The organism is Sphingomonas faeni, assembly GCF_040407495.1.
Taxonomy (GTDB): domain Bacteria; phylum Pseudomonadota; class Alphaproteobacteria; order Sphingomonadales; family Sphingomonadaceae; genus Sphingomonas; species Sphingomonas faeni_D.
Genome location: NZ_JAPZPP010000002.1, coordinates 280,250 through 391,125 on the forward strand (window position 1 = coordinate 280,250; position 110,876 = coordinate 391,125).

120 protein-coding genes, 2 tRNA genes and 1 pseudogene (2 of these 123 running past the window's edge) are annotated in these 110,876 nt (G+C 64.7%); 52 read left to right on the forward strand and 71 right to left on the reverse strand.

What is annotated here, in order from left to right; translation table 11 throughout:
- The 3 genes from O6W96_RS06155 to radA form a co-directional block, all read right to left on the reverse strand.
- On the reverse strand, nt 1-5 hold the beginning of the coding sequence (locus O6W96_RS06155) for a YkgJ family cysteine cluster protein (protein WP_353469368.1). Its footprint begins 556 nt before the window's first position; only the first 5 of its 561 coding nucleotides appear in the window; it begins with the start codon at nt 3-5; its stop codon lies off the left edge, out of view.
- A gap of 48 nt (nt 6-53) precedes the next feature.
- On the reverse strand, nt 54-374 hold the full coding sequence (locus tag O6W96_RS06160) for a hypothetical protein (protein WP_183129013.1): 321 nt from the start codon (nt 372-374) through the stop codon (nt 54-56).
- A gap of 428 nt (nt 375-802) precedes the next feature.
- Entirely contained in the window at nt 803-2,173 is a 1,371-nt protein-coding gene (gene radA, locus O6W96_RS06165; protein ID WP_353468763.1) for a DNA repair protein RadA, read from the reverse strand.
- A gap of 103 nt (nt 2,174-2,276) precedes the next feature.
- Here radA and O6W96_RS06170 point away from each other — a divergent pair, with 103 nt between their 5' ends.
- Entirely contained in the window at nt 2,277-3,428 is a 1,152-nt protein-coding gene (locus O6W96_RS06170; RefSeq protein ID WP_353469369.1) for a glycosyltransferase family 4 protein, read from the forward strand.
- An 86-nt stretch (nt 3,429-3,514) separates the two neighbouring features.
- On the opposite strand, the gene O6W96_RS06175 is transcribed toward O6W96_RS06170, so the two are convergent.
- Nucleotides 3,515-3,808 carry a DUF2218 domain-containing protein gene (locus O6W96_RS06175; protein WP_353468764.1) on the reverse strand — a complete coding sequence of 98 codons (294 nt, stop codon included), beginning with the start codon at nt 3,806-3,808 and terminating at the stop codon, nt 3,515-3,517.
- The gene (locus O6W96_RS06180) at nt 3,805-4,395 is read right to left on the reverse strand and encodes a PadR family transcriptional regulator (RefSeq protein WP_353468765.1); all 591 of its coding nucleotides are present in this window, start codon (nt 4,393-4,395) and stop codon (nt 3,805-3,807) included. Before O6W96_RS06180 ends, O6W96_RS06175 begins: the two co-directional genes overlap by 4 nt.
- A gap of 304 nt (nt 4,396-4,699) precedes the next feature.
- On the opposite strand from O6W96_RS06180, the gene O6W96_RS06185 reads away from it, so the two are divergent.
- The 6 genes from O6W96_RS06185 to glpD all read left to right on the forward strand — a co-directional run bounded on the left by O6W96_RS06185 (nt 4,700) and on the right by glpD (nt 10,909).
- A complete protein-coding gene (locus O6W96_RS06185; protein ID WP_353468766.1) occupies nt 4,700-6,019 on the forward strand; it encodes a replication-associated recombination protein A in 1,320 nt (439 codons plus the stop codon).
- Nucleotides 6,012-6,884 (forward strand): hypothetical protein, encoded by an 873-nt coding sequence (locus O6W96_RS06190; RefSeq protein WP_353468767.1) that lies wholly within the window; start codon nt 6,012-6,014, stop codon nt 6,882-6,884. The genes O6W96_RS06185 and O6W96_RS06190 overlap by 8 nt, the downstream gene beginning before the upstream one ends.
- Nucleotides 6,885-6,916: 32 nt before the next feature.
- A tRNA-Thr gene (locus O6W96_RS06195) sits at nt 6,917-6,992 on the forward strand.
- Between the two features lie 115 nt (nt 6,993-7,107).
- Nucleotides 7,108-7,917 (forward strand): MIP/aquaporin family protein, encoded by an 810-nt coding sequence (locus O6W96_RS06200; RefSeq protein ID WP_353468768.1) that lies wholly within the window; start codon nt 7,108-7,110, stop codon nt 7,915-7,917.
- Nucleotides 7,918-7,934: 17 nt separating this feature from the next.
- Nucleotides 7,935-9,422 carry a glycerol kinase GlpK gene (glpK, locus tag O6W96_RS06205; protein ID WP_353468770.1) on the forward strand — a complete coding sequence of 496 codons (1,488 nt, stop codon included), beginning with the start codon at nt 7,935-7,937 and terminating at the stop codon, nt 9,420-9,422.
- Nucleotides 9,419-10,909 carry a glycerol-3-phosphate dehydrogenase gene (gene glpD, locus O6W96_RS06210; RefSeq protein WP_353468771.1) on the forward strand — a complete coding sequence of 497 codons (1,491 nt, stop codon included), beginning with the start codon at nt 9,419-9,421 and terminating at the stop codon, nt 10,907-10,909. The genes glpK and glpD overlap by 4 nt, the downstream gene beginning before the upstream one ends.
- A gap of 33 nt (nt 10,910-10,942) precedes the next feature.
- Here the strand turns inward: glpD and O6W96_RS06215 are convergent, their stop codons facing one another.
- The 3 genes from O6W96_RS06215 to O6W96_RS06225 are packed head-to-tail and all read right to left on the reverse strand — an operon-like array spanning nt 10,943 to nt 12,080.
- Nucleotides 10,943-11,305: a thiol-disulfide oxidoreductase DCC family protein gene (locus tag O6W96_RS06215; protein ID WP_353468772.1), complete on the reverse strand. Its 363-nt coding sequence runs from the start codon at nt 11,303-11,305 to the stop codon at nt 10,943-10,945.
- Nucleotides 11,302-11,838, reverse strand: coding sequence for a TspO/MBR family protein (locus O6W96_RS06220; protein WP_353468773.1), 537 nt, complete (start codon nt 11,836-11,838; stop codon nt 11,302-11,304). Before O6W96_RS06220 ends, O6W96_RS06215 begins: the two co-directional genes overlap by 4 nt.
- Complete coding sequence (locus O6W96_RS06225; protein WP_353468774.1) at nt 11,835-12,080, reverse strand: glutaredoxin domain-containing protein; 246 nt, start codon at nt 12,078-12,080, stop codon at nt 11,835-11,837. Before O6W96_RS06225 ends, O6W96_RS06220 begins: the two co-directional genes overlap by 4 nt.
- Nucleotides 12,081-12,282: 202 nt before the next feature.
- On the opposite strand from O6W96_RS06225, the gene O6W96_RS06230 reads away from it, so the two are divergent.
- From O6W96_RS06230 to O6W96_RS06275, 10 genes are all read left to right on the forward strand, one after another.
- Nucleotides 12,283-12,990 carry an endonuclease/exonuclease/phosphatase family protein gene (locus O6W96_RS06230; RefSeq protein ID WP_353468775.1) on the forward strand — a complete coding sequence of 236 codons (708 nt, stop codon included), beginning with the start codon at nt 12,283-12,285 and terminating at the stop codon, nt 12,988-12,990.
- A 24-nt stretch (nt 12,991-13,014) separates the two neighbouring features.
- The gene (locus O6W96_RS06235; RefSeq protein ID WP_353468776.1) at nt 13,015-15,303 is read left to right on the forward strand and encodes a patatin-like protein; all 2,289 of its coding nucleotides are present in this window, start codon (nt 13,015-13,017) and stop codon (nt 15,301-15,303) included.
- 105 nt (nt 15,304-15,408) lie between these two features.
- On the forward strand, nt 15,409-15,795 hold the full coding sequence (locus O6W96_RS06240; RefSeq protein WP_353468777.1) for a hypothetical protein: 387 nt from the start codon (nt 15,409-15,411) through the stop codon (nt 15,793-15,795).
- Entirely contained in the window at nt 15,792-16,466 is a 675-nt protein-coding gene (gene pyrF, locus O6W96_RS06245; RefSeq protein WP_353468778.1) for an orotidine-5'-phosphate decarboxylase, read from the forward strand. Before O6W96_RS06240 ends, pyrF begins: the two co-directional genes overlap by 4 nt.
- A 118-nt stretch (nt 16,467-16,584) precedes the next feature.
- The gene (locus tag O6W96_RS06250) at nt 16,585-17,220 is read left to right on the forward strand and encodes a phosphoribosylanthranilate isomerase (RefSeq protein ID WP_353468779.1); all 636 of its coding nucleotides are present in this window, start codon (nt 16,585-16,587) and stop codon (nt 17,218-17,220) included.
- A gap of 159 nt (nt 17,221-17,379) precedes the next feature.
- Entirely contained in the window at nt 17,380-18,621 is a 1,242-nt protein-coding gene (gene trpB, locus O6W96_RS06255; protein WP_353468780.1) for a tryptophan synthase subunit beta, read from the forward strand.
- A gap of 160 nt (nt 18,622-18,781) precedes the next feature.
- Entirely contained in the window at nt 18,782-19,594 is an 813-nt protein-coding gene (trpA, locus tag O6W96_RS06260) for a tryptophan synthase subunit alpha (protein WP_353468781.1), read from the forward strand.
- Nucleotides 19,591-20,442: an acetyl-CoA carboxylase, carboxyltransferase subunit beta gene (gene accD / locus O6W96_RS06265; protein ID WP_056486848.1), complete on the forward strand. Its 852-nt coding sequence runs from the start codon at nt 19,591-19,593 to the stop codon at nt 20,440-20,442. The genes trpA and accD overlap by 4 nt, the downstream gene beginning before the upstream one ends.
- Nucleotides 20,443-20,560: 118 nt before the next feature.
- On the forward strand, nt 20,561-21,880 hold the full coding sequence (locus O6W96_RS06270) for a bifunctional folylpolyglutamate synthase/dihydrofolate synthase (protein WP_353468782.1): 1,320 nt from the start codon (nt 20,561-20,563) through the stop codon (nt 21,878-21,880).
- Nucleotides 21,881-21,948: 68 nt separating this feature from the next.
- Nucleotides 21,949-22,425 carry a DUF6628 family protein gene (locus tag O6W96_RS06275; protein ID WP_353468783.1) on the forward strand — a complete coding sequence of 159 codons (477 nt, stop codon included), beginning with the start codon at nt 21,949-21,951 and terminating at the stop codon, nt 22,423-22,425.
- A 7-nt stretch (nt 22,426-22,432) separates the two neighbouring features.
- Here O6W96_RS06275 and O6W96_RS06280 read toward each other — a convergent pair whose 3' ends face one another.
- Both O6W96_RS06280 and O6W96_RS06285 read right to left on the reverse strand, forming a co-directional pair.
- The gene (locus tag O6W96_RS06280; protein WP_353468784.1) at nt 22,433-23,764 is read right to left on the reverse strand and encodes an AmpG family muropeptide MFS transporter; all 1,332 of its coding nucleotides are present in this window, start codon (nt 23,762-23,764) and stop codon (nt 22,433-22,435) included.
- Nucleotides 23,765-23,850: 86 nt separating this feature from the next.
- Nucleotides 23,851-24,282, reverse strand: coding sequence for a response regulator (locus tag O6W96_RS06285; protein WP_093396871.1), 432 nt, complete (start codon nt 24,280-24,282; stop codon nt 23,851-23,853).
- 120 nt (nt 24,283-24,402) lie between these two features.
- On the opposite strand from O6W96_RS06285, the gene O6W96_RS06290 reads away from it, so the two are divergent.
- Together O6W96_RS06290 and rsmD are read left to right on the forward strand one after the other, a co-directional pair.
- A complete protein-coding gene (locus tag O6W96_RS06290) occupies nt 24,403-25,983 on the forward strand; it encodes a pseudouridine synthase (RefSeq protein WP_353468785.1) in 1,581 nt (526 codons plus the stop codon).
- Nucleotides 25,983-26,525, forward strand: coding sequence for a 16S rRNA (guanine(966)-N(2))-methyltransferase RsmD (gene rsmD, locus O6W96_RS06295; RefSeq protein WP_060524136.1), 543 nt, complete (start codon nt 25,983-25,985; stop codon nt 26,523-26,525). The genes O6W96_RS06290 and rsmD overlap by 1 nt, the downstream gene beginning before the upstream one ends.
- Before the next feature lie 33 nt (nt 26,526-26,558).
- On the opposite strand, the gene O6W96_RS06300 is transcribed toward rsmD, so the two are convergent.
- From O6W96_RS06300 to rpsJ, 26 genes are all read right to left on the reverse strand, one after another.
- Complete coding sequence (locus O6W96_RS06300) at nt 26,559-27,818, reverse strand: MFS transporter (RefSeq protein WP_353469370.1); 1,260 nt, start codon at nt 27,816-27,818, stop codon at nt 26,559-26,561.
- A gap of 172 nt (nt 27,819-27,990) precedes the next feature.
- A complete protein-coding gene (locus O6W96_RS06305) occupies nt 27,991-29,340 on the reverse strand; it encodes a sensor histidine kinase (protein WP_353468786.1) in 1,350 nt (449 codons plus the stop codon).
- Between the two features lie 6 nt (nt 29,341-29,346).
- Nucleotides 29,347-30,039, reverse strand: a complete 693-nt coding sequence (locus O6W96_RS06310; RefSeq protein ID WP_353468787.1) for a response regulator transcription factor — start codon at nt 30,037-30,039, stop codon at nt 29,347-29,349.
- A gap of 483 nt (nt 30,040-30,522) precedes the next feature.
- A complete protein-coding gene (locus O6W96_RS06315; protein ID WP_353468788.1) occupies nt 30,523-31,173 on the reverse strand; it encodes an adenylate kinase in 651 nt (216 codons plus the stop codon).
- A 52-nt stretch (nt 31,174-31,225) separates the two neighbouring features.
- Complete coding sequence (gene secY / locus O6W96_RS06320; protein WP_055872627.1) at nt 31,226-32,590, reverse strand: preprotein translocase subunit SecY; 1,365 nt, start codon at nt 32,588-32,590, stop codon at nt 31,226-31,228.
- A 303-nt stretch (nt 32,591-32,893) separates the two neighbouring features.
- Entirely contained in the window at nt 32,894-33,436 is a 543-nt protein-coding gene (rplO, locus tag O6W96_RS06325; RefSeq protein WP_056047631.1) for a 50S ribosomal protein L15, read from the reverse strand.
- Between the two features lie 108 nt (nt 33,437-33,544).
- Entirely contained in the window at nt 33,545-33,721 is a 177-nt protein-coding gene (gene rpmD, locus O6W96_RS06330) for a 50S ribosomal protein L30 (RefSeq protein ID WP_055872633.1), read from the reverse strand.
- A gap of 6 nt (nt 33,722-33,727) precedes the next feature.
- Nucleotides 33,728-34,522: a 30S ribosomal protein S5 gene (gene rpsE / locus O6W96_RS06335; RefSeq protein WP_060524133.1), complete on the reverse strand. Its 795-nt coding sequence runs from the start codon at nt 34,520-34,522 to the stop codon at nt 33,728-33,730.
- A 3-nt stretch (nt 34,523-34,525) separates the two neighbouring features.
- Nucleotides 34,526-34,882 (reverse strand): 50S ribosomal protein L18, encoded by a 357-nt coding sequence (gene rplR / locus O6W96_RS06340; protein ID WP_031393749.1) that lies wholly within the window; start codon nt 34,880-34,882, stop codon nt 34,526-34,528.
- Nucleotides 34,882-35,415, reverse strand: coding sequence for a 50S ribosomal protein L6 (rplF, locus tag O6W96_RS06345; RefSeq protein ID WP_353468789.1), 534 nt, complete (start codon nt 35,413-35,415; stop codon nt 34,882-34,884). Before rplF ends, rplR begins: the two co-directional genes overlap by 1 nt.
- Nucleotides 35,415-35,810: a 30S ribosomal protein S8 gene (gene rpsH / locus O6W96_RS06350; protein WP_031393751.1), complete on the reverse strand. Its 396-nt coding sequence runs from the start codon at nt 35,808-35,810 to the stop codon at nt 35,415-35,417. The genes rplF and rpsH overlap by 1 nt, the downstream gene beginning before the upstream one ends.
- A 10-nt stretch (nt 35,811-35,820) precedes the next feature.
- On the reverse strand, nt 35,821-36,126 hold the full coding sequence (gene rpsN, locus O6W96_RS06355) for a 30S ribosomal protein S14 (RefSeq protein WP_056015537.1): 306 nt from the start codon (nt 36,124-36,126) through the stop codon (nt 35,821-35,823).
- A 158-nt stretch (nt 36,127-36,284) separates the two neighbouring features.
- Entirely contained in the window at nt 36,285-36,848 is a 564-nt protein-coding gene (gene rplE, locus O6W96_RS06360) for a 50S ribosomal protein L5 (protein ID WP_082441396.1), read from the reverse strand.
- 52 nt (nt 36,849-36,900) lie between these two features.
- Nucleotides 36,901-37,218: a 50S ribosomal protein L24 gene (gene rplX / locus O6W96_RS06365; RefSeq protein WP_056047623.1), complete on the reverse strand. Its 318-nt coding sequence runs from the start codon at nt 37,216-37,218 to the stop codon at nt 36,901-36,903.
- A complete protein-coding gene (gene rplN / locus O6W96_RS06370) occupies nt 37,218-37,586 on the reverse strand; it encodes a 50S ribosomal protein L14 (protein WP_031393755.1) in 369 nt (122 codons plus the stop codon). Before rplN ends, rplX begins: the two co-directional genes overlap by 1 nt.
- Before the next feature lie 163 nt (nt 37,587-37,749).
- On the reverse strand, nt 37,750-38,022 hold the full coding sequence (gene rpsQ / locus O6W96_RS06375) for a 30S ribosomal protein S17 (protein ID WP_031393756.1): 273 nt from the start codon (nt 38,020-38,022) through the stop codon (nt 37,750-37,752).
- Between the two features lie 10 nt (nt 38,023-38,032).
- Entirely contained in the window at nt 38,033-38,239 is a 207-nt protein-coding gene (gene rpmC, locus O6W96_RS06380; protein ID WP_093396863.1) for a 50S ribosomal protein L29, read from the reverse strand.
- 4 nt (nt 38,240-38,243) lie between these two features.
- On the reverse strand, nt 38,244-38,678 hold the full coding sequence (rplP, locus tag O6W96_RS06385) for a 50S ribosomal protein L16 (RefSeq protein ID WP_031393758.1): 435 nt from the start codon (nt 38,676-38,678) through the stop codon (nt 38,244-38,246).
- Nucleotides 38,679-38,693: 15 nt separating this feature from the next.
- Nucleotides 38,694-39,401, reverse strand: a complete 708-nt coding sequence (rpsC, locus tag O6W96_RS06390) for a 30S ribosomal protein S3 (RefSeq protein WP_055872646.1) — start codon at nt 39,399-39,401, stop codon at nt 38,694-38,696.
- Nucleotides 39,401-39,778, reverse strand: coding sequence for a 50S ribosomal protein L22 (rplV, locus tag O6W96_RS06395; RefSeq protein ID WP_056047621.1), 378 nt, complete (start codon nt 39,776-39,778; stop codon nt 39,401-39,403). The genes rpsC and rplV overlap by 1 nt, the downstream gene beginning before the upstream one ends.
- Nucleotides 39,778-40,053: a 30S ribosomal protein S19 gene (gene rpsS / locus O6W96_RS06400; RefSeq protein ID WP_031393761.1), complete on the reverse strand. Its 276-nt coding sequence runs from the start codon at nt 40,051-40,053 to the stop codon at nt 39,778-39,780. The genes rplV and rpsS overlap by 1 nt, the downstream gene beginning before the upstream one ends.
- Nucleotide 40,054: 1 nt before the next feature.
- Nucleotides 40,055-40,894 carry a 50S ribosomal protein L2 gene (rplB, locus tag O6W96_RS06405; RefSeq protein WP_055872649.1) on the reverse strand — a complete coding sequence of 280 codons (840 nt, stop codon included), beginning with the start codon at nt 40,892-40,894 and terminating at the stop codon, nt 40,055-40,057.
- A 4-nt stretch (nt 40,895-40,898) separates the two neighbouring features.
- The gene (locus O6W96_RS06410; protein WP_056047618.1) at nt 40,899-41,213 is read right to left on the reverse strand and encodes a 50S ribosomal protein L23; all 315 of its coding nucleotides are present in this window, start codon (nt 41,211-41,213) and stop codon (nt 40,899-40,901) included.
- The gene (gene rplD / locus O6W96_RS06415) at nt 41,206-41,832 is read right to left on the reverse strand and encodes a 50S ribosomal protein L4 (RefSeq protein ID WP_353468790.1); all 627 of its coding nucleotides are present in this window, start codon (nt 41,830-41,832) and stop codon (nt 41,206-41,208) included. The genes O6W96_RS06410 and rplD overlap by 8 nt, the downstream gene beginning before the upstream one ends.
- 2 nt (nt 41,833-41,834) lie before the next feature.
- Nucleotides 41,835-42,584: a 50S ribosomal protein L3 gene (gene rplC / locus O6W96_RS06420; RefSeq protein ID WP_353468791.1), complete on the reverse strand. Its 750-nt coding sequence runs from the start codon at nt 42,582-42,584 to the stop codon at nt 41,835-41,837.
- 288 nt (nt 42,585-42,872) lie between these two features.
- The gene (rpsJ, locus tag O6W96_RS06425) at nt 42,873-43,181 is read right to left on the reverse strand and encodes a 30S ribosomal protein S10 (protein WP_007406109.1); all 309 of its coding nucleotides are present in this window, start codon (nt 43,179-43,181) and stop codon (nt 42,873-42,875) included.
- A 302-nt stretch (nt 43,182-43,483) separates the two neighbouring features.
- Between rpsJ and O6W96_RS06430 the strand changes: the two genes are divergently transcribed.
- Nucleotides 43,484-43,858, forward strand: a complete 375-nt coding sequence (locus O6W96_RS06430) for an endonuclease domain-containing protein (protein WP_353468792.1) — start codon at nt 43,484-43,486, stop codon at nt 43,856-43,858.
- A 120-nt stretch (nt 43,859-43,978) separates the two neighbouring features.
- Here the strand turns inward: O6W96_RS06430 and O6W96_RS06435 are convergent, their stop codons facing one another.
- The 6 genes from O6W96_RS06435 to O6W96_RS06460 all read right to left on the reverse strand — a co-directional run bounded on the left by O6W96_RS06435 (nt 43,979) and on the right by O6W96_RS06460 (nt 50,570).
- Nucleotides 43,979-44,284: a hypothetical protein gene (locus O6W96_RS06435; protein WP_353468793.1), complete on the reverse strand. Its 306-nt coding sequence runs from the start codon at nt 44,282-44,284 to the stop codon at nt 43,979-43,981.
- Nucleotides 44,285-44,596: 312 nt separating this feature from the next.
- Nucleotides 44,597-45,790: an elongation factor Tu gene (tuf, locus tag O6W96_RS06440; RefSeq protein WP_031393767.1), complete on the reverse strand. Its 1,194-nt coding sequence runs from the start codon at nt 45,788-45,790 to the stop codon at nt 44,597-44,599.
- A 213-nt stretch (nt 45,791-46,003) separates the two neighbouring features.
- Nucleotides 46,004-48,100, reverse strand: coding sequence for an elongation factor G (gene fusA, locus O6W96_RS06445; protein ID WP_133031704.1), 2,097 nt, complete (start codon nt 48,098-48,100; stop codon nt 46,004-46,006).
- Between the two features lie 147 nt (nt 48,101-48,247).
- On the reverse strand, nt 48,248-48,718 hold the full coding sequence (gene rpsG / locus O6W96_RS06450; RefSeq protein ID WP_055872660.1) for a 30S ribosomal protein S7: 471 nt from the start codon (nt 48,716-48,718) through the stop codon (nt 48,248-48,250).
- Nucleotides 48,719-48,771: 53 nt separating this feature from the next.
- Nucleotides 48,772-49,143, reverse strand: a complete 372-nt coding sequence (rpsL, locus tag O6W96_RS06455; RefSeq protein ID WP_010164594.1) for a 30S ribosomal protein S12 — start codon at nt 49,141-49,143, stop codon at nt 48,772-48,774.
- Between the two features lie 413 nt (nt 49,144-49,556).
- The gene (locus O6W96_RS06460) at nt 49,557-50,570 is read right to left on the reverse strand and encodes an alpha/beta fold hydrolase (RefSeq protein ID WP_353468794.1); all 1,014 of its coding nucleotides are present in this window, start codon (nt 50,568-50,570) and stop codon (nt 49,557-49,559) included.
- A gap of 145 nt (nt 50,571-50,715) precedes the next feature.
- On the opposite strand from O6W96_RS06460, the gene O6W96_RS06465 reads away from it, so the two are divergent.
- The 3 genes from O6W96_RS06465 to nusG all read left to right on the forward strand — a co-directional run bounded on the left by O6W96_RS06465 (nt 50,716) and on the right by nusG (nt 52,079).
- Nucleotides 50,716-50,792 (forward strand) — tRNA-Trp (locus O6W96_RS06465).
- Nucleotides 50,793-51,331: 539 nt separating this feature from the next.
- Nucleotides 51,332-51,529, forward strand: coding sequence for a preprotein translocase subunit SecE (gene secE, locus O6W96_RS06470; RefSeq protein ID WP_056047594.1), 198 nt, complete (start codon nt 51,332-51,334; stop codon nt 51,527-51,529).
- A 13-nt stretch (nt 51,530-51,542) separates the two neighbouring features.
- On the forward strand, nt 51,543-52,079 hold the full coding sequence (nusG, locus tag O6W96_RS06475; RefSeq protein ID WP_055872668.1) for a transcription termination/antitermination protein NusG: 537 nt from the start codon (nt 51,543-51,545) through the stop codon (nt 52,077-52,079).
- A gap of 294 nt (nt 52,080-52,373) precedes the next feature.
- On the opposite strand, the gene O6W96_RS06480 is transcribed toward nusG, so the two are convergent.
- The 4 genes from O6W96_RS06480 to O6W96_RS06495 form a co-directional block, all read right to left on the reverse strand.
- The gene (locus tag O6W96_RS06480; protein WP_353468795.1) at nt 52,374-52,967 is read right to left on the reverse strand and encodes a hypothetical protein; all 594 of its coding nucleotides are present in this window, start codon (nt 52,965-52,967) and stop codon (nt 52,374-52,376) included.
- Between the two features lie 8 nt (nt 52,968-52,975).
- Nucleotides 52,976-54,133 (reverse strand): M48 family metalloprotease, encoded by a 1,158-nt coding sequence (locus tag O6W96_RS06485; RefSeq protein WP_353468796.1) that lies wholly within the window; start codon nt 54,131-54,133, stop codon nt 52,976-52,978.
- A gap of 1 nt (nt 54,134) precedes the next feature.
- Nucleotides 54,135-54,890 carry a hypothetical protein gene (locus tag O6W96_RS06490; RefSeq protein WP_353468797.1) on the reverse strand — a complete coding sequence of 252 codons (756 nt, stop codon included), beginning with the start codon at nt 54,888-54,890 and terminating at the stop codon, nt 54,135-54,137.
- Nucleotides 54,891-54,988: 98 nt separating this feature from the next.
- Nucleotides 54,989-55,219, reverse strand: coding sequence for a hypothetical protein (locus O6W96_RS06495; RefSeq protein ID WP_353468798.1), 231 nt, complete (start codon nt 55,217-55,219; stop codon nt 54,989-54,991).
- A gap of 1,105 nt (nt 55,220-56,324) precedes the next feature.
- Between O6W96_RS06495 and rplK the strand changes: the two genes are divergently transcribed.
- The 4 genes from rplK (at nt 56,325) to rplL (ending at nt 59,238) form a co-directional block, all read left to right on the forward strand.
- On the forward strand, nt 56,325-56,756 hold the full coding sequence (gene rplK, locus O6W96_RS06500) for a 50S ribosomal protein L11 (protein ID WP_056047586.1): 432 nt from the start codon (nt 56,325-56,327) through the stop codon (nt 56,754-56,756).
- A 4-nt stretch (nt 56,757-56,760) separates the two neighbouring features.
- Entirely contained in the window at nt 56,761-57,453 is a 693-nt protein-coding gene (gene rplA, locus O6W96_RS06505; protein WP_056047582.1) for a 50S ribosomal protein L1, read from the forward strand.
- Nucleotides 57,454-58,283: 830 nt separating this feature from the next.
- A complete protein-coding gene (gene rplJ, locus O6W96_RS06510; protein WP_055879768.1) occupies nt 58,284-58,799 on the forward strand; it encodes a 50S ribosomal protein L10 in 516 nt (171 codons plus the stop codon).
- Between the two features lie 64 nt (nt 58,800-58,863).
- Complete coding sequence (gene rplL, locus O6W96_RS06515; protein WP_056047577.1) at nt 58,864-59,238, forward strand: 50S ribosomal protein L7/L12; 375 nt, start codon at nt 58,864-58,866, stop codon at nt 59,236-59,238.
- Between the two features lie 334 nt (nt 59,239-59,572).
- Here rplL and O6W96_RS06520 read toward each other — a convergent pair whose 3' ends face one another.
- From O6W96_RS06520 to O6W96_RS06530, 3 genes are read right to left on the reverse strand one after another with little or no spacing between them, the layout of a single operon-like run.
- Nucleotides 59,573-60,238 (reverse strand): hypothetical protein, encoded by a 666-nt coding sequence (locus tag O6W96_RS06520; RefSeq protein WP_353468799.1) that lies wholly within the window; start codon nt 60,236-60,238, stop codon nt 59,573-59,575.
- A 53-nt stretch (nt 60,239-60,291) separates the two neighbouring features.
- A complete protein-coding gene (locus O6W96_RS06525) occupies nt 60,292-60,912 on the reverse strand; it encodes a TadE/TadG family type IV pilus assembly protein (protein WP_353469371.1) in 621 nt (206 codons plus the stop codon).
- The gene (locus tag O6W96_RS06530) at nt 60,912-62,777 is read right to left on the reverse strand and encodes a pilus assembly protein TadG-related protein (protein WP_353468800.1); all 1,866 of its coding nucleotides are present in this window, start codon (nt 62,775-62,777) and stop codon (nt 60,912-60,914) included. Before O6W96_RS06530 ends, O6W96_RS06525 begins: the two co-directional genes overlap by 1 nt.
- Nucleotides 62,778-62,789: 12 nt before the next feature.
- On the opposite strand from O6W96_RS06530, the gene O6W96_RS06535 reads away from it, so the two are divergent.
- Nucleotides 62,790-63,032 carry a hypothetical protein gene (locus tag O6W96_RS06535; protein WP_353468801.1) on the forward strand — a complete coding sequence of 81 codons (243 nt, stop codon included), beginning with the start codon at nt 62,790-62,792 and terminating at the stop codon, nt 63,030-63,032.
- Between the two features lie 281 nt (nt 63,033-63,313).
- On the opposite strand, the gene O6W96_RS06540 is transcribed toward O6W96_RS06535, so the two are convergent.
- Nucleotides 63,314-64,645, reverse strand: a complete 1,332-nt coding sequence (locus O6W96_RS06540) for a hypothetical protein (RefSeq protein WP_353468802.1) — start codon at nt 64,643-64,645, stop codon at nt 63,314-63,316.
- Between the two features lie 332 nt (nt 64,646-64,977).
- Here O6W96_RS06540 and O6W96_RS06545 point away from each other — a divergent pair, with 332 nt between their 5' ends.
- The gene (locus O6W96_RS06545; RefSeq protein WP_353468804.1) at nt 64,978-67,365 is read left to right on the forward strand and encodes a hypothetical protein; all 2,388 of its coding nucleotides are present in this window, start codon (nt 64,978-64,980) and stop codon (nt 67,363-67,365) included.
- 141 nt (nt 67,366-67,506) lie between these two features.
- Here O6W96_RS06545 and O6W96_RS06550 read toward each other — a convergent pair whose 3' ends face one another.
- Nucleotides 67,507-68,568 carry an SDR family oxidoreductase gene (locus O6W96_RS06550; protein ID WP_353468805.1) on the reverse strand — a complete coding sequence of 354 codons (1,062 nt, stop codon included), beginning with the start codon at nt 68,566-68,568 and terminating at the stop codon, nt 67,507-67,509.
- 119 nt (nt 68,569-68,687) lie between these two features.
- On the opposite strand from O6W96_RS06550, the gene O6W96_RS06555 reads away from it, so the two are divergent.
- On the forward strand, nt 68,688-68,918 hold the full coding sequence (locus O6W96_RS06555) for a hypothetical protein (protein WP_353468806.1): 231 nt from the start codon (nt 68,688-68,690) through the stop codon (nt 68,916-68,918).
- Nucleotides 68,919-68,946: 28 nt separating this feature from the next.
- Nucleotides 68,947-69,234 carry a hypothetical protein gene (locus O6W96_RS06560; RefSeq protein WP_056047554.1) on the forward strand — a complete coding sequence of 96 codons (288 nt, stop codon included), beginning with the start codon at nt 68,947-68,949 and terminating at the stop codon, nt 69,232-69,234.
- 107 nt (nt 69,235-69,341) lie between these two features.
- Here the strand turns inward: O6W96_RS06560 and zwf are convergent, their stop codons facing one another.
- From zwf to O6W96_RS06585, 5 genes are all read right to left on the reverse strand, one after another.
- Nucleotides 69,342-70,841 (reverse strand): glucose-6-phosphate dehydrogenase, encoded by a 1,500-nt coding sequence (gene zwf / locus O6W96_RS06565; RefSeq protein WP_353468807.1) that lies wholly within the window; start codon nt 70,839-70,841, stop codon nt 69,342-69,344.
- 83 nt (nt 70,842-70,924) lie between these two features.
- Entirely contained in the window at nt 70,925-72,472 is a 1,548-nt protein-coding gene (locus O6W96_RS06570) for a cation:proton antiporter (protein ID WP_353468808.1), read from the reverse strand.
- 244 nt (nt 72,473-72,716) lie between these two features.
- The gene (locus O6W96_RS06575; protein WP_353468809.1) at nt 72,717-73,277 is read right to left on the reverse strand and encodes a cytochrome b; all 561 of its coding nucleotides are present in this window, start codon (nt 73,275-73,277) and stop codon (nt 72,717-72,719) included.
- A 38-nt stretch (nt 73,278-73,315) separates the two neighbouring features.
- On the reverse strand, nt 73,316-74,101 hold the full coding sequence (locus O6W96_RS06580) for a SapC family protein (RefSeq protein WP_353468810.1): 786 nt from the start codon (nt 74,099-74,101) through the stop codon (nt 73,316-73,318).
- 62 nt (nt 74,102-74,163) lie between these two features.
- The gene (locus O6W96_RS06585) at nt 74,164-75,591 is read right to left on the reverse strand and encodes an FAD-binding oxidoreductase (protein ID WP_353469372.1); all 1,428 of its coding nucleotides are present in this window, start codon (nt 75,589-75,591) and stop codon (nt 74,164-74,166) included.
- A 121-nt stretch (nt 75,592-75,712) separates the two neighbouring features.
- Between O6W96_RS06585 and O6W96_RS06590 the strand changes: the two genes are divergently transcribed.
- The 3 genes from O6W96_RS06590 (at nt 75,713) to O6W96_RS06600 (ending at nt 78,651) form a co-directional block, all read left to right on the forward strand.
- Nucleotides 75,713-76,180, forward strand: a complete 468-nt coding sequence (locus tag O6W96_RS06590) for a hypothetical protein (RefSeq protein WP_353468811.1) — start codon at nt 75,713-75,715, stop codon at nt 76,178-76,180.
- Between the two features lie 270 nt (nt 76,181-76,450).
- A complete protein-coding gene (locus O6W96_RS06595; protein WP_353468812.1) occupies nt 76,451-78,127 on the forward strand; it encodes a DEAD/DEAH box helicase in 1,677 nt (558 codons plus the stop codon).
- A 5-nt stretch (nt 78,128-78,132) separates the two neighbouring features.
- Nucleotides 78,133-78,651 (forward strand): thioredoxin family protein, encoded by a 519-nt coding sequence (locus O6W96_RS06600; protein ID WP_353469373.1) that lies wholly within the window; start codon nt 78,133-78,135, stop codon nt 78,649-78,651.
- A 503-nt stretch (nt 78,652-79,154) separates the two neighbouring features.
- On the opposite strand, the gene O6W96_RS06605 is transcribed toward O6W96_RS06600, so the two are convergent.
- The 7 genes from O6W96_RS06605 to O6W96_RS06635 all read right to left on the reverse strand — a co-directional run bounded on the left by O6W96_RS06605 (nt 79,155) and on the right by O6W96_RS06635 (nt 86,483).
- Entirely contained in the window at nt 79,155-79,769 is a 615-nt protein-coding gene (locus O6W96_RS06605) for a glutathione S-transferase family protein (protein WP_353468813.1), read from the reverse strand.
- Nucleotides 79,770-79,958: 189 nt separating this feature from the next.
- Entirely contained in the window at nt 79,959-80,828 is an 870-nt protein-coding gene (locus O6W96_RS06610) for a dienelactone hydrolase family protein (RefSeq protein ID WP_353468814.1), read from the reverse strand.
- Between the two features lie 34 nt (nt 80,829-80,862).
- Complete coding sequence (locus tag O6W96_RS06615) at nt 80,863-81,927, reverse strand: MBL fold metallo-hydrolase (RefSeq protein WP_353468815.1); 1,065 nt, start codon at nt 81,925-81,927, stop codon at nt 80,863-80,865.
- Nucleotides 81,928-82,372: 445 nt separating this feature from the next.
- Nucleotides 82,373-83,050, reverse strand: a complete 678-nt coding sequence (locus tag O6W96_RS06620) for a DUF1013 domain-containing protein (RefSeq protein ID WP_055873545.1) — start codon at nt 83,048-83,050, stop codon at nt 82,373-82,375.
- A 99-nt stretch (nt 83,051-83,149) separates the two neighbouring features.
- The gene (locus O6W96_RS06625; RefSeq protein ID WP_353468816.1) at nt 83,150-84,172 is read right to left on the reverse strand and encodes a glycosyltransferase family 4 protein; all 1,023 of its coding nucleotides are present in this window, start codon (nt 84,170-84,172) and stop codon (nt 83,150-83,152) included.
- 120 nt (nt 84,173-84,292) lie between these two features.
- On the reverse strand, nt 84,293-85,177 hold the full coding sequence (locus O6W96_RS06630) for a UDP-2,3-diacylglucosamine diphosphatase (RefSeq protein ID WP_353468817.1): 885 nt from the start codon (nt 85,175-85,177) through the stop codon (nt 84,293-84,295).
- Nucleotides 85,178-85,502: 325 nt separating this feature from the next.
- Nucleotides 85,503-86,483, reverse strand: a complete 981-nt coding sequence (locus tag O6W96_RS06635; protein WP_353468818.1) for an NAD(P)H-quinone oxidoreductase — start codon at nt 86,481-86,483, stop codon at nt 85,503-85,505.
- A gap of 124 nt (nt 86,484-86,607) precedes the next feature.
- Here O6W96_RS06635 and O6W96_RS06640 point away from each other — a divergent pair, with 124 nt between their 5' ends.
- From O6W96_RS06640 to O6W96_RS06705, 14 genes are all read left to right on the forward strand, one after another.
- Nucleotides 86,608-86,802 (forward strand): DUF1192 domain-containing protein, encoded by a 195-nt coding sequence (locus O6W96_RS06640; protein WP_353468819.1) that lies wholly within the window; start codon nt 86,608-86,610, stop codon nt 86,800-86,802.
- A gap of 143 nt (nt 86,803-86,945) precedes the next feature.
- On the forward strand, nt 86,946-89,264 hold the full coding sequence (gene clpA / locus O6W96_RS06645) for an ATP-dependent Clp protease ATP-binding subunit ClpA (RefSeq protein WP_353468820.1): 2,319 nt from the start codon (nt 86,946-86,948) through the stop codon (nt 89,262-89,264).
- Nucleotides 89,265-89,869: 605 nt separating this feature from the next.
- Nucleotides 89,870-91,549, forward strand: a complete 1,680-nt coding sequence (locus tag O6W96_RS06650) for a GGDEF domain-containing protein (RefSeq protein ID WP_353468821.1) — start codon at nt 89,870-89,872, stop codon at nt 91,547-91,549.
- Between the two features lie 64 nt (nt 91,550-91,613).
- Complete coding sequence (locus tag O6W96_RS06655; RefSeq protein WP_353468822.1) at nt 91,614-91,814, forward strand: hypothetical protein; 201 nt, start codon at nt 91,614-91,616, stop codon at nt 91,812-91,814.
- Nucleotides 91,815-91,866: 52 nt separating this feature from the next.
- Nucleotides 91,867-92,106 (forward strand): exodeoxyribonuclease VII small subunit, encoded by a 240-nt coding sequence (locus O6W96_RS06660; protein ID WP_353468823.1) that lies wholly within the window; start codon nt 91,867-91,869, stop codon nt 92,104-92,106.
- Between the two features lie 13 nt (nt 92,107-92,119).
- Nucleotides 92,120-93,010 (forward strand): polyprenyl synthetase family protein, encoded by an 891-nt coding sequence (locus O6W96_RS06665; protein WP_353469374.1) that lies wholly within the window; start codon nt 92,120-92,122, stop codon nt 93,008-93,010.
- Nucleotides 93,011-93,019: 9 nt separating this feature from the next.
- Nucleotides 93,020-93,526, forward strand: coding sequence for a pantetheine-phosphate adenylyltransferase (gene coaD / locus O6W96_RS06670; RefSeq protein WP_353468824.1), 507 nt, complete (start codon nt 93,020-93,022; stop codon nt 93,524-93,526).
- Between the two features lie 99 nt (nt 93,527-93,625).
- The gene (locus O6W96_RS06675) at nt 93,626-94,351 is read left to right on the forward strand and encodes a peptidylprolyl isomerase (RefSeq protein ID WP_353468826.1); all 726 of its coding nucleotides are present in this window, start codon (nt 93,626-93,628) and stop codon (nt 94,349-94,351) included.
- Between the two features lie 7 nt (nt 94,352-94,358).
- Complete coding sequence (queA, locus tag O6W96_RS06680; RefSeq protein WP_353468827.1) at nt 94,359-95,384, forward strand: tRNA preQ1(34) S-adenosylmethionine ribosyltransferase-isomerase QueA; 1,026 nt, start codon at nt 94,359-94,361, stop codon at nt 95,382-95,384.
- A gap of 8 nt (nt 95,385-95,392) precedes the next feature.
- The gene (locus tag O6W96_RS06685; RefSeq protein WP_353468829.1) at nt 95,393-95,848 is read left to right on the forward strand and encodes an EF-hand domain-containing protein; all 456 of its coding nucleotides are present in this window, start codon (nt 95,393-95,395) and stop codon (nt 95,846-95,848) included.
- Between the two features lies 1 nt (nt 95,849).
- Nucleotides 95,850-97,001 (forward strand): tRNA guanosine(34) transglycosylase Tgt, encoded by a 1,152-nt coding sequence (gene tgt / locus O6W96_RS06690; protein ID WP_353468830.1) that lies wholly within the window; start codon nt 95,850-95,852, stop codon nt 96,999-97,001.
- Nucleotides 96,998-97,195, forward strand: coding sequence for a hypothetical protein (locus O6W96_RS06695; RefSeq protein ID WP_197978314.1), 198 nt, complete (start codon nt 96,998-97,000; stop codon nt 97,193-97,195). Before tgt ends, O6W96_RS06695 begins: the two co-directional genes overlap by 4 nt.
- Nucleotides 97,196-97,203: 8 nt before the next feature.
- A complete protein-coding gene (locus O6W96_RS06700) occupies nt 97,204-100,035 on the forward strand; it encodes a M16 family metallopeptidase (RefSeq protein WP_353468831.1) in 2,832 nt (943 codons plus the stop codon).
- A gap of 538 nt (nt 100,036-100,573) precedes the next feature.
- Nucleotides 100,574-101,539, forward strand: a complete 966-nt coding sequence (locus O6W96_RS06705; protein ID WP_353468832.1) for a cell wall hydrolase — start codon at nt 100,574-100,576, stop codon at nt 101,537-101,539.
- Nucleotides 101,540-101,681: 142 nt separating this feature from the next.
- On the opposite strand, the gene O6W96_RS06710 is transcribed toward O6W96_RS06705, so the two are convergent.
- The 5 genes from O6W96_RS06710 to O6W96_RS06730 form a co-directional block, all read right to left on the reverse strand.
- On the reverse strand, nt 101,682-101,912 hold the full coding sequence (locus O6W96_RS06710) for a hypothetical protein (RefSeq protein WP_353468833.1): 231 nt from the start codon (nt 101,910-101,912) through the stop codon (nt 101,682-101,684).
- A gap of 103 nt (nt 101,913-102,015) precedes the next feature.
- Nucleotides 102,016-102,228 carry a cold-shock protein gene (locus O6W96_RS06715; protein WP_031394996.1) on the reverse strand — a complete coding sequence of 71 codons (213 nt, stop codon included), beginning with the start codon at nt 102,226-102,228 and terminating at the stop codon, nt 102,016-102,018.
- Between the two features lie 278 nt (nt 102,229-102,506).
- Complete coding sequence (locus tag O6W96_RS06720) at nt 102,507-102,920, reverse strand: glycine zipper 2TM domain-containing protein (protein ID WP_156362209.1); 414 nt, start codon at nt 102,918-102,920, stop codon at nt 102,507-102,509.
- A gap of 77 nt (nt 102,921-102,997) precedes the next feature.
- On the reverse strand, nt 102,998-103,441 hold the full coding sequence (locus O6W96_RS06725) for a DUF3597 domain-containing protein (RefSeq protein WP_353468835.1): 444 nt from the start codon (nt 103,439-103,441) through the stop codon (nt 102,998-103,000).
- Nucleotides 103,442-103,589: 148 nt separating this feature from the next.
- Complete coding sequence (locus O6W96_RS06730) at nt 103,590-103,919, reverse strand: hypothetical protein (protein ID WP_353468837.1); 330 nt, start codon at nt 103,917-103,919, stop codon at nt 103,590-103,592.
- Between the two features lie 170 nt (nt 103,920-104,089).
- On the opposite strand from O6W96_RS06730, the pseudogene O6W96_RS06735 reads away from it, so the two are divergent.
- Both O6W96_RS06735 and O6W96_RS06740 read left to right on the forward strand, forming a co-directional pair.
- Nucleotides 104,090-104,272, forward strand: a pseudogene (locus tag O6W96_RS06735) (BrnT family toxin); the annotation flags it as partial.
- A 49-nt stretch (nt 104,273-104,321) separates the two neighbouring features.
- Nucleotides 104,322-104,645, forward strand: a complete 324-nt coding sequence (locus O6W96_RS06740; protein ID WP_353468838.1) for a BrnA antitoxin family protein — start codon at nt 104,322-104,324, stop codon at nt 104,643-104,645.
- Between the two features lie 474 nt (nt 104,646-105,119).
- On the opposite strand, the gene O6W96_RS06745 is transcribed toward O6W96_RS06740, so the two are convergent.
- Together O6W96_RS06745 and uvrA are read right to left on the reverse strand one after the other, a co-directional pair.
- A complete protein-coding gene (locus tag O6W96_RS06745; RefSeq protein ID WP_353468839.1) occupies nt 105,120-106,052 on the reverse strand; it encodes a ParA family protein in 933 nt (310 codons plus the stop codon).
- A gap of 104 nt (nt 106,053-106,156) precedes the next feature.
- On the reverse strand, nt 106,157-109,045 hold the full coding sequence (gene uvrA, locus O6W96_RS06750) for an excinuclease ABC subunit UvrA (RefSeq protein WP_353468840.1): 2,889 nt from the start codon (nt 109,043-109,045) through the stop codon (nt 106,157-106,159).
- A gap of 224 nt (nt 109,046-109,269) precedes the next feature.
- Here uvrA and O6W96_RS06755 point away from each other — a divergent pair, with 224 nt between their 5' ends.
- Together O6W96_RS06755 and O6W96_RS06760 are read left to right on the forward strand one after the other, a co-directional pair.
- Nucleotides 109,270-110,082 carry an energy transducer TonB gene (locus O6W96_RS06755; RefSeq protein ID WP_353468841.1) on the forward strand — a complete coding sequence of 271 codons (813 nt, stop codon included), beginning with the start codon at nt 109,270-109,272 and terminating at the stop codon, nt 110,080-110,082.
- Nucleotides 110,083-110,186: 104 nt separating this feature from the next.
- On the forward strand, nt 110,187-110,783 hold the full coding sequence (locus tag O6W96_RS06760) for a hypothetical protein (protein ID WP_353468842.1): 597 nt from the start codon (nt 110,187-110,189) through the stop codon (nt 110,781-110,783).
- Nucleotides 110,784-110,828: 45 nt separating this feature from the next.
- On the opposite strand, the gene O6W96_RS06765 is transcribed toward O6W96_RS06760, so the two are convergent.
- Nucleotides 110,829-110,876 carry the 3' portion of a GGDEF domain-containing protein gene (locus O6W96_RS06765; protein ID WP_353468843.1) on the reverse strand. Its footprint extends 1,104 nt past the window's final position, so only the last 48 of its 1,152 coding nucleotides appear in the window; its start codon lies beyond the right edge, outside the window — the gene reads right to left on this strand; its stop codon occupies nt 110,829-110,831.

Consider the following 110,876-nt stretch of genomic DNA (forward strand, 5'->3'; position numbering starts at 1 on the left):
TGCATTGGCGTGCGCGCGTCCGGCGGGGTCGGGGTGTCACGCCGATCCACGGTTCAATTCCCTTCGGAATCCACCGTGAAGACCATCGGCTTGCCCCGCGACATCGGCTCCCATCCCGCGGCCAACGCCGCCCGCACGCCGCGAGCGATCGTCGCGTCGTCGATCTGGAGCCGCCCGCGCGGCAACCCCTTCAACAGGCGTTTCGGCGCGGGGAATTCTAGCAGGGCTTCGCGCTGCGCATCGTCCTGCAACAGCGAGATCGTCATGCCCTTCCAGCCTTCGGCATCCGTGTGTTGCGGCTCCCGCTCCAGGTTCCAATCGTATCGGGTGCCGTCGACTTCGACGGTACCGGTATTGCTTTTCGTGTTCGCCATGCCGGCGCCATAGCATGGCTGTAGCGAGAGGCCATGCGTTCGGGGGGGCGCATCGATCTTCAGGCTGGGATGCCGTTACGCGCAACTGATCGATCAGTAACTGCCGAGCGAAGTTAGTGCACCTCCCCGGCGGAGGCCGGGGTCCAGTTGGAAAGATCGCAGTAACTCCGCGCAACGGATGCCAGCCGCGTCCCCCAACTGGACCCCGGCCTCCGCCGGGGTGGTGCCTCTCTGGCACGGGTAACGAACACGTCAGGAGTGCGCCGTACGTGGCTCTGAAACGGCGCCTGTCGCGAACGGATATACCGAACGGACATGAACGCGCACTCGCGCGCAGTAACGACTCGCTACCTTGTTCTCCCGCGAAGGCGGGAGTCCAGTTTGGGTCCCCGCCTTCGCGGGGGAAACAATCTGCCTTCCAGGGTGCGTTACCCCCGCCCCATCATGTGATCTACGAAAGACGCGAGCGTCTTGAAGCCCGACAGCTTCATGCCACTCTTCTCCCCCGTCATCGACGCCGGCACCAACGCGCGTTCGAAGCCGAGCTTGCTCGCCTCCTTCAACCGCAACGGACCATGCGCGACCGGCCTGATCTCGCCCGACAGCGCGACCTCACCGAACGCGACCGCATCGACCGGCACAGGCCGTTCCGACATCGCCGAAATCAGCGCAGCCGCAACTGCCAAGTCCGCGGCCGGATCCTGCACTCGGTAGCCACCGGCGATATTGAGATAGACTTCGGCGTTGGAGAAACTCAGTCCGCACCGCGCCTCCAGCACCGCGAGGATCATCGCGAGGCGCCCCGAATCCCAGCCGACCACGGCGCGCCTTGGTGTAGCCCCCGACGCCAGACGCACGGTCAGCGCCTGGATCTCGACCAGCACCGGCCGAGTGCCCTCCAGCGCCGGGAACACCGTGGCCCCCGTCATCGCGTCGTCCCGGTGCGTCAGGAACAGCGATGACGGGTTGCCGACCTCCGCCAACCCTTCCGTCTGCATCGAGAACACGCCGATCTCGTCGGTCCCGCCGAAGCGGTTCTTTATCGCGCGGAGAATGCGGTACTGGTGGCTGCGCTCGCCCTCGAACGACAGCACCGTGTCGACCATATGCTCCAGCACGCGAGGGCCGGCGATCGAACCGTCCTTCGTCACGTGCCCGACCAGAACGACGGCCGTACCGCGCTCCTTGGCGAAGCGGATCAGTTCCTGCGCGGACGCACGGACCTGGCTGACCGTGCCGGGCGCGCCTTCGATCAGGTCGGAGTGCATCGTCTGGATCGAATCGATCACCAACATCGCCGGCGGCTTGGTCTGCAACGTCGTCAGGATGTCGCGCGTCGAAGTCGCTGCCGCGAGCTGCACCGGTGCATTGCCGAGCCCGAGCCGCCGCGCGCGCAGGCGGACCTGGTCCGCAGCCTCCTCGCCAGAGACGTACGCGACCGACTGGCCGGCAAGCGCCATCTTCGCCGCAGCCTGCAACAGCAGCGTCGACTTGCCGATCCCCGGATCGCCACCGATCAGCGTCGCCGAGCCCTCGACGAACCCGCCGCCCAGCGCGCGGTCGAGTTCGGCGATGCCGGTCGCCATTCGGTCGGGCAGCTTGATCTCCGCATCGAGCCCGACGAGCTGAATCGCGCGACCACCGGTCTGGAGATTATGCTTCGAATGGAACGGGGTAGCGGCGGTGTTCGCCTCCTCGACCAGCGTGTTCCACTCGCTGCAATCGGCGCATTGCCCCGCCCAACGGTGCGACACCGATCCGCAGGCCTGACATACATAACGCTTCTGGGGTTTCGCCATACACGCGATGTACGAGAACGATACGGGAACATCAATGGGCGGGGGCTGCGCTATGTTGCGGATTTAGTGGCGCTTGGCCGCGCACGGCGTTATCCGCGCGACGATGCACGCCACCGACCTGCGCATCGCCCTGTTCAGCGGCAACTATAATTACGTACGCGATGGCGCAAACCAGGCGCTCAATCTGCTCGTCGGCCATCTCCTGTCGAAAGGCGTGATCGTGCGCGTCTATTCGCCGACCAACGCCAAGCCGGCCTTCCCGCCGACCGGCGATCTGGTCGCGGTGCCGTCGCTGCCGTTACCGGCCGGGCGTGGCGAATATAAGATGGCGCGGGGACTGCCTGCGGCGATCCGTCGCGACCTCGATGCGTTTGCGCCGAACGTCATCCACGTGTCGGCCCCAGATTTTCTGGGCCACCGCGCGATCAGCTATGGTCGGCGCAACGGCATCGCCACGGTCGCCTCGCTGCACACGCGGTTCGAGACGTATTTCCGCTATTACAAGATGGCGTTCTTCGAGCCGATCATGGTGAAGATCCTGACGCGCTTCTACAACCGCGTCGACGAAGTGCTGGTGCCGGGGCGCGGCATGGCGGAAATCGTCCGCGACTGGGGCGTAACGACGCCGACCGCGATCTGGTCGCGCGGGGTCAATCACGATCGTTTTGCGCCGACGCGTCGCGACCTGGAGTGGCGGCGCGCGCGCGGGATTGCCGACGGCGAGGTCGCGGTCGGGTTCCTTGGGCGGCTAGTGAAGGAGAAGGGTCTCGACGTCTTCGCCGACGTGATCCGCGAGCTGGAACAGCGCGGCGTGCCTCACAAGGTGCTGGTAATCGGCGAAGGCCCCGCACGCGACTGGTTTGCCGAGCGCGTGCCGGGCGCGGTGTTCGCAGGGTTTCAGTCGGGCGAAGATCTGGGGCGCGCGGTTGCTTCGATGGACGTGTTCTTCAATCCGAGCGTGACCGAGACGTTCGGCAACGTGACGCTTGAGGCGATGGCGGCGGGCGTGCCGGTGGTTGCCGCGCGGGCGTCGGGCGCGGTCGGGCTGGTCGATGACGGCGTGACCGGGTTCCTCGTGCCGCCGACGGATATCGGCGGCTATGCGGATGCGATCGGGCGGATCGTGTCGGAGCCGGGGCTGCGCGAGACGATGGGCTGGGCGGGACACGACAAGGCGGCCGGGTATCTGTGGGATACGATCAACCAGACGGTGCTGGACACGTATCTCGAGGTGATGGCGCGGCGGGGGGCTTAGCCCCGCCTGCTTTCCGTCATCCTGGGCTCGATCCAGGATCCAGAGTTACGGACGCTGACGCTCGTGGCTCTGGATCCTGACTTTCGTCAGAATGACGGGGTCCAATCGAACGTCAGCGGCGCCTCGCGGAAAGCGAAGCGGTCGAGGTGGCTGGAGACCACCTCGCGCATCCGGTCGACGTCTTCGCCCTCCGGTACCGTCAGCGCGACGTCGAGTGTTTCGCTGTCCGCGCGCATCTCGAGCACGGCGCCGTTGGGAAAGGCGATGCGGCCCTCTTCTTCCGAGAAGGTGACCTCCATCTTGTGGCTCCAGTGCTTTGCAAGCTGCTGGAGATACCTGCTAGCCGAATGCGTCGGCACCCTCGCGACCGAGACGCTCATTTCAAGCGCTCGATCTTCTGCGCGGCTTCGTCGAGCAACGCCGCGACTTCGTGCAGCGTGTCCTCGTTGACGTCTTCGCGCATCAGCCGGTGCTGGAGCACCTGCCGCAGATTACCCATCGCGCGCCGGATCGGCGCACCATCGGTCCGCTCGGACTCGGCCCCGACCGCCGCCAGCCGAGCGAACAAGCCGTCCACCACGGCCGCATTCTCGGCGAGATGCGCGCGGCCCTCGTCGCTCGCCGCAAAGCGTTTCTTCGCGCCTTCCGACTGCTGCTCCTCGATCAGCCCCATCTCGTCGAGCATGCTGAGCGTCGGATAGACGACGCCCGGGCTCGGCGCATAGCCACCGCCGGTCAGACCCTCGATCTCGCGGATCAGGTCGTAGCCGTGGCGGGGCGCATCCGCGATCAGCTTCAGCATGACGAGCTTCAATTCGCCGCCATCGAACAGCCGGCGCCGACCACCAGGGCCGCCGCGGTGGCCGTAACCATGTCGACCATGACCTTCATGGCTTCCCCGACCCCGGCCTTCGCCGTCAGCCCGCAGGCCACCGGTCCAGGCTCCATATCCCATACCAAAACGCATTTGAGTGTTCTCCGATATATCTTCATCCTAAGTTGCGATATATCGCAGAATGTTTCCGGTTCAAGTGCTGCGCGGCAGATTTTTCTGTTTCCTTCCTCTGTCATTCCCGCCGAGGCGGGGACCCAGACCCTCGGACCAAGCGAGTTGCATTGCCGTCAGCCGGTATGGATCCCCGCCTTCGCGGGAATGACGATGCTTGTGACGGAAACGATGCTTGTGAGGAGGACGGTACGTCTAAGAATGACGAGCGCGCGTGGACTGCGTACGGATGGGCAAACCGGCCGGCCGCCCCTATCTTGCCGGAATGGCCGATCTCTTCGCGGGCTTCGAACCCGCCGCCCCCACCGAAACGCATCCCGAAAACGCGCCGCTCGCCGACCGCCTGCGTCCGCGCACGTTGAGCGAGGTGGTCGGACAGGATCACATCACCGGCCCCGAAGGTGCGATCGGCCGGATGGTGTCGGCAGGACGACTGTCCTCGATTATCCTGTGGGGCCCGCCCGGCACCGGCAAGACCACGATCGCGCGGCTGCTCGCCGACGCGGTCGACCTGCGGTTCGTCGCGATCTCGGCGGTGTTCTCCGGCGTCGCGGATCTCAAGAAGTCGTTCGCCGAAGCACGCGAGCACGCCAAGATCGGCAAGCGCACGCTGTTGTTCGTAGACGAGATCCACCGCTTCAATCGCGCGCAGCAGGACGGCTTCCTGCCCTATGTCGAGGACGGCACGGTGACGTTGGTCGGCGCGACCACCGAGAACCCGTCGTTCGAGCTCAACGCTGCGTTGCTCAGCCGCGCGCAGGTGCTGATCCTCGAACGACTCGGTCGTGGCGCGCTCGAACAGTTGCTCGACCGCGCCGAGACGGAGATGGAGCGCCCCCTGCCCCTGACTGCGCCCGCCAAGGATGCGCTGATCGCCAGCGCCGACGGCGATGGTCGTTTCCTGCTCAACCAAGCGGAGACATTGTTCTCGGTGAACCTCCCCGAACCGCTCGATCCCGCAGGCCTGTCGAACTTCCTGCAACGCCGCGTCGCGGTGTACGACAAGGATCGCGAGGGGCATTACAACCTCATCTCCGCGCTCCACAAATCGATCCGCGGGTCGGACCCTCAGGCCGCTCTCTATTACCTCGCGCGCATGCTAACGGCGGGTGAGGAACCGCTGTTCCTGCTCCGTCGCCTGACGCGCGCCGCAGTCGAGGATATCGGACTCGCCGACCCGCAGGCGCTGGTCCAGTGCATTGCCGCCAAGGACACCTACGACTTCCTCGGCAGCCCCGAAGGCGAACTCGCGATCGCGCAGGCCTGCGTCTATCTCGCGACGGCGCCCAAATCGAACGCCGTCTACAAGGCGCAGAAGGCGGCTTGGAAATCGGCGCGCGAGACGGGCTCGCTGATGCCGCCTGCGTCGATCCGCAACGCGCCGACCAAGCTCATGCGCGATATCGGCTACGGCAAGGGCTATGCGTACGATCACGACGCGGAGGATGCGTTTTCCGGCTCGGATTACTGGCCCGACGAGATGAGCGCGCAGACCTTCTATACGCCGACCGAACGCGGGTTCGAGAAGCGACTGTCCGAGCGGCTCGCCTATTGGGATGCCTTGCGCGCCGAGAAGAATGGCTGAACCACGCTTCACGCGGTTTGCGGCGGTCGACTGGTCCGGCGCGCAAGGGCATCGACACAAGGGTATCGCGGTCGCGGTCTGCGAGACGGGCGATGCGGCGCCGGCGCTGCTTGCCCCGCAAAGCGCTAGTGCATGGTCGCGCGACGATGTGCTCGACTGGTTGCTCGACCAGGACATACCGGCGTTGATAGGGTTGGACCTATCCCCCGCCTTTCCGTTCGTGGACGAAGGCGAGTATTTCCCCGGCGCACCCGACAGTCCGCCTGACGCCCGCGCCCTATGGAAGATGGTCGACGATGCTTCCGCCGCCGACCCGCATCTCGCCGTCTCCAGCCTGCTCACCGACCCCGAAATCCGTCGCCATTTCCGCCAGCATCGCGATTGCGGCGACCTGTTCCCCGGTGGTGCAGGCAGGATGCGCGTCTGCGAGCACGGCCAGCGCGCGATGGGGTTCTCGCCGACAAGCTGTTTCAACCTCGTCGGTGCTTCTCAGGTCGGCAAGTCGAGCCTGACGGGCATGCGCGTGCTCCACCGCCTCGAAGGCCGCGTGCCGGTCTGGCCATTCGATCCGCTTCCCCCCGAAGGCCCGGTAATCGTCGAAATCTACACCACCATCGCAGCCCGCGCCGCTGGCATCCGCAAGGGCCTTAGCAAGATGCGTGATGCCACCTCGCTCGACACGGCGCTCGCCAACCTCGGCAGCCGGCCGCACCGGCCGCTTCCCCGCTACGACGACCACGCCACCGACGCGATCCTGACCGCCGCGTGGCTCCGCGCCAACGCCGATCGCCCCGAACTCTGGCACCCGGCGGCGATGACATCGCATATCGCGCAAACCGAGGGCTGGACCTTCGGCGTATCTTGAAGCATGGGGCGATTACGCCTGACGCGCACCGGGCCGGTTTAGCTCAGTTGGTAGAGCGCCAGTTTTGTAAACTGGATGTCGCGGGTTCGATTCCTGCAACCGGCACCATTTCATTCCATTCGAAACGACGCGCATCTGTGCGTTGCGCAGGTTGCGGGACGGCGGCGGGTGCGCTTGCCATACTGGTACTCGACCAAACCGTACCGAGTGGTAGAACGTGCCAATGAGCGCACCCGCAAAAGCCTTTCTCGGCGAACTGATCTCCGAGGCCATCGCGATCTGTATCGTGATGACCTTCGGCCTCTCGGTCGCCGCGATGTACACGCTGTACGATCCGAGCCCGTACAAGACCGCCTATTGGGGCGTCTGCATTACCTGGGGCATGGCGGTGTCGATCTCGATCTACGTCACCGGCGCGGTATCGGGGACGCACGCGAATCCCGGTGTCACGCTGGCGCTCGCACTCTACCGCGGTTTTCCGTGGAAGAAGGTGCTGCCGTATTGGTGCGCGCAGCTTGTCGGTGCCTTCATCGGCGCGGCGATCGTCTATGCGCTGTATTACAACGTCATCGATCACTTCAACGCGACGCAGCACCTGACGCGGGCCGGTGGCGGTGGCGCAGGCGTGTTCTTCACCGCGCCGGGCCTGGCGGTGACGACGATGAAGGGCTTCGTCGACGAGATCATTCTGACCGCGATCCTGATGTTCGGGATCTTCGCGATCACCGACGAGTTCAACACGATGGCCCCTCAGGCGAATTTCGGGGCGATCGTGATCGGCCTGCTGGTCGCGGTGATCGGTGCGTCGATGGGCTATCTGGAAGGTTGGGCGATCAATCCTGCGCGCGATCTCGGCCCTCGCACCTTCGCCTGGCTGATGGGCTGGGACAAATCCGCCTTCCCTGGCGTCGGCAATTACTGGTGGGCGCCGATCGCCGGACCGTTGATCGGCGCGGTGATCGGCGGCGGTGCGCAGCATCTGCTGATTCGCCCCTTCCTGCCACGCGACAAGCCCGTCGCGGGCCCGCAATAATTCGAGGAGTGTAAGGCGTGACTGACACCATCATCCTGGCGATCGACCAGGGCACGACTTCGACCCGCAGCATGACGTTCGGCACCGATGGCGTCCCCCGCCAGACGGTCCGCTGCGAATTCGCCCAGCATTATCCGCAATCGGGCTGGGTCGAGCATGACCCCGAGGACATCTGGCGCGACACCGTCGCAACCTTGAAGGAGGTCGCCGAAGCCGATGGCGGCAATGTCGCGGCGATCGGCATCACCAACCAGCGCGAGACGGTGGTGGTGTGGGACCGCAAGACCGGCGAACCCGTCCACAACGCGATCGTCTGGCAGGATCGCCGCACCGCCAAGCTCTGCGCGCAACTGAAGGCGGACGGCAACGAACCACTGGTGCGCGAGCGGACCGGACTGATCCTCGATCCGTATTTTTCGGGCACCAAGCTGAAATGGATCCTCGACAATGTCGATGGCGTCCGCGCCCGGGCGGACAAGGGCGAGCTCGCGTTCGGGACGATCGACAGTTTCCTGCTCTGGCGGCTGACCGGCGGCAAGGTCCACGCGACCGACGCATCCAACGCCTCACGCACCTTGCTGTTCGACATCCACAAGGGCGCGTGGGATCCGGACATGCTGCGGATGCTCGACATCCCCGAAAGCCTGCTCCCCGAGGTCAAGAACAACAGCACGATCTTTGGCGAAACCACGGCCGACCTGCTTGGCAAGGCCGTGCCGATCGGCGGCATGGCAGGCGACCAGCAGGCGGCAGTCGTCGGCCAGGCCTGTTTTCAGCGCGGTGATGCGAAATCGACCTACGGCACCGGTTGCTTCGTCCTGCTCAACACCGGCAAGGAGGCCGTGACCAGCAAGAACGGCATGCTGACGACGATCGCCTACCAGCTCGACGGCGAGATCACCTATGCGCTCGAAGGCTCGATCTTCGTCGCGGGGGCCGCGGTGAAGTGGTTGCGCGACGGGCTGGGCCTGATCAACCAGGCATCCGATACGCACGACATGGCGACCAAGCTCGACGGTAATGACGGCGTGTACATGGTCCCGGCGTTCGTCGGCCTCGGTGCGCCGCACTGGGATCCCGACGCGCGCGCGAGCATCACCGGGCTCACTTTTGCCGCGACCGGATCGCACATCGCCCGCGCCGCGCTCGAATCGGTCTCCTACCAGACCGCCGACCTGATGAACGCCATGGTCGCCGACGGTGCACGCGACGCACGCCAGATCCGCGTCGACGGCGGCATGGCGGCGAACGACTGGTTCTGCCAGTTCCTCGCCGACATGCTCGAGACCGACGTCGTTCGCCCCGCGAACATCGAGACGACCGCGGCGGGCGCCGCCTTCCTCGCCGGCATGGCGGTAGGGATCTGGAACGGTCCCGACGACATCGCCGCCACCTGGAAGGAAGATCGCATCTTCAACCCGAAGATGAACGGCGACGAGCGAACGACGCTGATGGCTGGCTGGCAGGACGCGGTCGACCGAACCAGCTCGGGGAAGACGGCATGAGGACGACCACGACAGACGTCGACCTACTGGTGATCGGCGGCGGCGTGAACGGTACCGGCATCGCGCGCGACGCAGCCGGCCGCGGCCTGCGCGTCATGCTGGTCGAGCGCGACGACCTAGCCTCGCATACCTCGTCGTCGAGCACCAAGCTGATCCATGGTGGTCTGCGCTATCTCGAATATTACGAGTTCCGGCTGGTCCGTGAGGCACTGGCCGAACGCGAAAAGCTGATCGACGTCGCGCCGCACCTGATCAGCCCGATGCGGTTCGTGATGCCGCTCGCCGCTGGCATGCGACCTGCCTGGCTGATCCGCCTCGGGCTGTTCCTGTACGATCATATCGGCGGCCGCACCCGCCTGCCGAAATCTAAGGGCGTGCGGCTCGACAAGACCAACTGGGGCGCGGGCCTGAAACCTATCCGCCACGGGTTCGTCTATTCGGACGGCTGGGTCGACGATGCGCGACTGGTGGTGCTGAACGCGCTCGACGCCGCCGAACGTGGCGCGCAGATCCGCACGCATACCAGCTTCGAGGGCGCGCGACGGGAGAGCGATCACTGGGTCGCGACGCTCGGCGACGGCAGCACCGTTTCCGCGAAGGCGATCGCCAACACCTCGGGCCCTTGGGTGAGCAAGGTGCTCGCCGAAATGCCTCAGGCGCATGCCGAGCGCCCGCCGCGCCTCGTCAAGGGCAGCCACATCATCGTCACCAAGCTGTTCGAGGGCGAGCACGCCTATATCCTGCAGAACCCCGACAAGCGGATCATCTTCGCGATCCCCTACGAGGACGACTTCACGCTGATCGGCACCACCGACAAGCCCTATGAAGGCGACCCGTCGCACCCGACGATCGACCCCGACGAAACCGAGTATCTGTGCGACAGCGTCAACCGCTACTTCACGCGACAGATCGGTCCGGATGACGTCGTCGGCAGCTATTCGGGCGTCCGTCCGCTGTTCGACGACGGCAACGAGAACGCTTCCGAAGTCACCCGCGATTACGTGCTGCGGCTCGGCACCAGCGAAGCGCCGCAGATCCTGTCCGCGTTCGGCGGCAAGATCACGACCTATCGCCGGCTGTCGGAGCATGCACTCGAAGACCTCGCGCCGTTCCTGCCCGAGATGGCGAAACCCTGGACCGCAGGTGTGGCCTTGCCTGGAGGCGACCTTCCGAATGGCGACTTCGCAGCGTTCTTGAAGAGCGTCCGATCGCGGTGGCCGTTTCTCGACGCCGCCAACGCCGCCCGCATGGCACACGCATATGGTACGAGGATTGAGCGAGTGCTCGGCGATGCCACCAGTCTGGACGACATCGGCCACGGGCTCTCCACCCGCGAGATCGATTATCTCATCGACGAGGAGTGGGCGCAGACCGTGGAAGACATATTGTGGCGGCGGACCAAGCTCGGCCTGCACGGCGGTGCTCCGCTTCAAGCCGCCGTGGAGGCGTATCTGGCCACGCGGACAGGTCCCGTACGCGCCCGGTGATCGCGCGCCTATCGTGACCGTCCAACGAAGTATCTAAGCCGCGCGTTCCAGCTTGCGGGCGAGGAACTGAAGACGGGGACGAACACGCAGGAACCCGCGGTAGGCGCGTTCGAGTCCGGCTAACACCAGAGGGTTGCGTGCAGCTAGACCGAGCGGTCGAAGCAAGGGAATGGCACGCCACATCGCGGCGAAGGCGGCTGCGCCCGACAGCATCCGACCGTCTTCGCGGGCATGAAACCGCGCGAGCAACGCATCGCGGTCGATCGGGCACGCGCTCGCGCCGTCGCTGACGTCGACGAACTCGATCGCGCCGCGACGGTCCAGTCGGCGCATCGCTGCGATTTCCCGTCGGCATAGCGGGCATCCACCATCATGCCAGACGGTGAGGCGCGTCATGTGACGTCGTCTTCCTGTCGGTTGCGCTGCCATATCCGCTCGGCGAGGAGCGTAGCGAAACCCAGCCAGGCGACGAAGGGCACCGCCGTCGCTGCTGCCGGCCGGTCGACCTGGTCTGCTGCGACGACATACGCAGCACCGGTGACGATCATCGCGCCCGATGCCACCATGCTCGACCCGAGCGCCTTCTTGCGAAAGAAGATTTCCGTCCAGCCGCCGATCATCGCGCTGTTGAGCAACCACAGGCCGACCGCCGTGTTGCGCGGCGTGCCAGCCGGCTGGCGGAGCAGCCTGTACCCGCCGACCGCGAGCCCTGTTTCGAGCACCGGCCAAACCGCGCCGAACGCTGCATCCGGTGGCGTATAGGCGGGCTTGTCGAGTCGCTTGTACCAACGGCGGATGCCGGGATGCGACGGATCGGGCGCATTGCGACGCCCGAGCACCGCGCTCGCGCCAAGCACCGTCGTGACGATCGCCAAAGCAGCCGGGCGCGACAATCCCGCGCGGGGATTTGTAATCTTCGCGCCGGTCATGATGCAAAATACCGTTCGAGATCGTCGCTACCGCCGATCCGTTCGCCGTCGATGAAAACCTGAGGCGTGGTCTCGACGCCGTGCTCCGCCTTGAACGCGTCGACCTCTTCGCGCGACCGCAGGATCCGGTCCTCAATCTCGAAACCCTGATCCTCCAGCATCGCCTTCGCGCGAACTCCGAACGGGCAGACATGATCGGGGAGGATCATCCGGTAGAGTATCGCAGTTCTGGTGTCGGCCATATCGATCGTCCTCGCGGCGGGAAAGCTGCCCGCATGAGGCACAGCGCAGCAGCGCCCTCGACGTTCCGCCTGTGCCAGACCCGGGCAAGAACCGTGCGCGTGCAAGCTTGGGTAGACACCGCCACGTGCGCCTCCCCTTTTTCGACCCGTAGAACGACACACTGCAACTGTGTTCGCGCGGACGGCGTTATAGTCTTCACGCATGATCAAGGTCGCCAGCTACAACATCCACAAGGGCATCGGGCTCGACCGTCGCCGCAATCCCGAACGCGTGGTCGAGGTATTGCGTGAGATCGACGCGGACGTGATCGCGCTGCAGGAGGCGGATCGACGCTTCGGCGCCAAGGCCTGCGTCCTCCCGCACCACCTTCTCGACGAACATAGCGACTGGAAACCGGTCGATTTCGGCCTCCGCGCGCTCAGCATGGGCTGGCACGGCAACGTCATACTGGTCCGCAAATCGGCGCGCATCGTGGCGAGCGAACCCCTGCATCTGCCCGCGCTCGAGCCACGCGGCGCCGTGATGGCCGACATCGAACTCGCCGGTGGGACGATCCGCGTGCTCGGCATGCATCTCGATCTGTCGGGGTTGTGGCGGCGCAAGCAGGCGGCCGCGATCATGAACCATGTCGACACCTGCGCGCATCGGCATCCAACGGTGATGATGGGAGATCTCAACGAGTGGAGCGCGGGTGCCGGGTGCCTACGCGACTTCGGGCGCGACTATGCGTTTGCCGAGACGGGGGCGAGTTTCCACTCGCGGCGGGCTATCGCGCGGCTCGACCGGATCATGGTCTCGCGCGAGTTGAAAGTCGTGGAATGCGGCGTGCATGCCAGCCCGGCGGCGCGGAAAGCGTCGGATCATCTGCCGATCTGGGCTATGCTGGAACCCAGGGCGCCGGCTCCATAACCGACACCCGGACGAGGATGTAGAATGCGCGAGAAGGAACTGCGACTGGCGCTCGTCTGCTATGGCGGGATCAGCCTAGCGGTCTACATGCACGGCATCACCAAGGAGATCTGGCGGCTCGTCTGCGCCAGCCGCGCGTTCCACGACGGTGACACGCCGAAGGGCGGCAGCGAAGGCGTGTATCACGCACTGCTTCAGGAGATCGAGGACCACGCCACCATCCGTGTCCGCGTGCTCGCCGACATCATCGCGGGCGCGAGTGCAGGCGGGATCAACGGTATCTTCCTGGCGCAGGCGATCGCGACGGGTCAAAGCCTTGACCCGCTGACCGATCTCTGGATGACCTCGGCCGATGTCGAGGCGCTGATCGATACCGAGGCCGCGCCGAAATCGCGCTTTTCGAAGGCATGGGCGATGCCGCTCGCGTGGATGGCGGCGGGACGGAGCACGGACAAAGTCGAGGCGCTCGACGAGCCGACGCGCGAGGAGGTGCGGACCAAGCTGTCGCATTTCATCCGCTCGCGCTGGTTTGAGCCGCCGTTCGGGGGGAAGACCTTTACCAACCTGCTGCTCGATGCGTTCGATGCGATGGGCGCAAGCGAGCGCGGGCCGCGGCTGTTGCCGCCGGGCCAACCGCTCGACCTGTTCGTGACGGTCACCGATTTTTCAGGGCATCCCGAGCGATTGCAGCTCAATTCGCCCGCCGAGGTGGTCGAGACCGAGCACCGGCTGGTGGTGGATTTCACCGACCACGGGGGCGTGACCGACACGCTAGCACCGCGCGCCGAACTCGCGTTCGCGGCGCGCGCGACGTCGAGTTTTCCCGGCGCGTTTCCGCCGTTCACGGTCGCCGAACTCGACGGCGTGCTGAAGCAGCGGAAGATCGCGTGGCCGGAACGCAGCAGCTTCCTGACGCGTGTGCTGCCGCGGCATACCGCAGCCAATGCAGCCGAGAGCGCGGTGCTGATCGACGGATCGGTGCTCGCCAACGCGCCGTTCCGTCCGGCGCTCGATGCGCTCAAGCAACGCCCGGCGCGGCGTCAGATCGATCGGCGGTTCATCTACATCGACCCCTCGCCCGGCATCAAGCTGCGGCTCAACCGCGGCGAGGGCACGCCAGGATTCTTCCAGACGATCATCGGCGCGATCAGTGATATTCCGCGCCAGCAACCGATCCGCGACAATCTGGAAGCGATCGCCGAGCGATCGGCACGGATCGACCGGATGCGCGGGATCGTGACTGCCATTCGTCCCGAGGTCGAGGCCGATGTCGAATCGCTGTTCGGCCACACGCTGTTCCTCGATCGTCCGACGGCATCGCGGCTGATAGCGTGGCGACGACGGGCGCAGAAGGCAGCAGCCACGCGTTCGGGCTATGCCTTCGTCGCCTACGGGCATCTCAAGCGCAGCGCCGTGATCGAGGCATTGGCCGGGCTGCTGTACGAAGCCGGGCGCCATCACAGTCCGCGGCGGCTGACGCAGATCCGCGCCGCGATCGTCGCGTGGGTCGCAGCGAACGGCGCGGACCAGCTCGGATCGGGATTCGCGAACGGCGCCAGTCCGGCGTCGATCGCGTTCTTACGAACGTTCGACATCGGCTTTCGCATCCGCCGGCTGCGGCTGATGGCGCGGCGCTTGTCGGAGGTCGAGACTGCCGCCGACGAACCCGAACTGGCGCCGATGCGCGACGCGATTTACGAATCGCTGTCGCCGTATCTCGATCGGCTGCGGGGCGAGATGCATGCAGGGATGCACGATGCGGTGCGCGCGATGAAGGGCGATGCGACCGCGGTGCTAGATACGCTTGGGCAGACATTCGATCTCGAGCGCCTGGATGCGGAAAGCGACCAGCGGCTCGCCGACGCGTTCGCCGCGCTCGCCAAGCCCGCACGGCGAACGTTGCTGCTCGCCTATCTGGGCTTTCCGTATTTCGACACCGCGACGCTACCGCTGTTGCAGGGCGAAGGGCTCGACGAATTCGATCCGATCAAGGTCGACCGGATCGCGCCCGACGATGCGACCGCGATCCGGTCCGGCGGGGCGGAGGCGACCCTGAAGGGCATCCAGTTCGGAACGTTCGGCGCGTTCTTCAGCCGTGCTTACCGCGAGAACGACTATCTGTGGGGACGGCTCCACGGGTCGGAGCGGATGATCGATATCACCGTCTCCACTCTCCCCCAGACGGTACGAATGAAGCCGGGACGGGTCGCCGCGATCAAGCGCGCAGCGTTCCTCGCGATCCTCGACGAGGAGGAACCGCGGCTGACTGCGATCCTGCCGCTGATCACCCAACTCAGGACAGAGATCGGCTAAAGCCCCTCACGTTGGGTAGAAGACTGGTCAAAACGACGATGTGGCGGTAGCTCTGCGTTTCCAATCGCGTTTCGGCGTGCATGGAGGACACAAAAGGGTAGCCGCATGCAGTTCCTGAAAATCCTGTTCTGGTGCCTGCTGGCGTTCGTCGCCGCGGTCTTCACCATCAGCAACTGGAACGCCGTCCAGATCCAGCTCTGGGGCGGGCTGATCGCGGACGTGAACCTGCCGCTGCTGCTGTTCGTGACGTTCCTGATCGGGTTCGTCCCGACGATGCTCTACAATCACGCGATCCGGTGGCGGTTGCGCCAGCGGCTGTCGACCTGTGAGCGCGAGTTGCTGGAGTTGCGGACGCCGCGGCCCGAGGTGGTTGTCGCGACGCCCGTCGATCTGTCTGCAACGCCGCCGACCACGCCGCTCGTCACGCCGGCCGCATCGACCGGCGCGACGACCACCCAGCCGACCATCCTGCCGCCGGGCGCCGCGTCATGAACAACCGCATCTATGTTGCCCTCGACACGCCCGACCTGACGCGCGCCAAGGCGCTTGCGACCCGCGTCCGCCACCATGTCGGCGGGATCAAGCTCGGCCTCGAATTCTTCTGCGCGCACGGCCAGCCCGGCGTGCATGCGATGGCGGAACTCGGCCTGCCGATCTTCCTTGACCTCAAGCTGCATGACATTCCGAACACGGTGGCCAAGGCGGTGCAGGCATTGGGCGCGCTGAAGCCGGCGATCCTCACCGTGCATGCGAGCGGCGGACGGGCAATGCTGGAGGACGCGAAGGCTGCCGCGCCGCTCGGTACGAAGGTGATCGCGGTGACGATGCTGACCAGCCTCGACGCGTCCGATCTCGCCGCGACCGGGGTCATCGGCAGCGCCCACGACCAGGTTTCGCGGCTCACCGAACTCGCCTGCGAGGCGGGGGTCGACGGGATCGTGTGTTCCGGCGCGGAGGTTGCCGCGGCCAAGGCGATCTGGCCGAAGGGATTCTTCGTCGTCCCCGGCGTGCGCCTTCCCGACGGCCAGATCGGCGACCAGAAGCGCGTCGTCACCCCGCGCCAGGCGATGGACGCCGGCGCCTCGATCCTGGTGGTCGGTCGGCCGATCACGCAAGCCGAAGACCCCGATATCGCCGCTCGCGCAATTGGTGCGACGCTCTAAGCTCGCTCCGTCATCCTGACGAACGTCAGGACGCAGAGTAACGAACGCGAGCGCCATTGGCTCTGCATCCTGACTTTTGTCAGGATGCCGGGTCGTGGTGCTGATCCGAGGAACCAGCATGACCACCGCCAAGATCTGCGGCCTCTCGACCACCGCGACGCTCGACGCCGCTATCCGGCATGGGGCCAGCCATGTCGGGTTCGTGTTCTTCCCCGCCTCGCCGCGCCACGTGACGTTCGCCAAGGCCGCCGAACTTGCCGCACGCGTACCGGGGCATGTCTCGAAGGTCGGCGTGTTCGTCGACCCGGAGGACGACATGCTCGAACAGGCGGTCGGCTCGGCGGCGCTGGACGTGCTGCAACTCCACAAGGTGACACCGCCGCGGGCAGCCGCGATCCGCGCGAAGTTCGGGATCGAGACCTGGGTCGCGGTTGCGGTGCGCACCCGCGGCGATCTCGAGGCGGCACACGGGTTCGTCGGAGTCGCCGACCGGATCCTGTACGACGCGAAGACGCCGGACTCGGCGACGTTGCCGGGCGGGATGGGCTTGCGGTTCGACTGGGACCTCCTCGACAGGTTCCGGCATCCGCTGCCGTGGGCGCTGTCCGGAGGGCTCGATCCGGCGAATGTCGCGGAAGCGATCCGCCGCACCGGTGCAGAGTTGGTAGACGTGTCGTCCGGCGTCGAAAGCGAACCCGGCACCAAGGACGAAGCCAGGATCGCGGCGTTCCTGAAAGCTGTCGCCACGCGCTAGTACCACCCCGGCGAACGCCGGGGCCAAGTGGGGGAGACCTGTGACAGTCCCTGCGGCCGCCATTATGACCTTTCCAACTGGGCCCCGGCCTCCGCCGGGGTGGTAGTTAGCGGAAACGGAAGGGGTGACAGCGATTTACGAAGTGCTAAACGCCCAGTCATGAACGCTCCAACCCTCGCCCCCAACTCCTACCGCGCCCAACCCGACGAGCGCGGCCATTTCGGCGACTTCGGCGGCCGCTATGTCGCCGAGACGCTGATGCCGCTCGTCCTCGAACTCGACGAGGCGTACCGTGCCGCCAAGGCCGACCCCGCCTTCAAGGCGCAGTTCGACGACCTGCTCGAACATTATGTCGGCCGCCCGAGCCCGCTTTATTACGCTGAGCGCCTGACGGAAGCTTTGCGCGAGTCCGCCCCCGAGGGCATGGGTGCACAGGTCTGGTTCAAGCGCGACGAACTGAACCACACCGGCGCGCACAAGATCAACAACTGCATCGGCCAGATCCTGCTCGCGATGCGGATGGGCAAGACGCGGATCATCGCCGAGACCGGCGCGGGCCAGCACGGCGTCGCCACCGCCACGGTCTGCGCGCGCTTCGGCCTGCCGTGCGTGATCTACATGGGCGCCAAGGACGTCGAGCGGCAGGCGCCCAACGTGTTCCGGATGAAGCTGCTCGGCGCCGAAGTTCGCCCGGTGACCAGCGGTGCGCACACGCTGAAGGACGCGATGAACGAGGGCATGCGCGACTGGGTCGCCAACGTTCACGACACCTTCTACATCATCGGCACCGCCGCCGGCCCGCATCCGTATCCCGAAATGGTCCGCGATTTCCAGAGCGTGATCGGCACCGAAGCACGCGCGCAGATGTTGTCGCGGATCGGCCGCCTGCCCGACCTGCTGGTCGCGGCGATCGGTGGCGGTTCGAACGCGATCGGGCTGTTCCATCCGTTCCTCGACGATGCCGACGTGCAGATGCTCGGCGTCGAGGCGGCGGGCCATGGGCTGGACAAGCAGCACGCGGCGAGCCTCGCGGGCGGATTCCCCGGCGTGCTCCACGGCAACAAGACCTATCTGTTGCAGGACGAGGACGGCCAGATCACCGAGGCGCATTCGATCTCGGCCGGGCTCGACTATCCGGGCATCGGCCCCGAGCACGCTTGGCTGCGCGACATTGGCCGCGTCCAGTATGACAGCGCAACCGACACCGAAGCGCTTGATGCGTTCCAGTTGCTGTGCCGGACCGAAGGCATCATCCCCGCCCTCGAACCATCGCACGCGATCGCCACCGTGACGAAGAAGGCCCGCGAAATGCGGCAGGACCAGATCATTTTGGCGAACCTGTGCGGTCGTGGCGACAAGGACATCTTCACCGTCGCCGAAGCGCTCGGGGTGTCGATATGATCGCCGCATCCTTCCCCCCTCCCGCAAGCGGGAGGGGGCGGGGGTGGGCTCGCGCTAACACCGACCACACCGCTGGTTCGAGTCCCACTCTCGCCAACCGCAACGCTAGCGGAGGCCGGGCGCCCACCCCCAGCCCCTCCCGCTTGCGGGAGGGGGGCAAGTGAGCCGCCTCGCCGCCACCTTCGCGCGCACCGCCGCCGCCGGCCGCGCCGCGCTCGTCGCGTTCGTTACTGCGGGCGATCCGACCACCGAGGCGACCGGCCCGATCCTAGACGCACTCGTCGCGGGCGGCGCGGACGCGATCGAGCTCGGCATGCCGTTCACCGATCCGATGGCCGACGGTCCCGCGATCCAGGCCGCCAACATCCGCAGCCTCGCGCAAGGTACGCGCACCGCGGATATCCTCGCGACCGCTACCGCGTTCCGCGCGCGGCATCCGGACGTGCCGCTCGTCCTGATGGGCTATGGCAACCCGATGCTCCGGCGCGGCGCGGACTGGTTCGCGCAGGCCGCAGCCAACGCTGGCGTCGACGGCGTGATCTGCGTCGACGTGCCGCCCGAGGAAGACGATGCGCTCGGCCCTCAGTTGCGCGCCGCCGGCATCGACCTGATCCGCCTCGCCACGCCCACCACCGACGCCGCGCGGCTGCCGACCGTGCTCGATGGCGCCAGCGGGTTCCTCTATTACGTCTCGGTCGCCGGCATCACCGGGCTCCAACAGGCGCAGCAATCCTCGATCGAGGACGCCGTCGCTCGCCTCAAGGCCCAGACCGATATCCCGATCGCGGTCGGCTTCGGCATCCGCACCCCCGAGCAGGCTGCCAATGTCGCGCGGGTTGCGGACGGCGTCGTCGTCGGCTCGGCGATCGTCGAACTCGTCGCGCAGCACGGTGCCGCTGCGGCCGAGCCGGTCCGCGCCTATATCAAGTCTCTCGCTGATGCCGTCGCGAGCGCAAGGAAAGTAACCGCATGAGCTGGCTCAACAGCGTCCGCAACGTCCTGCCCTTCGTTGCGAAGCGCGAGACGCCCGAGAATCTCTGGCACAAGTGCAAGGGCTGCGGGCAGATGGTCTTCACCAAGGAGCTCGAGGACAATCTGTACGTCTGCCCGAAATGCGATCACCACGACCGCATCGGGCCGAAGATCCGCTTTGCGCAGCTGTTCGACGAGGGCAGCTGCAGCGAACTCCCTGCACCGAAAGTGCCCGAGGATCCGCTCAAGTTCCGCGACCAGAAGCGCTACACCGATCGCCTCAAGGCGGCACGCACCGACAACAGCGAGCAGGACGCGCTGATCAACGCACGCGGCGCGATCGACGGCCACCGCGTCGTCGTCGGCGTGCAGGACTTCGGCTTCATGGGCGGCTCGATGGGCCTGGCCGTCGGCGAGGCGTTCGTGCGCGGCGTCGAGGCGGCGATCGAGGACCGCGTCCCCTACGTGATCTTCACCGCGAGCGGCGGCGCGCGCATGCAGGAGGGCATCCTCAGCCTGATGCAGATGCCGCGCAGCACGGTCGCGATCCAGATGCTGCATGATGCCGGGCTGCCGTACATCGTCGTGCTGACCGACCCGACGTCGGGCGGCGTGATGGCGGCGTATGCTATGCTCGGCGACGTGCAGATCGCGGAGCCCAAGGCGACGCTGGCGTTCACCGGCCGCCGCGTGATCGAGAGCACGATCCGCGAGAAGCTGCCCGAGGATTTCCAGACGTCGGAATATTATCTCGAGCACGGGATGATCGACATGGTCGTGCACCGGAAGGACCTGCGCGAGCAGCTCGGTACGGTGATCGGGTATCTCAGCGCGCGCGAGGCCGCGTAACGCACTCCCTCTCCCCTCCGGGGAGAGAGTCGGGGTGAGGGGCAGCCCAGCAGCGCCGCGCCCCGGTACAGCCCCTCACCCCAGCCCTCTCCCCGGAGGGGAGAGGGAGCCCAGAAGAATGCCCGACCACGCCGTTTCCTCCTCGCCCGCAGTTCAGGCGCAGCTCGACCGGCTGACCGCGCTGTCGCCCGGCGCGGATATCCTCGGCCTCGAGCGCATCACCGCGCTTCTGAGCCGCCTTGGCGACCCCCACCTTAAGCTCCCCCCGGTGCTCCACGTCGCCGGCACCAACGGGAAGGGTTCGACCTGCGCGTTCCTTCGCGCCGCGATCGAGGCTGCCGGGCACAGCGTCCACGTCTATTCCTCGCCCCACCTCGTCCGCTTCAACGAACGCATCCGCCTCGCGGGCAAGCTGATCGAAGACGACCTGCTGGCCACCTTGCTGTCGGAAGTGCTCGACCACGCTGCCGACCTCCAGGCGAGCTTCTTCGAAGTCACCACCGCCGCCGCCTTCCTCGCCTTCGCGCGCACGCCCGCCGCCGCGACGATCGTAGAGGTGGGCCTCGGCGGCAGGCTCGATGCGACCAACGTCATCTCCAACCCGGTCGTCACCGGCATCGCCGCGCTCGGCATCGATCACCAGTCGTTCCTCGGCGACACGCTGCTGGAGATCGCTGGCGAAAAGGCAGGCATCGCCAAGCTTGGCGTGCCACTCGTCACGATGGACTATTCCAAGGCCCTCCGCGCGAAGATCGCCGCGGTCGCTAATTCCGCCGGCGCACCGGTGTTCGCCCGCGGCACCGCCTGGAGCAGCGAAACCGCGGGATCGACCGTCCGCTACGAGGACACCGGCTTTTCGGTCGTCACCAACCGCCCCCGCCTCGTCGGCGCACACCAGTCTCGCAACCTTGCGCTCGCGATTGCGATGCTCCGTCACCAGGGCGCGCTGCACATCCCCGAGGCGGCGATGCGCGCCGCCGCCGACTGGGCGCACTGGCCCGCGCGGATGCAGCGATTGTCGGATGGCCCGCTGCTCGCGCGATTGCCCGAGGGCAGCGAATTGTGGCTCGACGGCGCACATAATCCCAACGCCGCGCAACCGGTCGCGCGCGCGCTGAGGACGCTCGCCAAGGGCCGCCCGGTTACGTTGATCCTGGGCATGCTCGCGAACAAGGATGCGGACGCGGTGGTTCGCATCCTGTCGCCATCGATCGGCCACGTCATCGCGATCCCCGTCCCCGGCCACGCCCATCACGCGCCCGAGGCACTTGCGACGCTCGCCCGATCGTTCGGAAAGACCGCCGGAACAGCCGCCACGCCCAGTGAAGCGCTAGGCTCGATCGACGCACAAACCGACCAGCCGCAACTCGTGCTGATCGCCGGTTCGCTCTACCTCGCCGGTGAAGTGCTCGCCGCAAACGACCAACCGCCGGACTGAGTTCTTATTGCTATTGACTATCAATAACCAACGGGCGACTTTGTGGGCACCACCACGGAGTCGCGTGAATGACCGATACCCGCCCCAATTCGACGACCAACTCGACGGCCGCGTCGACACAGACCATCGCCAGCGCGACTTCGCTGCTGCCCCATGCGCTACCGCCTTGTGAAAACGCGCGAATCGCCTTGTTCGCGATGCGGCGGATGGGCGCGCACGGCCTCGCCGACGCCCGCGCTTCGCACACGCTGTTCACTGCGTTCGGGCAAGGCTTCCGTCGCCCGCTGGTGCTGCTGAGGGCACTGATGGCGGACTTGGCCGGCACGTCGGCGGGTACGATCGCGATCGCCCCGTGCTGCTGCGCGCGGATGACGCCGGCGGAATCGGCGATGCTGTCGGTGCTCGCGCGCGTCGAAACTGCGCCCGAGATCGCACGCTATCTTATGGCCGACCTGCTCGGCGTCCGTCGCATCGACGGCGTCCTCGCCAGCGCCGCCGCGGTCGCAGCGGCGTTTGCCGACGAGGGACGCCCGATCACGGTGTAGCGGTGGGCTAGACCGGATCGCCGGCGCGGGCGTCGCCTTCACCCTCGACGCCCGCGCTGCCGATCGAACGGTCGATCATCCCCGACCGGCTCATCCACCAGAACAGGACGATGCCCGGCAGCGCGAGGGCGGTCGTCAGTAGATAGAAATCGACATAGCCGAACGCCTCGATCAGCGCGCCGGCGGTGGTGCCGGTGACGATCCGTCCGACGATGCTTGCCGCCGCCGAGATCAGCGCGAACTGCGCTGCGGTGAAGCGCAGATCGCACAACGCCGAGAAGTACGCGATCACGACGACGCCGCCAAAACCGCTTGACGCGTTCTCGAAGCCGATCGCTGCCGCCATGCCGAAGTTCGAGTGCCCGGCCGCCGCCAGCGCCGCGAACGACAGGTTCGAGACGCCCATCAGCACCAGCGACAGCAGCACCGATCGCTTCATCCCCATCCGCGCGTACAGGATGCCACCGATGAAGATGCCCACCAGATAGGCGATGAAACCGATCCCGACATCGTAGAACGCGATCTCGTCGCCGGTGAAACCAAGGTCATCGAACAGCAGCCGCAGCGTCAGATTGGCGAGCGTGTCGCCGACCTTGAAAATCAGGATGAAGGCGAGGACGATGAACGCCCCTTCGCGCGAGAAGAACTGGACGAACGGCCCCCAGATCGCGCGAAAGCCCTCCGCAAGACCGCGGCGTTCGATGGGCGGACGGCGGCGTTCGGGCTCGCCCAGCGCCAAGCCCGCCAATACCGCGGGCAATGCAAAGACGACGCACGCCAGATAGGCCGCGTTCCAGCCGGCGCGTTCGGCGACCACCAGCGCCAACGCCCCCGAACCCGCCGATCCGATCCGCCAGCCATATTGGCTCATGCCCGACCCGACGCCCAACTGGCGCGGTTCGAGCGTCTCGATCCGGAATGCGTCGATCACGACGTCGAAGGTTGCCCCAGCCGCGCCGACCAGGATCGCCGCGGTTGCTGTCGCTGCAATGCTCGCGGCAGGGTCGACCAAGGCGAGATTGATCACCGCCGCGACGACAAGCGCGGCGGTCACGATCAGCCACGAAACACGTTGGCCCAGCCTCCCGATGATCGGCAGCCGAACGCCGTCGACCACCCACGCCCACAGGAACTTCAGGTTGTAGACGAGGAAAGCGAGACTGAACGCCGTCACCGTCTTCTTGTCGATACCGCTGGCTGCCAGCCGCGTCGTCAGCGTCGCGCCGATCATCGCATACGGAAAGCCCGAGGATATGCCGAGCGCCAATGCTGCCAGTGGCGCCTTCTCCGCATATGGCCGGAAGCCGTCGCTCCAGCGCTTGCCTACGGTTCCGTTCATCGCACTTACGCTCCCACTCGCTTGCGCGGACCCTAACGGGAAATTGTGGATGCGCTACCCGTCAGGCGACGGAGCGTGGGGAAACGTCACGCCGTCCGCGGAAACAACGTGAAGCCAGACGGTACGCGTGTCGGCTTGCGGCCACCGAGCATTGCCTCGATCGCCTCGATCGCGGCGATCAGGTCGCGCGGCATGTACGGCTTGGCCATGCAGCCCGCGGCCAACGTAGTCGCCTCGACCGGGCAGCTTCCCGTCACGAACATCACTGGCACGCCGCGGGCCTGTGCCGCGCGTGCGACGTCGATGCCGGAGCCGTCCGCTAGGTTCACGTCGACCAGCACCAGATCGATCACCGTGTCGCTCGCCAGGATCGGCAAAGCCTCCGCGACGCGGTCGATCGTCGCGACGATCGTGAACTTCGCGTCGGTGAGGAAATATTCGGTGTCGAACGCGACCAGCGGTTCGTCCTCGACCACGAGGAGCCGGACGATCTGTCGCTTCTTCTTCCCGAACAACATCGCCGAAAGACCCCCGGATGCGCACGAAGGATCGTTACGCTCGCGTGTCCTAACGCGCTTGCGGGCGAACGGTCGCAAATATTTTCGCGCTGGACGCCGATCCATAGTATCAGCCGCGCCATGACGACTTCAAAAGACGATAACCCGACTGCCAGCCCGTCGAACGACGCGCCCGCAACCTCCCCCGAAACGCCGGCCGCACCGATCAAGGGCGACCGTATCGCCAAGCTGCTCGCGCGCGCCGGGATCGCCTCGCGCCGCGATATCGAGCGGATGATCGCCGAGGGCCGCGTCGCGCTGAACGGCAGCATTCTCGATACACCTGCGACCATCCTGCGAAACCTCAACGGCGTGACGGTCGATGGCGATCCGGTCGAGGCACCCAGTTCGGCTCGGCTGTTCCTGTATCACAAGCCGACCGGGCTGCTCGTCACCGAGCGCGATCCCGCCGGCCGTACGACGATATACGACCGCCTGCCGCAGGATCTGCCGCGGCTGGTGCCGGTCGGGCGGCTCGATCTCAACACCGAGGGGCTGTTGCTGATGACCACCGATGGTGGGCTCAAGCGCCAGCTCGAGCTGCCCGCAACGGGTGTCGAGCGTGCCTATCGCGCGCGTGCGTATGGCAACATCACGCAGCCGCAGCTCGAGGAACTGATCGAGGGTATCGAGATCGAAGGCGTCCGCTACGGCTCGATCAACGCGAATATCGAGCGGCGTACCGGGGCGAACGTGTGGATCGAGATGATCCTGACCGAGGGCAAGAATCGCGAAGTCCGCCGCGTGCTGGAGCATCTCGGGTTGCAGGTCTCGCGGCTGATCCGGACACGTTATGGTCCGTTCGTGCTCGGCGACCTGCCGCCCGGGCAGATCGGCGAAGTGCTTCAGCACGACGTCGTCGCGTTCCAGAAGGAGCTGGCGAAGGGACGGCCGGAGGGTCCAGGCGCACGCGCGAATATCGGGATCAGCGCGAGTGCCGGTGCTGGGGCCGGGATCGGCGCGCGGTCTAGCCAGCGTGGCAGCAATGCGCCGCGGCCTGCGCCGGCGGCACGGCCGGCGCAGGGTGCGCGTCCAGTTTCGGGCACGCGGCCGGCTGCTGGCGTGCGTACGCCGGTTCGCAGTCCGTATGCGGCGCCTGCAAGCTCGGGCTTTTCGAGCAGCGCGGTACCGACCGATCGGCCTTCGCGACCGGCACGTCCGGAGCGGATCCGTCCGACCGCGGCGATGCAGCGCGGCGACGTCAACGATCCCTGGGCGCGGCCCGATATCCGCAATGCCGCGCGGCCGGCGGGAACGCATCACGCCCGGCCGACGAGTGGCGAGACGTCCAAGCCGTATGTGCGGCAGGAGCGTGCGGATCGCGGCGAGGAGCTGAGCACGAACCCAAAGATCAAGCATTTCCGCGCCGCCAAGCCACCGCGGGAGCGCGCGGCGCCGTCGCGCGTCGGTGCCGGCGCTACCGTGCAGCGTCAGGAGCAGCCGCGGGGCTTCCGTCCGCAGGCCGACGATTCGCGGGGGCGCAGCTCGCTCGACAAGCGCGCGGCGCGGAGTGCCAGCGGGCGTCCGGGTGCCGAGCCACGGCCGGTGCGATCGGAGGGTCCGGCGCGGCCTGAACGCGGCAGTCGTCCTACGGCACCGGGCAAGGGTCCGTCGGGAGGGCGCGGTCATCCGCCCCGTGCACCACGTGGAGGGAAGCGCTGATGCGGATCATCGCAGGCCAATGGCGCGGTCGCCCGATCGTCGCGCCCAAGGGTGACTCCACGCGCCCCACCGCCGACCGGATGCGCGAGACTTTGTTTTCGATGCTGACGAGCCGTGTCGGAAGCTTCGAGGGGTTGGCGGTCGCCGATCTGTTCGCCGGCTCGGGCGCGCTCGGGATTGAGGCACTCTCGCGCGGTGCGGCGACGTGCATGTTCGTCGAATCGGACAAGCTGGCTGTCGACGCGCTGAAGGCGAACCTCGCCAAGCTGGAAATCCGCGGTGACGTCCGCGCGACGTCGGTGATGGCGCTCGGTCCCGCGCCGGCGCCGCTGGATGTGATCCTGATGGATCCGCCCTACAACACCGGTGCCGGACTGGTCGCGCTCGACAAGCTGTCGCGACTGGGTTGGGTCGGGCCAGCGACGTGGATCAGCCTGGAGACGGCGAAGGCCGAGGTCGTCGAACTGGCCGGCTTCGAGGTCGACGCCACACGCGTGCACGGCAAGGCGCGGCTGACGCTCTTGCGGCCAGTGTCTGCGTAAAGGCATGCTCTCCCGCAGAGGCGGGAGAGCATTCTACCTATCGGTCGTGCGGCCAAGGATTAGCAGCCCGCCAAGGCTCAGCACCCCGGCCGCCATCAGATACCCACCGACCAGCCACAACCCATGCGGCGCCAACGCCTCCGCGACGATCGGCGCGAGCGCACCGCCGAGCACGCCGCCAAGGTTGAACGTCATCGATACGCCGGTGTAGCGCACCCCCGCCGGGAACAGGCTCGGCAGCCACCCACCGAGCGGTCCGTACGCGAACCCCATCACGAACAGCGCGCCCGACAGCCACAGCCACACCGTGAACAGCGATCCCGAGCCCAGCATCGGTCCCATCAGCGCGCCGACACCGATGCACCCGGCAAACCCGATCGCGAGCATCCGCGCCGCGGAATGCCGGTCCGCGAGCACGCTGGCCACGATCACGCCGCCCGCGAGGAACCAGATCGCGACGAGTTCGACGCCGAGGAAAGCCTCGCGTGAATAGCCGAGCGTCTTGGTGCCGTAGCCAAGCGCGAAGGCGGTCGCGAGATAGAACAGCGCGAAGCATGCGATCACACCGAACGTGCCCGCCAGCGTCGCGCGGAGATGATGCTTCAGGAGCGTCGCAATCGGCACCTTGGGGAGCGCCTCGGTAGCCTCCGCTTCGAGGAAGGCGGGCGTCTCGGTCAACTTGAGCCGTACCCACAGGCCAAGCCCGACCAGGATCGCGCTGAGCAGGAACGGGATGCGCCAGCCCCAGGCGAGGAACTGCGCCTCGTCGAGCACGAGTCCGATGATCAGGAAAAGCCCGTTGGCGGCGAGGAAGCCCACCGGGGCACCAAGCGGCGGGAACATCCCCCAGGTGTTCTTGCGGTGCGGCGGCGCGTTCTCGACCGCCAGCAGCGCCGCCCCGCCCCATTCGCCGCCAAGCCCGAGCCCCTGGCCCAGCCGCATCAGGCACAACAGCGCGGGGGCGATCCAGCCGACCTGCGCATAGGTCGGCAGGAAGGCGATACCGACGGTCGATCCCCCCATCAGCAACAGCGATGCGACTAGCGTCGATTTCCGTCCGATTCGATCACCGAAATGCCCGAACACGATCGCGCCGACCGGGCGTGCAACGAAGGCCAATCCGAACGTCGCATAGCTCAGCAGCAACTGCGCCGAGGCTGACTGTCCCGAAAAGAACAGCGGCCCGAACACCAGTGCCGCGGCGGTCGCGTAGATATAGAAATCGTAGAACTCGACCGCGGTGCCGACCAGGCTGGCGGCGAGGATGCGGCGGTGGGAGGCAAGCGTCGTCATGGGCACGGTCTCGCCGGGGTCGCCGTAGAGGTCAACCGATTGCAATTAATCATCCTCCCCCGCCAGGGGGAGGTGGCGCGTAGCGACGGAGGGGGAGGACACGGAGCCCAAGTTTCCCTTACCTCCCCCTCCGTCTGGCAAACGCCAGCCACCTCCCCCTTGCGGGGGAGGATCAGACTGGGAGGACTATGCGTGCGACCAAGCCCGGCGCGTTGTCGGCGAGTTCGAAACGACCGTCGTGCAAGCGGGCGACCGCTTCGATCAGCGCCATCCCAAGGCCGGCACCGGGTGTGGAGCGTGCGCTGTCGAGCCGGCCAAACCGCTTCAACGCCTGCGCACGGTCGGCGGCGGCAATGCCGGGGCCGCGGTCTTCGACCTGGATCGCGACCCCGTCGGTGCGGTGGACGATCCTAAGCGTGACTTCGCCCCCGCCGGCTCCGTGGCGGAGCGCGTTGTCGATCAGGTTGGTGATCGCCTGGCTGATCAGTTCGCGGTGGAGTTTCATCGGCGGCGGGCGGTCATCGATCGCGATCGTGAAGACGAGGCCGGCGTCCTCCGCGACGGGTTCGTAGAGTTCGCCGATCTCCTCGAGCAGGTTCGCGGGCAACACCTCGATGAAACGATCGCGCGACACCGATCCCGAACGGCTGATCTCGATCACCATCGTCAACATTCGCATCACGAGGTCGGTCTCGACCAGCAGACCGCCTAACGCAGCCTCGCGCGCGTCCGGATCCGCGATCAGCACCGCCTGCTCGGTCTTGGTGCGCAGGCGCGCGAGTGGCGAACGGAGGTCGTGCGCGAGACTGTCGGTGACGATCCGCAGTTCGGCCATCACGCCTTCGAGTTTGCCGAGCATGACGTTGAGCCGCGCAGCAAGGCGATCGAACGCATCGCCGCCACCCGCGATCATGTCGACGCGCCGCGAAAGGTCACCCTCGCCTGCCGCTTCGATCGCCTTGGCGATACCGTCGAGACGGCGGCTGACGTAGCGCGTGAGGACCAGCCCGCCGATCACGCCGAGCGCCAGCGACAGGAACACGGCCACCGCCAGCGCCCGCTCGATCGCGCGTTCCTCCGCAGCGATCAGGTCGAGGTTGCGGCCGGTGAGCAGCCAGTAATTACCAAGCGGATGCAGCGCATACCCGGTCTCGCGTGCCGACCAGAGTTCGTCCGCGCCGAGTCGCGCGATCCGGAACTGCGTGATGCGAAGCGGTACGGCCAGGCGTGCGGGAGAAATGCCGACAACCGCGCGGCCTTTGGGATCGATCACGGCCAGTACCAGCGAGACGTCACCCGGAACCACGGCACTGTCGATCGCCTGCCGAACCGCGGTCAGTCCACCACTGCGCCACACGGCGCGCAGGGCCTCGGATTGTTCAGTGGTCTCGCGACGGATCGCGTCGATCGCATCGGCACTGGTGGTCTTCCAGACGAAGCCGACCAGTGCGAGGTTGGACACCAGCGCCAGAGCGATCGACAGCAACGCGATCCGAGCGGTTACCGAAAAGCGGATTACCACCCCGGATCAGCCTTCGACGGCGAGTCGGTATCCTGCCCCGCGCACCGTGTGCAGGATCGGGGTGGGAAAGCCGTCCTCGAGCTTGCGGCGAAGGCGGCCGATATGGACGTCGACTACGTTCGAGCCCGGGTCGAAGTGATAGTTCCAGATCTTCTCGAGCATCATAGTGCGCGTCACCACCTGGCCGGCGTGGCGGGCGAGGAACTCAAGCAGGTTGAACTCACGTGCGCCGAGCGGGATCGAGCGGCCGGCGCGCGAGACGGCGCGGGCGAGCAGGTCGATCTCCAGGTCGCCGACCGAAAGCTTCGTCTTTTGCGGCTCGGTCGCGGCGCGGTCGGAGCGACGGAGCATGGCTTCGATCCGGGCGGATAGCTCGGCGAACGAGAAGGGCTTGCAGAGGTAATCGTCGGCGCCGGCCTTCAGGCCATCGACGCGGTCGTCGACGGCGGCGAGCGCAGAGAGGATCAGGACAGGCGTGGCGATACCTGCGGCGCGAATCGCGCTGACCATCGACAGGCCGTCGAGGCCGGGCAGCATGCGGTCTGCGATGATAAGGTCGAAGATGCCCTCGCTGGCGAGAAACAGGCCATCGCGGCCGTCGGCGCAGGCTTCAATCGCGTGCCCGGCTTCGGCCAGACCCTTGGCAAGATAGGCGGATGTCGACGCATCGTCCTCGACGATCAAAATCTTGCGGCTCAACGCGGTATCACCTTCCCTGCCACCGAAATCGGTCACTATCTCCTGCCCTCATAAACGGAAAGGCCGGCGGAAAGAAGTCTTCCCACCGGCCCCCACGGTACCCCCGGGAGTGACGGGCACCGATCTCTGGAAACTTGTGTCGCCGTTGCAGGCCACGGGTTGGTTCTAGGATCGGGTGGGAATCAGGGCGATGACCGAGAGGTGACAATTGCGTCATGTTGATGCGTATTGCGGGATGCACATAACTCCACATGCAGTGCGAATGAGTGCGCGATTATGAGATAACGCGAGGCGCTGCGGAGTTGAGTTCCCCCGCCCCCGTCATCCCGGCGAACGCCGGGACCCATGGTTGCGGTGCAGGTGGTGGCAGTCCGCAATCACTTGGTACGCCGTGTCCGTGGGTCCCGGCGTTCGCCGGAATGACGGGAAGTAGGGCGCGAAGGCGGGAGTCTAAACTGAGCTCCCGCCTTCGGGAGAACACACTTACTTCTTGTCGAGGATCGCAGCGATTGCGGCGCCGACGTGTGCGATGTCGGCCATGCCGTCGACGCGGTGGACTAGGCCTCGAGCGTCGTAGATCGGCAGGATCGGCGCGGTCTTGCCGCGGTATTCGGCCATGCGCTTGTGGACCGTCTCCGCATTGTCGTCGGGACGGCGCTTGAACTCGGTCGAGCCGCAGACATCGCAGACGCCCGCTACGACCGGCTTCTTGTAGCGGTCGTGATAGCCCGTGCCGCACTTGGCACAGGTGTAGCGGCCGACGACGCGGTCGATCAATGCGGCTTCGTCGACCCCCAGTTCGATGACGTAGTCGAGCGTGCGACCACGATCGGCGAGCAGACCGTCGAGCGCTTCGGCCTGCGCCGCGGTCCGTGGATAGCCGTCGAAGATAACGCCGTTCGCCGTGTCCGGCTGGTCGAGACGCTCGCCGATAATGCCCGACACGATCTCGTCAGATACGAGACCGCCGGACTCCATAACCGACTTTGCCTGGAGGCCGACCGGCGTTCCGGCGGCGACCGCTGCACGCAGCATGTCGCCGGTCGAAAGCTGCACCATGCCGCGCTCGTTGACGAGCGTGGCGGCTTGGGTGCCCTTGCCCGCGCCAGGCGGTCCAAGAAGGATGATATTCACGAAACGCACTCCCCTCGTTCGTGCAGGAATTAAACCGGGTTAGCCCCGCAACTTAACGAAGTCGATTGCCCTTGAGCTTCGCCTTCTTGATCAGATCGCCATACTGGTGCGCCAGCAAATGCGACTGAATCTGCGTCACCGTGTCCATCGTCACGTTGACGACGATCAGCAGGCTGGTGCCACCAAGATAGAACGGGATCTGCAACGCGGTCACCAGATATTCCGGCAACAGGCAGATGATCGTCAGATACGCCGCACCGATCACGGTGATGCGCGTCAGCACGTAATCGAAGTAATTCTCGGTGTTCTTGCCCGGACGGATGCCGGGAATGAACCCGCCGTTGCGCTTCAGGTTGTCGGCGGTTTCCTCGGGGTTGAAGACGACCGCGGTGTAGAAGAACGAGAAGAAGATGATGCCGGCGCCGTACAGCAACATGTACACGGGCGAGCCGTGCTGCAGGTACTGGTTGAGGGTGATGATGAAATCACCCCACTTCGATTCGCCCGCGACACGCTGGCCGGCGAACTGCGAGATCGTCAGCGGCATCAGCAACAGCGACGACGCGAAGATCGGCGGGATCACGCCGGCGGTGTTGATCTTCAGCGGCAGATGGCTGCGATCGGCCTGCATGCCGCGCTGCGTCTGGCGCTTGGGATACTGGATCAGGATGCGGCGCTGCGCGCGCTCCATGAAGCAGATGAAGAGGATCAGCACGACCACCGCGACGACGATGCCGATCAGCTTGATCGGATCGAGCGAGCCGGAACGGCCACCTTCGAGCAGGTTGACGAGCGTGACGGGCAGATGCGCGACGATGCCGGCCATGATGATCAGCGAGACACCGTTGCCGATACCGCGGCTGGTGATCTGCTCGCCGAGCCACATCAGGAACATCGTACCGCCGATCAGCGAGATGACCGCGGCGACGCGGAACATCATGCCGGGCTCGATGACCGCCTGGATACCTTGTGCCGCGCCGAGCGTCTCAAGGCCGACGGCGATGAAATAGCCCTGCACCGCGGTCAGGCCGACGGTGCCGTAGCGCGTGTACTGGTTGAGCCGCTTGCGGCCCGATTCGCCGTCCTTCTTGATGGCGGCGAGCGTCGGCGACAGCGAAGTCGCGAGCTGCACCACGATCGAGGCGGTGATGTAAGGCATCACGCCGAGCGCGATCAGCGACATGCGGCTGAGCGAACCACCCGAGAAGGTGTTGAAGAAATCGAGCACGCCGCCCTGCGTCTGCTGCGAGAGCAGGCCGAGCGCGGTCGGGTCGACACCCGGCAGCGGGACATAGCTGAGCAGGCGGAAAATGATCAGCGCACCGATCGTGAACCACAACCGCTTCTTGAGGTCGGTCGCCTTCGCGAATTTCGAAAGGCTGATGCTTTGCGCCATCTGGTCGGCTGCGGATGCCATGCGTGTGATCGTCCTGGAAACAAAGAAGGCGGGATGCGTTGTGACCGCCCCCGCCGCTCATATAGGCGCACGGGCGCGCTTGTCTAATGGCTAAGGCTACTTCCGGTCGCCCCATGCCCCGTTCGTCCTGAGCGAAGTCGAAGGACATTGCCCCAAGTGACGTACCCTTCGACATCGCTCAGTGCGAACGGAGGAAGGGAAATCGCTGAACGGCGACAGGTCAGAAGTGGGCGACGGGAATACGCCAGGTCAGGTAAATAAAAAGGGGGCCAGCGCTTTCGCACCCACCCCCTTTAGTTCGGCTTAAGCCTTGAACGACGCCTTGTGCGCCGCACGCTCCTTGTACTTCACGCCCTTCTTGGCGGCAGCCTTCTCGGCTGCGGGGACGAAGTGGATCACCTCGACCTTGCCGCCGATCTTCTCGACCGCTTCGATCGCGCCCTTCGACGCGCCGTCGACGGTGAACGAGAGGACCGTGGTCAGCTCGCCCTTGGCGAGGAGGCGGACGCCGTCCTTGCCGCCGCGCGCCAGGCCAGCGGCCTTCAGCGCGTCGTGGTCGAGCGTGGCGTTCGCCTCGATCTTGCCGGCATCGACCGCAAGCTGGATCGCGCCGAGATTGACCTCTGCGAAGTCCTTGCGGAAGATGTTGTTGAAGCCGCGCTTAGGCAGACGCATGTGCAGTGGCATCTGGCCACCTTCGAAGCCGGCGATGGACACGCCCTCGCGGCTCTTCTGGCCCTTCTGGCCGCGGCCTGCGGTCTTGCCCTTGCCCGAGCCGATGCCGCGTCCGACGCGCATCTTGGACTTACGGGCACCTTCGTTATCGCGGAGTTCGTTGAGCTTCATGGTAATGCACTCGCTTTCGCTTGTTACGCGCTGGTTGGATAGAATCTGTAATAAGAAAGGGGGCCGTTAGCCCCCTTCCCCGTATTTGTCACTAGGTAGCGTGAAGGCTCAGCCTTCGACGGATACCATGTGCTGCACCTTGCGGATCATGCCGCGGACCTCTGGGCTGTCTTCCAGCTCGCGGGTCTTGTGCATCTTGTTGAGACCGAGACCGATCAGCGTTGCGCGCTGATCCTTCTCGCGGCGGATCGGCGAACCGGTCTGCGTGATCTTGATGGTTGCCATGATCGCTTACTCCGTGATCGCAGCTGCATCGGCCTCGGCGGTCTTCGAACCACCATGGCCGAGCAGGTCGGCGATCTTCTTGCCGCGACGCTGTGCGACGGCCTTGGGCGAGGTCTGCTCGCCAAGGGCCTCGAACGTGGCGCGGATCATGTTGTAGGGGTTCGACGTGCCGACCGACTTGGTCACAACGTCCGCAACGCCCAGCGATTCGAAGACTGCGCGCATCGGGCCACCGGCGATGATGCCCGTACCCTGAGGCGCCGACCGCAGCGTGACCTTGCCGGCACCGAAGTGACCGTTGCCGTCATGATGCAGCGTGCGACCGTCCTTCAACGGAACGCGAACCATCTTCTTCTTGGCAGCAGCCGTCGCCTTCGAGATGGCTTCCGGCACTTCGCGTGCCTTGCCATGACCGAAGCCTGCACGACCCTTGCCGTCGCCGACGACGACGAGTGCTGCGAAGCCGAAGCGCTTACCGCCCTTGACCGTCTTCGAGACGCGGTTGATGTGCACCAGCTTCTCGATCAGCTCTTCGCCGCCATCGTCCGCACCGGGACGACCGCCACGATTGTCGCGACCGCGACCGCCGTCGCGACCACCGCGGTTGCCGCCCGGGCCACCGCTGCGGTTGCCGCCGGGGCCACCACGACCGCCGCCGCCGCCGCCACCGGGACCGCCGCGACCGCGACCGCCACCGTTGTTGCCCTGGTAGCCAGTGCTCTGCGGGACATTCTGAGCCGTGACGTCCTGTGCGGTCGTCTCGGGAGCGATTACTGCCGGCGTGTTGTTTTCGTCAGCCATGTCTTAGAACTCCAATCCGGCTTCGCGTGCGGCATCGGCAAGAGCCTTCACGCGACCGTGGTAGAGGAAGCCGCCGCGATCGAACACGACCTGGGTCACGCCCGCTGCCTTGGCAGCCTCGGCAACGCGCTTGCCGACCGAAGTCGCCGCGTCGATGTTGGCGCCGGACGTGCCGCGCACGTCCTTCTCCAGCGTCGAGGCCGATGCGACCGTCGTGCCAGCGGCATCGTCGATCACCTGGGCATAGATGTGCTTGCCAGAACGATGCACCGACAACCGCGGACGGGTGCCTGCACGTGCGCGGAGCGCGGTACGGTTGCGGCGGCGCCGCTTGGCGAAAAGAGAAAGTCCCTTGGTCATTACTTCTTCTTCCCTTCCTTGCGGAAGATGAACTCGCCGTCGTACTTGATACCCTTGCCCTTGTAAGGCTCGGGCTTGCGCCACTGACGAATTTCCGCGGCCAGCTGACCGACCATCTGCTTGTCCGAACCCGAGATCTCGATCGTCGTGTTGTCGGGGGTCTTCACTTCGATCCCCTCCGGCACGTCGATGTTGACGTCGTGGCTGTAGCCGAGCTGCAGCTTGAGGTTGCGACCCTGCGCTGCGGCACGATAGCCGACGCCGGTGATCAGCAGCTTCTTGGTGAAGCCTTCCGACACGCCGGTGACCAGGTTCTGCACCATGGTCCGCTGCATGCCCCAGAACGCGCGAGCGCGCTTGGTGTCGTTGGCCGGCTGCACCGAAATGCCGCCGTCTTCGATCGTGTAGCTGATCTCGTCACGAAGCGGCATCTTGAGGGTACCCTTGGGGCCCTTCATCGTCAGCTGCTTGTTCTCAATGGTCGGCGTAATGTCTGCCGGTACGGTGACCGGCTTCTTACCAATGCGGCTCATCAGAACACCTCCGCGAGGACTTCGCCGCCGACGTTCTGCTCGCGTGCTTCGGAATCCGAAAGCACGCCGCGGGGCGTCGAGACGATGGTGATGCCGAGGCCGTTACGGACGCGCGGGAGTTCCTGCGAGCCGGAATAGACGCGACGGCCGGGCTTCGAGACGCGCGCGACATGCTTGATCGCAGGCTGGCCCTCGAAATACTTCAGCTCGATGCGAAGGCCGGCCGCGGGGCCCATCTGCTCTTCGCTATAGCCACGGATATAGCCTTCGCGCTGCAGAACGTCGAGCACGCGGACGCGCAGCTTCGACGCCGGCGTAAGGACGGAGTCCTTCTTCGCGCGCTGGCCATTACGGATACGGGTGAGCAAATCACCCAGGGGATCGGTCACTGCCATGATTTAGTCCTTACCAGCTCGACTTCGTGACGCCGGGGATGAGGCCCTTGTTGGCCAGATCGCGCAGCTGAATACGGCAGAGCCGGAACTTGCGGTAATAGGCGCGCGGGCGACCGGTCAGCTCGCACCGGTTACGGATGCGGGTCGGGTTCGCGTTGCGCGGCAGTGCCGCCATCTTGAGGCGAGCGATCAGACGCTCACCATCGTCGAGCGTCTTGTCCGCTGCGATCGCCTTCAGTGCCGCGTACTTCGGGGCATACTGCTTGACCATGCGCTTGCGGCGCTCGTTCTTGTTGACTGAACTCAGTTTCGCCATCGACTTAAGTTCTTTCTTTCTTCTGCCCCCTCGCCCCTCCGGGGAGAGGGTCGGGGTGAGGGGCAGCCCAGCAGGACCGCGCCTCCAGTTTTCGGGCGGGGCGAGGGAGACTCACTCCCCCTCACCCCAACCCTCTCCCCGAGGGGAGAGGGCGTTACTTAAGCTGCCTTCTTCTCGTCGGCAGCGTCGTCTTCGATCGGGAACGGGAAACCGAACAGACGGAGAAGCTCGCGAGCCTCGTCGTCCGTCTTTGCGGTCGTCGTCACGATCACATCCATGCCACGGACCTTGTCGACCCGGTCATAGCTGATTTCTGGGAACACGATCTGCTCCTTGATACCGCAGGCATAGTTGCCGCGGCCATCGAAGCTCTTCGGGTTGAGCCCGCGGAAATCGCGGACGCGGGGAAGAGCGATCGTGATGAAACGGTCGAGAAACTCGTACATGCGCTCGCGGCGAAGGGTGACCTTCACGCCGATCGGCATGCCTTCACGCAGCTTGAACTGCGCGATCGACTTCTTGGCCTTCGTCACGACAGGCTTCTGGCCGGCGATCAGCTCCATTTCGGAAGCAGCCTGGTCGACCTTCTTCTTGTCCTGCGTGGCTTCGCCGACGCCCATGTTCAGCACGATCTTGTCGAGCCGCGGGATCTCCATGACGTTCTTGTACCCGAACTTCTCGGTCATCGCCTTGATGATCGTCTCGTCGTACAGCTTGCGCATGCGCGCGACGTAGACGGCCTCGGTGCCGGTGTTCTCAGCGCCAGTGTTCTGATCAACCATTGATCTTCTCCCCGGTCTTGACGGCGACGCGGACCTTCTTGCCGTCCTGCTCCTCGAAGCGGACGCGGGTCGGCTTGCCGTCTGCGGTCACGTGCGCGACCTTCGAAACGTGCATCGGTGCTTCCTTGCGGATCAGGCCACCCTGCGGGTCACCCTGAGTCGGCTTGGTGTGGCGCACGGCGATGTTGACGCCCGATACGACGACCTTGTCGGTCTTCGGCATGGAGACGGTGACTTCACCGGTCTTGCCCTTGTCCTTGCCGGACAGGACGATGACCTTGTCACCCTTCTTGATACGCTGCGACGCCATTACAGCACCTCCGGCGCGAGGCTGATGATCTTCATGTGCTTCTTGCCGCGCAGTTCGCGAACGACTGGGCCGAAGATACGGGTGCCGATCGGCTCCTCGTTCTTGTTGACCAGCACCGCGGCGTTGCCGTCGAAGCGGATGACCGTACCGTCTGCACGGCGGATATCCTTGGCGGTACGCACAATCACCGCGCGGTGAACGTCGCCCTTCTTCACACGGCCACGTGGCTGCGCTTCCTTGATGCTGACGACGATGATGTCGCCAACGCCTGCAACACGACGCTTGGAACCCCCAAGCACCTTGATGCACTGCACCCGCTTCGCGCCGCTGTTGTCAGCGACGTCGAGATTGGACTGCATCTGGATCATGGATCCGTATCCCTTCTCTGTCTCTGGGGTCGATACCGACCGAACCCCGCCTAAAAAATCACCCCGCCACGGACGAACCGCAACGGGGAGGAGCGGCCGCTTAGCCGTTCCAGTTTACGAAAACAAGAGCGCAGGGAGTTGCCCCCCTGCCCTCGTGTTTGATTCAGCCCTCGGCCGAAGCCCGCTCTGGCGTCGCGTGGGTGTTGACCCGCTCGATCACCTTCCAGGTCTTCAGCTTGGAGATCGGTGCGGTCTCTTCGATCCGCACGGTCTCGCCCTGCTTGAACTCGTTGCTCTCGTCATGAGCATGATACTTCTTCGAGCGACGGATGATCTTCCCGTAGAGCGGGTGCTTCACCTTACGCTCGACGTTCACGACCACCGTCTTGTCGCCCTTGTCGGACACGACCAGACCGGTCAGCACGCGCTTCGGCATGATATTTTCCTTACTTCGCAGGCGCGGCGGTGGTGCGCTGCGCCTGGAGGGTCTTGATGCGAGCGATGTCGCGGCGGACCTCACGAACGCGGCTCGGCTTTTCGAGCTGGTTCGTGGCGGCCTGGAAGCGCAGGTTGAACTGCTCGCGCTTCAGTTCGCCGAGCGACTCCGACAGCTGGTCGTCGCTCTTGGTCTTCATGTCGTCGATACGAGCCATGATCTTACTCGCCTCCCAGATGCGAGGTGTCGCCCAGGCGGGCAACGACCTTTACCTTGATCGGCAGCTTCATGGCCGCCCGCTCGAACGCCTCGGCGGCGATCTTGCCGTCGACGCCGTCGAGCTCGAACAGGATCCGACCCGGCTTGACGCGAGCGGCCCAGTATTCCGGCGCGCCCTTGCCCTTACCCATGCGGACTTCGGCTGGCTTTCCCGAGACCGGAAGGTCTGGGAAAATGCGGATCCACAAACGCCCCTGGCGTTTCATGTGACGCGTGATCGCGCGGCGGGCCGCCTCGATCTGGCGTGCGGTGATCCGGTCGGGTTCCATCGCCTTGAGGCCGTAGGAGCCGAAATTGAGCGAGAAGCCACTCTTGGCGTCGCCCGAAATCTTGCCCTTGAAGGCCTTCCGGAACTTGGTCTTTTTTGGTTGCAGCATGTCTGTTCCTGCCCCTTAGCGACGATCGTCGCGCTGCGGCCGCACGCCGGAGGTCTGAGCCTCCATCATGATGCGGTCGTACGACGTCGGATCGTTGCCGAGAATCTCGCCCTTGAAGACCCAGACCTTCACGCCGCAAACGCCGTAGGACGTGTGCGCCGTAGCCTCGGCATAATCGATGTTCGCGCGCAGCGTGTGCAACGGAACCCGACCCTCACGATAGCTCTCCGACCGTGCGATTTCGGCGCCGCCAAGACGGCCACCGCAGTTCACCCGGATGCCCTCGGCACCGAGACGCATCGCCGACTGGACCGCACGCTTCATGGCGCGACGGAAGGCAATACGACGCTCGAGCTGATCGGCGATGCCTTGCGCGACGAGACGCGCATCGACTTCCGGCTTGCGGATCTCGACGATGTTCAGCGACACGGTCGACGACGTCATCTTGCCGATCGTCGAACGCAGCTTCTCGATGTCCGCACCCTTCTTGCCGATGATCACGCCGGGGCGTGCAGCGAAGATGGAGATACGGGCCAGCTTGGCCGGACGCTCGATGACCACCTTGGAGATCGCGGCCTGCGGCAGCGTCTTCATGATGAATGCGCGGATCTTGAGATCCTCGAGCAGGAGCCGACCATAGTCGGCGCCTTCGGCGTACCAGCGGCTATCCCAGGTACGGTTGATCTGCAGACGCAGACCGATGGGGTTGCTCTTCTGACCCATTATGCTTCTTCCTGCTCGCGCACGACGATGCGCAGACGGCTGAATGGCTTGAGAATGCGGGTCGACTTGCCGCGGCCGCGGGTAGCGAAGCGCTTCATCGTGATCGACTTGCCGACCGAAGCCTCGGCGACGACGAGTGCGTCGACGTCGAGGTTATGGTTGTTCTCGGCGTTGGCGATGGCCGAGGCCAGCACCTTGCGCGCTTCGATTGCCATGCCCTTGGTCGAGAAGGCGAGGATGTTCATCGCATCGCCGACCTTCTTGCCACGGATCAGCGCAGCCACGAGGCCGAGCTTCTGCGCGGAACCACGGATCTGCGTACCGACCGAAAGCGCCTCGTTGTCCGCGACCTTGCGCGGGCTGACTTGCTTAGACATCAGCGCTTGCCCTTCTTGTCGGCGGAGTGGCCGGGGAAGTAGCGCGTGGGCGCGAACTCACCGAGCTTCATGCCGACCATGTCTTCGTTGACCGAGACGGGCACGAACTTGCGGCCGTTATAGACGTTGAACGTGAGACCCACGAACGACGGCAGGATCGTCGAGCGACGCGACCAGGTCTTGATCGGCGAACGCGCGTTGGTGTCCTGGGCGGTTTCTGCCTTCTTGAGCAGATGAAGGTCCACGAAAGGGCCCTTCCAGACTGAACGAGCCATGTTAGCCCTTCCTCTTCGTCGAATGACGCGACCGGATGATCATCTTGTCGGTCGACTTGTTATGACGCGTGCGCGCACCCTTCGTCGGCTTGCCCCAAGGCGTAACCGGATGACGGCCACCCGAGGTACGGCCTTCACCACCGCCGTGCGGATGGTCGACCGGGTTCTTGGCGACGCCACGCGTCAGAGGACGGATGCCCATCCAGCGCGAACGGCCTGCCTTGCCCAGGTTCTGGTTCTGGTTGTCGGGGTTCGAGACCGCGCCAACCGTCGCCATGCAATCGCTGCGGATGTAGCGCTGCTCGCCCGAGTTCAGGCGGACCATCACCATGCCCTTATCGCGACCGACGACCTGCACGTACGTGCCGGCCGAACGGGCGATCTGGCCACCCTTCATCGGCTTCATCTCCACGTTGTGGACGATGGTGCCGACCGGCATCTGACCGAGTTCCATGGCATTGCCTGGCTTCACGTCGGTCTTCTTTGCCGCGAGGACCTTGTCGCCGACGGCCAGACGCTGTGGCGCCAGGATGTAGGCGAGCTCTTCGTCCGGGTACTTGACCAGAGCGATGAACGCGGTGCGGTTGGGATCATACTCGATCCGCTCGACAGTGCCTTCGACGTCCCACTTGCGACGCTTGAAGTCGATGTAGCGGTACTTCTGCTTGTGACCGCCGGCGATGCCGCGCGAGGTCACATGGCCCTTGTTGTTACGACCGCCGGTCTTGTGCTTACCTTCGGTCAGCGCCTTGACGGGGCGACCCTTCCAGAGCGACGACTTGTCGACCAGGATGAGACCGCGGCGTGCCGGCGATGTCGGATTATAATGCTTGAGTGCCATGGCCTCAGATCCCCGTCGTCACGTCGATGGACTGACCGTCCTTCAACGTCACGATTGCCTTTTTCATGTCGGAGCGCGAGTAGTTCGTGCCCTTCCACTTCTTGGTCTTGCCCTTCTGGACGAGCGTGTTCACGCCGACGACGTTCACGTCGAACAGCGCCTCAACGGCCGCCTTGATCTCGGGCTTCGTGGCATCGTTCGATACCTTGAACACAACCGCGTTGAACTCCGACAGGGTCGTCGTCTTCTCGGTGATGTGCGGCGCGAGGATAACGTCGTAATGACGATTATCGATGCCCGCCTTCTGCTTCTTAGCCATGGAAGCGCGCCTCCAGCTTTTCGACAGCGGCGCGAGTCAGCACCAGCGTGTCATGCTTCAGGATGTCGTAAACGTTCGCGCCGGCAGCCGGCATCACGTTCACTTCGTACAGGTTGCCCGCAGCGAATGCGAAGCTGGTGTCGACCATGTCGCCGTCAATGACGAGCGCACGCTTGCCGAAGCCGAGCTTTGCGAGATCGCCCTGCAGCGTCTTGGTCTTGCCACCCTCGACAGCCAGGCTGTCCATGATGACCAGCGAGCCCGCCTTGGCGTGACTGCTGAGAGCCATCCGCAGGCCGAGCGAGCGAACCTTCTTGTTCAGCGAAGGGTTGAAGTCACGGACGCGGGCGCCGTGTGCCTTACCACCACCGATGAACACAGGTGCGCGACGATCGCCGTGACGAGCCGTACCGCCGCCCTTCTGGCGACCGAACTTCTTGCCGGTGCGAGCGACGTCTGCGCGCTCACGGGTGCCACGAGCCGTCTCGCGACGCTTCTCGAGTTGCCAGGTGACGACACGGTGCAGGATGTCGGCGCGCGGATCGAGGCCGAAGACCTCGTCGCTGAGCTCGATGTCCGCTGCGTCAGTGCCGGCGAAAGATGAAACCTTGATCTTCACGCTCAGCCCTCCTGGCCGTCGGTCGCTGCGGGCGCGTCGGTCGTTTCGGCCGGCGTGTCGCTTGCGGTGTTGCTGTTTGCGGTCTTGAGACCGGCGGGGAACGGTGCGTCGGCGTGGCGCGCGACCTTCACCGAGTCCTTGACGAAGAGCCAGCCGCCCTTGGAGCCAGGAACCGAACCCTTGACGAACAGGAGACCACGCTCGACGTCCGTCGATACGATCTCGAGGTTCTGCTGGGTGCGATACTTGTCGCCCATGTGGCCGGCCATCTTCTTGTTCTTGAAGACCTTGCCCGGATCCTGGCGCTGACCGGTCGAACCGAGCGAACGGTGCGAGACCGACACGCCGTGGGTTGCCCGCAGACCACCAAAGCCCCAACGCTTCATGCCACCCTGGAAGCCCTTACCCTGGGTCTTGCCCTGGATATCGACGATCTGGCCTGCGACGTAGTGGTCGGCCGAGATTTCGGCGCCGACGTCGAGCAGGCCGTCTGCGTTCACACGGAACTCATGGACGACAGCCTTGGGCTCCACTTCGGCCTTGCCGAAATGGCCGCGCTGCGGCTTTGCGACATTCTTCGACTTGGCGACACCTGCACCAAGCTGGACGGCAGTGTAGCCGTCACGATCCATTTCGCGAACGGAAACGACCTGATTGCCTTCGAGTGCCAGAACGGTGACCGGCACGTGCCGACCATCTTCCTGGAACAGGCGGGTCATCCCCATCTTCTTCGCGATCACGCCAGTACGCATGATCTTGTCCCTTCCTAGACAGAGGCCCCGTCGGACTATTCCTCGGGGGCTTGCGGACCATGTCCGGAGCGAGCTCCATGATGCGTCCACCTGACCCCATCCCCGGCAAAAGCCCTGAATGGAGTCGGTTCAACCCGGTAAATACGAAACGTGCCCCCGTCCCGGGCTGGTGCTTCTGCAAATGCGGAAGCGTGACGGGGGACGCTGCCCCGTCGGTTTGCACCGACGGCGGTATCCCAATGTAGAGCGGCGCGGGACCATTGCTGGTCGACCGCGCCGCGCCAGCCCTTAGGCCAGCTTGATCTCTACGTCCACCCCTGCTGCGAGGTCCAGCTTCATCAGCGCATCGACCGTCTGCGGCGTCGGCTGGACGATATCCAGCATACGCTTGTACGTGCGCACCTCGAACTGCTCGCGCGACTTCTTGTCGATGTGCGGGCCGCGGTTCACGGTGAACTTTTCGATGCGCGTCGGAAGGGGAATCGGACCGCGGATGAGCGCGCCAGTGCGGCGTGCGGTGTCGGCGATGTCGCCAGTGGCCTGATCAAGCACACGGTGATCGAACGCCTTCAGACGAATGCGGATATTGCTGTCCATAGTCCCTACCGATGCGAAAGAGCGGGCCCGTTTCCGGGCTCTTGCTGGTTGATGTTTAAACCGAAGGCGGGCCATTACGGGAGAGTCGGTTGAAATGCAACCGGGGGCTGCGGGTTTTCCAGGCGACCGACAATAACGAAGGGCGCCCTACCCTCCCCCTCCGTCACGCTCTGCGTGCCACCTCCCCCTAGCGGGGGAGGCTTGTAGCTGGCCACGCTCTGCCGCTAAGATCGCGCCGCTACTCGATCCTCCCCCGCCAGGGGGAGGTGGCACGCAAAGCGTGACGGAGGGGGAGGTAAGCGATGCGGCTCGAAGGATCCCTACCCGGCCAAAACAACGCCAAGCGCTTGCGCAAACAGATGACCCCGCCCGAGATAGCGCTCTGGCTAGCGCTGCGTGCCAATGACGAAGGCCTACGCTTCCGAAAGCAACACGCAGCAGGCCCCTACGTCCTGGACTTCTACTGCGCCCCAGCCCGACTCGCGATCGAGGTAGACGGCGAAGCCCACAACCACGGCAACCGCCCTGAACGAGACGCAACCCGCGACGCCTGGCTAACGGCGCAAAACATCCAAGTCCTCCGCTACCCAGCCCGAGAAATGCTGGCAAACCTCGACGACGTCGTCCGCCAGATCACGTCCATCGCACTCCGACGCCGAACCGTAATCCAGAGCTAATCGCCCCCTCCCCCTCCGACGCCTCCGGCGCCACCTCCCCCTAGTGGGGGAGGATTCGCGAGTTCTCTGCTACTCTTCCTAACTCCACCATAAATACCGACATTACACGGCAGATTGCCGTCAGAAATTCTGCAACAGCAGTTCGGTATCGGAAATGGTCAAGCCGTTCAGTTGTACCAGGTAGAGAATACCACCTAAATCCTTGTAGCTGAACTGACCTGGCCAACTCAAACGTACGCTAGCTACATTACCCGACTTTTCGACCGGGGCCGCGCTCCACGAATGCGGCTGAGATGTAAGTTGCTTCAGCACCTTCGATAAGGTCGCTATTGGTCCGGACAACGTGAGCGCTTGCTTGGGTTGTGGCAAAGCAGCGTCGGCAAAATCCGCTTCGAGCGGCCGAGCCTCAGTCAACCCCACGCCCATTGGGATCCGTAGAGCAGCTAGCACTGCGAGAGTTAGGCTCCTCATTAAGACAGCCTGCACTTACACGCGGGTGTTTGCAATTGGGCGAGGGCAGATGCCACAAGTCAGTACCTAGCGGTTCGCGCTACCCAATCGCAACAACGACACGCTTAAGTGACTTTGTGACTGTATCGGTGTGCGCGCCTTGGATTTCCCACGGCTTAAACTGCCCAATCCACTCGGCCACCACCCAGCACACCCAAACACGAAAAAGCCCGGCCTCTCTCGCGAGAAGCCGGGCTCTTTTCGATCACCTCCCGAAGGAGAGGATGCTTACTTGTCGATCTGGCTGACGACGCCTGCACCGACGGTACGGCCGCCTTCGCGGATCGTGAAGCGCTGGCCCACGTCCATGGCGATCGGTGCGATCAGCTTGATGCCGAGCGACACGTTGTCGCCTGGCATGACCATCTCGGTGCCCTCAGGCAGCTCGACGGTGCCGGTCACGTCCGTCGTACGGAAGTAGAACTGCGGGCGGTAGTTGGCGAAGAACGGCGTGTGACGGCCACCCTCTTCCTTCGACAGCACGTACACTTCCGAGTTGAAGTCGGTGTGCGGCTTGATCGTGCCTGGCTTGCAGAGCACCTGACCACGCTCGACTTCGTCGCGTGCGACGCCGCGGATCAGTGCGCCGACGTTATCGCCAGCCTGGCCCTGGTCGAGCAGCTTGCGGAACATCTCGACGCCCGTGACCGTGGTCTTGCGGACGGTCGGGTGGATGCCGACGATCTCGACTTCCTCGCCAACCTTGACGATGCCGGTCTCGACGCGGCCGGTGACGACCGTACCACGACCCGAGATCGAGAACACGTCCTCGATCGGCATCATGAACGGCTTGTCGAGCGGACGCTCAGGCTGCGGGATGTAATCGTCGACAGCCTGCATCAGCTCGGTGACGGCGTCGGCGCCGAGCTTCTGGTTCGAGCCCGACAGTGCGCAGGTAGCCGAACCCTTGATGACGGGGATGTCGTCGCCCGGGAAGTCGTACGAGCTGAGCAGCTCGCGGATTTCCATCTCGACCAGCTCGAGGATTTCCTCGTCGTCGACCAGATCGACCTTGTTCATGAACACGACCATTGCAGGCACGCCGACCTGGCGTGCGAGCAGGATGTGCTCACGGGTCTGTGGCATCGGGCCATCGGTCGCCGAAACGACGAGGATCGCGCCGTCCATCTGGGCTGCGCCGGTGATCATGTTCTTCACATAATCGGCGTGGCCCGGGCAATCGACGTGCGCGTAGTGACGGTTGGCCGTCTCGTACTCGACGTGTGCGGTCGAGATCGTGATGCCGCGCTCGCGCTCCTCGGGAGCCTTGTCGATGTTGGCGAAGTCGACGGCGGTACCGCCAGTCGTCTCTGCCAGAACCTTCGTGATCGCAGCGGTGAGCGACGTCTTGCCATGATCGACGTGACCGATGGTGCCGATGTTGAGATGCGGCTTGTTCCGCTCAAATTTTGCCTTGGCCATTGTTTCCTACCTTCTGATTCGTATTCCGGTGCCACCCCGGGAACCGCGCGAACGCGGCCCAATAGCGGCTGTTAAAGCGTTGCGCCAGCCCCTGCTTGGGGAGAGGCCGACGCGGAAGTAAATTCCGCGTCGTCGAACTTCGGTCGCTGACCGATGCCGGCCGGCCGTTCGGCGTCCCCGAGCCAAGAAAACCTGGCTCGGTGCGCCTCGGGCTTACGCCAGCTTAGCCTTCACCTCGTCAGCAACGTTCTGCGGCACTTCGTCATAGTGCGAGAACTGCATCGAGTAGTTCGCGCGACCCTGCGTGAACGAACGGAGCGAGTTCACGTAGCCGAACATGTTGGCCAGCGGGACCATCGCCTCGACCGTCTGCGCGTTGCCGCGGCTGTCGGTGCCCTGGATCTGGCCACGACGGCTGTTCATGTCGCCGATGACGTCGCCCAGATAATCCTCCGGGGTGACGACCTCGACCTTCATGACCGGCTCGAGCAACGTGATGCCCGACTTCTGTGCGACTTCGCGCATTGCGCCACGTGCACAGATTTCGAACGCAAGTGCCGACGAGTCGACGTCGTGATACGCGCCATCATACAGCACGATCTCGAAATCGATGATCGGGAAGCCGACCAGCGAACCCGACGCAGCGGTTTCGCGGAAGCCCTTCTCGATCGCAGGCAGATATTCCTTGGGAATGTTGCCGCCCTTGATCTCGTCCTTGAACGTGATGCCCGAACCGCGCTCGCCCGGCGTGACCTTCACCTTCACGCGACCGAACTGGCCGGTACCACCGGACTGCTTCTTGTGCGTGTAGTCGACGTCCACCGGCTTCTTCAGATACTCGCGATATGCGACCTGAGGAGCGCCGACGTTCGCCTCGACCTTGAACTCACGCTTCATGCGATCGACCAGGATCTCGAGATGGAGCTCGCCCATGCCCTTGATGATGGTCTGACCCGACTCAGGGTCCGACGAAACGCGGAACGAAGGATCTTCACGTGCGAGACGATTGAGCGCGACGCCCATCTTCTCCTGGTCTGCCTTGGTCTTCGGCTCCACCGACAGCTCGATCACGGGCTCGGGGAATTCCATCCGCTCGAGAATGATCGGTGCGTTCATCGCGCAGAGCGTGTCACCGGTCGTGGTATCCTTGAGACCCGCGAGAGCGACGATGTCGCCAGCGAAAGCCTCCTGGATGTCCTCACGGCTGTTCGCATGCATAAGCAGCATGCGGCCGACCTTTTCCTTCTTGTCCTTGACCGAGTTGGTGACCTGCGATGCGGTCTCCAGCTTGCCCGAGTAGATGCGGGCGAAGGTCAGCGTGCCGACGAACGGATCGTTCATGATCTTGAACGCCAGTGCCGAGAACGGAACGTCGTCCGACGAAGGACGCTCGTCCGGCGTCACGCCGTCGAGCTTCAGACCCTGGATCGCGGGAACGTCGAGCGGCGAAGGCAGATAGTCGACGACGGCGTCGAGCAGGGGCTGGACGCCCTTGTTCTTGAACGCCGAACCGCAAACGACGGGGACGAACGCCATGCTCAGCGTACCCTTGCGGATCAGCTTCTTGAGGTCGGCGACGCTCGGCTCGTTACCTTCGAGATACGCCTCCATAAGGGCGTCGTCCTGCTCGACGGCCATCTCGATCAGCTCGCTGCGATACTTCGCGGCCTTCTCGACCAGATCCTCAGGGATCTCGGCATATTCGAACTTCGCGCCGAGGCTCTCTTCGAGCCAGATGATCGCGCGGTTCTCGACGAGATCGACGAGGCCCTTGAAGCCGCCTTCCATGCCGATCGGAAGATACAGCACGGCCGGACGCGCACCGAGACGATCGATGATCGAGTTCACGCAGAAGTAGAAATCGGCGCCGGTGCGATCGAGCTTGTTGACGAAGCACATGCGCGGCACGCCGTACTTGTCGGCCTGACGCCACACGGTCTCGGACTGCGGCTCGACGCCGGCAACGCCGTCGAAGCATGCGACCGCGCCATCGAGCACGCGGAGCGAACGCTCGACTTCGATCGTGAAGTCGACGTGGCCAGGCGTATCGATGATGTTGATAAGGTGCTCTTCGCCCTTACCTTCTTCGGCGCGCCACTTGCAGGTGGTCGCAGCCGACGTGATCGTGATCCCGCGCTCCTGCTCCTGCTCCATCCAATCCATCGTCGCGGTGCCTTCGTGCACTTCGCCGATCTTGTAGGACTTGCCGGTGTAATAGAGGATGCGCTCGGTCGTCGTCGTCTTACCGGCGTCGATGTGCGCCATGATGCCGATGTTGCGGTAACGGTCGAGCGGATGGCTGCGGGCCATGATCGTGCTTCCTTAAGGATATGGGGAGCCGAACGTGCCGGCTCCCCAATATATAGGTGTTTGCATGACAGGCGAAAGACCGCCCGTCACACGGATAGCAATGCTAGGCTTCAAAGCCCGCTGTTACCAGCGGCAGGAAGCCCGCTGTTACCAGCGGTAGTGCGAGAATGCACGGTTGGCTTCCGCCATCCGGTGCGTATCTTCACGCTTCTTGACCGCGTTGCCACGGTTGTTGGCGGCATCCATCAGTTCACCCGATAGCCGTGCGGCCATCGTGTTCTCGCTGCGCGAACGCGCCGCACCGATCAGCCAGCGAATCGCCAGCGCCTGTGCACGCTCGGGACGAACCTCGACCGGCACCTGGTACGTTGCACCACCGACGCGGCGCGAACGGACTTCGATGCCCGGCTTCACGTTGTTCAGCGCATCGTGGAAAACGCCGATCGGATCACGCTTGGCGCGCTGTTCGACGGTTTCGAATGCACCGTACACGATCAGTTCTGCGACGGACTTCTTGCCGTCCAGCATGACGCTGTTCATGAACTTAGACAGAACCTCATCCCCGAACTTGGGATCAGGCAGGATGACCCGCTTTTCGGGACGACGACGACGTGCCATTTTGTATTCCTTCTAAACTTCAGCCTTGATGATCGCAAATATGAGCGATCGGCTTACTTCGGACGCTTGGCGCCGTACTTGGAACGCGACTGACGCCGGTCCTTCACACCCTGTGTATCGAGCACGCCGCGCAGGACGTGATAGCGAACACCGGGAAGATCGCGGACACGACCGCCACGGATCAGGACAACCGAATGCTCCTGAAGATTGTGGCCCTCGCCCGGGATGTAGCTGATGACTTCGCGCTGGTTGGTCAGGCGAACCTTGGCCACCTTGCGCAGAGCCGAGTTCGGCTTCTTCGGGGTCGTCGTGTAGACGCGCGTGCAAACGCCACGCTTCTGCGGATTTGCTTCCATCGCAGGGACCTTCGACTTGGCCTTCTGCGGATCGCGGCCCTTGCGGACCAGCTGGTTGATCGTCGGCATTGAAGCCTTCACCTTTCAAGTGGTTACTTTGCTGGAGCCATGAGGCGCCTGAGAATACAAAAAGGACCATAGGAACGCGGGAGCGCCCCTCAGGTCCTGGAATGCATCCAGCAATGTTCAAGCATGCCCGGCGGGAAACACTCCCGAAGAACAGGCCGCGGCTATATGTCAGGACGGGGTCGGGGTCAACGGGGAGGAATCGGTTTGGGTGTGGGTAGCCTATTGGTTTCAAGCGGAGACACTGGCTCAAGCGAGTCCGCCGACGACACCTCTCTCATCCTCCCCCGCCAGGGGGAGGTGCACCGCAGGTGACGGAGGGGGAGGAACACGAAACCTGCGTTCTCGCCCCCTCCCCCTCCGTCTGGCAAGGGCCAGCCACCTCCCCCTAACAGGGGAGGATCGCCCGGCCTGCTCTACCGCGAACGCGTCCCGAGCACAGCAAGCAGCGTCTTCTCGAATCGCGCAGGGTCCTCGACCTGCGGCGAGTGGCCCAGCCCCTCGAGCATCACCAGGTTCGCATTCGGCATCTGCTTCACCGCCCGCGGCGCGATCATCGGCACCGGTTCGAGGAACTTGCGCAAGTTCGCCGGCGCCTGCGCCCGGCCGAACGCGGTCTTGTCCAGCGTCCCGATTATCAAGGTCGTCGAAGGCGTGATCCGGTAGAGTTCGTGCGCGACCGGTTGCGTCTTAATCATCTCGCTGGTCTTGGCCTGCGCGAGCGCAACGGAGTCGCGCCCTGCCCCTTGGTACATGCCAGCCTGCATCCAGACCCAGCGATCATAGGATGGCTTCCATACGCCGTGGTAATAGTTCTCCAGCTGATACGCCTTGATCGAGGCGTAGCTCGTCTTCTTCTCGTTCGCCCAGAGCGTGTCGACGTCGGTATAGGGCACGCCCTCTTCGCCGCGATCCTTGAGACCGAGCGGATTGACGAGCACCAGCTTCTCGACCGACGCCGGGTAGAGAATGGCGTACCGCATCGCGAGCATGCCGCCCATCGAGTGCCCGACGATCGTCGCCCGCGTGATACCACGCGATTCGAGCAGCCGCTTGGTGAACGTCGCCAGCATTTCGAAGCTATACTGTGCCGCGCGGGGCTTGGACGATTTGCAGAAGCCGATCTGATCGGGGACGATCACGCGGTAGCCGACTTCGCTCAGCGCCCGCGCGGTGCTGCCCCAGGTCGCGCCGCAGAAGTTCTTGCCGTGGAGCAGGACGACGGTGCGACCATTGGGTCGCTGCGGCGCGATATCCATGAACGCCATCTGCGCAGGCGTGCCGACGATATCGACTTCCATCGTCTGGACCGGCCACGGGTAGGTGAAGCGTTCGAGCTGCGGCCCGAGGTCCGGCACCTGCGGAACCGGCCCCGCCCCCATGAGCAACGCCGCGACCGGCAGCGCCAGCATCATCAATCCCGCCTTCATACGATTACGCTTTCCTACATGTCGCAATACGGCGTACGGTTAACGGGCAAACACGGTCGCGTGCAACGGATCATCCCGATGATCACGAATTGCACGCGAGACGCTTGCCCTTCCCGAAAACGCTGGGTAAGGGGCGCGTCCGTGTAGGAGTGTAGCTCAGTTGGTTAGAGCGTCGGTCTCCAAAACCGAAGGCCCTCGGTTCGAATCCGAGCACTCCTGCCACCCCCTTTAAATTTTTGAAAAAAATTGCGGTGATTGCACTCGCCGCCTTTGTGCGCCCATCACGATTGCAGAAAATGCATTCCTTGATGCATATTGCGCACTTGAGAAATCATCTGCTGCGATGCACAACACTCAGGCCTTTCAGGCATCCTCTCCTAAAAACTTTCACGGCCGGTCTTGTACCGGCCTTTTTTTTCGCCTGCGTTCGGCGTACACCTCGGGTGCCGTCGTCAAGCCGAACGATAAAGAGAAACCGTGGGAGCGGAGCCGCCGGTCAAACCGGCACCGGCAAGACGATCGTGCGGGGGATCGAGTGACCCAAGCGCTCTCCCCCGCCACTTCTCCCGGTCACCGCCGTGTCGCTTTCGATACGACGCCCGCCCCTCTCCTGCCGCGCACTTGCTTTCACGACGGGTGGAAGCTATCTGCCGCGCTTCCGACAGCGAGGACGGACTTGGCGCCGCTGCCCTTCACAGGGAGCGGCTAGTGGGTCTATGCCTCGCATCTCAGTTTCTCAATCAGCGGGTTCGAAGAACATCGTGGCGAAGACGTCCCCCCTCGAATTCATCCAGCAGGTCCGCAACGAGACCGCGAAGGTCACGTGGCCGACGCGTCGCGAGACGGTCATGACCGGCGTGATGGTGGTGATCATGACGACGATCCTCGCGCTGTTCTTCCTGGGCGTCGACTCGATCCTGCAAGCGATCGTCTCCGCCCTCCTCAAACTCGCTCAGTAAGCAAGGTTCCGTCATGGCGCGCTGGTACATCATTCACGCCTATTCGGGCTTCGAGGGCAAGGTCCGCGACTCGATCATGGCCGAGGCGACCCGAATGGGTCTCGAACAGCTGGTCGAGCAGATCGAAGTCCCGACCGAAACCACCACCGAGGCCCGTCGTGGCAAGAAGATCGCGGTCGAGCGCAAGTTCATGCCGGGCTACGTGCTCGCCAAGCTGAACATGAACGACGACGTGTATCACCTCGTCAAGAACACGCCGAAGGTCACCGGCTTCCTCGGCAGCATGGGCAAGCCGCAGGCGATCAGCGAGGCGGAAGCCACGCGGATGCTGAACAGCAAAGAAGAAGCCGCCGCTGCGCCCAAGCAGAAGGTCAAGGTCGACTACGAGATCGGCGATCAGGTCAAGGTCCTCGACGGCCCGTTTGCGACCTTCAATGGGCTTGTGGAAGAGCTCGACTTCGACCGCAGCCGCGTCAAGGTTTCGGTGTCGATCTTCGGGCGTGCGACGCCTGTGGAGCTCGAGTTCGAGCAGGTCGAAAGAAGCAAGTAAGGCCGAGCCGTCTCGCGATTAGCCCAAGGCTAATCGCGAGACGGCACCAGCCCGGCCGGCGGACCAACGGCCCGGCCGACGACGCGGGATTTACTCCCGCGTCGCGCTTAGGCGGGCGCGCTCCCCACCAGAGCCCCCCGCTCCGTCATCCTGACGAAAGTCAGGATCCAGAGTTACGGAACGCTGACCGGCTTGGCTCTGGATCCTGACTTTCGTCAGGATGACGGAAAAAAAGGCGCATACGATCCGAGAAACGTGCTCGGACCCTTGCCGTCCTCACTTACAAGCGCGTCCTCAAAACCGCACGCTGTCCGCCACCATCCGAGCAGCCGCCGCGCTACGGTCGTAATAATACAAGCTCGGCGCCTCGTACGTCACCAGATACAGCTTCCCGCCAATCACCGCACCGCGTGCTTCACCGCGCCGTTGCAGCGTCTCGTTCTGTTTGGAGAAGGTGTAGGTGAAACGCACGCCCTTGCTGCCGGCGAACTCGATCGGCGCGATCCCGTCGATCTCGACCGATGCGGCGCTCAACGCAATGCGGTAGCTGTTTTCGAGCAGCACCGGAATGTCGGTGATCAGCATCGACGCCGACACCTTGGGCAGCGGCTGGTTCTTCTTGTCGACTTCTCGGAACAGCGGCTTGCCGGGCTCGATCCCGCCGTAGAAGGTCAGTTCGTTGAGCTCGTCGCCGTCCTGCGTCCAGCTTTCCGAATTGCGACCGGGACGCTCGGCGAGCTTGTTCCATTCGACGCCGGGCATAACGGTCATCGCCGACTTGGCGACGGCGATGCGCTGGCCGGCGGGGATCAGCTTGTTGCCCGCCGCGACCGGCGCGGCGGTGGCGACTATGGCGACGGCTGCGAATATCAGCAGGTGATTGGACATGTTCATCCCTATTGCGAAACCAGAGTCGCGATTAGCGCGGCGTCGGTGGCGGCGGGCTTGAGGCGGAGATAGGTGGTGAGGGCCGCCTGGCCATCGGCAACCTGCTGACTGCGTAGGAGCGACAGGCCGAGGCCACGATACGCCTCAGGTGGTGCGTCGCCCTTGGTAATCGCCTCCTGGTAGAATTGCGCCGCGCTGACGAGATCGCGCGGGTTGCCGCGCTCGCGGTAAAGATCGCCGCGCGCGATTAGCAGTGGCGTCGTCCAGCCCCCGCTTTCCGCGAGATTGGCGAGGACATATTCGCTCCCGCCGAAATCGTTGAGCTTGATCTGGTCATTAAGAAACACCGGCAGCCATTTGGCCATCGCGGCATGATGCGCGTCGGCCACCGCCGGCTTCACGTCGGCCGCCTCGATCGAAGCCGCACGGAGGTAAGTGGCGCGAGCGAGATCGGTTGGGTGAGAGGCGAAGAACCCGGCAACATACTTATGTTGTGCCCTGCCCTTGCGTCCGATCGACGTCGCGTCCGCCTCACTCATCATGTGATCCCACACATCGGCGGCGGCCGAGGACGGGTATTGCGAGCGGGAGAGATACTGGAAACCTATCATGTCGGCGTCGCGCTCTTGCGCCCGATCAAACGCATAGATCTGGCCCCAGGCATTGTAGCGAATATCGCTGCTATTCTGGATCAGGATCGAAGCCCACGCCATCAGGTCGGACCCGCTACGTCTGTTACGGAAACTTCGGAGCGTGTGCCGCAGCTCGAAATGACCGAACTCATGGCCAAGGACCGAGCCGAGTTCCGCCTCGTTACGCACGCGGAGAAGCAGGCCCGACCATACGGTCATCGTCCCATTCGGGCTCATCGTGGCGTTGAAAAACGGCATTTGCTGGATGTAGAGGCGAACGGAGGCGCAGCGGTCCGCGCCAACCGTCCGGCACAACACGCCACGAACATACTCGTTGAGCGCGCGATCCTTGATGATCGACGGCGACTCTCGAAGCTGTCGCTCCTCGTCGTCGGCGAGCATCCAGATGCCCCGTTCGTCAACCGTCGTCGGCGTGTAGGCCTGGGTGTAAGTCGGCAAGGGCGGGCGCTTATCCGCTGCAATCGCGCCGGTCGCGATCACCCCGGCGAGCAGGGCCGTAATTGAACGCCGCATGTCAGTGCGCTGGCGTCGCGGCAGCGGAGGCAACCTCGACCGGCTTGCCCGGAAAGCCTTCCAGCAACTGCCGCACGCGCTTGTCGGCGCCCGGCGCGTCGCGAACGTCGCCGCCCATCTGCATGTCCGCGTTCAGCCAGACCAGCTCGCCGGTTCGTAGGTCGACGAGCCCAGCGAAACCCTTATGCACGCCCGCGGTAACGCCGACGTTCGCCATCGCCGCAAACAACTGCAGCACCTTCCGCCCCGTCGATCCGAAATGATCCTCGGTAGTGATGAACAGCGCATAGTCCGCTTTGTCGAGGCCAGGCAGCGTGCGGACGTCAGGGCCGAGACCCCATTCGAACTGATCCTTGCGCTTCTTGGTCGGCAGGCGATTGCCCTTGAAAAACTGGTACTCGATCACCGACGATGCGACCGCACCGAACAGCTCCTGGTACTCAGCCACCTTGGCCGGATTGCCGCCGATCGGCTCGACATAGGCGACGACGCTGTTGCCAAGCCCGGACTGCGCTTTCGAGAGTGCCGCGGCGAGGTTTTCCTTCGCCTGATCGGTCCAGTCCGCATTGGGCTCGAACATCCCCCCGGTCGACTGCGCGCCGACCTTGATCGACGGTCGCATCAGGACGATCCGGGCCGTGCCGGGCTCGAGAACGAACCCGGGCTTGAGCCGCGTCTTCTCCTGCGCGTGAACCGGCGATGCCGCGGCCAGCAGCAAGGTCAGCGCCGCAAGCGACGCACGGCATGATTTGAGCATAATCCCCCCATATCGTCGGATGCCCCCATCCGATTGCACGGATGCTAGACCGAAACCCTGGAGGCTTTGAAGGAATTATTAGAACGGATTTCGATGTTTCATGGGGACCGATTTTTTAACCGCCAGCCGCCGAACAGCGCAACATCCGGGTCGTGCGGGGTCTTTGCCGGGTCGGCCTTGCTCCAGCCGGTGACCTGATCGAGCGCTGGCAGGCGCACCGGCCTAGGCGCCGGATACGGGTTGGTCAGCGTCGGTTCGCCGCGTTCGTTGCGGGCGGCTTCGGCGATGTCGAAGGCTTCGCGGGCGCGGGCTTGGCGGGCTTCGTACATTGCCGTCAGGCGGTAGCTGTGTGCGTCGCTCGATTCGCCGCGGCGGCGTTTGATGTGCGGTGGCTCCTCCTGGAAGGTGGACCGTCCGGTTGTGCAGGTGGAGGAGCTGGAGCGCCTGGTTCGCGGTCATCGGCGGGATCGGTGGGGGCGCATTGTGGCGCCATTCGTCATGGTCGTGCGAGCCCGGCAGGGTACCGGCCAACAGCGCTAACTCGACCGACTCGTAGCCGGCCGCTAGCGCCAGGCGCATTTCGCGGGCGAAGGCGGGGCTGGCTTTGCGGCGGGCGTAGAAGGCGGAGTGGCTGAACCCGGCGGCGGCGGCCGAGAGGCGGATGTTGGCGGTGGCGGAGAGCGCGGTGAGGAAGGCTTGCTCGGCGGCGTGGTCGAGGCGGTTTGCGGATGGGCGACGGAGCTGCAGGCGGCCGTTGGCGGTTCTTGTTGTGGTGGGCGTACTGTCGGCGCGTCGCGTTTGGGGCGCGCCCCCTCCACCCCCGACCTCTGGTCGGCGGTCTCCCTCCCCGTTCCGGGGAGGATCTTTGAGGGCTGCGGAGGCGAAGGCTAGGGCGGCGTCCCATTTTGCGGCGAAGGCGGGGTGAGCGGCGCGGCGCTTGGTGAAGGTGGAGCGGTTGTAGCCTAGCGTACTGGCGGCTTCGCGGGCGTTGCCGGTACGGCGGAGAGCCGCGAGGAACGCGGCGTTCTGTGCGGCCTGGCGGCGGGTGAACTGGTCGGGGATGGAAAGGCGCGCCATCGCTAGTGGGTCTGCCTCGATATCCTACATTGCAAGGGGCTTGCGCTGCGTGCGTGGTTTTCAAGTTTGTTTCCCCGCGAAGGCGGGGACCCAGACTGGGCTCGCGCCTTCGCGGGAGAACAAGGAAGCGCAGCCTTTAGTAGGATTGGTTCGCGCGGAGGCGCGGAGACGCGGAGGAGATGGGCGCAGAGAAGAAGGGGTAGCGGGGTGTTGCCGCTTTGCGGGTTTTGGGGTATGCGCGCCGGCTTCCACCTTCATTGTTGGAATTGCGGGAGGTTGCCGAGAGGTAGCCGTCATCACCGCTAGGCTCACCGGGCGAGGCGCTGTTGCGCTCAAAGCCCCATATAAGAGAGTGACATGGCTAAAAAGATTACCGGATACATCAAGCTGCAGGTGCCTGCAGGCGAGGCAAAGCCCGCGCCGCCGATCGGGCCTGCGCTGGGTCAGCGCGGCGTGAACATCATGGAGTTCTGCAAGGCGTTCAACGCCGGCACGAGCGAACTGAAGAAGGGCATGCCGATCCCGACCGTCATCACGGTCTATGCGGATCGCTCGTTCTCGTTCGAGACCAAGACCCCGCCAGCATCGTACCTGATCAAGGAGGCCGCTGGTCTCAAGTCGGGTTCGAAGGAGCCGGGCAAGGTCGTTGCCGGCACGATCAAGCGCAGCCAGCTGAGCGAGATCGCCACGACGAAGATGAAGGACCTCAACGCCAACGATATCGACGCTGCGACGAAGATCATCGAAGGCAGCGCCCGCGCAATGGGCCTCGAAGTGGTGGAGGGCTGAGATCATGGCTAAGCTGAGCAAGAAGCAGAAGGCCGTCACGGTCGACCTCGTCAAGCTGCACGGCATCGACGAGGCCATCGGTCTCGCACGGTCGGGCGCTACGTCGAAGTTCGACGAGACGATCGAAGTCGCGCTGAACCTGGGCGTCGATCCGCGTCACGCAGACCAGATGGTCCGCGGCGTGGTGACGCTGCCCAAGGGCACCGGCAAGACCGTCCGCGTCGGCGTGTTCGCCCGCGGCGCCAAGGCTGAGGAAGCCCTCGCAGCAGGCGCAGACGTCGTCGGCGCCGAAGACCTGATGGAAATCATCCAGGGTGGCACGATCGATTTCGATCGCTGCATCGCGACCCCGGACATGATGGGCATCGTCGGTCGCCTCGGTAAGGTGCTGGGTCCCAAGGGCCTGATGCCGAACCCGAAGCTCGGCACGGTGACGATGAACGTCGCCGCCGCGGTTCAGGCAGCCAAGGGCGGCCAGATCGAATACCGCGTCGAAAAGGCCGGAATCATCCATTCGGGCATCGGCAAGGCGTCGTTCCCGGCGGAAGACCTGCGCGCGAACTTCGACGCATTGGTCGACGCGGTGGTCAAGGCCAAGCCGACCGGCGCCAAGGGCAAGTACGTCCAGAAGGTCGCGATCTCGTCGACCATGGGTGCGGGCATCAAGGTCGACACGACCGAGGTTGCTGGCGCCTAAGCCATAGCCGCACGGGATCAGCGCGAGCTAATCCCGAGACGGCGACAGGCCGGCCGGCGCGGGCAACCGCGACCGACGAGGACGGGATTTACTCCCGTCCTGCCGCTTAAAGTTGAGAAGGGCCGGGAGCGATCCCGGCCCTTTTTGCGTGCTCGGCAGATTTATCGTTCGGAGGAAATCTCCACCCCCTACCCGCCTCCCGTCATCCTGACGAAAGTCAGGACCCAGGGTTACAAACGGCACCTCTTCTGGCTCTGGGTCCTGACGTTCGTCAGGATGACGGGTAGCGCTTAATGAACGCGAACGGCTCAAAGGCTTGTTTCCCCGCAAAGGCGGGGATCCAGACTGGGCTCCCGCCTTTGCGGAAGAACAAGTGCGCGCAACCGCAATCACACGCGCACCCCCGCCCGCCATCGCAACCCCCGGCTGAAACATGATTCCACTCAGCAATGTCGTGGTATCGATGGGGAAGATTCCAGGTGTCGCTAGGATGACAGCCGTCGGGTGTAGGAGAGCAGACGGAACCGGGAACGCCAACAAGCACCCCATTCCGAACCCCGCAACTTGACTCCCCCGCCAATTCCGCTAAGCGGCAACTTCGTTCGGCGGGCTTGCTCGTCGAACTCCGTCCGAGACAGTGGGTGCAGCGGGTTTGCCGGTGCTTAATCTCCCACCTAGACGGGGAATGAGATTTTGTCGGCCCATCTGCGTGCCGCCCCTCTCCCATGCCCCATCGACGAGACATCCCGGAAGCGCGGGTTTGTCTGCGCCTCCGGTTAGTAACCGGGTCCACTGCGCAAGCGGTGAACTCGTAAAACGTGGAGAATGGCATGGATCGTGATCAAAAGACCGCGGCCGTAGCCGAGCTGAACCGCACCTTTTCCGAGGTCGGCGTCGTCGTTGTCACGCGCAACCTCGGCCTGACCGTCGCACAGTCCACTGTGCTGCGGAACAAGATGCGCGACGCCGGCGCGACCTACAAGGTCTCGAAGAACAAGCTTGCCAAGATCGCAATGGACGGCACCGACTACAGCTCGCTGGGCGACATGCTCACGGGTCCGGTCGGTCTGGCCAGCTCCATCGATCCCGTCGCGGCCGCCAAGGTGGTCGTGGAATTCGCGAAGACGAACGACAAGTTCGAAATCGTGGGTGGGGCGATGGGCGCGACGACCCTCGACGTCGACGGTGTGAAGGCGCTCGCAACGCTGCCCTCGCTGGACGAACTGCGTGCCAAGATCGTTGGCCTCATCGTGGCGCCTGCCACGAAGCTGGCAACGATCACGCAGGCTCCGGCAGCGCAGCTCGCGCGCGTGCTTTCCGCCTACGCGGAGAAGGAAGCCGCCTGATCTTGCAGGCCTTTCGTTACCTTTTTGAACTGATGGGGCATGAGCCCCGAGATGGAGATTTATCATGGCAGACCTGAACGCGCTCGTTGAGAGCCTGAGCGAACTGACCGTTCTCGAAGCAGCTGAGCTTTCGAAGCTGCTCGAAGAGAAGTGGGGCGTTTCGGCCGCAGCAGCGGTCGCAGCACCGGCAGCAGGCGGCGGCGCAGCTGCTCCTGCAGCAGAAGAGCAGACCGAATTCGACGTCATCCTGACCGGCGACGGTGGCAAGAAGATCAACGTCATCAAGGAAGTCCGTGCGATCACCGCGCTCGGCCTGACCGAAGCCAAGACGCTGGTCGAGTCGGCTCCCAAGGCCGTCAAGGAAGGCGTGTCGAAGGACGAGGCCGCCAAGATCAAGGCTCAGCTCGAAGCCGCTGGCGCGACCGTCGAGGTCAAGTAAGCCGCAGCTGGAGAGACGATTTAGCGTAGCCTAAATCGCACTCCAGCAAGGCCGGCCGGCGGCATTCATGCCGACCGACGAAGCAGGGGCTTTGCCCCTGCTGGCCGCAGCGAAGAAAAGGGCGGCCCCAGCAATGGGGTCGCCCTTTTTCGTGTTCATGCGCGATCGAGCGCACCGGCTCATACCAAGAGGATCGTTTGCACGAATGCGCCCCGTGCGCGGTCGTAGTCATGCCTGAGAAACGAGCGATTGCCTGTACCGCGCCGTGTTCGCCGTTCGCGGACGTAAAGACTGGCAGCGTATGTCGGTCTTGACGACTACGCGCCGGCGGACGTCACGGTGCGTACAGGTTGCAGGTCGATGGCGTAAAAGTCGGCGCAGGGTTATAAATTTGAGAATAATCTCGCCGGTCGCGAACCACGAACGACGCGATATAGTGAATCGTCTGCGGAGCAGCGAGCCAAGTCCCGAACAGCGGCTTTGTGCGATAGTTTATCTCGACATACATTACCCCCGCGCCGCCAGGTGCCATGATCGGGGTCGAGCCGTTGTCGCTGATGCCCAGCGGGAGGTCGTAACCCTTGTCCGTCACGGCCGCTGTACTGCCCGCCGTAGTCGTCACGTTGGCTTTGAACTGACCGTCGAAACTCGCCCCGCTTCGGGCGCCGATACACCGCTGCCAGTGGATGCGCTGCACCGGTTGCGTGTCATAACTTTGCGCAACGTTTTCCAGGCTCGAAACCGTGATGCGTCCGTTCGCGGTCAGATTGATGGCTGCACCCTGGTACCGCGCCGCTTGAAGAATATCGTTCACATCGACTTCGCGGAGCTGCTGCGTCGCCAGGTTGCTGTAAGCCCCGACCCGGGAAGCGTTGTCGGCGAGGCTCAACGCGATTTGACTGACGCGCATGTGGACTATCGCCAGGTTCGCCAATTCAATACCGTAGCATCCGACCAGCAGCACGATTGGCGCAGAAAGGGCGAACTCGAGCAGCGCCAAGCCGGCTCGGTCGTGACAGAAGCGGGAAACGAACTCTCGGAAATTGCTCGTAATCATGTGCAAATCGTTACGTTGGCGTTGACCGTTTGCCCTGCGTAAGGCTGGTTCTTGAGCAGCGTACTTGCGGCAATTGTCTGCATCGGCGACAGTTTCATCAGCGCGGCTACCGGGAACAGACGTGGGTAGGTGATCGTCATAGTGTACAACGTCACCGCACTTGCGCCGCCCTGCCCGTTAAGGCCTGGGTCGGCATCCCACGCGCCGTTGCCGTTTTCGTCCGTATAACATTCGCCTGGATCGCGAACTCCGTTGCTGTTGGCGTCAGTAAACGGCTCGGGGGCGACCTCGCTGAAGGTGTCGTAGCTCTTGCGGGTTGAACACCACGTACCGACCGATCCCGAAGGCGTGCAAGTGTTGGTAAGGTTCTTCATCAATGGCGTCATCAGCGTGATGACCTGTCCATCGATGGTAGCGGCATTGCTAGCGCCGCCCTCGAGCGCCGAATCTCGTGCCGCTTTCTGAATGGAACCATTAAGGATGGCCTGTGCGTAGGCCTGGTAAAGCAGATCGCCCAAACCCATCACCATCAACAGCATGACCGGGCAAACCAACGCGAACTCGATCAACGTCGCGCCGCGCCGATCTTTCGCCAACCGCTGGTGGAGGAGCGCCATCACTTTGTGATCCGCAGCATCGCAAGGTGCTGAGCGATCGACGTAAACGCTGCCGACAGGCCGTTGCCGCTCGGGGTGAAGAGCGCTTGGTTCGTCGTCGTCGCGCAGGTCTGCAAGGGCGTCGATGTGCTGGTCGCGATCGCGACCGTCCACACATCGACATTGCGCGCTTTGGCGGCCGCGCAAGCGGCGAGGAAGCGGGCGTTATGATAGTTCGTCAGGCTGCCGACGTCCCCGTTGGCGACCCGCTTGTCATAATCCTCGTAGCCATACATCGAATAGGAATTGCTGTTCGGGGACATAACGCCGTCGGTAAGGAACACGATGACCCGGTTTGGCGGATTGCGACCAGGCCATGTGGCGGTATCGTTCGCCCAAGCGCCGGTGGGTGAAATCAGGCGACTGCCCCAGATCATGCCCGTATCGTGGTACGTGCCGCCCTGCGGCACGAAATCGGTCGCGTACAGGTAGTTGTAAACGTCGCTTCGCGCCATCACGCCAAGCCTCTTTACCGGCTTGCCGCAAGCCGAGTAGCCGCTCTGGGCCATCGTCGGGGACCCCAAGCTTGGACGATTTCTAGTATCGTCGCCATTGCTGTAATCGGTGGCGGCGGTTCGCCAATATTCGATATCCTGCATATGCGGCCACCACCGCTTTGCCCCGCTCGGCTTGGCGTCGGGGTCCAGGTCGGACGGTAGACTGCTCGTCACGAAAGTGGTCTGCCCGGGATTTTCAACCGGGGTTTCGACGCACCCAAGCCACTGCGTCTTAGAACCGTCGACTGCGGTCGGATCAGTCATGGATGAGGCGCCGTTGACCAGGGAACTCACATCCCACTGCAGTTTTTTATATTCCCATCTCGGGCCGAGCGTTTCGGTACGCGTGTAGCAAAAGTAGCTGTTCGAGTTGTACGCGCCTTGAGCACGCCATACGTCCGAGGTACTGGTAGCGGTGCTCGAAGACGGGTCGTAAGTCAGCGCTGTAGACGGCGTGCGAACCGGTGCTGCGGTGCAGTTTGCTTGCGTCTTGTTATTGCGGACATCATATGTCGAAATTGTATAGTCCGAGTAAACATGCCGTGACTGGTAATATGGCTGATCCGAAGACCCACCCGAACCGACAAGGTAGCTTGGCGAGACATCCAAGATCGCTTTTCCGGCATTCACGACCGAACTGTAGGAAACAAAGCCGTAGCGGACGTTCGTAGCAGGATCTGCGTTAGCGGCGAACGCATCGTAGAAGCTCAGTACTGCTTTACGAAGCGCTTCGATGCGCGATACATTGGCTCCGCTAGATATCAGCTCTGATACGGCATAGCCATTGCTGCCGGCATAGCCCGGCACGCCACCGCTCGTTGGGCGAATGTAGGAATATGAGCCGGTCCCGCAGGTGTCGGAGCCGCCCGACAGGCAGGCCATCGAGCCAGTCGTATCCAGCACGAACATGACATCGGTATCCGCAACGTCGTATCGCGCCTGACAATTTACCGCGATCGGTTTATCAGGCATGTCGAAGATCTTCATCAACGTCATAGGCACCGTGGCCGAGGCTGTCCCGGCGACTTGGCTATCGCTGGTCTTGGCCGGCGTGAAGACGAGGCTGGTGCTCCCCATCCAGCCGGTCTTGAAGTTGTTCGAAAAGAAGTTTTGCGCCTGCGTCACTGCAACCGGGTCGAGCGTGCTGTTGGTACTCGTCATGAACTTGCGGCCCGCGAGAACCCCTGCATCACAAGCTTGCTGAAGGCGCGCTTTGACGACGTAGAGACGCGCGACGTCCACCGCCGATCCGGCCAGTCCCAACAGCGGAATTAGAAAGGCGGCCATCATCGCCAGTGTGTTGCCCCGCCGGTCGCGGACAAGACGCATGAGGAGGCCCGCGTGCGCGCGGCGATCACCCGACGTTATCATAAAAATCAACGACCTCTGCCTCATCAATCGGGGCGTGGAGACGCGCAGCCGATCAACCCGACTAAGGCCGAAATGGTTAAGTTTACCTCCATTTTGGATGTAAGCGGTGTGCTTTATCCGCCGCCTTCGCCGAAATCGCCGCGCGCAGACGACGAATTGGGAATTATCGTGCTGAGCGGACGGCCGCTTTCGAAACGCGAATTAGCCGCCTGAGCGTCCGATTGCGGACGCAAGCGGAATGGCCGATTCCGGATGACAACCGTGGAACGCCGACCTGGTCCAGGCCGCAGCCATGTGCAGGGCTGCGCGGTGGAGGCACGATGTAGCAGTTCATGCGAGGATATGCCTGGGGCCGACGCTGCCGGCCTCGATGGATTATGTTGCAGTCATAGTGGAGACGTTACGATCAGCTTCGCCATGGCGGCGACGGGTCTGTCGATGCTGTCTCGGTATTGTACCGGCAATGGGCGTCAAGGCCCTGACGCTGTGACGCCCTAGCTGTCGAATTCCGTTGCGTGCGCGCGAGCGGCGACGCTGCTGTACATGCGCGCGGGGGCGTCCAGCCAGAACGGCGCGAGCTTGGCGGAATCTACGCGCTCGATGCCCACGACCCATGCGCGGGCGGTTTGAGCGTCGTCACCGGCGGTGGCGTAAAGGATGTTGGTGGCGACGACAGGGACGAACATCGGGCGATTGGCGGCGGTCATCGTCTGGATCGCATCGCGGGCGACCGCCACGACGGTGCGGATCGTACGCGATTCGCCGGGTGCCAGCCCGAAGGGCGGCGTGGCCGGGCGACCGATCGGGGCGGCATTAAATCGGGCCAGATCGGTGTCCTGGCCTGCGTGCGCGGTCAGGAGCGTGACGCCGGTGCGTATCGCCTCGGCGGGCGCGGTCCCGGTGTTGGTGACGACCAGTTCGCATTCGACAGTCGCGCTGAGGAGATTGAGGCCGGCGCGCAAAGGGCGGAGATCGCAGATGACTCGTGCTCGGGGGGCGGCTGGTGGCGACGGTGGTGTCTTTGCGCGAGGCTCGAGGAATTTCGGTGCGGCGATCGCGGTCGTCGGAATCGCTGCAACGGGGGGAGCGGCCGGGGTGGTCGCGGTCTCCACCGAGGGGGCAGCGCGACGCGAGACCGGCTCGGATACGTCAGGCTCTGGTATAGGCTCGACGAAGGTCTCGACCTCTTCCTGGTCCTGACGACGGCCGCGGGGTTTGCGGCGGAGCGCCCAGAGCGCGGCCAGGACCACGACGATAACGGCAAGCGAAAGCCAGAGCGGCATCGCCCTGCCCGTCTCCGGTGCGGTGATCGTAGATTGTGAGGTCGTGGTAGGCGTCGCATCCGACGCGGATTGCGGCGCTGGTTGCGGGGGGGGCTCGGTAAGCGGTGCCTGGGCCGGCGGCGGGGTCACCGTCGGCTCTGGTGCGGGGGACGTCATCGGCGCGGGTTCGGCGGGGGTCGATGCCCGCGCCGAGTCCGTCGCGCTGCGGGTCCGCGTTTCCGGTTCGTTGCGCGTGGCGGGACGTTCGGCCGAGGTCCTAGCCGCGTCGATCTTTGCTGCGTTGGCTTTTTCGGCGGCAGGCTTGTCCGCTGGGCGTGCGCTCGGCGTGCGACGGGGTGTTGGCGTCGGCGTCTGGGTGGGCAGGACGATCTTCGGCGCATCGGGAATCGGGACGGTCGCGTTGGTCTGTGGCGCGGGACTGGCCAGCCCTTCCAGTCCGCGAACGGGAGCGGTCTGCTCGGTCTGCGCCAGTGTCGGGCTCGCCGACGCGAGCATCGTCATGGTGGCGAGCAGGGCAGCCAGCGCCCCGCGGTCGGTCTTCATCGTCGAAAATCCCCTGCGCGCGGTCGTCGCGGCGTTGTGTGCGGGGGAGGCTGAACACGGGCCGACGGCAACCCGCGATGCGACGAGGTGCACCTGGGTAGCGGTGAGACGTGGCCAGCATTGTGGCGGCCGCCGTCGATCAGCGTGGTCCGAAGGCGGTGGCTTTGCCGATCAAGGGCGGTGTCGAGCGTGACTATGAGGCGGACTTGGAACGGAGGTTTCGACAACCTGCCCCTTCCGGCGGGTGGCGAGGATCGCGTGCAGCGGTCTTGCCCTATTCTCGACACCGGTACAGGCCATCGTCACTGCTTCCGACGACGAGATCGCCCGTGATGATGCTTCGATTTCTTCCGTTCTGCGCGCTGGCTGCTGCGCTGGTGCCGTTGGTTGCGCGCGCCGATCCGGCACCGTTCGACCTGACCGGGCCTAGCCTGCGCGTCGGCGTGACGCATGGGACGACGACGTTGCCGATCGCGCAGGTGCCGAGACTTGCGACCGGCGACCACGTGTCGATCGCGGCGGACCTGGCCGTCGGCAAGACGGACGGTGGCGCGCGCTATCTATTGGTCGCGGCGTTCCTACGCGGCGCGACCGAGCCGCCGCCGAAATCATGGTTCTTCAAGGCCGAGACGTGGAAGGCGAAGAAGAACGCGCTGGCGTTGACGGTACCGGAGGGCGCGCGGCAACTGGTGGTGTTCCTGGTGCCCGAAAGCGGCGGGTTCGATGCCGTCGTGTCGGCGGTGCGCAAGCAGCCGGGGGCGTTCGTGCGGGCGGTGCAGGACCTCGACCAGGCGTCGCTCGATCGGGCGCGGCTCGATGCGTTTCTCGACGGGATCCATGCGCTGGAACGGACCCGGCCGGAACGGATCGAGGCGGTGTCGCCGCTGCTGTCGCGCAGTCTGGCGATCAAGTTGAAAGCTGAGTGCCTCGATCTCGCGGCGGACCTGCAAGCCTCCTGCCTGACGCAGAGCCGCGATTCGCTGGTGCTGGCGGATGGGCAGAGTTCGACGCTGGCGGATACTCTGGTGGGGGCGCCGACCGATCTGGCGCTGCAACTGAGCGCGACGCCGGAGGGCGGGCTTGGCTATTACAGCCCGTATATCGGCGTGGTGCGCGATCTGGCGAAGATTTTCGGCGCATTCCAGACGACGCAGTTCCGGTATATTCCGGCACTGGCGCGGGCGCATGACGATCGGCTTGCGCTGCTGCTGAACGCGGCGCCGTCGTTCGCCAGCCCGAAGTCGGTGATGGTCGTGGCGATGCCGGTGATCGAGACCGGTGCGCCGCAGACGCCGACGATGCGGCGGGCGGAGGCGGACCGGCTAGTCTGTGCGGCCAAGCCCGATCTGGTGCTGCCGGTCGAGGGGGCGCCGCTGATCTATGCGACCAAGTTCGCGCACGACATGAGCTTGCGGGTGACGACGCCACAGGGGGGCGTGGTCGAGCTTCCGGTGCAGGCGGATGCGGAGCGCGGCGGCTATGTGCTCGATCAGGTGGGTATGCAGACCGCGGGATTGAGCAGCGTGACCGATGCGACGTTGCACGGGCGTTGGGGGTTCACGCCGTTCGACGGGCCGCGGTTCCGCTTGCAGGTGCCGCGTGCCGGCGGGTGGACGATGGTCGACACCGACCCTGAGAACCTGGTGGTCGGGCGCGACAATCCGGTGGCGTTGGCGGGGCCGACGCCGAGTTGCGTCGAGGCGGTGACGCTGGTTAGAGCCTCAGGCGAGGTGCCGCTGGCGTGGACGACGAATGGCGACCGGATCGGACTGACGCTGCCACTCGCGAAGACCGCGCCGGGGAAACTGACGCTGCTGGTGAAGCAATACGGGGTTGAGGCGCCCGAGAAGATCGCGCTCACTGCGCTCGCCGAGGCGGGGCGGATCGATGGGTTGACGCTGTATGCGGGCGATACGGCGGGGACGCTGGCGGGAACGCGGCTTGATCTGGTCGCGTCGATGACGGTCGACGCGGTCGCGTTCAAGCCGGGCGACGTGGTGCGCGCGGACAAGGGTGATCTGCTGGGGCTGACCTCGGATACCGCGCCGACGTTCGCGGCGGGGCAGGCGAAGACCGCGCTCGTGACGCTGACCGATGGGCGGAAGCGGTCGGTGAAGTTCACCGTCGCGGCGGCGCGGCCCAAGGCGACGTTGATCGCAAAGAGCATGGTGGCGCCCCCTTCCCCTGGCCTGCCGGTCGTGCTGGCCAGTGATACGGCCATCGCGCAGGATGCCCGTATTACGTTCTCGCTGCGTGCCGAGGGGACGACGCGGTTTGCGGCGGGCGACAGCGTCGAGATCGAGGCGGTTGCCGGTGGGCCGACGACGAGCGTCGCGTCGGGTCGCGGGCTGACCGTGCAGGACGAGCGGATCGCTGTGGTTTCGGTCGAGCCGGGCAAGGCGCTGGGCGTGTCCGCGCATGGGCCGCTGCGGTGGCGGCTGGTGCAGGACGGCGTTGCGGGCGACTGGGTGCCGTTGACGAGCCTGGTGCGCGTGCCGGCGCTGGCTGGGGTGACGTGCAAGGACGTCTGTACGCTGGCCGGAAGCGACCTGTTCCTGATCGACTCGGTGGCGGCGAATGCGGGGTTCGCGGACGCGGTGCGGGTGCCGGAAGGGTTTACTGGGGCTTCGCTGACCGTGCCCAAGCCGGTTGGGGGTGCGCTGTTTCTGAAGCTCCGGGATGATCCGGCGGTGGTGGCGACGGTAGCGGTGAAAAGCTGACGTTCGACCGCCAAATCCTCTCCCGCAAGGGGAGGACACGTAACGGTGGTTTCCCTTACCGCCCCCTCCGTCTGGCAAGGGCCAGCCACCTCCCCCTGGCGGGGGAGGAATTCGATAGTGGGTTCCACCCCGCCCCAAGACTTACGGGATCAGCCGATCCGCGCGCAGCTCCGCGAACAGGTCGAAGAACGCGTCGTCGGTCGGCTGGTATTCCTTGAACCCGAGACGACGGCTCTTGCCCATGTCCGTCACCACCTCGATCGGGCGACCGAGATCGGCGTCGGTATGCCACGGCGAGGCGAGCCGCGACAGGTCGGCTTCCGCCAGACCTTCGCGCGCGGCGATCTCGCGCCAGATGCCGGCATCGTCCTTCATCTGCTCTTCGAGCGTCAGGATCGTGCCGTCGAACGGGGCGGGCTTGATCCCGAACCATTCGGCGATGCGCGCCCACATCCAGCTCCAGCGGAAGACGTCGCCGTTGACGACGTTGAACGCCTCGTTGCGCGCCTCGGGGGTGGTCGCGGCCCAGATCAGGTGGTCCGCCAGCAGGCTGGCGCTGGTCATGTCGGTGAGGCCGTTCCACTGCGCCGCAGAGCCCGGAAAGCGGAACGGGCGACCGGTCTCGCGGCACAGCGTCGCGTAGACCGCAAGCGTGGTGCCCATGTTCATCGCGTTGCCGACCGCCTTGCCGATGATCGTGTGCGGGCGGTGGACGCTCCAGCCGAAGCCATCGCGCGCCGCCGCTTCGAACACGGCGTCTTCCTGCGCATAGTAGAAATTCTCGACGTCGAGACGGCCCTGTTCCTCGCGGAACGGTGTCTGCGGCAAAACGCCCTTGCCGTACGCCTCGAACGGCCCGAGGTAGTGCTTCAGGCCCGTCACCAGCGCGACGTGGCCGACGCTGCCGGCGGGCGAGAGTGCGCCGAGCAGGTTGCGGACCATGCCGCCGTTGACGCAAATGTTCTCCGCCTCGCTGTTCTGGCGCGACCAGGTGGCGATGAACACCGCATCGGGCTTGAGGCCGGTGAGCGCCTTTTCGAGGCTCGCGGGATCCTGGAGGTCCGCCGCGACGGGGTCGACGCCGTCCTGTTCGGTCGGGCGCCGCGCGAGACCGTGGACGGTCCAGCCCGCCTTCACCAACGCCGCGGCGGTCGCGCTGCCGACGATCCCGCTCGTTCCCACTACCAATGCCGTCTTGGCCATGTGCAATTCCCGTAATCTAGATGATCTGTTCCGATCCCAAACGCGCTGTATTTTAGAAGGGATCCACCGCGGGCCGTTTGCGGTGGCGGCAGGCGGGCACTTGTCGCTATGGGGCGCGGATGACCGCATCGGATCTCCAGAACCTGTTCGTCACCAACCTCGTCCGGTACAATAGCGGCGACCGGCGACGGTGGCGGCTGATCGTCGGCGACGTGAAGGTCTACAGCCTCGCGACGCACGCGCATTGCAACTGGGCGGTGACGCCGTCGGGCAGCGCGAGCGAGGTCGACGCGGTCGAGCGGCTGGCGGACCGGCTGCGTGAAGATCACCCTATAATCACTGCCGGCTGACGGCCTTTCATCTACGCAGGAGCGACACATGGCGAAGCAATATTGGGCGCAGATCATCGAACTCGACGAGGAAATGACCGCCGCGACGATCCCCGGCGCGACCGATCATGAGGATGCGGCGGATTCGCTCGTGGCGGATTTCGTCGGCGCGATGGGTGGCGAGATCACGTCTGGCGCGGTTCGCGTCTGGGTTCAGGGCGGGGTCGAGAAGGTCTATGACTGGAAAGCCGACTTCACGATGCCCGACATGGACGAGATGGGCGACGAGGACGAGATGGAGGTCGAGGGCGAGATCGAGCTGACCGAGCGGGTTTGAACTCCCGCGGCGTCACCTTTTCGTCATCCAGCGCAAGCTGGAATCCAGAGCCACGCAGCATTACACACTTGGCTCTGGATCCTGACGTTCGTCAGGATGACGACCTATCAGGGGACGGTCTTCCCCGCCGGCGCGAGTTCGTGCCACGTGTGGTCGTCGTGCGCCAGGAGCGCGTCCGCGGCGGCTGGGCCTAGCGTCCCGGCCTCGTAGAGTTCCGGCATGCCGGCGTCATGCGCCCAGAGGTCGAGGAAGGGCTGTACCGCGGCCCAGCCCGCCTCGATCGCGTCCGCCCGTTGGAACAGCGTCTGGTCGCCGACGAACAGGTCGTAGATCAGCGACTCATACCCGGTCAGGTGACCGATATCGAACGCGTCGGCATAGCGGAAATCGAGCGCGATCGGCGCGGTCGCGACTTCCAGGCCGGGTCGCTTGATGTTGATGTCCATGCTCAGGCCCTCGTCAGGCTGGATCTGGATGATAAGGCGGTTGGGCGGCAGCATGTCGGCGGCGGCGCCGGGGAACGAGGCGAACGGAACCGGCTTGAAGGTGATCGCGATCTCCGTGTCGCGACACGTCATCGCCTTGCCGGTGCGCAGGTAGAACGGCACGCCCGCCCAGCGCCACGTGTCGACCATCAGCTTCAGCGCGACATAGGTCTCGGTCCGGCTGTCGGGCGCCACGTCGGGCGAGGCGGTGTAAGCCGGGACATCGCCCCCCTTCACTTTCCCCGCGGTATACTGGCCGCGGACGCCGTTGCGCTTCGCCTTACTCGGCGAATAGACGCGAACGGCCTTCAGCACCTTGCCCTTCTCGTTGCGGATCGCCTCGGCATCGAAGCTCGCGGGCGGCTCCATTGCGACCATCGCGAGCAGCTGGAACAGGTGGTTGGGGACCATGTCGCGCAGCGCGCCGGTGCCGTCGTAGAATTTGCCGCGCGTGCCGACGTCGACCGTCTCGGCGGCGGTGATCTGGACGTGCGCGATGCAGTCCGAGTTCCAGACGCGCTCGATCATCATGTTCGCGAACCGCGCGGTCATGATGTTCTGGACGGTTTCCTTGCCGAGAAAATGATCGATCCGGTATATTTGCGCCTCGGACACGCGGGCGAGGATGCGTGCGTTGAGATCGCGGGCGGAGGCGAGGTCGTGGCCGAACGGCTTTTCGATCGCGATCCGGCGGAAGCCATGCGGCGTCTCTGCCATCAAGCCGTGGTCGGCGAGCTTGTCGACGATCGTGCCGAAGAACTTCGCGGGCACAGCGAAGTAGAACGCGACGTTGCCGTTCACCCGGGCTTTGAATTGCTCGAAGACGTCGTCCTTGGTGAAATCGCCCTGGAGATAGCCGACGCGGTCCTTGAGCCGTGCCCAGGCATCGCCCTTCTCGCCGGCCCCCTCGCCGCCCTTCGCATCGAACGTGCCGAGCGCTTCGCGCAACGACTGATCGTTGCCTTCGTCGATACCGACACCGAGTACGTGGAAATCGTTACCGACCAGCCCGAGCCGGGTCATGTTGATCAGTGCCGGCATCAGCAAGCGACGGGTCAGGTCACCGAATGCGCCGAAGATCACGAGCGTCGTCGGCGGTGCGGGCTTCACGGACTTGCTCACGAATTCGCCTCGGACATGGATCGACCCTTTCTACGGTGGTTTCCTCAAACAGCGTAGCGGGCGTCGATGTTCCCCGCACGCGCTCAGGTGGCCGTGAGGATGTTGTCGCCGAACGCGCGCGCGTCGACCTCCGCCCAGTCGAGTTCCTCCTGCAGGCGGCGATAGACGTCCTCCGCAACCTCGCCCTTGTCGCGCATTTCGTGGAGCACGACGCGCTGGCAGGCGATCATCTCGAGATGGAGTTCGTCGAATTCCGAGGTAGCCTGTGGATCGTCCGCTTCCGCGGTGACCTTGCCCGCCGCGCCATAGCGGAACCTCAATGCATCCGCTGCTGCACCCTCACGCGCCGGCAGTACCGCGAGGCCTGCGTCGATCAGCCGTTTGCGCGCGGGTGCGATCTCGTCGGCGAGGCCGGTATCCGCGCCGAGATCGAGACGGCGGATCAAGGGGCCGAGCGTGAGCCCTTGCAGCACCAGCGTGCCGATCACGACGGCGAACGCCGCCAGCACGATCAGGTCACGACCCGGTACCGATCGTGGCAGCGCGAACGCGGTCGCCAGCGTCAGCAAACCCCGCATGCCCGACCAGGACAGGATGATCGACGCATTCCAGGGCGGCGGCTTGGGCAGCCACGACGGCGCGTAGCGGTTGGCGATAACGCCCTCGACGAACCGCACGAAGAACACCCACGCGATGCGCGTGACCAGCACGGCCGCCAGCACCGCGGCGGCGAACCCGATCGCCGGCCAGCGCTCGGCGGCAGGCAGGCCGACCAGCACGTCGCGCGATTGCAGCCCCATCAACGCGAACGCGATGATGTTAAGGACGAGCACCGCCGCCGACCATACCGCCGCGCCCTGCAACCGGTCGCGTGCAGGCTGGCCGATCGGGCGGCGCTGCGACACGATCATCCCGAACGTGACGACCGCGAGCACCGGCGAGATGTGCAGCCGCTCGGCGAGCAGCCATATCCCGAACGTTACCGCGAAATCGGCGAGACTCGCGCCGAGCGTCCGTGCGAACAGCGGCGTCACGCGGAGGTAAAGCCATGAGGCGATGGCGCCAAGGACGATCCCGCCGGGCACCGCCGCGGCGAGTGCGAGCGGCGTTACCGGTGTGTCGGAATGCGTCGCGAACGCTACCGCGAGCCCGAACAACAGCAACGCCGTGGCGTCGTTGAGAAGGCTCTCGCCCTGAAGCAGCAACAGGCCGCGCCGCGGGATGCCGACTTCGCCGATAACCGCTTCCGATGCGGCGGCATCGGGCGGTGCAACGATCGCTCCCAAGGCGAACGCGGCGGCGAGCGGCAGTCCGCCGAGCGTCACGCCGACCAGTGCGACCGCAGCAGCAGTGACGAGTACGGCGAACACGGCAAGGCTCAGCAACGGGAACCAGTGCCGCCGCAAGGCCCGCGGGCTGGTGTGATACGCGGCGTGGAGCAGCGCGGGTGCGATGAACAAGGCCAGCGCCAGATGCGGCTCGACCGTGATCTTCGGTGCGAACGGCAACGCGGCAAAGCCGATCCCGGCCACCGCCAGCAAGGTGGGATACGGGACGTTCAACTTACGCGCGAGGACCAGCAGGACCAGCGCGGCAAGCAGGATGATGTCGAGGCTTTCGAATAATTCCACGGGCACGCAACGGTCGGGTGACGTGGACGGGCCCGTTCAATGCAACGGGCCAAAAAAAACCACCCCGTGCGTAGCACGGAGTGGCCTAGGTTCAGGGAGGAGGGACGCTAGAAGCGTCCCGTACGGCGCCGCGAAAGGGGGGGACACGATGCCGTACAGGATCTAAATGGGTGAGCGCCGTTTTGGTTCAACCCTTGTTGCATCGCACACCAAATATTTTTGCGGCCACGCGGCGTCGCTCGTCTCACCGACGATCAAGCACCGGCGCAATCCGGTTCAGAACGGGATCGCGAAGCAGCAGGTGATGGCGCAGCGCGGCGGCGGTGTGCAGCACCACCAGGGCGAGCATCACCCAGCCGAGCACGCCGTGCGCGCTGTGACCGAGATGCCCGGTCGCCTTCGACACCGGCAGATGCGGAACGTCGAACAAGCCGAAGATGCTCACACCGCCCGGCTTCCCGCCCGATACCATCATCCAGCCCGTCAACGGCATGGCGAGCATCAGGACGTACAACAGGATGTGCGAGCCATGCGCGAGCGCGCGCTCCCAAACCGGGGTGCGCGCAGGAAGTGGCGGCGGACGATGTGCCAGTCGCCACATTATCCGTGCCAGGGTGAGCGCCAGTATCGCGAGGCCAAGCGCCTGGTGCGCACCCATCCAGCTGCGCAACGCCGGCACCGAATCGTGCAGCAACCCGACCGCGAGGTTGAGGATGACCAGCAGCGCGATCGTCCAGTGAAACCAGATCGCTACCCTCGAATAGCGATCCGACGAGTAGCGATCCGGTCGATCCTGCGCTGCCATGCTTACTTCCTCACATTACAGTCGGGCGTCGAAGAAGATCAGACGTTGAACTGAGCTGGGGCCGGCATCTGCTGCTGCGGCGTCATGCCGAGCTGTGCCTGACGCGCGAAGATATCGCGCATCAGCGACAGCGAGAACAGGTGTGCGTACAGCAGCGGCAGCATGCCCGATTTGCTCATCTTGCGCAGCGCATCGCCGCGCAGGTCGATCAGCTTTTCCTCGTTGATCATCTGGAAGCCGCGATAGACGAACGGCTGCTCGGCACCCTCCGGCTGGATCGTGACTTCGCCGTCCATCAACAGCTCGAGCTCGCGCAGTTCCTTCATGAAGTTCTGCGTCCGGGCGCCGGCCTGTTCGAACGACTCGTTGAAGCCGAGGATGTTCTTGGTCAGCTCGGTCGGCTGGCCGTCCTCGAACAGCGCATCGCCGTCCTCGAATTCGCCGATCGTCTGCGACGTGGGATCGAAGCAGAGCGACAGCTCCTGCGCATCGGGGTGAAGGCGGGCGAGCATGTACGGGTAACGGCGAACATAGGCCGGCACGTAGAACGTAGTCTCGGTCAGCTTGCCGTCCTCGCCGACGAACACGTTGACGCCCTCGTTCAGGCCCATCAGCGCGAGCGGGATGGCGTCGTCACCGACCGAGAACACGATCGGCATATGACGCTGGACCAGCGGAAACTCGTCGACGGTGATCGGGATCGCGTGCTGGCCAACCAGAAACGGCGCGTTGTCCTGCGGGCGGACCTTGTAGTTGGCATGCGTGTCGCTGGAAAGCGGCTCGAGGCCGTTATAGAAAAGCGGAAGCTGGGCAGTGCTGGCCATGTTACTCTCCGGATCGGTCGGTCGAAATGCCGATGGCTCATGCCACCGATTGGGGCGAGGCTCTATGGTGCGCCGGGCGGGCGTGCAAGTGTGACGAGCTTGCCGGGGTTGAGGATGCCGAGCGGATCGAGCGCGGACTTGATCGCCCTGAGCGTGGTCATGCGCGCCGGCGACGAGAGGCGTTCGAGTTCGTCGCGCTTCATCTGGCCGATGCCGTGCTCCGCCGAGATCGAGCCACCGGCCGCCGTCACGAGATCGCCGACGAAGCGGGTGACGACCGGCGCGTCCTCGGCATACCAGTGCGAAGGGTCGGTGCCGGGCGCAGCGCGGACGTGGAAGTGGACATTGCCGTCGCCGAGATGGCCGAAGCCGCTCGCATGCGTGCCGGGGAAGCGCGCGTCGCACGCCGCCGCCGCCTCGATCATGAAGCGCGGCATCGTCTCGACGGGAATCGAGATGTCGTGCTGCGTCGCGGGGCCGAGCGCGCGTTCGGCTGCGGAGAGCGAGTCGCGGAGGAGCCAGAAGGCAGTGGACTGGGCTTCGCTGGTGGCGATCGTCGCGTCTTCGATCGCGCCATCTTCGAGGGCTTTGCCGAGCAGGTGTTCGAGTAGCGCGGATGGAGACTCGCCTTCGGTAGTGGCCGAGGTCGCCTCGATCAGGAGGTGCCAGTGGTGGCGACCGGCGAGCGGCGCGCGAGCGTTCGGGAGGTGCGCGATGGCGGCGTCGAGCGACTCGGCGGGGAGTATCTCGAAGCTTTCGATCGCGTCGGTCCTAGCCTGCATCGTGCGCAGGAGTTTCAGCGCGGCCTGGGGCGACGCTATGCCGACCCAGGCTGTGCCGCGCGCTGCGATTGCGGGAGCGAGACGAAGCGTGGCGGCGGTGACGATCGCCAGCGTGCCTTCCGCGCCGATGAAGAGCTGGTCGAGGTCGTAGCCGCGATTGTCCTTCTTGAGCGCGGACAGGCCGTCGTAGATGGTGCCGTCGGCGAGCACCGCCTCGACGCCCGCGACGAGGCCGCGCATCGTGCCGAACTTGAGGACCTGTGTGCCACCGGCGTTGGTCGAGACGAGGCCGCCGATCGTCGCCGTGCCACGCGCGCCGAGCGTCAGCGGGAAGCGCCAGCCCCCCCCTTGCGCCGCGCCGTCGAGGTCGGCGAGGATCACGCCGGCCTCGGCGATCGCGAGACCTGCGTCGGTGTCGAGGCTGCGGATACGGTTCATCAGGCGCAGCGACAGGATCAGCGCGCTGCCGTCGGCGGGGGCGGTCGCGCCGCCGACCATCGAGGTGTTGCCGCCTTGCGCGACCAGCGGCACGCGGTGCTCGGCGGCGGCCGCGACGATCAGCGCAACTTCCGCAGTCGAAGTCGGTGCGAGCATTGCGGGCGCGGCGCCGTGGAACCGGCCGCGCCAATCGTGCAGCCACGGGTCGATGTCGGCGGGGTCGGTGACGATCGCCTTCGCGTCGAGCTGCGAGACAAGGGATTCGAGCATCGCGGTCTGCGAAGGCGTCAGGGTTGCTGTCTGAATTTCGGGCACGGACGAAGCGCTAGACAAAATTCATCGCACGTTCAACGATTGGCCCTAACGGTTACGTAAACATGATCCAGCCAGCATGATTCATCCCGCCATTCCTGCCACTTTGCTCGCGCTCGCGGGCCCCTTTGTTACGGGCGGGCGAGATGTGCCCTCTCCGGGGTCCACGCTCGACGGTTTGCAGGTCGCGCAGGTCTCGATCCACGAACGCATTATCATCCGCGTGCCCCGCATGAGCCGGGCCCCGATCCGCAGCTACGCGCCGCCGACCGAGTGGAAGGAACACAAGGGCCCCAAATGCATCGCCGTTGACGAGATCGCTGGCGCGATGCTCAACAAGGACGGCGCGGTCGACCTGGTGATGGACGACACGACGCGGTTGCGCGCGCGGCTCGACGGCGATTGCAAGCCGCTCGATTATTATTCGGGGTTCTATCTGCGGCCAGGCCTGGACGGGATGATCTGCAAGGACCGCGATGCGATCCGTATGCGATCGGGCGCACGCTGCGAGATCGAGGGGTTCAAGAGCTTGCGGGCAAAGAAGTAGCGGGGGCCGGCCAGTCGCGTGTGGGGCGAACGCAGTCTCACCGCGCTCCGTCATCCTGACGAAAGTCACGATCCAGAGTAACTGACGGTACGCTGCTCAACTCTGGATCCTGACTTTCGTCAGGATGACGGGCGCTTTTGCGGAATTACGCCGCCCGCCGCCCCTTCTCACCCTCCATTCACCGCGTTTCCTTGACATTTGTCGGCAAATCGGCGAGCGCCGGAACGCTTGAGGGCAGTGCATTTCACCCTCTATTTACCGGACATTTGCATGAGTTTTGCCGATCTCGGCCTCTCCGACGAACTGCTCAAGGCAGTCACCGACTCCGGCTATACCGAGCCGACCCCGATCCAGGCGGGCGCGATCCCGTCGGTGCTGATGATGCGTGACATCATCGGCATTGCCCAGACGGGCACCGGCAAGACCGCGTCGTTCGTGCTGCCGATGATCGATATTCTCGCGCATGGCCGCAGCCGCGCGCGGATGCCGCGTTCGCTGATCCTCGAGCCGACGCGCGAACTCGCCGCGCAGGTTGCGGAGAATTTCGAGAAATACGGCGTCAACTCGAACCTCTCGATGGCGCTGCTGATCGGTGGCGTGTCGATGGGCGACCAGTTGGCCGCGCTCGAAAAGGGCGTCGACGTCCTGATCGCGACGCCGGGCCGGCTAATGGACCTGTTCGGACGTGGCAAGATCATGCTCAACGGCTGTTCGATGCTGGTGATCGACGAGGCGGACCGGATGCTCGACATGGGCTTCATCCCCGACATCGAGGAAATCTGCACCAAGCTGCCGAAGCAGCGCCAGACTTTGCTGTTCTCGGCAACGATGCCGCCGCCGATCAAGAAGCTGGCGGATAAGTTCCTGACCAATCCCAAGACGATCGAGGTGTCGCGCCCGGCGTCGACCAACCTCAACATCAAGCAGTATCTGGTGCCGGTGCCGAGCCAGACTGCCAAGCGCGACACGCTGCGCCGGATTCTCGCGCAGGAAGAGGTGACCAACGCGATCATCTTCTGCAACCGCAAGACGACGGTGCGCGACCTCAACAAGGTGCTGAAGCAGGCGGGCTACAAGTCGGGCGAGATCCACGGCGATATGGAACAGCCGCAGCGACTGGCCGAGCTCGAGCTGTTCAAGACCGGCGCGGTGACGATCCTCGTCGCGTCGGACGTCGCAGCGCGCGGGCTCGACATCAAGGGCGTGTCGACGGTGTTCAACTATGACGCGCCTTGGCATCCGGACGATTACGTGCACCGGATCGGTCGGACGGGCCGCGCCGGGGCGACGGGGACGGCGTACACGTTCGTCGCGCCGGACGATGCCGAGAATATCGTCAATATCGAGAAGCTTACCGGGCAGACGATCGAGCGGCTGAAGGTTGCCGAGCAGAAGACGGCTTCGGTTGCCGTCGAGGCCGAAGAGGATGCGCCGCGTCGCGATCGGTCGCGGAGCCGTCGCGGGGTGCGTTCGGAGGACGTGGCTTCGGTCGCGGTTGCGGAGGAGGCTGGTCGCGAGCGGCCGCGGACTCGTCGCGTACCGCGCGAAGACACCGTTGCGCCCGCGATCGTCGCCGAAGTGCTGGCCGCGGCCGAGCCGGTCGTGGTGGCGAAGCGCCCGCGCTGGGAGCGGACGCCGATCGACGAGCCCGTGCCTGCGGTCAAGCCGCGCGTTGCGGAGCCGGCACGGGTCGAGCCGGAGTATGTGGAACCGGTTCGCGCCGCGCCCGTTCGGTCTGAGCCGGTGCCGTCTGAACCTGTGCGGTCGGAACCTCCTCGCTCGCAACGTGTTCGTTCAGAAGCCGCGAAGGTCGAACCGCCACGGACGGAGCGCATTCCTGCGGATCCAACCGGTGGTCGCCGCCAACCAGTCGCCGATACGCCGACGGATGGCTGGAACGGGCCATTCCCGAGCTTCCTGAATGCCGTGATCGGAGGATATGAATGATGTCGATGCGCCGTCTCGCCGCGCTTGCCTTGCTCGCGACTGCCGTGGCCGCTCCCGCTGCGCCGCGTGCGAAAGTCGTGGCGCCTCACGTCAACACGGCGAGCTTCGACAAGTTGCCGCAGCCGTTGCCGCTACCGTATGATGAGTCGGCGAACGCCAATGCGCAGGTTGCGGCGGCGCGGGCGCGCGCGCTGAAGACGCACAAGCGGTTGCTGATCGATCTCGGCGGCAACTGGTGCCTCGATTGCCGTCTGCTCGCGGGGACGATCGACCTGCCGGAGATGAAGCGTTTCGTCGACAGCAAGTTCGTTGTCGTGACGGTCGATATCGGCCGCTTCGACAAGAACGGGCAGATCGCGGCAGGTTACGGGATCAAGGGCCGCCTTAAGGGTGTGCCCGCGGTGCTGGTGGTCGATCCGCGGACCAACAAGCTGTTGAATGCCGGGCATGAGACCGAACTGGCGGACGCCCGGTCGATGGGGCCGCAGGCCTTGGCCGACTGGCTGGCGAAGTGGGCGGCCTGATCCGGGTTTGTGAGAGTCGGCTAGCTGCTAAGTAGTTGATACTAGTTTAGTTTGGAGTGAGCGACGTTAGTCAGTCGCCTAGCCAGCGAAGTTAGCGTCCACGATTGCAATCGGTGACGTGCCCTCGCCTATCGCCGCCTTCGCGTCTCTCCCTCTCCCCCACGGGAGAGGGAAGGAGCCCGCGGCCACTCGGCCGTGGGAAGGGTCAGGGCAAGGTTTGTACGGGCCATTGCTACCGGTCGTGTTCGTGAGCCGACCCGTCTTTCTAGCCGAGACCATCCAGCGCCCCCTTGCCCGTATGACGTCGATCCGGTGCGCGCCAACGGACTGCGGACGCAACAGGTTCTGCCAAAAAGCTTATCTCACATTCACGTGCCGGCCCAGTCCCCGCCGTCATCCTGACGAAAGTCAGGACCCAGGATACCGACAGCTAGCCTTCATGGCTCTGGATCCTGACTTTCGTCAGGTTAACGAGGTCACAGGTCGCACGCCGTCGGTCGACCTCAGGCTGCGGCAGCGATCAGCGCGTCGTCCAGATCTCCTGCCCGCTTGTACGCCGGACGTTCGATCAGGCGGGCGGCATAGTCGGTGAAGGTGGGGCGCTTGGGCAGCCAGCCGAACTGCATCCCCCAGATCACTTGCGATCCGACATAGACGTCGGCGGCGGTAAAGCGGTCGCCAGCGATGTACGGATGCGCGGCAACCGCCTGTTCGAGTACATCGATCACGCGGTCGAGGCTGCCATAGCCGATCATCCGCTGTTGCGCGGCGTCGGGCACTACACCGAGCGCGCGGTTACCGACGGCCGCTTCGACGGGGCCGGCGGCGTAGAAGAGCCAGCGATAATAGTCGGCGGGTTCTTCATCGCGTGGCGCCAGGCCCGCGTCGGGGAATGCTTCGGCGAGATAGGCGCAGATCGCAGCGCATTCAGTGATGGTCTTGCCGTTGTGGACCAGCGCGGGGACCTTGGCCATTGGGTTGATCGCGCGATACGCCTCGTCCTTCATCGATTTGTCGTAGTCGAGAACGACGGTTTCGTACTTGGCGCCGACCTCTTCGAGCATCCAGCGCGCGATGCGACCGCGCGACATCGGGTTGGTGTACAGGGTCAGGGCCACGCGACTCTCCTTGAGAACGGATCGTGAACGATGGTCTCATGGAGAGGGATCAGCGTCAAGCGCCCCCTTTTGGTTGCAGGACGTCAGTCCAACGACCGTCATCCTGGGCTCGACCCAGGATCCAGAGCCACGAGGATCCGCGCGTTCGGCCCTGGATCCTGACTTTCGTCAGGATGACGGGGAGAGGTTTTATACCAACGCCTTGTCGAACAGCGCGAGCATGCGCGCCCAGGCCTTGTCCGCCTGGACCGGATTGTAGACCTTCGAGTCGGGCGGGCACCAGCCGTGCATCGTGCCAGCGTAGACTTCGATCTCGGCGGGCAATTTCGCAGCGGCAAACGCGGTGCGAAGCGTGTCTTTCTCGGTCGGCGCGCGGGCGTCGTCGTTGGCGGCGATCGCGATGAGGTATTGCGCCTTCATCTGCGGGATCAGGAGGTGCGGGCTGTCGGGCTTGTCGGTGACGAAGCCGCCGCCGTGGAACGTTGCGCCGGCACGGATGCGGTTCGCGACCGCTGCGGCGGTGCGCATGACCATCGGGCCGCCCATGCAATAGCCGGTGGTGGCCATGCCGCGTTTGCGGTCGGTTTGCGGCTGCGCATCGATGAATGCAGTGAAGGCTTTCGCGTCGCGAACCGTCCCTTCGGATGACAGCGCCTCGCGGAACGGCGCGATGCGGCTTTTTACTTCGGGCTGGTCGTAGGACTCGCCGGGCTTCAGGAACGGCGCCTTGGTCGAGCGGTAGAACTGGTTGACGACGAGCACCGAATAACCCGATTGCGCAAGGCGGTCGGCCATCTGGCGGAAGGCGGGGCGCAGGCCCATGATGTCGGGCCAGACCAGCACGCCGGGGTGCTTGCCGGTGGCGGGTGCGACGAAATAGGCGTCGGCCTTGCCGTCGGGCGTGACGATCGAGACGTCGCTGCCCTTGATGACGGCAGCGTTCGCGGGGGCGGGCAGCAGCATCGTGAGGCCGATCGCGCCGGTCATCATGCCGAACTGGCGGCGCGAGACGCCGGCCAGATAGGCTTCGTTATCGTCTGCGGTATGCTCGTCGCACATGGGCCTATCCTCTTGAATTCGGCCGCATGCTAACTCAGGCCGCGCGCCACCACCATACGCCATCGTGCGTGTCGCGGGTCGCTCGGCCTTCGACTTCGAGGCGGCGGAGATGCGCGAGTGCCTCGCCTGTCGCCATGCCGAGCACGTCGGGCCCGATCGCGCGGCGGAACAGCCGGCCGAAACAGTCGACCGCGCGGCGGGGCTCGGCGAGGAAGACGGCGAGTTCGTCGAGGCGCTCGCGGTGTTCGCGGTCCATCGCGTCGAGGCGGGTGTGGAGGCCGGTGAACGGGTCGCCGTGGCCTGGGAGGACGAGCAGGTCGGCGGGCAGCGTCTTGAGCTTGGCGATCGAGGCGAACCATTCGCCCAGCGGGTCGGCGTTCGGCTCGGTGATGCCTAGCGAGACGTTGGGGCTGATGCGGGGGAGGACCTGATCGCCGGCAATGAGGATGCCGTCGGCTTCGTCGTACAGGCACGCATGTTCGGGGGAGTGGCCGGAGCCGGTGACGACGCGCCAGTTGCGGGTGCCGATGGTGAGCGTGTCGCCGTCTTCTATGCGGGTGTAGCTCAAGGGCAGCGGCGTGATGATTTTCCGGAAGCCTGCCCAGCCCTTGGCCGTAGCGTGGTCGATCTGTTCTGAGCCCCAGCCTGCGCTGCGCCAGAAGGCGAGCATCTCGTGCGGGACGGAATCGCGGGCGTCGGCGGCGAGCATGCGCGCGGTTAACCATTCGGCGCGGGTCATGATCAGGGGAGCGGCGTGGTGGTCGCACATCCAGCCTGCCAGGCCGATATGGTCCGGGTGGAAGTGGGTGCCGATCATTTGCGTGATGCGAACGTCCGCCTTGGGGCCTTTGAAGATGGCCTTCCAGGCGTCGCGCGCGGCCGCGGTGTTCATCCCGGTGTCGACAAGCGCTTCGCCGTCGGTGTCGGTGAGGAGCCAGCAGTTTACGTGGCGCAAGGGGCCGGGGATGTGGAGGCGGACCCAGTCTATGCCGGGGGCGACCTGGAACACGTCACCGGCTTCGGGCTCGGCGCCACCGAAGGGGTAGGTCAAGCCCTTGTGGCTGGTCGGCGCGAAATCGGTGTCGGGTGCGGTTGCCATCCGTTGCGGTTAGCAACTGGATGTGGCGGGAGATAGTGCTGCTTGGCGGTCGCCCCCCTCTCGATCCTTCCCCGCAAGGGGGAGGTGGCACCGCAGGTGACGGAGGGGGAGGACACGGAACGGAGGTTGTCGCTTACCGCCCCCTCCGTTTGGCAAGTGCCAGCCCCCCCTGGCGGGGGAGGATTGTGTTGAATCAACGAATTCGCATGCGCTCGATCATCCGGCCGGGGACGGCACGTCTCAAATTCAGACGAAGGAAGCTTGTTTCCCCGCGAAGGCGGGGCCCCAGACTGGGCTCCCGCCTTCGCGGGAGAACATGGAGGCGCGGACTGTTCGACATAACGGCCGTCGCCTTGTGCGTCGGCTAATCTCGCTAGCCGTATCGCAGGAGGGGATCGCGAGCCCACCCCCTGCCCCCTCCCGCTTGCGGGAGGGGAAAGCGAGATTAGCGCTTGAAGGGGTCGTCGAAGAGTGGCTTGACGGGGAGGACGCCGCCGTCCGCCACGAACTGTGCGTCCGCTGCCGCCTGGGTGCGCTCGGCGCGGAGCTGCTGGAGCAATACTTCACGATCGCCTTCGAGGCGGGTGTCGGTCGGGGCTTCCATGCCGGCTGCCTTGGCCGCCTTCGCCACCGCGGCGTCGAGTTCGCGCTGCGAGGTCAGGCCGAGCGTGACCGGGTCCTTCGGCGTGATGTTGGCGATGTTCCAGTGGCTGCGGTCGCGGATCGCGGCGATCGTCGTGCGGGTGGTGCCGATCAGCAGCGAGATCGCGCCGTCGGTGATCTCGGGGTGGTTGCGGATGATCCACGAGATGCCGTCGGGCTTGTCCTGGCGCTTCGAGACCGGCGTGTAGCGCGGCCCCTTGGTGCGGCGGACCTGCTCGGGGCCCTTGATCATCTTGAGCTGGTAATCCGGATCGGCGGCACCCTTGTCGATCTCGTCCTGCGTCACTTCGTGCGCGCGGACCGGATCGCGACCGGTGAGCTTGGTCGAGGTGGTGTCGTCGGCGATCGCCTGGATCTCGAGGATGTGCAGGCCGCAGAAGTCCGCGATCTGCTCGAAACTGAGCGCGGTATTGTCGACCATCCAGGCGGCGGTCGCGTGGGGCATGAGCGGCTGGGCCACGGCGGAAACTCCGTAAAAATAGAAAGGGCCGCCCCTTTCGGAGCGGCCTGACATGAGAGAGACTTAGTGCGCGCGGGGGCAACAGGCAAGCGAACAAGCTCAGGCGGCCATGAGCTTTCCTTCGAGGGGTACGAGCGCGTGGAGGAACTGGCGTGCGCTGGCGGGCCAACTGTAGCGCGCGGCATAGGCGGCGCAGGTGACGCTGTCGCGGGTGAGCGCGGTGGCGATCGCAGTATCGAGGTCCTCGTGCATCGCGCCGACGCGATCGTCGAGGACGTCGATCGGCCCGGTCACCGGGTACGCCGCTACAGGTGTGCCGCAGGCCAAGGCTTCGATCATCACAAGGCCGAACGTGTCCGTGCGGCTGGGAAAAACGAACACGTCGGCGGTGCGGTAGGCTGCGGCGAGGTCAAGTCCCGAGCGCTGGCCAAGGAAGACCGCATCCGGGAAACGGCGCGCGAGCGTGGCGCGGGCGGGGCCTTCGCCGACCACGACCTTCTTGCCGGGATGCGCTGAGGACAGGAACGCCTCGATGTTCTTCTCGACCGCGACACGGCCGACATAGAGCTGGATCGGGCCGGGCAGCGCCGCCATTTCGGGGTCACGTGCGCCGTCGAAGCCGAACTGCGCAAAGTCGACGCCCCTGCCCCATTCGCGGACCTGGTGCAGGCCTTGGTCGGCCAGCGTTTTGGCGACCGAGGGGGTGGAGACGAGGATCGACTGGGCGGGGCGGTGAAACCAGCGGATATAGCGCCAGATCCAGTCCGGGTTCGCGCCGGTGCGGGCGGCGATATAGTCGGGGAACTGCGTGTGGTAGGCGGTCGTAAACGGGAGCGCGCGGGCGAGGCACCAGGTGCGCGCAGCGAGGCAGACCGGGCCCTCGGTGGCGAGATGAATCGCATCGGCGCCGAAGCTCGCCAGCATGCGGCCGACTGCGCCTGAGCGCGCGAAGGCGAGGCGAATCTCTGGGTAGGTCGGGCATGGCATCGAGGCGAACTGCTCGGGGGAGACGATCAGAACCTGGTGGCCGATCGATTCGAGTTCCTTGCGGACCGCCTGGAGCGTGCGGACGACGCCGTTGACTTGCGGGCTCCAGGCGTCCGTGACGATTGCGATACGCATCGGTGGTTCCTTTGTTACACCGCTCCCATCGGGAGGGTGAGGACGGCTCAAGCGCGACTTGTGGTCTTAACCCCACCCAGCGCCGCTTTGCGGCGTGCCCCTTTCCCGATGGGAGAGGGTTTAGGCGGCCAACGTGACGACCTTGTCCTTCTCGCGCGCGGCGATTTCGTCGCCCCAGTGGAGCAGTTCCATATGGCCGTCGAAATGCTCGACCAAGGCCGTGCAGCCTTCGACCCAGTCGCCGTCGTTGTAATAAGCGATGCCGGCGATCTCGCGCATTTCGGCGGTATGGATGTGTCCACAGACGACGCCTTCGACACCGCGGACGCCGGCCGCGTGCGCGACGACTTCCTCGAAGTGCGAGATGAAAGCGACCGCGTTCTTGACCTTGGCCTTGGCGTGCTTCGACAGCGACCAATAGGGCATGCCCATCCGGCGACGCGCGGCGTTGACCCAGCGGTTGAGCCCCATCAGCATCGTGTAGGCGGCGTCGCCGATATGCGCGACCCAGCGATGCGCGAGCGTGATCGCGTCGAACTCGTCGCCGTGGAGAACCAGCAGGCGACGACCGTCGGCGGTCTCGTGGACTGCGTTGCGGCGGATCGAGATGCCCCCCAGGTCGAGGCCGGAATATTGCCGGAACACCTCGTCGTGGTTGCCGGGGATGTAGACGACCTGCGTACCGCGCTTGGCACGCTTGAGCAGGCGCCAGATCACGTCGTTGTGCGCGGCGGGCCAGTAGAATTTCTTCTTGAGCCGCCAGCCGTCGATCATGTCGCCGACGAGGTACATCGTCTCGCTGTCTACATGATCGAGGAAGTCGTTTAGCATCCCGGCGTTGCAGCCGCGCGTGCCGAGATGGACGTCGGAAATCCAGATCGTGCGGTATTGGCGGCGCTCGACGATCGGCTCGGGCACGGCAGGCCGGGAATGAATGAAGTCGGCGATGTCGGTGATGTCGGCGCCCAAGACGCTCGATGGCGGAAACGTCGTAACGGCGTTCATGAGCCTGTCCCCCGGCAAGGTATCCCTTGTCGTGAGTATTAGACGAGTATTGTTACAGGGTGGTCGCAGTCCGGTGACTGTTCGAAGTCAGAGCCCCGCCTTTAGCCAGGGTTAGTTTGCTTCCCCGCAAAGGCGGGGATCCAGACTTGGCTCCCGCCTTCGCGGGAGAACAAGGGGCGAGCGGGTAGCGCTTCAAGCACACCACCCCGGCGGAGGCAGGGGCCCAGGTGGAAAGGTCGCGGTAACGAAGCGCAGCGTGTCCTTACTCAGCGCTCCCAACTGGGCCCCGGCCTTCGCCGGGGTGGTTGTTAGGTGTGGGTAACCTTCACTCCATCGTCAGCACGATCTTCCCTACGTGGTCGCCTGCTTCCATCCGGGCGTGTGCCGCCGGGGCGTCCGCAAACGCGAACACGCGGTCGATCACGGGTTTCAGCTTGCCCGCCTCGACGTGCGGCCACACCGTCCGCGCCAACTCGTCCGCGACGAGCGACTTGAACGCCGTGTCGCGCGGGCGAAGCGTCGAGCCGGTGAGCGTCAGGCGGCGGCGCATGATCTCGAACAGCGGGACGGTTGCCGTCGCACCGCCCATGACCGCGATCGAAACGTGACGACCGTCGTCCGCGAGGCACTTGAGGTTGCGCGGGACATAGTCGCCGCCGACCATGTCGAGCACCGCCGCGACGCCCTTGCCGCCGGTGATCTCCTTTACGCGCTCGACGAAATCCTCCGACTTGTAGTCGATTGCATGCGTCGCGCCGAGGCTGAGCGCCGCTTCGCACTTCGCCTTCGAGCCGGCAGTGACGATGATATCGATGCCAAAGACGTTGCACAAAGCGATCGCCATCGTGCCGATGCCGCTGGTGCCGCCGTGGACGAGGACGGTGTCGCCTTCGGTGGCGTAGGCGCGCTCGAAGAGGTTGGTCCAGACGGTGAAGAGCGTCTCGGGCATCGCCGCCGCCTCGACCATCGTCAGCGCCTCGGGGACGGGCAGGCACTGACCGAACGGCGCGACCGCATATTCCGCATAGGCGCCGCCGGTGATGAGCGCGCAGACCGGTTGGCCGATCTGTTCGTCGCCGACGCCTTCGCCGACCGCGACGATCGTGCCGGAGATCTCCATGCCGAGGATCGACGGCGCACCCGGCGGCGGCGGGTATTTGCCTTGGCGCTGCATCACCTCGGGGCGATTGACCCCGGCGGCGGCGACCTTGACCAGGACTTCGCCCGTCCCCGGTTTCGGCACGGGACGGTCGACGAGCACGAGGACTTCGGGACCGCCGGGCTGTTCCGGATCGATCGCCTTCATGACGTCAGGTAGACTTAAGTTATTCGATTTGTTTTCGGGTATCGCGGTCATCTGCTCGTCACGTCCCTTTTGAACTCCGCGCCTTATTGACATCACTCGGGTGCGGGTCAACGTTGGAGGCACGATGGACCTGGAAGACGCCCCCTCTCGTCCCGACGATCTGCTCGACGCGCTCGTGCGGCAGGACCTCGATCCGCTATCGGTCGCCGAGCTCGATGCGCGGATTACCGTGCTGCAGGGCGAGATAGCGCGATGCCAGTTGAAGAAGGATCGCGCGGTCAGTCACCGGGCCAGCGCCGACGACCTTTTCAGGCGGTGATCGCGCTGCCCGCCTCTCCACTGGGTGTTTTCGGACAGCGCAGGAACGGACGGGGCCGGGTTCAAGTGCTTGATGCGGCCGATATCAGTTCCGACATAGTGGCAAAGGGCTCGCGGTCTCGCGGCCCGACAGGAGTATTGTAAATGCCATCATTTGCACCCGCCCTCGAGACCACGCTGCACAAGGCGCTCGAGGCGGCATCGTCCCGGCGCCACGAATATGCGACGCTGGAGCATCTGCTGCTCGCGCTGATCGACGACGAACATGCGTCGAAGGTCATGACCGCGTGCAACGTCGAGATCGGCGATCTGAAGAACACCGTCTCGCATTACCTCGACAGCGAACTCGACGCGCTGAAGGTCGATGCGGCGACGGATCCCTCGCCCACCAGCGGGTTCCAGCGCGTCGTCCAGCGCGCGATCCTTCACGTCCAGTCCTCGGGCCGCGACGAAGTGACCGGCGCCAACGTGCTCGTCGCGCTGTTCAGCGAGCGCGAGAGCTATGCCGTGTATTTCCTGCAGCAGCAGGACATGAGCCGCCTCGATGCGGTCAGCTTCATCAGCCACGGCGTCGGCAAGGGTGGCCAGCAGGCGACCGAAGCCTCAACGCCAAAGGGTGCGGACGACGAGAAGCCGGCCAAGGGACAGGAGAAGGGCAAGACGGAAAGCGCGCTCAAGCAATTCACGGTCGACCTCAACGAGAAGGCCAAGGCCGGCAAGGTCGATCCGCTGATCGGACGCGGCCCGGAGGTGGATCGCACGATCCAGATCCTGTGCCGCCGGTCGAAGAACAACCCGCTGTATGTTGGCGATCCCGGCGTCGGCAAGACCGCGATCGCCGAAGGCCTGGCGCGGAAAATCGTCGAGGGCGATGTGCCCGACGTGCTGTTGCCTGCCGTCATCTATTCGCTCGACATGGGCGCGTTGCTGGCGGGGACGCGGTATCGTGGTGACTTCGAGGAGCGTTTGAAGGCGGTCGTCAACGAGCTCGAGAAGCTGCCTGATGCCGTGCTGTTCATCGACGAAATCCACACCGTGATCGGTGCGGGTGCGACGAGTGGCGGCGCCATGGATGCTTCGAACCTGCTCAAGCCGGCTTTGTCGGGCGGCACGATCCGGTGCATCGGCTCGACGACGTACAAGGAGTTCCGCAATCACTTCGAGAAGGACCGCGCGTTGCTGCGGCGCTTCCAGAAGATCGACGTGAACGAGCCGACGATCGAGGATACCATCAAGATCCTCGCTGGCCTGCGCTCGGCGTTCGAGGATCACCACAACGTCAAGTACACGCCCGATGCGATCAAGTCGGCGGTCGAGCTGTCGGCGCGGTACATCAACGACCGCAAGCTGCCGGACAAGGCGATCGACGTGATCGACGAGGTCGGCGCGATGCAGATGCTGGTGCCGCCGAACAAGCGCAAGAAGACGATCACGCCAAAGGAGATCGAGCAGGTCATCGCGACGATGGCACGCATCCCGCCGAAATCTGTGTCGACCGACGACAAGCTGGCGCTTGCCACGCTCGAGACGGATCTGAAGCGCGTGGTGTTCGGACAGAATGCGGCGATCGAGAAGCTGTCGTCGGCGATCAAGCTGGCGCGGGCGGGTCTGCGCGAGCCGGAGAAGCCGATCGGCAACTATCTGTTCACCGGTCCTACGGGCGTCGGCAAGACCGAAGTCGCCAAGCAGCTATCGACGATCCTCGGCATCCCGCTCCAGCGGTTCGACATGTCCGAATATATGGAGCGGCATTCGGTCAGCCGTCTGATCGGTGCGCCCCCAGGCTATGTCGGGTTCGACCAGGGTGGCCTGCTGACCGATGCGATCGATCAGAACCCGCATTGCGTCCTGTTGCTCGACGAGATCGAGAAGGCGCATCCGGACCTGTTCAACATCCTGTTGCAGGTGATGGATAACGGGCGGCTGACCGACCAGCATGGCAAGTCGGTCGACTTCCGCAACGTCATCCTGATCATGACGACCAATGCGGGCGCCAGCGACATGGCGCGCGAGACGGTCGGCTTCGGCAACCTGTCGCGCGAGGGTGAGGACGAGGTGGCGGTGACGAAGATGTTCACGCCCGAATTCCGCAACCGTCTCGATGCGGTGGTGCCATTCGGGTACCTGCCGACCGAAGTGGTCGCGCGGGTGGTGGACAAGTTCATCCTCCAGCTCGAACTCCAGCTGGCGGACCGCGGCGTGCACATCGTCCTCGACGACGAGTCGAAGGCGTGGCTGACGACCAAGGGCTATGACAAGCTGTACGGCGCACGGCCGATGGGTCGCCTGATCCAGGAGAAGATCAAGCAGCCGCTCGCCGAGGAATTGTTGTTCGGCAAGCTGGTGCACGGCGGCGAGGTGACGGTGAAGATGAAGGACGGCGCACTGTCGTTCGCGATCGAGCCGGCTGCACCGAAGAAGCCCAAGAAGAAGGGCAAGGTGGAGACCGTCGAGACCGAGTGATCTTGGGTTCGATGTGGTGTAAATGGCCTGCCGTCGGAGCGATCCGGCGGCGGGCTTTTTTTTATGGTTCGGTCGTCTTGGGCGCGGCGGCGGTTCCGGGAAGGGGCCAGGATTTTTGTCCGGAACGCTTATAACGAGGAAGCGTGTTTCCCCGCAAAGGCGGGACCTAGACTGGGCTCCCGCCTTCGCGGGAGAACAGGGGGTAGATGCTGAGTCTGAATGCTTCGATCAACTTACCCTAACCACAAGCTTCTCCCCAGCGAACACAGCCCCCCGGGGCAAGCAGCCCCCCCCCCCGATCGACATCAGCCCCACCCCGGCGGAGGCCGGGGTCCAGATGGGAAACGGTGCTGACGACGGCTGCGCTTCGTTACGGCGACCTTTCCGACTGGGCCCCGGCCTTCGCCGGGGTGGAGCCTATCGGCGGATGGGTACGCATCGTCGGTTACGAGGTGGCGGTTAGGACTTCGCAACGGACGTCGTCTTCCCCCCCTCCGTCTGGCAAGCGCCAGCCACCTCTCCCTGGCGGGGAGGATCGAAATACGGCGATCCGAAAATCTGCCCGCGTTTACCGTTAATTGGGGAAGCGGCGCTAGCGTCGCGACATGGAACGTTTGGCATGGCTGCGATGGATGATCGGTGCGTTAGCGCTGGGCTTCGGTCTTGCTTTCGCCGCGCCCGCCGTCGCGATCACCGGTACGCCGGTTTCGGTCTGTATCCGCCCTGCGCTGCCCGGTCAGACACCCACCGCGCTGTTCGCCGAGCCTGCCGGCTTTGACTGCGTCACCCCACAGACGCGCTTCGGCGCTGGCGACTTCTGGATCCTGTCGCAGCGCCTACCAACTATCGAGGGTGACGATCCTACCGTGCGGATCGGCAGCACCTGGGTGAATCGGGTGACGCTGTTCGTGCTGTATGCCGATGGTTCGATCCGCCAGGCCGGGTTCACGTCGCGCACGGCGGGGCGGTTGCTGGGTCTAGGCGCAGTGATCGTCCAGCCGATGCCGCGGCACGATGCGGCACCGGTCAGGCTGCTCTGGCATGTCGAGGGTGCGGCGAACCTGCGCGGGCTGATCCTCGGCGCGGCGATTGCAAGTCACCACCAGCGCGATACCGCAGAGATTCTGCTCGCCGCGCTGTATGGCGGGTTTGCGGGCATGGCGATCGCGCTTATCGTCTACAACCTCGCTTTGTGGGGCGCACTGAGACAAGCGTTCCAGCCGGCGTATTGCCTGCTGGTCCTGTGCCTGCTGGCCTATGCGCTGACCTCGTCCGGGGCGCTCGGTCAGATGCTTCCGGGCCTGGACAACAACGATCGCCAGCGGCTGAATGCGCTGTTTCTAGCCGGATCCGCCGCCGCCGCGCTGCTGTTCGCACGCACCTTCTTCGAGCGAACGGTGTTCGTCGGCTGGCTGCGCCCGGCGAGCACGATCGTGATGGCAGGATTGCTGTTCACCGGGTTGCTGTGGGCGGCATTCGCACCGTGGCATTTCCATATCCTCGATACGATGCTCGCCAGCGCCTACCTCGCTTTGCTGGCGCTGATTCCCGCAGTTCTGATCCAGGCGTGGCGCGTGCGAAGCAATTTCCTATGGCTGTTCGCGCTGGCGTGGAGCGTCCCGATCGCGGTTGCCGGGCTGCGCGTCGCCAATGCGTTCGCGTTGCTCGAGTGGAGCCTGTGGCTCGACAATTCCACGATCCTGTCGATGGCGCTCGAATCGATGCTGTCGAGCCTCGCGATCGCCTACCGGATCCGGCTGCTCAGCGTCGAACGCGATACCGCGCGCGAGCAGGAGATAGCCGCGCGGTTGCTGGCGGATACCGAGCCGCTGACCGGGCTGCTCAATCGCCGGGCGTTCCTGACGCGGGCGATCGGCCGACCGGGCGACCAGATGTTGCTGATCGCCGACGTCGATCACTTCAAGCGCGTCAACGAGAAGCTCGGCCACGATGGCGGCGACGAGGTGCTTCGTGTGGTCGCGCGAGCGTTGCGCAACGCAGTACCGCCCGATGCGCTGGTGGCGCGGATCGGCGGCGAGGAGTTCGCGATCCTGCTCGACGCGGCGAACGCGGTCGCGCCCGACGCAGTGCTGGACAGCCTGCGCAGCCAGCGGATGCCGTTCGACATCGTGGTAACCGCAAGCATTGGTGCGTGTACCGGACCATTGCTGCACGAGAAGGACTGGAAGCTCCTGTACAATTGCGCCGACCGCGCGTTGTTCGCGGCCAAGGCAGCCGGGCGTGATCGCGCGCGCGAGGCGCCACCGGTGCGGATCGCGGCCTGAACACCGCCCGACTTGTCCGCTTGGGCGTTTTGCGACATGATCAGCTGCTGCGGGGGAACACAAGATGCGGGATCGTCGAGGAGCGCTGATAATCGCGGGGTTGATCGCGGTGGCCGTGATTGCCGTGCGGCATCCAACCGTCGACCTGCAGTTGGTCACGCATGATTCGCGCGACCCGTCGCCGCATCGGGTTCAGGCGGCGGTCGACCTGGGCCTGGTCGGTGTCTCGATACTGTATACCTGGACCGTGAACCGGCTGCGCTGAGCGCTAGCGCACGTCCTTGACCCCCGTCCGGTGCCTGCGCCATAGCGGCGACATGGACACGCCGATCGAAGACCTCGCGTTCGAGGATGCACTGAAGGAACTCGAGATCATCGTCGGGAAGCTGGAAAGTGGCGATACGCCGCTCCAGCAGGCGATCGAGCTGTACGAGCGCGGCAACAAGCTGCGTCAGCGTTGCGCCGACCGGCTCGATGCGGCGCAGGCGCGGATCGAGGCGATCCGGCTGGACGGCGACGGCAAGCCCGCCGGCGTCCGCCCGTTCGCGGCGGGCTGACGCGGTGAGCGGGATGCCTCTCACGCTCGATGCTGCGCTCGCCGATGTCTCGGCCGAGATCGACCGGCAGTTCGACCAGCTGCTGACGATCCCTGACGATCCACGCGGCGACCTGTACCGTGCGATGCGGCATGCCGCGATCGGCGGGGGCAAGCGGCTGCGGCCGTTGCTGGTGTTCGCGACCGCCAATCTGTTCGACGTGGCGCGCGAATGCTCCGCAAGGGCGGCGACCGCGATCGAGGCGATCCACGTCTATTCGCTGATCCATGACGACCTGCCGTCGATGGACGACGACGATATGCGCCGCGGCAAGCCGACCGTGCATAAGGTGTTCGACGAGGCGACCGCGATTTTGGCGGGCGATTGCCTGCACGCGATGGCGTTCGAGATCCTGGCCGATCCGGCGACGCACGCCGATCCGTTCGTCCGCGTCGAACTGGTGATGGACCTTGCTCGGGCGTCGGGCCCGAACGGCATGGCGGGCGGCCAGAAGATGGACATCGAGGCCGAGGCGACCCGCTTCGACCTTAACACAGTGACGCGGTTGCAGCAGATGAAGACGGGGGCGCTGATCTCGGCGTCTGTCGAGGCAGGGGCGATTCTCGGGCGATTGCCGCCGGAGGGGCGCGTTGGCCTGCGGGGCTATGCGCATGATCTAGGACTCGCGTTCCAGATCGCCGACGACCTGCTCGACGCCGAGGGCGACGAGGCGGTGGTCGGCAAGTCGCTGCGCAAGGATGAGGTCGCGGGCAAGGAGACGTTCCTGTCGCTGCTCGGGCCCGAGCGTGCCCGCGAACAAGCGCGGATGCTGGTCGAGCAGGCCGTCCAGCACCTGCACAGCTATGGCAAGGAAGCCGATCTGTTGCGCAATATCGCGCGCTTCGTGCTCGAACGCGACCGGTAGGAGATCAGCATGACCGCACGGATTGGCGTTTACCCCGGGACCTTCGATCCCGTCACCTTGGGTCACATGGACATCATCCGGCGCGGTGCCAAGCTGGTCGACCGGCTGGTGATCGGGGTGACGACCAACCCGTCGAAGTCGCCGATGTTCACGATCGAAGAGCGGATGGCGACGGTGCGCCGCGAGGTAGCGGACGTCGATGGCGACATCGAGGTCGTCGCGTTCGATTCGTTGCTGATGGACTTTGCCGAGCGGCAGGGCGCCAAGGTGATCATCCGCGGGCTACGCGCAGTGGCCGACTTCGAATACGAATATCAAATGGCTGGGATGAACCAGCAGATCAATTCGCGCGTCGAGACCGTGTTCCTGATGGCCGACGTCGCGCTGCAGCCGATCGCGAGCCGGCTGGTCAAGGAGATCGCGCTGTATGGCGGCGATATCGCCAAGTTCGTGCCGGAAGCGGTGCGCGATGAGGTTGTCGCGCGGGTCGAGAAGATCGGACGCAAGGGAAGCTGATCTGCTCCCACCCTGCGCACGTTCAGATTGGCGCAAGCACAGATTTGCTCTAAGTGGCGGCAGCCTGGTTGCGCCGGGCCTCTTTCGAGTGGGAATTTGATGCGCTTTTTCGTCGGAATGTTCGCGTTGCTCGGGTGCCTGGTAACGGTGCCGGTCGCGGCGCAGAAGAAGGATGTGGTTGCAGCGCCTGCGCGCCTTACGCCGCCGCTCACGACCGATACGCAGAATTTGCTGCTGCTCGACCTGTCGACTGGTGGGCGTGTGACGATCTGGCTTCGGCCCGACGTCGCGCCGCTGATGGTCGAGCGGATCAAGACGCTGACCCGCCAGCATTTCTATGATGGCCTCGCGTTCCACCGCGTGATCGACGGGTTCATGGCGCAGGGTGGCGATCCCAAGGGCGACGGCACCGGTGGCTCGACGCTCCCCGACGTGAAGGCGGAGTTCAACTACCTGCCGCACGTCCGCGGTGCCGTCTCGGCGGCGCGGTCGGACAAGGAGGACAGCGCGAACAGCCAGTTCTTCATCGTCTTCCAGCCGCGGTTGAGCCTCGACAAGAAGTACACCGTGTTCGGTCGCGTGCTCGACGGGATGCAGTATGTCGACGCGATCGAGCGCGGCGAGCCGCCGGCGAACCCGTCGCGGATCGTCCATGCGTATATCGCCGCGGACAATCCTCCGGCGTATATGGCTGGCCCGCCTGCTCCCGCACTCGGTGCACCGGTGACGTTGCCGGGCACGGCTACGGGCCCGAACGCTGCCAAGCCAAAGCTCGCGCCGGCCGCTCGCAAGGCGCCGGTAAAGAAGGCTCCTGCAAAGAAGTGATCCCACGTTGAACGTCGACCTTTTCGACTTCGACCTGCCGACCGACAACATCGCGCTCCGCCCCGCGGCGCCGCGCGATGCTGCGCGGATGCTGGTGCTCGAAGGTGACGCCACCGTGGATGCGGGCGTTGCGGACCTGCCGTCGCTGCTGCGGCGCGGCGACATGCTCGTGTTCAACGATACGCGCGTGATCCCCGCACAGCTCGATGGGCGACGCGGCGATGCGAAGATCGGCGCGACGCTGCACAAGCGCGAGGGGCCGCGACGTTGGCGCGCGTTCATCCGCAACGCTCGGCGGCTGCGCGATGGCGACGTGATCGAGTTCGGCAACGGGGTCAGCGCGGCGGCGGTCGATCGCGAGGATGACGGCAGCTACGCACTGGTGTTCGCCGGCGACGAGCCGGTCGAACTGCTGCTGGAGCGCGCGGGCCACATGCCCCTGCCCCCGTATATCGCCGGCAAGCGCCCGACCGACGAACGCGACGCGGACGATTACCAGACGATGTTCGCGTCCGAGCCGGGCGCGGTGGCGGCACCGACCGCTGCGCTGCACTTTACGCCGAAGCTGATGGCGGCGCTCGAGGCGGCAGGGATCGGTCATGCGACGCTGACGCTGCATGTCGGCGCGGGGACGTTCCTTCCCGTGAAGGCGACCGACACCACCGAGCACAAGATGCACTCGGAATGGGGCCGGATCGATGCCGCCACCGCCGATCGGCTGAACGCGGTCCGCGCGAACGGTGGTCGCGTGATCGCGGTGGGGACGACGTCGCTCCGGCTGATCGAAAGCGCGACAGGCGAGGACGACGTGATTCGCCCGTTCGACGGCGACACCGCGATCTTCATCACGCCGGGATACCGGTTCCGCGGGATCGACGGGTTGATGACCAATTTCCATCTGCCGCGCTCGACCTTGTTCATGCTGGTATCGGCGCTGATGGGGCGCGAGCGTATGCAGGCGGCATATGCGCATGCGATCGCCGGGAAGTATCGCTTCTACAGCTATGGCGACGCCTCGCTTCTGCTGCCATGACGGGCGGCATGCTGCTCGCTCTTGCTCTGCTCCAAGCTATCACGGCTGCCCCGCCGCCGGCCGGTACGCCGCAGCCGCCCGCGACGATCTTCGCCGAGCCGGCCGCGTTGTTCATCGCCGCTTGCGATTCAAATGGTGACGGGCGGGTTACGCAAGCCGAGCTGACCGCAGGCGTTGCCCGGAGCTATGCCACCGCCGAAGGTGCTGCGACCGGATCGATCGGGTACATTGCCTTTGCCGACTGGGCGCAGGCGTGGCTCGGCGATCGTAACGCATTGCCGAGCCCGTTCGAAGTCGATCGCGACGGCGACAACCGGATCACGCTCGCCGAACTCCAGACCCGGTTCGCGCAGTTCTTCGCTCGGTTCGATCAAGACAAGAACGGCGTGCTGACCCGTGCCGAACTCATCACCATCCGCGGCGCGCCGGCCGGCGATCGCTACGGCATTCGCAAGAAAAAGTAATATGACCACCCGTCCCCGCTTCGACTTCACCATTTCCGCCACCGACGGCAAGGCACGTACCGGCGTCATCGCGATGCAGCGCGGCGACATTCGCACGCCGGCGTTCATGCCGGTTGGCACCGCGGCTACCGTCAAGGGCATGAAGCCCGCCGATGTCGTCGGCGCGGGAGCGGACATCATCCTCGGCAATACCTATCATTTGATGCTGCGGCCGGGTGCGGAGCGGGTCGCGCGGCTTGGTGGGCTGCACGCGTTCTCGGGGTGGTCGAAGCCTATCCTGACCGATTCCGGCGGCTATCAGGTGATGAGTCTCGCCGACCTGACCAAGCGCTCCGAAGAAGGCGTCTCGTTCAAGTCGCACCTCGACGGCACGCGGCACCTGCTGAGCCCCGAGCGGTCGATCGAGATCCAGCGGCTGCTCGGCTCGAACATCGTCATGGCGTTCGACGAACTGGTGCCGACGACCTCGACGCGTGAAGTGCAGGCCGCGGCGATGGAGCGATCGATGCGTTGGGCGAAGCGGTCGCGCGCCGCGTTCGATGCGGGCGAAGATCATGCCGAGAACAATGCGATCTTCGGGATTCAGCAGGGCGCGTTGAACGAGGGCTTCCGCAAGTCGTCGGCGGATGCGCTGATCGATATCGGCTTCGACGGCTATGCGGTCGGGGGGCTCGCGGTCGGGGAAGGCCAAGAGGCGATGTTCGGCTGCCTCGATTTTGCGCCGGACCAGTTGCCGGTCGACAAGCCGCGCTATCTGATGGGGGTCGGCAAGCCGGACGATATCGTCGGTGCGGTCGAGCGTGGGATCGATATGTTCGATTGCGTGATGCCAACTAGGTCGGGTCGCACTGGCCAGGCCTTCACGCGGACCGGGCCGATCAATATCCGCAACGCGAAGTTCGCCGAGGATATGGGGCCGCTCGATCCCGCCTGCCCCTGCCCGGCCTGCGCAACCTGGGGCCGGGCGTATCTGCATCATCTGGTTCGGTCGGGCGAAATGCTTGGCGCAATGCTCATGACGGAGCATAATATCTGGTTCTACGAAATGCTGATGGCGGATCTGCGGGCGGCGATCGCCTCGGGCACGCTGACGCAGTTCGCGAATGATTTCCGTGCGGTGTATGGCCGGAAGAGTGAAGGAGAGCCCAAGTGACCATCAAGATCGACAGCGACACCCCGAACGAGATCCTCGCCGCCGCGAAGGAGGCGAAGCTGCAGGCCGAAGCCGCCGCGCATAACGCCGCCGAGAAGGCCAAAAGCTGGCCGCTCGCGAAGATCGGCCTGGGCGTCGGCATCGGCTCGGCGGCGATCGCGGGCGCGGTGCTGTTCGCGAACCGCAACAAGTAAGGATCCCGATGCGCCTCCTCCGCTCCGCTTTGCTGCTGACCGCAGCTTCTTTTCCGGTAGCGGTGGGGGCGCAGACCGCACCTGCCCCGACGCAGGTTTCGGTGAAGCCGCTCGCCTATACCGAGCGCACGCTGCCGAACGGCCTGCGCGTGTATGCGATCCGCGACACCGGCACGCCGAACGTGTCGGTGCAGGTGTGGTACGACGTCGGCTCGAAGGACGACCCCAAGGGCAAGTCCGGGTTCGCGCACATGTTCGAGCATCTGATGTTCAAGTCGACGCGCAACCTGGTGTCGGAGCAGATGGACCGGCTGACCGAGGATGTCGGCGGCTACAACAATGCGTCGACCAACGACGACTACACCAATTACTACGAGGTAATTCCGGCCAACCACCTTCAGCGACTGTTGTTCGCGGAGGCCGATCGGATGGCGAGCCTCGTCGTCGAGCCCAAGAGCTTCGGCTCGGAACGCGACGTCGTTAAGGAGGAGCTTCGCCAGAGCACGCTCGCGCGGCCTTACGGCAAGCTGTTCTCGCTCTATTATCCGGCGCTTGCCTATACGACGCATCCCTATGCGCGTGGGACGATCGGCAGCCTGGCTAATCTGGAAGCGGCCGGGATCGACGACGTGCGCGCGTTCCATGCGACCTATTACCGGCCGGACAACGCGATCCTGGTTGTCTCGGGCAATTTCGATCCTGCGCAGTTGAGTGGCTGGGTCGACCAGTATTTTGCGGGGATCAAGAAGCCGGCGGCGGCGATCCCGCGCGTGACGGTGGCCGAGCCTGCGCGGACCAAGGCCGTGACGCGCACGGTGTACGAGCCGAACACGCCGCTGCCTGCGGTGCTGGTCAGCTATCATGTGCCGGCGGACCGCGATGCGGATATCGCCGCGTTGACGGTGCTGAAGGCGGTGCTGGCGACCGGCGAGAGTTCACGTCTGTACGAGAGCGTCGTGTACCGCGACCAGCTCGCGCAGTCGGCGGAGGCGTTCCTGGATACCAAGCAGGCAACCGGCAACATGGTCGTCTACGCAATCCTCGCGGGCGGCAAGACGGTCGAGGCGGGTGAAGCCGCGTTGAAGCGGGAGGTCGCGCGGTTCCGTGATGCGCCGGTGACCGCCGCCGAACTGGCGGAGGCGAAGAACGAGATCCTGACCCAGTCGATCCAGTCGCGCGAGACGGCCGAGGGCAAGGCGAGCACGCTGGCGTCTGCCGTGCTGGTCGACGGCGATCCGCAGGCGGCCGACAAGCAATTGGCGACCATTGCACGGGTGACGGCGGCAGATATCCAGCGGGTTGCGCGGAAATATCTTGGCGACAACCAGTCCGCGACGATCCGGTACATGCCGCTGGCGGCCAGGCCTGCGGGCGGTGCCACGGATACGATCGCGGTCGCGCCGACAGTGGAGGTTGCCGACTTGAAGGCGCCCGCGAATATCGAGATCGTGACGCCCGCTCCGGAAGGTCAGCGCGTCCAGCCACCTGCGCCGAGCACACCGGTATCGCCGACGATCCCTCAGCCGGTCGAAATGCGTCTCGCGAACGGCATGCGGCTGGTGACGGTGGAGCGGCACGACCTGCCGATCGTCACGGCGTATCTGGTGACCGCGGGTGGTGCGGCGACCGATCCCGCGAACCGTGCAGGCGTCAGCAGCCTGTCGGCGGAACTGCTTACCAAGGGTACGAAGACGCGCTCGGCGACACAGATCGCGCGTGCGGTCGAGGGACTTGGCGGGTCGATCGGCAGCTCGGCTGGCAGCGATGGCGCGGCGGTCGACGTGACGGTGAAGTCGGACCAGCTTGTGCCGGCGATGGCGATCCTCGCCGACGTCGCGATCAACCCGGCGTTCGCCCCCGAGGAGATCGAACGCGCGCGAACGCAGCAGGTCGACGCGGTGACGCTGGCGTTGAAGGACCCTGCGCAGGTCGCGGGTCTGGTTGCGGATCGTGCCGTGCTCGGGGCGTCGCCCTATGGTGCGCCGAACGGGGGCACGCCGCTGTCGCTGAAGGCGATCACGCGGGCCGACATCACGGCGGCGTATGCGCGGAGTTTCCAGCCGGGTCAGGCGACGCTGATCATGGCCGGCGACGTTACCGCGGCGCGCGCCAAAGCGTTGGCGGAAGCGCAGTTCGGTTCTTGGAAATTGACCAGCACGGCAACCGCGACCGCGCCGCAGGTCACGTACCCGAAGCCGTGCGTGATCGTCGTTGACATGCCCGAAGCGGGTCAGGCTGGCGTCGTGGTTGCGCGGCCTGCGATCGCGCGGTCGGACGCACGCTATTATCCGCTCGCAGTCGGCAACACGGTTCTGGGCGGCGGCTTTTCGTCGCGGTTAAACCAGGAGATCCGGATCAAGCGCGGGCTTGCGTACGGTGCGGGCAGCGGGCTCGATGCGGGGAAGACGCAGGGCACGGTCGCAGCGCGGACGCAGACCAAGAATCCGACCGCTGCCGAGGTGGTGACGCTGATCGCCGCCGAGATGACGCTGATGGGGGCGTCCCCCGTGCCCGCCGCCGAACTCGACACGCGCAAGGCCGTGCTCGTGGGTAATTTCGGGCGCGGGATCGAGACGACGTCGGGGGTTGCCGGTATCCTTGGCGCCTATGTCCAGAACGGCGTGCCGCTCGGCGAACTCCAGCGCTATACCGGTGCAGTGGGTGCGGTCGATCCGGCAGCGGTGCAGGCGGCGGCGGTCGCGTTGCTCGACCCGAAGGCAGCCAGCATCGTTGTGGTCGGCGACGCCAAGCAGTTCATCGAACCGCTGCGCAAAGCTTATCCGAACGTCGAGGTCATTCCCGAAGCCGCGCTGAAGCTGGATACCGCAACCTTACGGTAAGCCATCGCAGCTAAATATCTGCGAACCGGTCGGCGATCATGATTCGGAAGGATATGGTCGGCCGATAGCCGCGCAGATGGGCAAGGAAATACCATCTTGATCAGTTGCCCACCGGCCAATTAGCAGCCTGGCGGTATCCGGAAGGACTTGTCCGGCGGGCACGAACGCCTCTTAGATTATGGTCGATAGTTGTACGAACAAACTTCCTCGATTTTGCCGCGAGATACGTTCCGAAGCGATCCTCTTAACCATGTCGCTGAAAGGTCCGGCATGATGGCGAAAACGAAGGATCTGACGTTCTCAACCGAAACGTAGCTTATCCTATGGCATGATCCGGAATTGCGCTCTTCCAAGCTTCGACGTCCATATCGTCCCGCGGCGGGACGACCAAAATCCGGGCGGGATCGAGGGAGGGAAATAGGCTATTCGGTAGGCGTTGGTCAGGGACAGGGGCATGCGGCTCGTTCCAGCAAGATGGGGTAGCAGAGTGCGTGTCAGGGTGCAGACGGTTCGGCTAATTCGCCGCATCTGGTTGGCAATGGTCGCCATCATGCTGGTTATCGGCGCTGGCATTTCTGCGCACGCTGCGCTCCGGAATATCTCTGCGCGTAATGCGACCCGCGATCGGGCGGCGGTGGTTTCAAATGCACCCGCGGTTACGAGCCCGATGCAGTTGGCCGACCAGGAAACCGCAGCGCCGGCCGCTGGTGTGACCGGAACGATCAATTTGCCCGACCTACCGATCCCCGCTGGCGTGGTGCCAGATACTGGCGTCGTGCCCGCACGGCCGTTTTCGATGGCGAGTGCGTCGGCGCTCGACCGTGATCGCGCGCTGCAATGCCTTACCGCTGCGATCTATTACGAAGCCGCTTCCGAGCCGGACGCGGGGCAGCGGGCGGTGGCGCAGGTCATCCTCAACCGCGTGCGCCATCCGGCATTTCCGGGGACCGTGTGCGGCGTGGTGTATCAGGGCTCCGAGCATGCCGGCTGCCAGTTCAGCTTTGCGTGCGACGGCGCACTCGCGCGCATGCCGGCGCGGGCGGCATGGATGCGCGCGGCGCGGGCGGCGGGGATGGCGTTGGCGGGCTATGTCTACGCACCGGTCGGGCTGGCCACGCATTACCACACCTACGCGGTAACGCCCGCGTGGAACCGGGCGCTGGTGATGACCGACGTCGTTGGCGCGCACTTCTTCCATCGCTGGAAAGGCTATTGGGGAACGTCCGCAGCGTTCAATCAGCGCTATGCGGGCGGCGAACCGGTACCGGGGCCACACGTGACGCTGCTCCCGTCCGCACCGCCTACGCCCGAGACGATCGCGGCGGCAGGAACTGCCGCGGCGGCGACCGCGGTGCCGGTCGCGCCAATCGTGCTGGCGGAAACCAAGCCGACAACCGCCAAGCCAGCCTACGCCAAGCCGGCGACACCGGTAACGACGGACATGCTGCCCCCGGAATCACAGATCCTCGATCGGTGGAAAGACTCGGGTAAGCCGTTGAAATAGGCGGAGGCGTCCAGCGAGCTTAGGCGGTACGATGGCCAAGATATGGTATCGCCGGCGTCGGACAAAGAAAAACCCGCCAGCATTCCTGCTGTCGGGCTTTTAAACGCTTGCGATCGATTTTACCTGAACGGTGATGCGCTGCCTATTCGGCGGCTACCATCGACGGCGTGCCAATCATCATACGCTCGCCACCGGGGGGCGCGGCTTCGCGCGCGGCGCGCAGGACTTGCGTACGTTCGGCGCGTGAGGCCATTTCGTCCCAGGCCTTTTCGGCGCGGCGACACCGGTCGCGGACATTGTCGAGGAGGGCAGCATCGCCATTGCGACGCTCTTCATCAGCGCGGGCCCGGTAAAATTCTGGATTATCGGCCATGCTGGTGCGCTCCTGCGGGAAACTGGAAAGGGTGGTGCGGCGATCCGAAGACCGCCGCACCGCAACCGAGATCAGGTTGGCGGACCGTAATCCGCCAACGAGATCAATCGGCTGGCTGGAGGTTCACGGCCGACTGCTTGCCACGCTTGTCGGGCTCGAGCTCGTAGGTGACGCGCTGGTTCTGGTTCAGCGTCGGCATGCCGGCGCGCTCGACCGCGGTGATGTGCACGAATGCATCGTTGCCGCCGCCATCCGGCGCGATGAAGCCATAGCCCTTGTCGGCGTTGAAAAACTTGACGGTTCCGGTGATAGCCATGAAGTGGCTCCTTCTTAGTAGAGAGTAACCCGACGTTCGGGCGACCCGTGCCGCGGAGCAGGGAAAGAAGGAGAAAGGTGCCGCAAAGCGCCAAGAACCGTCGATATGCGACTGTAGCTGAGCGCTATATGGGCCAACACCGCCGGAATTGCAAATCTTGCCGGTAAAATGGGTCAAGAACTGCGTCGATTTCCGCAGATAATATTCTCGCGCATGCCGAAGCTGACGGCGAGAATTTCAAACGACCGGCACCGATATTTCGGTGCCGGTCGAAGGATTTAACGGCAGCGCGTATCGTTGCTGGAGCGATCGACCGCACGCCCGGCAAGCGCACCGCCGGCTGCCCCAAGGACGGTGCCGAGCAGGCCCGAGCCGCCCGGCGCGATGACGTTACCAAGCACGCCGCCTGCGACTCCGCCGACGATCAGGCCGGTGGTGCCGTCGTTGCGGCGGCAATAGTAACGGCCGTCGTTGCCGCGATAGACGCGGTCGTTGCGCGACAGGCGGCGCTCGCGATACCGCGCATCGTCGCGGTAATAGCGGCCGGCATCGTAGCCGCCGTATGCGGGGTCGACGCGGTTATAGTCGTAGGAGCGATAGCGCGGGTCGACGCCGTAGCGGCTGCCCCCGTCGCCGACGCAACCGGCGACCATGGTAGAGGCGGCCAGCAGGCCCAGCATCGCAACGCGCATTTCGTGTCCTTTCATAGGGTTGATACTGGAAGCGTAATGATCGGCGCCGGCATTTGGTTGCCGACGCCAAACCTGCATCAATCCTTGAGGTTGGCGGGCACGGTGCCGCCGTTCTTCTCCAGTTCGCGCATCACGGCCTTAATCAGCCACATGTTCATCTCTGCGCTGCCGTCCTTCGCACCGGTGTAGCCGAGCTCGGTGGCGAGTTCCTTGCGGTTGTCGAGGCTCGAATCGAGATCGAGCAGCTTCATCAGATCGACGATCGAAGTGCGCCAGTTGAGATCCGACCCCTTCTTAGCGGCGATACCCGAGAGGACGGCCTCGACGTCGACCGCCTGGGCGGGTGCGGCAGGCGCTGCCTGCGGAGTCGGGGCGGCGGGCGTCGGTGCTGGCTGAGCGGCAGTGGTCTGCGGCGCTGGTGCCGGTGCAGGCGCATCGGCCTTGGGCGTGCCGAAATGGCCGCTGCCGAGCGGGCCGTGCTCACCGAAGATGGCGGACTTGATCTTGCTGAAGATGCTCATGGGGGTCTCCGTTCGTGTAATGTGACGCGGCGATAACGCCCGTGCGGACTTATGGGTGCAGCGCCGCTAGAGCCGGGTAACACGCCGGACGCGCCGGGCGGCCGATTGGGCGCATCCCCCCCTCTCCTGCTCCGCCTGTCCGGATGCCTCAGCCGAGCGTCGAACCGCGATCCGCGGCGAACGACGGGGCCGGGCCGGTGGCGGGGCGGAGCGACTCGCGCTCGGCCTTGGTGGGGACCGCGGTGGGATCGGGGCGGAAGGCGTCCGGCGCGCGATCGGTCGCACCCGGGCGGGGCTTGTCGAGCGCGAGATCGGGCGCGGCATGCTCGGCGGGGTTGGCTCTCGAACGCAGGAACACCGCCAGCAACGCACCCCCGAGACCGATCGCCGCGGCCCCGATCGAAAGCGCGTTGATGCCGAACGTCTTGGCGTTTGGCTTGGGGCTAGGGGCGGGCTTGTGCGGGTGAGGCTTGGTCATGGGAATGTCCTTTGATGCAGCCTCGGAAACGGACGGTCGGTGGCAGGGGTTCCGCTTTGCACTGGCGACCGAGATGCGTCCGTTACCGATGCGATTACCCCTACTGAGTGTGATGCCACACTATGCTCTCATTGGCGGCGGCATTGTTGTAGTTACATAAAGGGTCGGATGTGGAGATCAGCTTCGACCCAGTAAAGCGCGCTTGGACGCTGGCGGAGCGAGGTCTGGACTTCGCCGATGCGGGCAAGGTGTTTGCAGGGACGGTGTTCGAGTTCGAGGACGAGCGCGTTGCGTATCCCGAGCGGCGCTATTCGACGATCGGCATGCTCGAAGATCGCATGGTCGTGGTAATATGGGTCGATGCCGAAAACGGTCGGCGCGTCATATCGATGAGGAAGGCCAATGCCCGAGAACGCACGCGATTTGAGCGCTACCTCTCTTGGTCCGAACGACGACGCGCCGGAGTGGACGGACGAGATGTTCGAACATGCCAAGCTAGCGGTCGGCGGGAAGGTGATCCGGCCGGCGACGGGCTATATGGGACCAAACGGCGTCGTAAAGGGCCGCCCGCCGCTGCGCGACCGGGCCAAGCAGCAGGTCACGTTGCGGCTCGACCCGGATGTGCTGGCGAAGTTCCGCGAGGGCGGGCCGGGGTGGCAGGGGCGGATCAATGCGGCTTTGCGGGCAGCGATCTTATCCGAAACCGGCCTAAACTCACCGGCCTAAGCCAGAACTAAGAATTCCTAGCTTGTCCACTTGCGGCCGCATTCCTTTCGATAATATCCAAGGAGTCTTCATGGGCCGCTGCCGCACGGACCGTATCAAAAACCTCGGACAAAGTAAGACGCCGCAATCGAGATTCTGGCATACCAAATCTCGTCCTAGCCAGTTGAACCAATCTAGACTTCGACCAATTGTCCTGGTCCAAGATGCGCTTCACTTCAACCAGTGGCATACTACCATAATCTATACCCAGCTTTCCACCTGCCTGACGCGGCGGCCTTTCAGATAAGGGTAGATCTTTGATGTAAACACTACCCAGTGAGCTCAAATACTCGGACAGATGCATAAGAGCATCGCTCGTATTTGAATTACCTAGGTCGTTCATGTCAAATATGTGAGACATTCGCCGTATCAATCTGGCAAGATCGAGCGCCGTCACTTCATTCTCGGCTAAAAAAGACGAATGTTCCACAGTCATTAGAGCGCATCTATTCGCAATTTGAGGGCCTCGGTCAGCTCGCGATATGCCCGATGAATACCACGATTGCCAATGTTTTGCGTCGACGCCCAATCGTAAACCGGCACACCGACGGACAACGTCTGGGAAACCCCGGTTCCGTACGGGATATAAGGTGTAAGCAAATCTGCCCCCCACCGCCTCTGAAGCGAGTTGAGATGTTGAGTGTGATCGTCGGTATACCCCGAATATCCACCAGAAGATTGAATTCTTGTAATAACGACACCAACCAACTTTGTCTCTGAAACGAATATAGGGCGAGGATCACCAAATCCAGCAATTGCGTTAAGTTTAGCGTCGATGCCGGTTCGCACCATCTGCGCCAGATGCGGCGCACCTCGCTCCATTACAGCTTCAGGAACTACTGGTAATACATATCCATGACTCGCAGCAATGGCATTCTGCGAAACAATCTTGGTAGCCGGCGGGCAATCGAAAATGATATAATCATAATCTTGATCAACCCCAGTTTGCTCTAACCAACGACACATCAAGGTTCGCTTATTCCATTCTGATTGAATAGCATTACCCCTATGAGTTGCCGTCAGATCAATTTCGATGTCATCTAACTGCAAACTAGCCGGAACGACATGCAGATTTCCGTAATGATTTTGCTTGAGCGCTGTTTGATATATGATTTCGCGACCTGGGAGTGTGGCACCTTCCGCTACGAACGATCTAAAAACCTTATCCACAACGTTACCGGATGCCACGACCGAGTCCCAACCGGTAGCACCTAAGCATAATATGGAGAGGCTGCTTTGATGGTCCATATCGACCGCCAGTACTCGGGCAGGCTTGTGATAGCGTGCGAGGCCAGCCGCCAGTTCAAACGCGAGAGTCGTTTTCCCGACTCCACCTTTAAAATTTATTACACTTATTCGCTTTGCCATATCACGCCTTCAAATTTTAACGTGATCAACATCTGTCGATGATCCTACCGAAAGTCAGTTGTTATCTAGACATAGGTTCAAATTGGACGAATTTCCAAGTTAGATCAATCTGCGCGTTTCTCCAGCAACGGAGCCAGATACTTCCCCGTGAAACTCCCCTTGGCCTTCGCGACCTTCTCCGGCGTCCCCTCCGCGACGATCTCGCCGCCCTTGACGCCACCCTCTGGCCCCAGGTCGAGCACCCAGTCGGCGGTCTTGATCACGTCGAGATTGTGTTCGATCACGACGACCGTGTTGCCTTGCTCGACCAGCGCGTGGAGGACTTCGAGCAGTTTCCGCACATCCTCGAAATGGAGCCCGGTGGTGGGTTCGTCGAGGATGTAGAGCGTGTTGCCGGTGGCGCGGCGCGAGAGTTCCTTGGCGAGCTTGACGCGTTGCGCTTCGCCGCCCGAGAGCGTCGTCGCCTGCTGGCCGACCTTGACGTAGCCGAGACCGACCTCGACCAGCATCGCCATCTTGTCGCGGATCGGGGGGACCGCCTTGAAGAACTCGGCGGCGTCCTCGACCGTCATGTCGAGCACGTCGGCGATCGAATGGCCCTTGAACTTCACCTCGAGCGTCTCGCGATTGTAGCGCGCGCCGTGGCAGACGTCGCACGTGACGTAGACGTCGGGGAGGAAGTGCATCTCGATCTTGAGCACGCCGTCGCCCTGGCACGCCTCGCAGCGGCCGCCCTTGACGTTGAAGCTGAAGCGGCCGGGCTTGTAGCCGCGCGCCTGCGATTCCGGCAGGCCGGCGAACCAGTCGCGGATCTGCGTGAAGCTGCCGGTGTAGGTGGCGGGGTTGCTGCGCGGGGTGCGGCCGATCGGCGACTGGTCGATGTCGATGACCTTGTCGAGATACTGGAGGCCGGTGATCTTGTCGTGCTTGCCCTGGACGATGCGCGCGCCGTTCAGCTCGCGTGCGGCGGCGGCGTAGAGCGTGTCGATCGTGAAGCTCGACTTGCCCGAGCCGGAGACGCCGGTGATGCAGGTGAAGGTGCCGAGCGGCAGGCTGGCGGTGACCCCGCGCAGGTTGTTGGCGACCGCGTTGTGGACGGTGAGCTTCTTGCCGTTGCCTTTCCGTCGCGTGGTTGGGACCGGCACCTCGCGCGTGCCGTTGAGGTAGTCGGCGGTGACGCTGCCCTTCGACTTGAGGATCTGCTTCAGCGTGCCCTGCGCGACGACCTGGCCGCCGCGGACGCCGGCGCCGGGGCCCATGTCGATGATGTAGTCGGCGGTGCGGATCGCGTCCTCGTCATGCTCGACGACGAGGACGGTGTTGCCGAGATCGCGCAGACGGCGGAGCGTCTTGAGGAGCATGTCGTTGTCGCGCTGGTGCAGGCCGATCGAGGGCTCGTCGAGGACGTAGAGCACGCCGGACAGGCCGCTGCCGATCTGCGACGCGAGGCGGATGCGCTGGCTTTCGCCGCCGCTGAGCGTGCCGGAGGTGCGGTCGAGGTTTAGGTAATCTAGGCCGACATTGTTGAGGAAGCCGAGACGCTCGACGATCTCCTTGAGGATGCGTTCGGCGATCGCGTTCTGCTGGTCGCCGAGGTGCTGCGGCATGTCGGTGAAGAACTGGAGCGCGTCGACCACCGAGAGATGCGTGGCGTAGGAGATGTCCTTCATCGCGATCTTGACCGCGAGTGCCTCGGGTTTCAGGCGCGCACCGCCGCAGACCTCGCAGGGGGCGGCGGACTGGTACTTGCTGAGTTCCTCGCGCATCCAGGCGGAGTCGGTCTGCAGCATGCGGCGGTTGAGGTTGCCGATGACGCCCTCGAACGGCTTGCTGACGTCGTATTTCTTCTTGCCGTCGATGAAGGTGAGCGTGACGGGCTTGCCCTTCGAGCCGTGCAGGATGGTGCTCTGGACCTCCGGCGGGAGGTCGGACCAGGGGGTCTCGATGTCGAACTTGAATTCGCGCGCGAGGCTGCCGAGAACCTGCATGTAATAGGGGGACGGCGGGTTGGATTTCGCCCAGGGGACGACCGCGCCCTTCTTGATGCTGAGCATGTGGTTGGGGACGACGAGGTCTTCGTCGAACAACAGCTTCTCGCCGAGGCCGTCGCAGGCCGGGCATGCGCCCTGCGGGGCGTTGAACGAGAACAGGCGCGGCTCGATCTCGGAGATGGTGAAGCCGCTGACCGGGCAGGCGAATTTTTCGCTGAACACGATGCGCCCGTCTGGGGCGTTGTTGCCGAGGATTTCCGACTTTGGCGTGTGCGGCTCGACCGGGTCGGCGGGGTCGACATAGGCGAGGCCGTCGGCGAGTTTCAGCGCGGTTTCGAAGGATTCCGCGAGCCGTGTAGCGATCTCGCCGCCGACGACGAGGCGGTCGACGACGACTTCGATGTCGTGCTTGTACTTCTTGTCGAGCGCGGGGGCTTCGTCGATGTCGTGGATCGTGCCGTCGATGCGGACGCGCGCGAAGCCGGCCTTCTGCCACTCGGCGAGTTCCTTGCGGTACTCGCCCTTGCGACCGCGGACGACGGGGGCGAGCAGGTACAGGCGCGTGCCTTCGGGGAGCGCCATGACGCGGTCGACCATCTGCGACACGGTCTGCGCGGCGATCGGCTCGCCAGTGGCGGGCGAGTACGGGATGCCTACGCGGGCCCAGAGCAGGCGCATGTAGTCGTAGATCTCGGTGACGGTCGCGACGGTCGAGCGCGGGTTGCGCGACGTCGTCTTCTGTTCGATCGAGATCGCGGGGGACAGGCCCTCGATGTGGTCGACGTCGGGCTTCTGCATCAGTTCGAGGAACTGGCGGGCATAGGCGCTGAGGCTCTCGACGTAGCGGCGCTGACCCTCGGCGTAGATCGTGTCGAACGCGAGGCTCGACTTGCCCGAGCCGGAGAGGCCGGTGATCACCGTGAGCGTGTCGCGGGGGATGTCGATGTCGACGTCCTTGAGGTTGTGCTCGCGCGCGCCGCGTACGGAAATCTTGGTCAGCATGAGGCTGGTTCTACTTCTGTTCTGATCGGGAGACTAGTGGGAGAGATAGGAATGCATGAGGCCGGCTGCCAGTTCATCGGCGATGATCGATTGCGCGACCGATTGCGCGACGGGCGATCGAGGCGTCGACACGGCTTGCAACCGAGCGGCGTATTTTGGAGAACCGACGAACGGGACGGGGTGCAAGGGGATGATGCGATGACGAGTATTTTTGGATGCCGCTGATGCTGGGACTGGCTGCCGCCGCGGCGCTGGCCAAGCCAACCGCGGCCGTGCCGTTGACGCCGGGGGGGAAGTGGAACGTCGATTACGGCGCGACCGCCTGCATGCTCGGCCGCACCTATGGCACCGGCAAGGCGGAGACGATTCTGGCGCTGCGCCGGCTGCCACTGGCGTCGACGCTCGAGCTGATGGTCTACACCAACGATCGTAGCGTAACGATGCGGCTGGGGCAGGCGAAGATCGGCATAGTCGGCGGGGGATCTGATGACAGCCGGTACGAGAGTTATCCGACGCAGGCTTCGGGCAAGCGGATGACGCGTATGCAGGTCGATGCCACGTTGTTCGAAACACTGCCCGCCGATGCCGTGTTGCGCATCACCCCGGACAGGATGCCGGGCTGGGCGTTCGCGATGCCCAGTGCGAAGGCCGCATTCGAGGCCTTGGCCAAATGCAATGATTCGACGGCGAAGCAGTGGGGGATCGACCCGACCGAGCGTGCGCGGATCGCCCAGCCTGCCAAGGCGACGACGCGGCCCGAATACTGGATTGGGCCCGACGATTACCCGACGGCGATCGTCGGCAAGGGTGCGCAGGGGACGTCGACGGTCCTGTGGACGATCGGCCTCGATGGGCGGGTTGCCGATTGCCGGCCTGTGGTGACCAGCGGCGAGATCGAACTCGACAAGGCGGCCTGCAGCGCGATCGTGCGGCATGCGCGCTACACGCCCGCGCTTGGCTTCGACGGTAGGGCGATGGTCAGCCACGCGACGCAAAAGGTGACGTGGCGATTGCCGGGTGCCTGGTCCGGCAACTGAGCGACCGTCACGGCTGAACGGGGGCGAAGGCGTCGGGGTTGCACTCCGGTATCGGTGTATTATCTTGTTCGTACACAAAGACGCGGAATGGTATAGAGGACGACATGGGCAAGAAGAAGGACGAGCGAAAGCGGCGCGAGCGCGAAGCCGAGATGGCGGCGGCGCAGGGGCACTCGGGTGCTGGCCATGAGGGCCATGAGAGCCATACGCGTGACGAGCATAAGCATGACGCGCACAAGCACGAAGGCCGGAAGCATGAGGGGCGCAAGCGTGAAGGCGGGGCGCCGTTCGCGGGGATCGCTGCGACGATCGCGCGGCAGATGGGGACGCCGGTCGGGCGGCAGATGATCGCAGCGGGGCTGATGGCAGCGGCTACGGCGATCTCGAAGCATGACGCGAAGTCGAGCGCTCGGCCGACGCCGCCTACGCCTCAGACGCCTCCTGCCCCGCCTTCTCCTGCCTCGTCCTCGGCACAGGCTGAGCCTGCAGCGTCGAAGGTCGAGCCGGGCGTGGCGACGGAGTCGACCAAGCCGCAGGGCAATGGTCCGTTTGCCGGGGATACGCGGGAGCCGCCGCGGAGCGAGACGAACGCGCTGCCGCCGGAGTTCGCCAAGGTGCTGGACTCGGTCACGGTGGGGTTGGAGCGGTTGTTCGTCGGGTTCGGCAAGCCGACCGCGAAGAAGGATCCTCCTGCCGCTTGAGTATGCAGGACCGCGACGCCGTGCGTGGCATTGCGGTCCTGCGGCTCAGGCTGCCTTTATGTAGATGGCGGGTTGGCGGCGGTCGCCCTTTGC

Bases quoted from the DNA above. Each gene is read 5' to 3' on its own strand.
- O6W96_RS06160 (WP_183129013.1), bottom strand. From the start codon at position 374: ATGGCGAACACGAAAAGCAATACCGGTACCGTCGAAGTCGACGGCACC.
- radA (WP_353468763.1), bottom strand. From the start codon at position 2,173: ATGGCGAAACCCCAGAAGCGTTATGTATGTCAGGCCTGCGGATCGGTG.
- O6W96_RS06170 (WP_353469369.1), top strand. From the start codon at position 2,277: ATGCACGCCACCGACCTGCGCATCGCCCTGTTCAGCGGCAACTATAAT.
- O6W96_RS06175 (WP_353468764.1), bottom strand. From the start codon at position 3,808: ATGAGCGTCTCGGTCGCGAGGGTGCCGACGCATTCGGCTAGCAGGTAT.
- O6W96_RS06180 (WP_353468765.1), bottom strand. From the start codon at position 4,395: ATGCGTTTTGGTATGGGATATGGAGCCTGGACCGGTGGCCTGCGGGCT.
- O6W96_RS06185 (WP_353468766.1), top strand. From the start codon at position 4,700: ATGGCCGATCTCTTCGCGGGCTTCGAACCCGCCGCCCCCACCGAAACG.
- O6W96_RS06190 (WP_353468767.1), top strand. From the start codon at position 6,012: ATGGCTGAACCACGCTTCACGCGGTTTGCGGCGGTCGACTGGTCCGGC.
- O6W96_RS06200 (WP_353468768.1), top strand. From the start codon at position 7,108: ATGAGCGCACCCGCAAAAGCCTTTCTCGGCGAACTGATCTCCGAGGCC.
- glpD (WP_353468771.1), top strand. From the start codon at position 9,419: ATGAGGACGACCACGACAGACGTCGACCTACTGGTGATCGGCGGCGGC.
- O6W96_RS06215 (WP_353468772.1), bottom strand. From the start codon at position 11,305: ATGACGCGCCTCACCGTCTGGCATGATGGTGGATGCCCGCTATGCCGA.
- O6W96_RS06220 (WP_353468773.1), bottom strand. From the start codon at position 11,838: ATGACCGGCGCGAAGATTACAAATCCCCGCGCGGGATTGTCGCGCCCG.
- O6W96_RS06225 (WP_353468774.1), bottom strand. From the start codon at position 12,080: ATGGCCGACACCAGAACTGCGATACTCTACCGGATGATCCTCCCCGAT.
- O6W96_RS06230 (WP_353468775.1), top strand. From the start codon at position 12,283: ATGATCAAGGTCGCCAGCTACAACATCCACAAGGGCATCGGGCTCGAC.
- O6W96_RS06235 (WP_353468776.1), top strand. From the start codon at position 13,015: ATGCGCGAGAAGGAACTGCGACTGGCGCTCGTCTGCTATGGCGGGATC.
- O6W96_RS06240 (WP_353468777.1), top strand. From the start codon at position 15,409: ATGCAGTTCCTGAAAATCCTGTTCTGGTGCCTGCTGGCGTTCGTCGCC.
- pyrF (WP_353468778.1), top strand. From the start codon at position 15,792: ATGAACAACCGCATCTATGTTGCCCTCGACACGCCCGACCTGACGCGC.
- O6W96_RS06250 (WP_353468779.1), top strand. From the start codon at position 16,585: ATGACCACCGCCAAGATCTGCGGCCTCTCGACCACCGCGACGCTCGAC.
- trpB (WP_353468780.1), top strand. From the start codon at position 17,380: ATGAACGCTCCAACCCTCGCCCCCAACTCCTACCGCGCCCAACCCGAC.
- accD (WP_056486848.1), top strand. From the start codon at position 19,591: ATGAGCTGGCTCAACAGCGTCCGCAACGTCCTGCCCTTCGTTGCGAAG.
- O6W96_RS06270 (WP_353468782.1), top strand. From the start codon at position 20,561: ATGCCCGACCACGCCGTTTCCTCCTCGCCCGCAGTTCAGGCGCAGCTC.
- O6W96_RS06275 (WP_353468783.1), top strand. From the start codon at position 21,949: ATGACCGATACCCGCCCCAATTCGACGACCAACTCGACGGCCGCGTCG.
- O6W96_RS06280 (WP_353468784.1), bottom strand. From the start codon at position 23,764: ATGAACGGAACCGTAGGCAAGCGCTGGAGCGACGGCTTCCGGCCATAT.
- O6W96_RS06285 (WP_093396871.1), bottom strand. From the start codon at position 24,282: ATGTTGTTCGGGAAGAAGAAGCGACAGATCGTCCGGCTCCTCGTGGTC.
- O6W96_RS06290 (WP_353468785.1), top strand. From the start codon at position 24,403: ATGACGACTTCAAAAGACGATAACCCGACTGCCAGCCCGTCGAACGAC.
- rsmD (WP_060524136.1), top strand. From the start codon at position 25,983: ATGCGGATCATCGCAGGCCAATGGCGCGGTCGCCCGATCGTCGCGCCC.
- O6W96_RS06300 (WP_353469370.1), bottom strand. From the start codon at position 27,818: ATGACGACGCTTGCCTCCCACCGCCGCATCCTCGCCGCCAGCCTGGTC.
- secY (WP_055872627.1), bottom strand. From the start codon at position 32,590: ATGGCATCCGCAGCCGACCAGATGGCGCAAAGCATCAGCCTTTCGAAA.
- rplO (WP_056047631.1), bottom strand. From the start codon at position 33,436: ATGAAGCTCAACGAACTCCGCGATAACGAAGGTGCCCGTAAGTCCAAG.
- rpmD (WP_055872633.1), bottom strand. From the start codon at position 33,721: ATGGCAACCATCAAGATCACGCAGACCGGTTCGCCGATCCGCCGCGAG.
- rpsE (WP_060524133.1), bottom strand. From the start codon at position 34,522: ATGGCTGACGAAAACAACACGCCGGCAGTAATCGCTCCCGAGACGACC.
- rplR (WP_031393749.1), bottom strand. From the start codon at position 34,882: ATGACCAAGGGACTTTCTCTTTTCGCCAAGCGGCGCCGCCGCAACCGT.
- rplF (WP_353468789.1), bottom strand. From the start codon at position 35,415: ATGAGCCGCATTGGTAAGAAGCCGGTCACCGTACCGGCAGACATTACG.
- rpsH (WP_031393751.1), bottom strand. From the start codon at position 35,810: ATGGCAGTGACCGATCCCCTGGGTGATTTGCTCACCCGTATCCGTAAT.
- rpsN (WP_056015537.1), bottom strand. From the start codon at position 36,126: ATGGCGAAACTGAGTTCAGTCAACAAGAACGAGCGCCGCAAGCGCATG.
- rplE (WP_082441396.1), bottom strand. From the start codon at position 36,848: ATGCGCAAGCTGTACGACGAGACGATCATCAAGGCGATGACCGAGAAG.
- rplX (WP_056047623.1), bottom strand. From the start codon at position 37,218: ATGGCGTCGCAGCGTATCAAGAAGGGTGACAAGGTCATCGTCCTGTCC.
- rplN (WP_031393755.1), bottom strand. From the start codon at position 37,586: ATGATCCAGATGCAGTCCAATCTCGACGTCGCTGACAACAGCGGCGCG.
- rpsQ (WP_031393756.1), bottom strand. From the start codon at position 38,022: ATGCCGAAGCGCGTGCTGACCGGTCTGGTCGTGTCCGACAAGGGCGAC.
- rpmC (WP_093396863.1), bottom strand. From the start codon at position 38,239: ATGGCTCGTATCGACGACATGAAGACCAAGAGCGACGACCAGCTGTCG.
- rplP (WP_031393758.1), bottom strand. From the start codon at position 38,678: ATGCTGCAACCAAAAAAGACCAAGTTCCGGAAGGCCTTCAAGGGCAAG.
- rpsC (WP_055872646.1), bottom strand. From the start codon at position 39,401: ATGGGTCAGAAGAGCAACCCCATCGGTCTGCGTCTGCAGATCAACCGT.
- rplV (WP_056047621.1), bottom strand. From the start codon at position 39,778: ATGTCTAAGCAAGTCAGCCCGCGCAAGGTCGCGGACAACGAGGCGCTT.
- rpsS (WP_031393761.1), bottom strand. From the start codon at position 40,053: ATGGCTCGTTCAGTCTGGAAGGGCCCTTTCGTGGACCTTCATCTGCTC.
- rplB (WP_055872649.1), bottom strand. From the start codon at position 40,894: ATGGCACTCAAGCATTATAATCCGACATCGCCGGCACGCCGCGGTCTC.
- O6W96_RS06410 (WP_056047618.1), bottom strand. From the start codon at position 41,213: ATGGCTAAGAAGCAGAAGGCGGGCATCGATAATCGTCATTACGACGTT.
- rplC (WP_353468791.1), bottom strand. From the start codon at position 42,584: ATGCGTACTGGCGTGATCGCGAAGAAGATGGGGATGACCCGCCTGTTC.
- rpsJ (WP_007406109.1), bottom strand. From the start codon at position 43,181: ATGGACAGCAATATCCGCATTCGTCTGAAGGCGTTCGATCACCGTGTG.
- O6W96_RS06430 (WP_353468792.1), top strand. From the start codon at position 43,484: ATGCGGCTCGAAGGATCCCTACCCGGCCAAAACAACGCCAAGCGCTTG.
- O6W96_RS06435 (WP_353468793.1), bottom strand. From the start codon at position 44,284: ATGGGCGTGGGGTTGACTGAGGCTCGGCCGCTCGAAGCGGATTTTGCC.
- tuf (WP_031393767.1), bottom strand. From the start codon at position 45,790: ATGGCCAAGGCAAAATTTGAGCGGAACAAGCCGCATCTCAACATCGGC.
- fusA (WP_133031704.1), bottom strand. From the start codon at position 48,100: ATGGCCCGCAGCCATCCGCTCGACCGTTACCGCAACATCGGCATCATG.
- rpsG (WP_055872660.1), bottom strand. From the start codon at position 48,718: ATGGCACGTCGTCGTCGTCCCGAAAAGCGGGTCATCCTGCCTGATCCC.
- rpsL (WP_010164594.1), bottom strand. From the start codon at position 49,143: ATGCCGACGATCAACCAGCTGGTCCGCAAGGGCCGCGATCCGCAGAAG.
- O6W96_RS06460 (WP_353468794.1), bottom strand. From the start codon at position 50,570: ATGAAGGCGGGATTGATGATGCTGGCGCTGCCGGTCGCGGCGTTGCTC.
- nusG (WP_055872668.1), top strand. From the start codon at position 51,543: ATGGCGCGCTGGTACATCATTCACGCCTATTCGGGCTTCGAGGGCAAG.
- O6W96_RS06480 (WP_353468795.1), bottom strand. From the start codon at position 52,967: ATGTCCAATCACCTGCTGATATTCGCAGCCGTCGCCATAGTCGCCACC.
- O6W96_RS06485 (WP_353468796.1), bottom strand. From the start codon at position 54,133: ATGCGGCGTTCAATTACGGCCCTGCTCGCCGGGGTGATCGCGACCGGC.
- O6W96_RS06490 (WP_353468797.1), bottom strand. From the start codon at position 54,890: ATGCTCAAATCATGCCGTGCGTCGCTTGCGGCGCTGACCTTGCTGCTG.
- O6W96_RS06495 (WP_353468798.1), bottom strand. From the start codon at position 55,219: ATGTACGAAGCCCGCCAAGCCCGCGCCCGCGAAGCCTTCGACATCGCC.
- rplK (WP_056047586.1), top strand. From the start codon at position 56,325: ATGGCTAAAAAGATTACCGGATACATCAAGCTGCAGGTGCCTGCAGGC.
- rplA (WP_056047582.1), top strand. From the start codon at position 56,761: ATGGCTAAGCTGAGCAAGAAGCAGAAGGCCGTCACGGTCGACCTCGTC.
- rplJ (WP_055879768.1), top strand. From the start codon at position 58,284: ATGGATCGTGATCAAAAGACCGCGGCCGTAGCCGAGCTGAACCGCACC.
- rplL (WP_056047577.1), top strand. From the start codon at position 58,864: ATGGCAGACCTGAACGCGCTCGTTGAGAGCCTGAGCGAACTGACCGTT.
- O6W96_RS06525 (WP_353469371.1), bottom strand. From the start codon at position 60,912: ATGGCGCTCCTCCACCAGCGGTTGGCGAAAGATCGGCGCGGCGCGACG.
- O6W96_RS06530 (WP_353468800.1), bottom strand. From the start codon at position 62,777: ATGCGTCTTGTCCGCGACCGGCGGGGCAACACACTGGCGATGATGGCC.
- O6W96_RS06540 (WP_353468802.1), bottom strand. From the start codon at position 64,645: ATGAAGACCGACCGCGGGGCGCTGGCTGCCCTGCTCGCCACCATGACG.
- O6W96_RS06545 (WP_353468804.1), top strand. From the start codon at position 64,978: ATGATGCTTCGATTTCTTCCGTTCTGCGCGCTGGCTGCTGCGCTGGTG.
- O6W96_RS06550 (WP_353468805.1), bottom strand. From the start codon at position 68,568: ATGGCCAAGACGGCATTGGTAGTGGGAACGAGCGGGATCGTCGGCAGC.
- O6W96_RS06555 (WP_353468806.1), top strand. From the start codon at position 68,688: ATGACCGCATCGGATCTCCAGAACCTGTTCGTCACCAACCTCGTCCGG.
- O6W96_RS06560 (WP_056047554.1), top strand. From the start codon at position 68,947: ATGGCGAAGCAATATTGGGCGCAGATCATCGAACTCGACGAGGAAATG.
- O6W96_RS06575 (WP_353468809.1), bottom strand. From the start codon at position 73,277: ATGGCAGCGCAGGATCGACCGGATCGCTACTCGTCGGATCGCTATTCG.
- O6W96_RS06580 (WP_353468810.1), bottom strand. From the start codon at position 74,101: ATGGCCAGCACTGCCCAGCTTCCGCTTTTCTATAACGGCCTCGAGCCG.
- O6W96_RS06585 (WP_353469372.1), bottom strand. From the start codon at position 75,591: ATGCTCGAATCCCTTGTCTCGCAGCTCGACGCGAAGGCGATCGTCACC.
- O6W96_RS06590 (WP_353468811.1), top strand. From the start codon at position 75,713: ATGATTCATCCCGCCATTCCTGCCACTTTGCTCGCGCTCGCGGGCCCC.
- O6W96_RS06595 (WP_353468812.1), top strand. From the start codon at position 76,451: ATGAGTTTTGCCGATCTCGGCCTCTCCGACGAACTGCTCAAGGCAGTC.
- O6W96_RS06600 (WP_353469373.1), top strand. From the start codon at position 78,133: ATGCGCCGTCTCGCCGCGCTTGCCTTGCTCGCGACTGCCGTGGCCGCT.
- O6W96_RS06610 (WP_353468814.1), bottom strand. From the start codon at position 80,828: ATGTGCGACGAGCATACCGCAGACGATAACGAAGCCTATCTGGCCGGC.
- O6W96_RS06615 (WP_353468815.1), bottom strand. From the start codon at position 81,927: ATGGCAACCGCACCCGACACCGATTTCGCGCCGACCAGCCACAAGGGC.
- O6W96_RS06625 (WP_353468816.1), bottom strand. From the start codon at position 84,172: ATGCGTATCGCAATCGTCACGGACGCCTGGAGCCCGCAAGTCAACGGC.
- O6W96_RS06630 (WP_353468817.1), bottom strand. From the start codon at position 85,177: ATGAACGCCGTTACGACGTTTCCGCCATCGAGCGTCTTGGGCGCCGAC.
- O6W96_RS06635 (WP_353468818.1), bottom strand. From the start codon at position 86,483: ATGAAGGCGATCGATCCGGAACAGCCCGGCGGTCCCGAAGTCCTCGTG.
- O6W96_RS06640 (WP_353468819.1), top strand. From the start codon at position 86,608: ATGGACCTGGAAGACGCCCCCTCTCGTCCCGACGATCTGCTCGACGCG.
- clpA (WP_353468820.1), top strand. From the start codon at position 86,946: ATGCCATCATTTGCACCCGCCCTCGAGACCACGCTGCACAAGGCGCTC.
- O6W96_RS06650 (WP_353468821.1), top strand. From the start codon at position 89,870: ATGGAACGTTTGGCATGGCTGCGATGGATGATCGGTGCGTTAGCGCTG.
- O6W96_RS06655 (WP_353468822.1), top strand. From the start codon at position 91,614: ATGCGGGATCGTCGAGGAGCGCTGATAATCGCGGGGTTGATCGCGGTG.
- O6W96_RS06660 (WP_353468823.1), top strand. From the start codon at position 91,867: ATGGACACGCCGATCGAAGACCTCGCGTTCGAGGATGCACTGAAGGAA.
- O6W96_RS06665 (WP_353469374.1), top strand. From the start codon at position 92,120: ATGCCTCTCACGCTCGATGCTGCGCTCGCCGATGTCTCGGCCGAGATC.
- coaD (WP_353468824.1), top strand. From the start codon at position 93,020: ATGACCGCACGGATTGGCGTTTACCCCGGGACCTTCGATCCCGTCACC.
- O6W96_RS06675 (WP_353468826.1), top strand. From the start codon at position 93,626: ATGCGCTTTTTCGTCGGAATGTTCGCGTTGCTCGGGTGCCTGGTAACG.
- O6W96_RS06685 (WP_353468829.1), top strand. From the start codon at position 95,393: ATGCTGCTCGCTCTTGCTCTGCTCCAAGCTATCACGGCTGCCCCGCCG.
- tgt (WP_353468830.1), top strand. From the start codon at position 95,850: ATGACCACCCGTCCCCGCTTCGACTTCACCATTTCCGCCACCGACGGC.
- O6W96_RS06700 (WP_353468831.1), top strand. From the start codon at position 97,204: ATGCGCCTCCTCCGCTCCGCTTTGCTGCTGACCGCAGCTTCTTTTCCG.
- O6W96_RS06705 (WP_353468832.1), top strand. From the start codon at position 100,574: ATGGTCGCCATCATGCTGGTTATCGGCGCTGGCATTTCTGCGCACGCT.
- O6W96_RS06710 (WP_353468833.1), bottom strand. From the start codon at position 101,912: ATGGCCGATAATCCAGAATTTTACCGGGCCCGCGCTGATGAAGAGCGT.
- O6W96_RS06715 (WP_031394996.1), bottom strand. From the start codon at position 102,228: ATGGCTATCACCGGAACCGTCAAGTTTTTCAACGCCGACAAGGGCTAT.
- O6W96_RS06720 (WP_156362209.1), bottom strand. From the start codon at position 102,920: ATGCGCGTTGCGATGCTGGGCCTGCTGGCCGCCTCTACCATGGTCGCC.
- O6W96_RS06725 (WP_353468835.1), bottom strand. From the start codon at position 103,441: ATGAGCATCTTCAGCAAGATCAAGTCCGCCATCTTCGGTGAGCACGGC.
- O6W96_RS06730 (WP_353468837.1), bottom strand. From the start codon at position 103,919: ATGACCAAGCCTCACCCGCACAAGCCCGCCCCTAGCCCCAAGCCAAAC.
- O6W96_RS06740 (WP_353468838.1), top strand. From the start codon at position 104,322: ATGCCCGAGAACGCACGCGATTTGAGCGCTACCTCTCTTGGTCCGAAC.
- O6W96_RS06745 (WP_353468839.1), bottom strand. From the start codon at position 106,052: ATGGCAAAGCGAATAAGTGTAATAAATTTTAAAGGTGGAGTCGGGAAA.
- uvrA (WP_353468840.1), bottom strand. From the start codon at position 109,045: ATGCTGACCAAGATTTCCGTACGCGGCGCGCGCGAGCACAACCTCAAG.
- O6W96_RS06755 (WP_353468841.1), top strand. From the start codon at position 109,270: ATGCTGGGACTGGCTGCCGCCGCGGCGCTGGCCAAGCCAACCGCGGCC.
- O6W96_RS06760 (WP_353468842.1), top strand. From the start codon at position 110,187: ATGGGCAAGAAGAAGGACGAGCGAAAGCGGCGCGAGCGCGAAGCCGAG.